Consider the following 108,703-nt stretch of genomic DNA (forward strand, 5'->3'; position numbering starts at 1 on the left):
TGGATGCGCGAGAACACCTGCCCCGGTTTGACGATCCGCCGGGCGGTGCCGCGCCGGACCTTGGCAAAGGGGCCGCGACCGGGGCCATAGATGCCCGCAAGGCGGAAGATATGCAGCGGCAGGCCGGTGGCCTGCCATTGGGTCTCGGCTTTGACGCGCTGTTGGCCGCGTTTGGTGGAGGGGGTGAGCGGCGTGGTTTCATCGACCCAACCGCCCGCATGATCACCATAGACGCCGGTGGTGGAGAGATAGCCGACCCATTCGAGGTTTGGCGCGATTTGGGCAAGGTTAGAGCCGAATTCAGCGATCACAGGGTCGCCGGAGTCTCCCGGAGCCGCAGAGATCAGCAGGTGGGTGGTTTCGGCCAGCGCCGGGTGCAGATCATCGCCGGGCCAGAGCAGCGGGGTCACGCCTTGTGCGGCGATGGCAGGCTGTTTCACCGGATCGCGGGTGGTGCCGAAGAGCCGCCATCCGAGCGGCGCAAGCAAGCCCGCGAGGGCGCCTGCCGAGTAGCCGTGACCGAAGGTGAAGAGCGTGCGTGACATAGCGCTTTACCTGTGACGCGAGGCGCGAAAGATCAAGGGTTGAGGTGCCTTCGGCGGGCGTATTTCCGAGAAAGATGAAAGGCTAATGCGCCTCGCCTCTTCCCTGTCTCAGGTATAAGGCGGGACGATTTAGGCACGGGCGGCGCGAAGTTGGCGAAAAAGCACCGTGGTGTAGAGGATGAGAGCGGCCCAGATCATCGGGAAGGCAATCATGCGGGCGCGCCCGAAGGGTTCATCGAACACGAAGACGCCGATCAGCATGATCATTGTCGGCGCAGAGTATTGCAGGATGCCGATGGTGGAGAGTTTGAGGCGCTTGGCCCCGTTGGCATAGAGCAGAAGCGGCACGGCAGTGACCACGCCGGTTCCGAGCAAGAGCCACATGTCGACCGCGCCGAGCGGGGTGAAATGGCTTTGACCGGTGGAGGCGAGCCACGCGATATAGGCCAAGGCGGGCGGCGTGAGGATGAGGACTTCGAGCAGGAAACCTTGGTTCGGGCCGATGGGCAGCGATTTCTTGAAGAAGGCGTAGAAACCCCATGTGAACGTGAGGCCAAGCGCGGCCCAAGGCACGGTGCCATTGTCGATGGTGAGCACGAGGACGGCAGCGGCGGCGAGGGCGATGGCAACGAGTTGCATGGGCGAGAGGCGTTCGCCGAGCAGCGCCGCGCCGAGCAGCACAGAGAACAGCGGGTTGATGTAATATCCGAGTGCTGCGTCAAGCGTGTGACCCGTAGAGATCGCCCAGACGTAGATGCCCCAGTTGACCGTGATCAGAGCCGCAGTCACGCACCCCATGGCCAGCGATTTGGGGCTGCGCAGCGCGGCGCGGATATCGGCGGTGCGGCCCAAGAGGATGAGCAGTGCGCTTGCAATCGGCACGGACCAGACAATGCGATGGGCGACGACCTCGGCCGGGGGCATATGGCCGAGCAGTTTCAGGTAGAGCGGCAGGAAGCCCCAGATGCCATAGGCACCAAGGGCGAAGGCGAGGCCCTGGGGCGTGTCGCGGTTATCGGCGGGTGTCATTGTAGGTCTCCTCGGCCATTGGCTTAGCGCCAGAGGCCGGGGGATGCCAGAGGCGTTAGGCTTTGACGCGCTCGGACGTGGGATCATAGAGCGGTTTGAGAGAGGCGGTGGCGGAAACGCGGGTTCCCATGACGTCGATCTCGAAGCGGGAGGCGAGAAGTTCGGCGGTGGTTTCGCCAGCGCAAGGGACATAGCCCATGCCGACCGCAGCACCGAGCGTGTGGCCGTAAGCGCCGGACCTGAGATAGCCAACGATGGTGCCGTCCCTGAGGATCGGTTCGTTGTGATAGAGCAGCGGTTCGGGATCGTTCAGCAGGAATTGCAGCATACGGGATTGCGGCCCGGTTTCGCGGCGTTTGAGCACGGCGTCGCGCCCGATAAAGGCGGGTTTCGAGGTTTTTACCGCGAAGCCGAGACCGGCGTCGATGACGTGATCTTCGGGTGTTATGTCATGACCAAAGTGGCGGAAGGCTTTTTCGATTCGGCAACTGTCCATCATATGCATGCCGCAGAGTTTGAGGTTCATGGCATGTCCGGCATCCACGAGCGTTTCAAAGGCGTGGGCGGCCATATCGGCGCTGATGTAAAGCTCCCAACCGAGTTCACCGACATAGGACACGCGGTGGGCGCGGGCGAGGCCCATGCCGAGTTCGATCTCTTGCGCCGTGCCGAAGGGGTTGGCGGCATTGGAGAAATCATTGGGCGAGACTTTTTGCAGGAGCGCACGGGCGTTTGGCCCCATGACGGCGAGTGTGGCTTCGCCTGCCGTGATGTCGGTGATCACAACGCGATGCGCGCCCACATGCCGTGCGAGCCAAGTTTGGTCGGCAAGGCGCGTGGCGGCGGGGGTAACGACGAGGTAGGCGCGTTCGGACAGGCGGGTGACGGTGACGTCGGCCTCGATCCCGCCGGAGGTGTTGAGAAACTGGGTGTAGGTGATTTTGCCGACAGGGGTAGAGAGGTCAGCACCGCAGACGTGGTTGAGGAAGCTTTCGGCATCGGGGCCTTCGACGCGGATTTTGCCGAAGGAGGACATGTCATACATGCCGACATTGGTGCGGATGGCATGATGTTCGCGGGCGGAATTTTCGAACCAGTTCTGGCGTTTCCACGTGTAGCGATAGGCGCGTTCCTGCCCCGGATCGGCGAACCAGTTGGCGCGTTCCCAGCCGGCGATTTCGCCCATGACGGCGCCGTTATCGAGCAGGTGCAGATGAAGCGGGGTGCGGCGGATGCCGCGGGCCGTGGCCTTTTGGCGATAGGGGAAGTGATCGGCGTAGAGCAGGCCGAGGGTCTCTTTGGAGCGCTCAAACAGGTAGGTTTTATTGCCTTGGAAGGGCTGCATGCGGGCGATATCGACATCGCCAAGGTCAAAGGGTTTTTCGCCCGCCTCCATCCATTGAGCCAGCGCCATGCCCGCGCCGCCTGCGGATTGGATGCCGACGGAGTTGAACCCGGCAGCGACCCAGACGTTGTCCATCTCGGGTGCGAGGCCGAGGTGGTAGGCATCGTCGGGGGTGAAGCTTTCCGGGCCGTTGAAGAAGGTGTGGATGCCTGCCTCGGCCAGCATCGGCATGCGGTTGACCGCCTGTTCGAGGATCGGCTCGAAGTGGTCGAAATCTTCGGGGAGCTGGTCGAATTCGAAATCGGCGGAGATGCCGGACATGCCCCAAGGTTTGGCGACGGGTTCGAAAGCGCCGAGCATGATCTTGCCAGCGTCTTCCTTGTAATAGGCGCATTCATCGGGCACGCGCAGGACGGGCAGCGAGGTGAGACCTTCGATCGGTTCGGAGACGATATAAAAATGCTCGCAGGCATGGAGCGGGACGTTGATGCCGGCCATGCGGCCGACCTCGTGACCCCACATTCCGGCGCAGTTGACGAGGTGATCGCAGGTGATGTGGCCGGTGCTGCCGTCTTCGCCGGTCCAATCGACGCCGGTGATGCGGCGGCCGGTTTTGGCAATGTTAGAGACTAATACACGCTCCTGCACCACAGCGCCGCGTTGGCGCGCGCCTTTGGCGAGGGCGAGGGCGATGTTGGCGGGATCACCTTGGCCGTCTTTATCAAGAAACACGCCGCCCAAAACGCCATCAAGGTTGAGATGGGGATAGCGGGCGGCGACTTCGGCGGGGGTGATTTCGTCGATGTCGACGCCAAAGGCGCGGGCCATGGCGGCGGAGCGGGTGATCTCTTCGAGGCGGTCCTCGGTCAGGGCGACAGTGATCGAGCCGACGCGTTTGAAGCCGGTGGCGACGCCGGTTTCCGCTTCGAGATTGCCGTAGAGCTCTTGCGAGTATTTCGCGAGCTTGGTCATATTGGCGGTGGCGCGGAGTTGGGCGATGAGCCCGGCGGCATGCCATGTGGTGCCGGAGGTGAGTTGCTTGCGTTCCAGCAGGACCACATCACGCCAGCCTTGTTGGGTGAGGTGATAGGCCACGGAGCAGCCGACGACTCCGCCGCCGATGATGACGACGCGGGCGTGTTTGGGCAAGTTGGGCATGATCGGTTCCTGTCGGTCTGTTTGGCGGGGGCGGAGCGAGGGGCCAGCCCCTCGCGCTCCCCGGAGTATTTTTAGCAAGATGAAGTCAGGTGATGGTGTGGCCAGCCGCGTGCAGGCGTTTGGCGAGTTCGGTGATGTGGGCGGGGCCGACCTCGCAACAGCCGCCAATGATTGTGGCGCCTTGGGCGACCCATGACATGGCGAAATCTGCATAGGCGGCGGGGGAGAGATCGGTGCGCTGTTCGAGGGCGTCAACGGTGGGGAATTCGGCGAGGAAGCCATCGGAGATGCGGGTGAAGCCGTTGGCGTAGGCGCCGAAGGGCAGGCCGAAAGCCGCGAGTTGTGCGAGGCCGTCGGCCATGACTTCGGGTGGGGCGCAATTGAGGAGGAGGGCGGCGGGCGCGTATTCAGAGACCAATGCGGCCAGATCGGCGAGTTTTTCGCCGGAGCGCAGGCGGGTTCCGTCATCGTCGCAGACCGTGAGCGAGAGCCAGACGGGTTTGGTTGCGGCGGCGCAGCCGAGCAGAGCGCCGTGGGCGTGTTCGATCGAAGCGACGGTTTCGATCAGGAAGATATCAACGCGGTCATGCAGCAGGGCGACGCGTTCGGCAAATATGGCTGCGGCCTGTTCGAGCGGGGTGTGGAGGTCCGGGCGGTAGCTTGCGCCAATCGGGCCGAGCGAGGCGGCGATGTGGCCCGACCCATGAAGCGCGCGGGCGGCTTCGGCTTCGACGAGGGCCTGCGCGTTGAGGTGGTCGAACGCATTTTCGAGGCCGATGCGGGCGAGGCGGTCACGCAGGACGGCATAGGTGTTGGCCGTGGCGATGGTGGCGCCCGCTTTGAAGTAGTCAAGGTGCACGTCGCGCACGACGCCGGGCATGTCCATCATGACGGCGGTGGACCAGAGCGGCGTGGCGCGGTCACCGGAGCGTTTGACGATCTCTTGTCCGATGGAGCCGTCGAGGAGGGTGATTGCAGTCATGGCAAAGGCCCTTGAGGCGCCGTGCTGTGACGGCCGAGAGGAGGAGGGTGACGGCGGACCAGATGCTGATCCAGCCGAAATACCAGATGCGGCCTGCTGTGGCATTGAAGTCTTCGGCGTTGACGAAGGCGGATTTGCCGAAATAGGCGGCGATCATGGCAAAGAGCAGCGTGAAGGCGGCGACCAGAGCGAGCATTGTGTTCGAGGTGCCAAAGAGGCGCGCGACAAGAAAGACGCCGAAGCCCAGTGCTGCGCCGATGAGGCCGGATTGCGCCGCCCACCACGGGTGTGCACCGAGGGCTTTGGAGACGCCAAGCCATGAGAGGGCGGCAACCAAGAGCGCAAACAGCAGCGCGAGGGCGAGGTCGGGCCAGCGTAGGGTCATGCACGGAGCCTTTGGTTTTGCGGATCCCAGAGGGGGGCATCGGGTTGCACCGTTGCGCGGTAACGCTGGCCGTAGATTTCGACCTCTAACTCTGTGCCGGGGGTTGAAAGATCGACCCTAACCATGCCCAAAGCGATGGATTTACCGATGCGGTGCCCCCAGTCGCCGGAGGTGGTTTCGCCGACGATTTCGCCGTTGTGCCAGAGGGTGGACATATAGGGCGCATCCGCTTCGCCGGCATCGACAATCAGGGTGACGAAGCGTTTTTTGGTGCCTTGCGCCTTGGCGGTGGTGAGCGCGGATTTGCCGGGGAAGTCGGCGGGCTTGTCAAGGTTGAGAAAGCGGTCGAGGCCGAGTTCGAGCAGGGAATAATCGGTCGAGAGGTCGCCTTTCCACGCTTTGTAGCCCTTTTCGATGCGCAGGGAATTGAGGGCATACATGCCGAAGGGCTGCACCCCCGCATCACGCAGCGCGTCCCAGATGGCGGGCATCGCATCCGGGGCAGCGTGGATTTCCCAGCCGAGTTCACCGGCAAAAGACACCCGCAGGAGCGTGGTCTCTTGTCCGGCAACCGCGCCATTGGGGCTGATTGAGAGCCACGGCGCGGTGAGATCGTGGCCGGTGGTGAGCGGCGCGAGGATGTCGCGGGCGCGCGGGCCGGTGACGAGGAGGCATTCGGCATCACGCGTGTGATCCGTGAGGGTGATGCCCTTGGGGAGTTGGCGCGCGAAGATTTCGGCGTCGTGCCATTGGGCGGCGGCGGCGGTGATCAGGTCGATTTCGTCATCGCTGTGAACCATGACCGTCATCTCTGTCAGGCAACGGCCACGCGTATCGGGAAAATAGGCGAGGCCAACGCGACCGGGTGCGGGCAGGCGGGAGGCGGTCAGCCCATCGACAAAGTCGCGCGCGCCGGGGCCTGTAAGCTTGAGCCGGGTGAAGCCGGTGATCGGGAGCATGCCGCAGTCATCGCGCACGGCGAGGCATTCTTCGCGGATACGGTCAGCCCAAGGGCCGGAGCGGGTCCACGTATGGGTGGCCTCGAGCGAGGTGTCGTCGCCGGGTTTGGCGAACCAATTGGCACGCTCCCAACCGTTGTAGGCGCCAAAGACCGCACCGGCGTCTTGCAGGCGGGAATGCAGGGGCGAGCGTTTTTGGTCGCGCCCGGCGGGCCATTCGTGATGCGGGAAGTGCATGGCGTATTCGTTGCCGTAGACCTCTAGCCCTTTGGCGACGCAATAGTCGTGATCGGTGTAGTCGGTAAAGCGGCGCGGATCGCAGGACCACATGTCCCATTCGGTGACGCCATCGACGATCCATTCGGCCAGCACCTTGCCCGCGCCGCCGCCTTGGGCGATGCCGAAGGTGAATACGCAGGCCTCGAAGGCGTTTTTTACGCCGGGCATGGGGCCAAGGAGCGGCAACCCATCGGGCGCATAGGGAATCGGGCCGTTGATCACCCGCGAAATGCCGGACGAGCCGAGCAGGGGCACACGCTCCATCGCGTCGGTCATGATGTCTTCGATCCGGTCGAGGTCATCCTGCCAGAGTTGGAAGCTGAAATCATCGGGCATCGGGTCTTCGGGGGTGTCCCAATGGGCGCGGCAGTTGGGTTCGTAAGGGCCGAGGTTGAAGCCGTTCTTCTCTTGCCGGAGGTAGTAGGAGACATCAACATCGCGCAAAAGTGGCAATTTAGAGCCTGTTTTCGCCGCATGCGCCGCGATTTCGGGAATCTCTTCCGAGAGCAGGTATTGGTGGCTCATCACCATCATCGGGACGGTGCGCCCGCCAAAGGGTTTGAACCATTCGCCAACGCGCTGGGCATAGTATCCGGCGGCGTTGACGACGTAGTCACAGGTGACATCGCCCTTGTCGGTGTGGACCGTCCATGTGCCGTCATCGTGCTGTGTAACGCCGGTGGCGGGGGTGAAGCGGGCGATTTTCTGGCCCATATCGCGGGCGCCCTTGGCCAGCGCCTGGGTCAGCTGGGCAGGGTCGATGTCGCCGTCGTGGGGGTCGTAAAGCGCGCCGGCGAGATCGTGGGTTTCAAGGAAGGGGTAGCGCTCTTTGGTTTCTTCGGGGGTGAGGATTTCGATCGCCATGCCCTGATAGAGGCCCATCCCCTTGGCGCGTTCGAATTCCTGCATGCGTTCGGTGGAATGGGCCAGCCGGAGCGAGCCGGTCTGGTGGTAGTTCATCGGGTAGTCGACCTCGTCCCCTAGACGGGCATAAAGTTCGGTCGAGTAACGCTGCATGTTCATGATTGACCACGAGGTCGAGAAGGTCGGCACATTGCCGGCGGCATGCCATGTGGAGCCTGCGGTCAGTTCATTTTTCTCCAGTAGGAGGCAATCGCTCCAGCCCTTGAGGCCAAGGTGGTAGAGCACCGAAGTGCCGACAACGCCGCCGCCGATGATGACGACGCGGGCATGGGTGGGCAGGTCAGACATGGTTGGTTACTCCCAGATGAGGCGGAGGGCGAGGGTGCCGAAAATGAGGCTTGTGAGTTTGTTCAGGGGGCCGGAAATGCGGCCAAGGGCAGTGCGAAACAGCCCGGCGGCGGCACCATAGGCAGAGGTGATGAACAGGCCGGTGATGCAAAAGAGCGTGCCGAGGATCACGATTTGGTGCCAGAGCGGACCGATCAAAGGGTCGGCGAATTGCGGCAGGAAGGCGAGGATGAACAGCGCCACCTTGGGGTTAAGCAGATTGGTGAGAAAACCGCGTTTCAGGGCGGAATAGAGGCTTTTGGCGCCTTTGGTGGTGGTGGCGTCAGAGGGGGCATTCCAGGTTTTGATAGCGAGCCAGAGCAGATAGGCGGCACCGGCCCATTGCACCGCTTTGAAGGCCAGCGGGCTGGCAAGGATCAAGGCGGATAGGCCGAGCGCGGCAAAGAGGATATGCGCCACGGAGCCGAGCGCGATGCCCGCCGCCGCCGCAACACCCGCGCGGGGACCGCCGGAGAGGCCGGAGGCTGTGGCAAAGATAACATCCGCACCGGGGGTGAGATTGAGCAGGATGCCCGCCCCGAGAAAGGCAAGGATGGTGACGGGATCCATTGCTAAAAGCGTCTCTAACATGGCTGTTTTGCCCTTCTACCAGCGTTCAAAGATTGGGATGTCGTCGTTGATTTCGTAGTAGTCACCCTTGTCCTTGGTGAAGATGTGACGGCGTAGGGCGGTGCCGGTGGGCAGATCGAGGACCCCATCGCGACCGAGGTGTGGTCATCGTTGAACGGGCGGTAGAACAGCGACGCCCCGCAAGCATTGCAAAAGCCGCGTTCGGCGTGGTCCGAGGAGCGATACCACGTCAGCGTAGCATCTGCGGTAAAGCGCAGGTCCGGGTGTTTGACCGAGGTGCCGGACCAGTAATGCCCCGACAGGCGGCGGCATTGCGAGCAATGGCAGGCCGAGGGCGCGACCAGGTCGGCGGTGATGGTGAAGGCGACCGATCCGCATTCGCAGCGACCTGTGATCATGGGGTAGGCTCCTTGTTTACGGCCCGGTCAATAGACGGGCGGGGCGATGACCCAGATGGCGATTGCCGGGGTGTCGTAGGGGTTGATCCATTCAAACGGTTCGTTGCGGATGCGAAAGCTGTCGCCGGGATGGACGGTGAAGAGATTGCCCGAGATCACGAGATCGAGCTTGCCCGAGATCAGGTAGCCGACCTCTTGGGTGGGGCGGGTGACGACCTCACCGATGCGGGAGCGGGGTTGGAAGGTGGAGTGGACCACTTCGAAATCATCGGTGAGATCGGGGGAGAGCAGCTCTTCGACCAGCCCGGCGGTGTTCGACCCAATAGGGCGGCGGGCGGTTTTGCGCACGATATGCCCGGCCTCTCCCGCGGGGGCGGGGGTTTGGCCAAAGAGGAGCGAGACCGGAACATCAAGCGCGGCGGCAAGGTGGCGCAGATCGGTGATGGTGGGTTCGGAGAGGTCACGCTCGACCTGACTGAGCCAGCCGACGGAGCGGCCCAGCGTATCGGCCAGCCCCGAGAGCGTCAGCCCGCGCGATTTGCGGATTGCGCGGATGTCAGCGCCGAGAGTGGCGGGTGTGGGCGTGTCGTGATGCATGGCGGCACCGTGAAAATTTCGTGTCAATTTTCACGGTGCCTGATCTGCGTGAAAATTCAAAGCGAAATTTCATGCGCCGGGGTCGGCTCGGCACCTTAACTAGCAAAGACGAGATCGAGGATGTCGCTGAGGCGGGTGGCGTCGGTTTGTGTGAACGCGGCGGGTTGATTGCTGTCGATATCGAGCACGCCGAGCAGCGTTCCGGAGCCATCGCGCACCGGGATCACCAGCTCGGACCGTGTCGAGCTGGCACAGGCGATATGGCCGGGGAAGGCATCGACATCATCGACAAGCTGCACCTGTCCTGTGCGGGCAGCAGCGCCACAGACCCCACGGGAGAACGGGATCTGCAAACAGCCATGTCCGCCTTGGTAGGGACCGATTTTGAGCATCTCGGGCGCGGTGACGCGGTAGAAGCCGGTCCAGTCGAAGCGATCATCGGCGTGATGAATCTCGCACGCGAGGGTGGCCATGAGGGCGACGTTGTCGGTTTCGCCGTCAGCCAGCGCGAGGATGGATTGTTTGAGGGTGTCGTAATCTACGGTCATGGCGGCTCTTTAGGGCAGGGTGGCTTTCAGCCAGGTGGCGGATTTTGCGATAGCGTCGCGGCCTTGGGGGATCACCTTGGTCAGGGAGAGGAAGGCGTGGATTTGACCGGGGTAGGTGAGGAGGTCGACCGGGACGTTGGCCGCTTTTAGTGATTTGGCGAGGGATAGGGCATCGTCCCAAAGCGGGTCATGACCGCCGGCGATGATGAGAGCGGGTGGCATATCAGCGTGATGCGGCGACAACAGGGGAGAAACGCGGGGCGCGGTTCTGTCTTGATCGGGGGGCAGGTAGAGCGAGAGATACCAATCAATGCGGTCGGCGGCGAGCAAGGGTTGCTCGGCAAGGTCGCGCATGGATTGGGAGGAAAGCCGCCCGTCGGTTCCGGGATAGATCAGCAGTTGTGCGACGGGCATGGGAAGCGCGTTTTCGGCGATGTCGTGCAGCAGGACGGCGGCGAGATTGCCCCCGGCGCTATCGCCGCCGATGGCGAGTTGGTTGGGCGTGACGTTGAGGCCATCTGCATTGTCGAGCAGCGCGCGATAGCAGGCGAACACATCGTCTGGTGCGGCGGGAAACGGGTGTTCCGGCGCGAGGCGGTAGTCAAAGGAAATGACGCGGACGCCGGAGAGGTCAGCCAGCGCGCCACAAAGCCCGTCGTGGGTGTCAATGTTGCCTTGAACCCAGCCGCCGCCGTGCAGGTAGAGCAGCGTCGGTTGCGCCGCGCGCGGGTCGCGGCCAGCGGTTGTGTAGATGCGAGCGGAACGCGGGCCGGACGCGCCGGGCAGGGTCAGATCGGTTTTGGTCACAGAGGCGGGGCAGGGGCGCTCAAACTTGGCCGCGAGTGTGGCGATCTGGGCGCGGCTTTCTTCTAGGCTGGGCGGTTTATTGGGGTCGCGCAGAAGGGTGACAAGATCGGAGGCGGCCATCGCCTTGGGGTCGATTGTGCGACCCGCCACGGTGGTGAGGCGACCGGTGTAGATCAGCCGCACGAGAGGCTCTGGCAGAAAGACTTTGAGCAGACCCCAGATCAGTTTGAGTTTGTGCATGATACCCCCGGTTTTGACGCCCAATGATAGGCGGCAAAACGGGAAAGGCAATGCGCCGGATAAGGTGCCCGGCGCATTGCGGATTGCGCAGGGTTAGACCCGCTCTATCGCGATGGCGGTGCCTTCGCCGCCGCCAATGCAAATGGCGGCGATCCCGCGCTTGAGGTCGCGTTTTTCAAGCGCATTCAACAGCGTGACCATGATCCGCGTGCCAGAGGCACCGATGGGGTGGCCAAGGGCGCAGGCGCCGCCGTTGACGTTGACGATGTCGCGCGGCAGGCCCAGTTCCTTCATGAAGGCCATGGGCACCACGGCGAAGGCTTCGTTCACCTCCCAGAGGTCAACATCGGAGATGTCCCAGCCTAGACGCTCCATCAGTTTTTTCGCAGCCGGAACCGGCGCGGTGGGGAACATTGCCGGGGCCTGCGCGTGGCTGGCGTGGCCAAGGATGCGGGCGCGGATGTTGAGGCCGTTGGCCTCGGCATGATCGCGCGAGGACAGCACCAGCGCCGCGGCGCCATCGGAGATCGACGAGCTGTTGGCGGCGGTCACCGTGCCGTCCTTGCGGAAGGCGGGTTTGAGCATCGGGATCTTCTCGGGACGCGCCTTGCCGGGTTGCTCATCGGTGGTGATGACCTCTTCACCGGTGCGGGCATGGACCGTGACGGGCGAGATTTCGCCCGCAAAAGCGCCGGAGCGTTCCGCTTCGAGCGCGTTGGAGAGCGAGGCGAGCGCGTATTGGTCTTGGTCTTCGCGGGTGAATTGGAACGCTTCGGCGCAGTCTTCGGCGAAGGTGCCCATGAGGCGGCCCTTGTCGTAGGCGTCTTCGAGACCATCAAGGAACATGTGATCCTTGACCTCTTGGTGGCCGATCCGCGCACCGCCGCGCATTTTGGGCAGGATGTAGGGCGCGTTCGACATGGATTCCATGCCGCCAGCGACCATCGTGTCGTTATGCCCGAGGGCGATCTGGTCATAGGCCATCATGGCGGTGCGCATGCCCGAGCCGCACATTTTGTTGAGCGTGGTTGCGGGGCCTCTTCGCCCAAACCGGCGGCGAAACCTGCCTGTCTGGCCGGTGCCTGGCCTTGGCCGGCGGGCAGGACGCAGCCCATGAGCACCTCGTCAACCGTGCTGACGCGCGCGTCAGCCAAAGCGGCGCGGATGGCGGACCCGCCGAGCGCGGCGGCGTCGACCCCGTCAAACACCCCTTGGAACCCGCCCATTGGGGTACGCGATGCCCCTGCGATTACGACATCTTTCATGACTTGTCCTCCTCTTCTCTGGCTCTTGCATACCGAATGGTAAGGTTTGAGGTCTACCCTGCTTGCTTATCAATCGTATTTCTACGGCAACAAGGGCTCAGAAATGAAACTTGAGATTAGGGACGCTAGCGAGTTTTTGGTTGTGACAGTGCGTGAGCAGCGGATTGATGCTGCGGTCGCCATCAGATTCAAGGATCAGATCAGAGAGGTGATCGGAAGGGGCGCGCCGCATGTGGTGTTTGACCTGAGCGAGGTTGAGTTTGTCGATTCGAGCGGGTTGGGCGCGATTGTCGCGGCGATGAAGCAGATGGGCAGCACCCGGCGGCTTGACCTTGCCGGGCTGACGCCGGCGGTGGAGCGTGTCTTTCGCCTAACCCGGATGGACACTGTGTTCACCATTCACACCGACGTGGCGCAAGCCGAGGCGGTTTATGCGGGATAAAAGCGGGTGCGCCCCGACGCGTGGCCCAAGGACAAGGCGCACATGACGCAGGACAGCGAAAACGCGGGATGCCAGCCTTCTCAGCGGGTCTCGATTTCTTTTGCGAGCGGCGCGTGGGAAGTGCGTGAGGCGCTGGCCCAGTTGAAAGACCGGCTGGCTGTGATGCAGCTTGGCGCTGAGCATGAAACCACGGTTGAGCTTGTCGTTGGAGAGGTTCTCAACAACGTGGTTGAACATGCCTATGGTCCGGGACAGAGTGGCCCGATTGAGGTGATGTGCGAACGGGAAGAGGCCGCGCTGCATTTTTGCGTTCGTGATTCCGGGCGCGCCTTTCTGGGGCTACAACTTCCGCGGGGCGATCCGCCTGATGTTGATCGCGTCAGGGAAGAGTTGCCGGAAGGTGGTTTTGGTTGGTATATGGTTCGCAACCTTGCTTGCGGGCTTGGCTATACCCGTGACTCGGATCGCAACACTCTCAAATTTTATATATCTTTGAAGGTGTTAGAGGGCGAAAGCCCGTCATGAGCGCCGGGGTTTTCAGAAACTTGGCAACCTTTGGCAACTTTGGTCAGACCCGGTGAAAAACGATCATTGAATCGCCTTAATGCGTTCGTAATCGCGCCAGATTCATTACGCATAACGGAGGGGTAGCTGCATATGGCTTCCCTCGGCGCCGCGCGTTAACAGCCCCCACCCAGTGCGTGGCGTCGAGGTTTACTTTTTCCCAAAATTTTAACCGGCCAACCACGCAAACCATGCGTTGGCATTTGGTGCGATGCGCCCTAGTCTTTTGCCAACGCAGGGCAAGGGGACGAATTCATGCGCGATTTTCACTTTCCAGGACGATCAGCGGTGTTGGCCGCAAATGGGGTTTGCGCTACGTCGCATCCGTTGGCGGCAAAAGTTGCGATTGAAACGCTGGAGGCGGGTGGCAACGCGATGGACGCTGCCATCGCGGGGGCTGTGCTTTTGGGGATTTGCGAACCGCAGATGACCGGGATTGGCGGCGATTGCTTTGTTTTGTTCAAACCGGCCGGGTCGGATGAGATCAAGGCGCTCAACGGATCGGGGCGGGCCCCGGCGGCGGCGAGCGCGGCGGCCTTGCGAGAGGCGGGCCATAAGACTGTGCCGCTTTTTGCGCCCGAAGCGGTGACGATCCCGACGGCGATTGATGGGTTTTGTCGATTGAACGCGGACTGGGGGGCGCTGGGGCTGGATCGTATTTTGGCGCCTGCTATTCGCTATGCCGAAGAGGGGGTTCCGGTTGCGCCGCGCGTGGCGTTCGATTGGCCAACAGCGGCCAAGGCATTGTCGGGCCACGGCAAAAAGTATTTCCTTGTGGATGGCAAACCCGCGCAGGTTGGCCAGAAGTTTCGCGCGCCGGGGCAAGCCGAGGTGCTGCGGCGGATCGCGGCACAAGGGCGCGACGGGTTTTATACCGGGGAAGTGGCCGACGACATGGTGAGCGAGCTGCGTGCGCGTGGCGGTGTTCATACGCTTGATGATTTCGCAGCGGCGGAGAGTTTTTACACCGATCCGGTGGGCGGGGATTACAAGGGCGCGACTCTGCTGGAGCATCCGCCGAACGGGCAGGGCGCGACGGCGAATCTGTTGCTGAATATTCTGAACCAGTTCGATATTGCCGGAATGGACCCATTTGGCGCAGAGCGCGCCCATATCGAGGCGGAGGCGACGAAGCTGGCCTATGATGCGCGTAACAGGTTTATTGCCGACCCGGACCACACGGCGCGGCTTGACCATATGATGGCGACAGAGACGGCCAAGAAGCTGGCTGCTTTGATTGATCCGAAGCGGGCAATGGCGGCGGCGGCGCCGGTGAGCGAGGCGGTGCATAAGGATACGATTTACATCACGGTTGTGGACAAGGACCGGATGGCTGTGTCGTTCATCTATTCGATTTTTCACGGGTTCGGGAGCGGGATTGCGAGCGAGAAATTCGGTATCCTGCTGCAAAACCGGGGAGCTGGTTTCACGCTGGATGAAGGGCATCCGAACGAGATGGCGGGTGGCAAGCGTCCGATGCATACGATCATTCCCGGCATGGTTAAGAATGGCGGCGCGGTCATGCCATTTGGCGTGATGGGGGGGCGTATCAACCCTGTGGACATGCCAGATCGTCTCTAACATGGTGGATTTCGGGATGAACCCGCAGGCGGCGATAGATGCGCCGCGTAGTTTTGCCGACGGGGATGTTCTTAATGTTGAGCGGAGCTATTCCGAAGCCGTTCGAGCGGAGCTTGTCGATATGGGGCATAACGTGGCGGTGCCGGATGGTCCGCTGGGCGGGGCGCAGGCGATTCAGCTGCGCGAGGATGGTCTGCTTGAAGGGGCGTCTGATCCGAGGAAAGACGGGATCGCGCTGGGATACTAAAGCGACAATGACGGGCCCGGGATTGGTCCGGGCGCATTTATCAGGAGGTGAGCCATGGCGATTACGCCGGTGAAAGAAATGGTTGCGGCGGCGAAGCGCGAGATCACGTCGATTTCCGCCGAAGAGGCGCAGGCCAAGGCGGCAGCGGGTGAGATCCTGTTGGTGGATATTCGTGACCCTAGGGAGTTGGCGCGAGAAGGGCGGATTGAAGGCGCGTTTCATGCGCCGCGCGGGATGCTGGAATTCTGGGTCGATCCGCAGAGCCCCTATTTCAAAGAGGCGTTGGCGACGGACAAAACGCTTGTTCTGTTTTGTGCAAGCGCGTGGCGTTCGGCGTTGTCGACAAAGGTGTTGAAGGACATGGGGGTCGAAAACATCGCCGAGATGGAAGGCGGGTTTTCAGCGTGGAAAAAAGAAGGACGACCGGTCGAACTGTAACACCCGGCTTGGACTTGCCCGGCTTGGACTTGCAAAGGCGCGTGGTGATACGCGCCTTTAGTTCAGTTGGAAGTGCAGCGGGTAGAGGCCGTCCTCGAAGGGGCCGAAGAGATCGGGGATGTCGGGGTGATCGACGGGTTCGCCCGAATAGTCGGCGATCAGGTTCTGTTCGCTGACATAGGCGACATAGTAGCTCTGATCATTTTCGGCCAGCAGGTGATAGAACGGCTGTTCTTTCTCGGGGCGCGAGTCTTCGGGGATGGCATCATACCATTCCTCGGTGTTGTTGAACTCGGCATCGACGTCAAAAACCACGCCGCGGAACGGGTGTTTTCGATGGCGCACGACTTGGCCAAGGTGATATTTCGCAAGTGTTCTACGCATAGTTCGCCAGCCCCTATCGTTCTAGCATAGGGCTTTCAAGGGGCATTTGTCCATTTAGGCAGCGCAATTTTCGGGGAAACAAACTGTGTGCGCAAATGTGACAGTTGTGATCCGGCGTGACGCGGCCGTTGTGGAATTCTGCTTTAGCCGGAGGCGAAAATGGGCTAACTTGCGGCAAAACAAAAAAGCGAGAGGCAGGAATGAGCAGACCCCTTCGCGCCCTTATTCTGTTGATGTTGCTGGCAAGTTGTGGCGGTGGCCGCGACTATCAGGCGCCACGTGAGTTCGACAATGCGTGCAGCATCCTGAAAAGCAGGCCGCATTATGTGCGCGCGTTTCGCGCGACCGAGCGCAAGTGGAACGTGCCGGTGCATGTGCAGATGGCGACCATTTACCAAGAAAGCAAGTTCAAGGCGGATGCGCGCACGCCGTTTCGCTGGGCCATTGGGGTGATCCCGATGGGCCGTCAATCAAGTGCCTATGGCTATTCGCAGGCGCTGGATGCGACGTGGAAAGAATACAAGCAGGCCACGGGCAACAGCCGCGCCAAGCGCAACAATATCCGCGATGCGAGCGACTTTATGGGCTGGTATATGAACATCACCAAAGAGCGGAACGGTATCGCGCTGAGCGACGCGCGCAACCAGTATCTTGCTTATCACGAGGGGCACACCGGCTATCGGCGTGGCACCTACCGTGCCAAAGCGTGGTTGATGCGCGTGTCGGGCGAAGTTGGTGCACGCTCGAAGACCTATGAGGCGCAGTTGAAGCGGTGCGGGCGGCTGAGATAGGCGGCTGTGCCTCCATGCGCGGAGGGAATGGTTAACCGCCGGTGGCGTTAACCATTTGGGGGGTGACTCCCGGCTGACATCCGGCTGACTCCCGGCTGCCGAAATTTCCGAACATGTTAAGCATCGCCATGGTTAACGCGGCGGGCGCTGGAAACGGGTGCAGACAACGCCAAGGTGCTCTGCCGGTTGCAGAGGCGGTCAGCAAAGAGTGCAGATTGCCCCACGCCACATAGGGCAGCGCCCGCCCATGGGGCGGTCGGGCGCTGCCCGGCGGCGCTATGCGCCTTGACTCCGGGCTTTGCTAGGTGGCGATGTCAGCGGTCGAAGGTGCTGGTGTTGAGGTCGATGTCGAACAGCCGGTTCGGCATGTTGCCGCCCTTTTTCAACGCACCGAGAATGACAGTGGTGCGCGAGCCGGCGTCATCGTTGATGATCCACTGGCGGAGTTCGACCGGATTGCCGGTGAACTTGAGCTGGATATTGCCGTATTCGGGATGTTCGGGGTCTTGGGCCGTAACGATGGTGGCGGTGCCATCATAGGTGTGACCGACAACCATATTGGCGCGGCCAAGATCGACGTTTTTGGCGAGGATGATCTTCAGCGGCGTGCGGTTGAGCGGATAGGTTTCCGGCCCCTGATTGGTTTTCGGATCAAAGATTGCCACGGCCCCGGCAGAGGCCAGCACGAGGGTTTTTTCGGGCGGGTTATATTCGAAGCGAATCTTGCCCGGTCGGCGGATATAGATCGTGCCAGTCGAAATGGAGCTGTCGTCGTTGACCTGTGTGAAGGGGCTGGTCGCCGTTTTCAGGCCGTTGAGATATTTCGAGATCTCGTTGAGCGACAGCTTGTCCGCCCAAGCCGGTGCGGCGAGGGAGGTGGCAAGCAGGGTTGCCAGTGCAAAGCGGGCCAGTTTCATGCGAGCGGTCCTTCGTGGTTATGCGCCAATCTATCAGCGAGATAGGGTCAAACTAGCGAGAACCCAAGTGATAGGCGATAACAAGCCGGTGTTTGAGCGGAAAGTGGGGCGTCGCCCCCCGCCGCAGTAGGGGAGGGGGGGCAGAGAGGGGTCGGGACCCGGATTACGCCTGTTCGGGGACCAGAATTTCGCGTTTGCCGACGTGGTTTGCCGGAGAAACGAGGCCTTCTTCCTCCATCTGCTCCACAAGGCGGGCGGCCTTGTTATAGCCGATGCCGAGCTTGCGCTGGATATAAGAGGTCGAGCATTTGCGGTCCTTGATGACGATCGCGACGGCCTCGTCATATTGGGCGTCTTCGCCAGTGGTGTTGCCACCGGTTGCGAGGCCAAGCACCGCGTCGATGTTGTCGGCCTTTTCGTCATCCGGCCCTTGCACCACGCCCGAGAGGTATTCGGGCGGGCCGAAGGCCTTGAGGTGGGTGACGATTTCTTCGACCTCTTCATCGGAGACAAACGGCCCGTGGCAACGGGTGATTTTCGCACCGCCCGCCATATAGAGCATGTCGCCCATGCCGAGCAGCTGTTCGGCACCCATTTCACCAAGGATGGTGCGGCTGTCGATTTTCGAGGTCACCTGGAAGGAAATCCGGGTGGGGAAGTTGGCTTTGATCGTGCCGGTGATGACATCGACCGAGGGACGCTGGGTTGCCATGATGAGGTGGATACCGGAGGCCCGTGCCATTTGCGCGAGGCGCTGGATGCAGGCTTCGATTTCCTTGCCCGCGACCATCATCAGGTCGGCCATCTCGTCGACGATAACGACGATATAGGGCATTTTCTCGGGTGTGATTTCTTCGGATTCGAAGATCGGTTCGCCGGTGTCATCGTCAAAGCCGGTTTGCACGGTGCGCTCGAATGTTTCGCCTTTGGCCAGCGCATCGGCGACGCGGGAATTGTAGCCATCAATGTTACGCACGCCCATTTTGGACATCTTGCGATAGCGTTCTTCCATCTCGCCCACGGTCCATTTCAGGGCCACAACCGCCTTTTTAGGGTCTGTTACGACCGGTGAGAGCAGGTGCGGGATACCGTCATAGACCGAGAGTTCGAGCATCTTGGGGTCGATCATGATCAGGCGGCAATCCTCGGGCGTGAGCTTGTAAAGGAGCGACAGGATCATGGTGTTGATGGCCACGGATTTACCCGAGCCGGTGGTGCCCGCGATCAAAAGGTGCGGCATCTTGGCGAGGTTGGCCACGACAGGGTCGCCGCCGATGTCCTTGCCCAAGGCGAGGGGCAGCTTGTGATTGCCATCGCCGTAGTCGCGGGACGAGAGGATTTCGCGGAAGGACACCATCTCGCGGTTGTCGTTGGGCAGTTCGATGCCGATCACCGAGCGGCCCGGCACGGTGGAGACCCGCGCAGAGAGCGCCGCCATGGAGCGGGCGATGTCATCGGCAAGGCCAATCACGCGCGAGGCTTTGAGGCCCGGAGCGGGTTCGAGTTCGTACATGGTGACGACGGGGCCGGGACGGACGCTGACGATTTCGCCTTTGACGCCGTAGTCATCGAGCACGGTTTCAAGCATGCGCGCGTTTTCTTCGAGCGCCTCGTCCGAGAGGTGGTGGCGTTCGATGGTCACCGGGTTGGCGAGGAGCGACAGCGGCGGAAGCTCATAGGCCGGGCGGGTGTCATCGAATTTCAGCGTCGGCTGGGCTTCGGCCTTGGCGCGGGTCGAGGGCTGGATCGGTTTGCGAATGGGTTGCTGAACGACCTTTTTCGGCTCGGCCACGGGGATGTGGGGCTGGGCCTGCTGCGGGGCGGGTTCCGGTGCGGTTTCGACCAGCGGCAGGGGGATTCGATCAGCGCGGGATCGGGTTCGGGCGCATAGGTTTGCGGCTCGGCGTAGTAGGATTGGGCCTGCGGATTGAGGCTGAGCGCTGGGCTGGGCGCCGCGGCCTGCGCTGCGGTGAGAGGCGGCTCTGGTGGGAGCTGCGTCGTTGTCGGGGCGGCGTTGAGCACGAGCGGATCGGGGCCACGACCGCGCCCTTTGGTCAGGGGGGCGACGGATTCGATCTGAACGGCAGGGTTTTGGCGGACGCGGGATTTGATGACGTCAGCGATGCGCGCCTTGATGTGGTCGTTGCTGGGCGCTTGGGGTTCGGTGCCATAGTGCATGGCGGGTTCGACAAGCTCGGGCTCAGGCTCGACCATAGGGGCGGGATCAGGACGGCGGATCAGGTTGGTTGCGCGCGACAGGAGCCCTTGCTTTTCGGGTTCCTGGTGCAGCTGATCGAGCGGTGCTGTGTCATGGGGCATCGAGTCATACGGCATGGAATCGGGCGCGTGGAAGGGCCGTTCCTCGTCATAGAGCCGATCGGCGGGCGGGTTTGCGGTCTGTGCGGCGGCAGTTTGGGCGTCCTGCATGGCGGCCCATTCGGCGGCCTCGGCGCGGGCTTCGGCGCGACGCTCGCGCCGTTCGGCGGTTTTGGTTTGCAAGGTCTGCGCGGTCGAGACCGCGCCACGCGCGGTGCGGCCCAGAAGCGTCATCAGCGAGGCATAGAGCAGGATCAGACCGATCAACAGGAAGCGACCGATCTGGGTGATCTCAACCTTGGTAAAGCCAAGCACAAAGCGCCGAGGGCGATCATTGCCACGCCAAGCAGCAGCGACAGGATTTTGAGCCCGGTTGTTGCGCTAATCGGGAGGATATTGAGCAGGCTGCCGAGCGCGGTTTTGCCAAACAGGCCACCGAGGCCGAAGGAGTGGGTCCATTCCGGGCCGGGAACCAGCGTGGCGGCATAGATCGACAAAAGCGCGACCCAGATCGGCGCAAAGATCAGCCGCGACACGGCGCGTTCATTGCCGCGATGCAAAGCAAAGCGCAGGCCCCATGCCAGAAGCACAATGGCGACGCCCCAGCTTCCCCAGCCGACGATCATGAACATGGGTGCCGCCAGCGACGCGCCGAAGCGGCCAAGCCAGTTTTGCACGGGTGCATCGGTGGCAGACATCCACCACGGATCGGACGGAGCATAGGACCAGATCATCGCCACCGCGGCGAGGCCGGTCAGCATAAGCGCAATGCCGATCAGCTCTTTGCCACGTTTTTCGATGGCCTCTGCCATGTTGCTGTCGAGAAGCGGATCGCGGCCGCGTGCCTGATATGCCATGGTTTCCCTCGTCCTCAGCTGTAGATGCAGTCACGGAGCCGCGTGAGCCCCTGCTGCATTTCTTGTTTAGGGGCGACCATGGCCGCCCTGATATATCCCTGCCCGGGGTTATGTCCGTTCACCTCGCGGGCGAGGTATGCGCCGGGGAGCACCCGCACGCCGGTTTCCTGCCACGCCTTGAGCGCGGCTGTTTCGCCATCGTCGACCGGAAGCCAGAGGAAAAACCCGGCTTCGGGGCCTTGATAGCCCTGCACGCCAGCGAAAATCGCATCGGCGGCGGTGTATTTTTCCTGATAGAGGCGGCGGTTTTCATCGACATGCACCTCGTCCTGCCAAACCGCCGTGGCGGCGGCCTGAAGCGGGAGGGGCACCGGTGCGCCGGAGTAGGTGCGCAGTTGTTTCATCTGCGCGATGCTTTTGGCACCACCGGCGACAAAACCGGAGCGCAGGCCCGGCAGGTTGGACCGTTTGGAGAGCGAATGGAACACCACGACGCGGTCGGGGTCGGCCCCCATTTCGGCGGCAACCTCGAGCGCGCCGGGAGGGGCATCATTGCGCCAAATCTCGGAGTAGCATTCATCTGCGAAAATCTGGAAATCGAATTGTTCGGCCAAGTCGATCAGCTCGCGCAGGTAATCGCGGCTGGCCACGGCCCCTTGGGGGTTGGAAGGCGAACAGATATAGGCGGCGGCGACCCGGTTGAGCATATCGGTCGGCAGGCCGGAGTAGTCGGGCAGATAGCCGGTCGAGCGGGTTGCCGGGACCAGCACGGGCCGTGCGTTCACCGAAATCGCGGCAACCATGTAGACCTGATAAAACGGGTTCGGGAGCAGAACGAGCGGTTGCTCGCCGCGCTTTTTTTCGGGCACCAGCGCCGTGCAGGCATTGTAGAGCCCTTCGCGCGTGCCATTGAGCGACATGATTTGCGACGCCGCATCCAGCGTGACGCCAAAGCGGGTTTTGACCCAGCCCGCCACCGCCGAGAGCAGCTCTGGCGTGCCGTCGCTTGGCGGGTATCTTCCGAAGTCGGCGGCATTTTCCGTAATGATGTCAGTGACCCAATCGGGAAACCCGTGTCTGGGTTCGCCAATAGTCATATGCACCACATCCCCACCGGGTTGGTGGTGATCCAACAGCGCGCGCAGGCGCGGGAATGCGTATGCCGGTAGGTTCGAGAACCGCTCGGGGAACATGCTGATACTGCCTCTAGGTCGGGGTCATTCGCGCCCCGTTTGATGTAAAATTACTCAAACTTATCCGGCGCGTCCACAAAAAGAGGCGGGATTCCGTAGGGTTGTGGCAATTATGACAACGCCGCCTCGGCCCCGGCTGCGACCCGCAAAAGCGCCTCTTCGCCAAAGGGTTTTCCCATCAGGATAACGCCCGCAGACGGGTGGCCCGTGGGCAGGGTGATGGCCGAGAGGCCCAGCACATTGCCGATCCGCGTATTATGCAGCGCGAGCAGGTTTTCGGTGACGTAATAGTCGTGATCCGAGCCGAGCCGTTCGATATTGGGCGGCATGATCGGCGAGGCGGGGATGATGACGGCATCATAGCCCGCAACGCGGGCATTCCACGTGGCGCGGCATTGATCAAGCACCTGCCAGGCGTGGACATAATCGGGCGCGGCAAAGGTTTTCCCGGCGCGGAAGCGCTCGAGGATCTGCGCGAACATCTTCTCCGGAGCCGCTTCGATGGTTTCGCCCCATGTGCCATAGGCTTCGGCGGTGAAGGTGATGGCGGATTGTGCCAGCGCGGTTGTCACTTCTGGCGCGTCGAAGTTTTCAAGCGTGGCCCCGGCGGCGGCGAGTTTTTCCAGCGCGGAGGTGTAGCCGGCCATCGGTTCGGCGCGGGTGAGGTCAAGGGCGGCGGTTTGCAACACGCCGATTCGCAGGCCATGCGCGGAGGCGCCTCTAAGGTCGGCAGGCGCGCCGCCTTCGAGCGCGGCCAGCATCAACGCGGCGTCTTCGACAGTCCGGCAAAGCGGGCCGATGGTGTCAAAGCGCGCGCAGAGCGGCACAACCCCGGTCAGAGGCAAACGCGTCGAGGTGGTTTTAAGCCCGACAAGGTCGTTCCACGCCGATGGAATGCGCACCGATCCGCCGGTGTCCGAACCGATGCCGCAAGGCGCAAGCCCAAAGGCCACCGAGGCCGCCGCCCCAGAGGACGAGCCCCCCGACACCGCCGATTCGTCGTTCACGCAGGGCGGTGTCGCGGTGCTGGGATTATAGCCCAGCCCAGAGAATGCCAGCTCTGACATGTGGGTTTTGCCAAGGCAGACGGTGCCCGCCGCCGTTGCGTTTTTGAGCACAAGCGCGTCGCTGTCCGGTGTGCGCCCTTCGAGCAGGGCCGAGCCTGCTTCGGTGGCCACGCCGGCGCTGTCGAACAGGTCTTTCCAGCTTACCGGCACCCCGTCGAGCGGCCCGCGCCGGTGACCGGTTTTCGCGCGCTCTGCTGCGGCATGGGCTTCGGCCAAAGCGCGCTCTTCCGTCAGGCGGGCATAGATGCGGTCTTGCAGCGGATGCGCCTTGATCGCCTCAAGATAGGTTTGAGTCAGCGCCACGGGGTCGATTGCACCTGATGCGATTCCACGGCCCAGGTCACCCATGCTCATCCACAACCAGTCTTTCATTTATGCGCACTCCCGCAGCTTCATCTTGCTATAAATACTCATGCACCACGCTAGCGGCGAAGTGCAGCATGGACAATCCCGCGCGCGTGTCCATATGTGATGTCATGACCTATGACAGCGATATTCTGATCGTCGGCGGGGGCTTGAACGGCCCGGCGTTGGCGTTGGCCCTCGCGGGCAAGGGGTTCACCGTGAGCGTGGTGGACGCGGTTCCGGTGAAATTGCGCAAGAACGCCGGTTTTGACGGGCGGTCTTATGCTTTGGCGTTGGCGTCAAAGCGGTTGTTGGAGCGGATCGGCATTTGGGCGCGGGTGGCCGAAAAGAGCCAGCCGATGCATGAAATCAAGGCGTCCGACGGGCGCGCGGGGGCCGGAGCGGGGCCGTTTTTCCTGCATTTCGACAGTGCCGAGGTCGAAGACGGGCCGATGGGCTACATGCTGGAAGATCGCTTTTTGCGCCGCGCCTTCCTTGAGGCGATGGCCGAGGAAAAAGCGATTACGCAGATCGAGGGCCGGGTTGTGGCGCAGGACGCCGATGCCAGCGGCGTGACGCTTACGCTTGAAGGTGGCAAGACGTTGCGCGGGCGGTTGCTTGTCGGGTGTGACGGGCGTGCATCGGGCACCGCCGAGCGGGCCGGGATCAAGCGGTCGGGTTGGGATTACGGGCAAACGGCGTTGGTTTGCGCGATTGCGCATGACGCGCCGCACCACGGCATTGCGCATCAGTTTTTCATGGCGAACGGACCATTGGCGATTTTGCCGTTGCCGGGCAATGTCTCGTCCATCGTTTGGTCAGAGAGTCATGAGAACGCGGCGGCCATCGCGGCGCTATCGGATGCGGATTACATGGAGGTATTGCGTCCGCGGTTTGGCGACTTTCTTGGGCCGATCACGCTTAAGGGCAAGCGCTTCAGCTATCCTTTGAGCCTGACGATAGCGAATGATTTTGTGACTGAGCGGCTGGCGTTGATCGGAGATGCGGCGCATGGGATGCATCCGATCGCCGGGCAGGGATTGAACGCGGGTCTACGCGATGTCGGCGCGTTGGTGGATGTGTTGAGCCATGCCGCCCGGCGCGGTGAGGATTTTGCCAGCCTGTTGGTTTTGCAGCGCTATGAGGAATGGCGGCGGTTTGATACGCAGACGCTTGCGATGGCGACCGACCTGACCAACAAGTTGTTTTCAAACGATAACCCGCTTTTGCGCGCGGCGCGTGGGTTGGGGATGGGCGCGGTGAATGCCATGCCCGGATTGCGCCGGACATTCCTGCGCGAGGCGGCTGGGCTTACCGGAGAGTTGCCGGAGTTGATGCAAGCGTAAAGCCGCGCCCGGCGGGGCGCGCCGCCTTAGGTGTCGAGTTTGCGGGCTTCGTCGACCAGCATGACCGGAATACCGTCGCGGATCGGATAGGCAAGGCCGGCGGGTTTGCTGATCAGTTCTTGCGCTGCGGCGTCATATTCGAGGACCGCTTGGGTTTGCGGACAGATCAGGGCTTCGAGCATATGTGGGTCGAAGGCGGGTGTTGTGTCGCTCATTGCATTAAATCCTCTCCGTCGCCGCCGTGCAGGGCGTATTCGATCAGGGTTATAAGAGTTTCGCGCCGGGTGGACAGTGAGGGCGCTTCGAGCAGGGCTTGTTTATCTTCCGGTTCGAATTCGAGCAGGATCGACAGGGAATTGACGAGCAATTCGTCCTCGGCGTCTTTGAGGGTTTCCCAATCGGTGTTGAGCCCTTTGGCGGCAAAAAACCGTTCGAGCAGCGCCATGAAGGCAGAGCGGTCGAAGGCCGGATCATGATCGGTTCCGCCGCGATCACGTTCGAACCCTTCCCAGCTTACGCGGGCGCGGCGATAGGGCGGGAAGCCTTCGATCTCTTCGAGGATGCGAAACCGCGAGATGCCCGACAGGGTAATCATATAGCGGCCATCTTCGGTTTCGGAGAATTGGGTGACGCGCCCGGCGCAGCCGATGGTCATGAGGCCGGTTCTGCCCTCGCGGCCGGGCACTTCGTTGGGTTGGATCATGCCAATCAACCGCTCGGGCGTTTTGAGCGTATCTTCCATCATGGCGAGATAGCGCGGTTCAAACAGGTGCAGCGGCAGACGCGAACGCGGCAAGAGGAGCGCGCCGGTCAGGGGGAACACCGGGATGACCTCGGGCAGGTCCATTTGAATGGTCATGGCGTGATGATAGCGCGAAAAGCCGGTTTAGACCAAGATCATTGACGCAAGTTTGCGACGACCCGCCAGAGCGATGGGGTCTTGGGGTTGCAGCGCCTCGAAGATGGTCAGCAATTGCGCCTTGGCCGCGCCATCGTTCCAGTCGCGGTCACGGCGGAACAGGTCGAGCAATTGATTGACTGCGCCCTCTACATCGCCAGAGGCATGCAGCGCCTGAGCGAGGTCAAAGCGGGCCTGATGATTGTTTTCATCGGCGTCAACCGCGGCCTGAAGTTCGCCGACCGGGCCAGCATCTGCGGCCTGACGGGCGAGATCGAGCTGTGCGTGGGCGGCTTCGAGTTCGGGTTTGTCGGTGATTTCGGCAGGCGCGCCGTTGAGGATGGCTTCGGCCTGATCGAGGTCGTCCATGGCGATATGGGCGCGGGCGAGGCCGCCATAGGCGGCGGCGTTGTCGGGCTCTTCCTCGAGAATGGCGGCGAAGGTTTGCGCGGCATCGGAGGCCGCGCCTTCGGCAAGCATTTCCTCGGCGGCGGCGACGGCTTCGGCGAGGCCTTCGTCCTCACCGGCGAGGGCGGCGGTTTTCTCGACAAAGGCGGCGACTTCGGAGGGCGGCAGGGCGCCTTGAAGCCATCAACCGGCTGGCCTTCGAAAAAGGCATAGACGGTGGGGATGGATTGCACGCGCATCTGGCCTGCGATCATCTGGTTTTCATCGACGTTGACCTTGGCCATGCGGACCTTGCCGCCAGCCTTTTGCACCGCTTCTTCCAGCGCGGGGCCGAGGGTTTTGCAGGGGCCGCACCACGGCGCCCAGAAATCGACGATGACCGGCACGGTTTGGCTGGCCTCGATGACATCGGTCATAAAGGTCGCTTCGGTCGCGTCAAAGACCAGATCGGCGGCGGCAGGAGCGGGTTGGGACAGGTTCAGATCGACCATGGTGGGTTCCTCGGACGGGGTGCGAATGTTCAATGCTTGCCCGTTAGATGAGGCATCAGGGCCGCTGTTGCAAGGGGAGCGGGGCGCCTTGGGGGGTGCAGCGGCGGTTTGGGCGGCGTTCAGAGATCGAAGCTGGCAAAGACCGGGGCGTGGTCAGAGGGTTTTTCCCAGCCGCGCGCGTCACGCAGGACGCGAGAGGAGTGACCGGCGTTGGAAATGTCGGACGTGGCCCAGATGTGATCAAGGCGGCGGCCCTTGTCCGCAACATCCCAGTCGCGGGCGCGATAGGACCACCACGAATAAAGCTGACCTTCGGGGATGTCCTGTCTCGTGATGTCGACCCAATCACCGGCGTCTTGGGTCTGGGCGAGGTGTTCGACCTCGATCGGGGTATGAGAGACCACCTTGAGCAGTTTTTTGTGCGACCAGACGTCATCCTCGCGCGGGGCGATGTTGAGATCGCCGACGAGGATGGATTTCTTTGGCTTCTCGGCGTGGAACCAGTCGCGCATCTCGGTCAGGTAGTCGAGCTTTTGGCCGAACTTCTCGTTTTTGTCGCGGTCGGGGATGTCGCCGCCAGCGGGGACGTAGAAATTGTGGAGCACCACGCCGTTTTCGAGCCGTCCAGCGATGTGGCGGGCATGGCCGAGGGCGGCGAAATCCTGATCTCCTGCCTCGACAATCGGGGTGCGCGACAGGATCGCGACGCCGTTGTAGCCCTTTTGGCCGCGGGCAACCATGTAGGGGTAGCCAAGGGCCGCGAAAGCGTCGAGCGGGATCTTGTCGACCGGGCTTTTGCATTCCTGAAGGCAAAGCACATCCGGGGCCTCTTCGGTGAGAAGGCGCGAGACGATGGGTTCGCGCAGGCGGACCGAGTTGATGTTCCAAGTGGCGAGGGTGAAGGGCATGGTCTCTCCTGTCGGCGCGATTTGGCGCACGCTAAGGCCAGACGGAGAAATGTGCCAGAGCGGATCAGAGATTAAGTGGCCTGAGCGAGCCGGGGGCTCTCTCAGGCCTTACCGAGGGGAAGCTTTTAATCTGGAACGTACTGAAGCGACTGCAAAACATTGTTTCGTGTCGCGGCACCATTTACACTGTAAACTGTAAAACTACTCGGTGATCCTAAAAAAATATGAATGAGGTTCAAATCAAAACGGATTGTCATGAAGCGCGGGTGATTGCCACGAATGGGCATGTTTTTCTCCTTAAGGTTGAGGAGGTCAAGGCTGTCCTCCTCTCACGACGGTTTGCGGTCGCCATCTTTTTGTTCTGTACGACGATTGCGATTGTCGACCCTGTGCTGTTTTCGGGCGAGGTGTTTTTCCCATGGCGAGCGTTGTTCTGGAACGTCAGCGGCTGGGTTGTGGTTGGCATCTGGTACGGGTTGTTCAGAGCGTTTGCGAGGTTCGGCGGGCCAATTGGAAAGTCGATACCGCTTCCGTCGGCGTTGATGATCGTGGGCACGATTTTCGTGCAGCTGCATTTCAATTATTGGGTTGCCGGTTTGGTCATGGGTGATCCGGATCTATGGGTTGGATCGCTGTACTGGGATGTCATCCGGTATTCGGTGGTTGCGATTTTGTTCGAAACGGCGGTGGCGTCTTTGCTGTTGCCCTCGCTTCTCTATCGGGTGCGACGCTCGGCGAGGGGCGCGGGGGCGAAGAAAAACCGCAGGAAACAGGCACGTCACAGCCGGCAGAAGAGCCGTCGCCAGAGCCGCTTAGCGTCAATGTGAATGGGCGCAAACGGCCATTGGAGGATGTTCTCTATCTCAAATCCGCGGAGCATTATGTGGAGGTGGTGTTGCACGATGCGCGCGAGTTGGTGCGCACCAGCCTGAAGGATTTGATCGAGGAGTTTTCGCACGAACACGGGGTGCAGCCGCACCGGTCATATTGGGTGTCGCGGGATGCGATTGTGGGATTGAACCGGATCAAAGGGGCGCAGTTTTTGGTGCTGCGCAACGGTGAGGAAATTCCGGTGGCGCGGAGCAAGCGCGGTCATGTGTCGAACTGGGTTAAGAGCACTTTGCTGGATACGGCGTCTTGAAGCGGGCCCGACAAAAAAAGAGCCCGGGCAAGCCCGGGCCAAGTCCAACAGGGAGGTGCATGTGATAACCCGCACATGCAACGGGAACTTTTAACCGTATATGCACACACATGTTACATCTTTAATGTGGCGCAAATAAGTAGGGAATTCCATACATCCCATACGTGTGTGATTTTTACGCCATAAGCCTGTAGCCACCGGATTCTGTTACCAAAAGCCGGGCGTTCGAAGGGTCGGGTTCGATCTTTTGGCGCAGGCGATAGATGTGGGTTTCCAGCGTGTGGGTGGTGACACCGGCGTTATAGCCCCAGACCTCGTGCAGGAGGACATCGCGCGGGACGACGCCTTCGGAGGAGCGGTAGAGGAATTTCAGGATGTTGGTTTCTTTTTCCGTGAGGCGAATTTTCTTTTCGTCTTCGGTCAGCAGCATTTTGACAGCCGGTTTGAAGGTATACGGCCCAAGCGTGAAGACCGCGTCTTCGGATTGCTCATGCTGGCGCAATTGGGCGCGGATACGGGCGAGCAGGACGGGGAATTTGAACGGCTTGGTGACATAGTCGTTGGCGCCGGCATCAAGGCCGAGGATCGTGTCTGCGTCGCTGTCATGGCCGGTGAGCATAAGGATGGGGGATTTCACACCCTGTTTGCGCATCAGGCGGCACAGTTCGCGACCGTCAGTATCAGGCAGGCCAACGTCGAGGATAACGAGATCATAGATCGCTTCCTTGGCACGCAGCATGGCGTCGGCACCGTTGCCGGCTTCGAAGACGTCGAAGTCTTCGGTCATGACGAGCTGTTCGCTGAGCGCTTCGCGCAGGTCTTCGTCGTCATCGACAAGCAGTATCTTCTTGAGCTGTGCCATAGTGGTCGTTCCTCGCTTTGGTTGAGGAACAGATGAGGCGGCGGGGGTGTTTTCACAAGATATGCTGCAATTCTCTCACGGCCTCGTGTAAAGGGGGGTGGATATGTTTCAATATATGACACGAATGCGTATGTAGGCCCCATGAGTTTTGCACCGGATATTACAGAGACCCTTGCCCGTGCGCGGGCGGATTTGCGTATGGGCGTGCCCGTTGTGTTGCAGAATGCCGATGGCAAGGCGGTGTTGATGCTGGCGGCAGAGACGCTGGATGCGCAGCGGTTGGCCGATGTGCGCGCCTTGGGGGGCGCGCCGGTTCTGGCGATCACGGCGCGGCGGGCAGAGACGCTCAAGGCGCGGGCTTATGACGGGGATCTGGCGCGGATCGAGGTGCCGGGGGATGCGGGTCTGTCGTGGGTGTTGTCGGTTGCGGACCCGGCGGATGACCTGAAGGCGCCGATGAAGGGGCCGCTGCGGGCCGCGCGGGGCGGGGATGTGGCGATGCACCGCTTGGCGATCCGGCTGGCCAAGACGGCGCGGCTTTTGCCGGCGGCGATGATGCTTGAGATCAGCGAGCCGCTGCGATTTGCCGGGGAGCACAACCTGACCGTGGTCAGCGAGGCGCTGGCGGGGCCGATTTTGGCGGCCTCGGCAGAGTTGCATCCGGTGGTGGCGGCGCGGCTTCCTATTGCGGCGGCTGAGGCCGGGCGGCTGCATATCTATCGCCCGGAGGATGGTGGCGAAGAGCATTACGTGATCGAGATTGGTCGCCCGTCGCGCGATGCACCGGTTTTGGCGCGGCTGCATTCGGCGTGTTTCACCGGCGACGTTCTCGGCTCGCTTAAATGCGATTGCGGGCCGCAGTTGCGCGGCGCTTTGGCGCAGATGGGCCAAGAGGGCGCGGGGGTTCTGCTTTATCTCAACCAAGAGGGGCGCGGGATTGGTTTGGCCAACAAGATGCGGGCCTATTCGTTGCAGGATCAGGGGTTTGATACGGTCGAGGCCAACCACCGGCTGGGTTTCGAGGATGACGAGCGGGATTTCCGTATCGGCGCGCAGATCCTGAAGTCGATGGGCTTTGATTCGGTGCGATTGCTGACCAACAACCCGCGCAAGATTGCGATGATGGAGGCGCATGGCGTTGATGTTGTCGAGCGGGTGCCGCTTAAGGTGGGTGAGACGGAGTTTAACCGCGCCTACCTAGCCACTAAGGCAGAGAAATCGGGACATTTGTTTTGACGGGTAAGGTGGGGTTGCCCCCACATTACGGGGTGTCAAATTTGGTTTTGACACGGCGCGGCGTGCGCTTTGCCGGGCGCGTTATCTCCTGTGCGATCGGCAAGGGCGGCGTGCGGCGTGACAAGCGCGAGGGTGACGGGGCGACGCCGGTTGGGGTGCATCGGATCGTTGCGGTGCTTTACCGGCCCGACCGGGTGGCGCGGCCTTGTGCCTGGGCCAAGCCGATATTGCCGGGCGACTTGTGGTCGGATGCGAGCGGCGAGGCGCGCTATAACCAATTGGTGCGCGCGCCCTATGGGCATAGTCATGAGGCGATGCGGCGGGCCGATCCGCTCTATGACATTGTGTTGGTCACGGATTGGAACTGGCCCGTGGCAGAGGCCGGGAAAGGCTCGGCGATATTCCTGCATCAGTGGCGCAGGAAGGGGTATCCGACGGAAGGCTGCGTGGCAATCTCGCGGAGTGATCTGTGCTGGATCACCGCACGATTGACGCCAGAAGCGCGGTTGATTGTGCCGGATGGGATGGTTTGAGGTGAGGCGGCGCTGAGCCTGCCCACTGCCGTTAGCCTTGAGGCGGCACGCGCTCCCCAAAGATGGCGGAGCCGACGCGGATATGGGTGGCCCCAAGCGCGATGGCGCGTTCGAAATCGCCGCTCATCCCCATCGACAGGCCGGAGAGGCCGTTGCGCGCCGCGATCTTGGCGAGCAGGGCGAAATGCAGGCTTGGTTCTTCATCGGCTGGGGGATGCACATCAGGCCCTCAACCGGCAGGTCCATGGCAATGCATTCGGCGATGAACGCATCGGCCTCGGCGGGCAGGATGCCAGCTTTTTGCGGTTCCTCACCAGTGTTCACCTGAATGAAGAGAGCGGGGCAGTTGCCTTCTTCCTGAGCGACGCGGGCAATGGTTTTGGCGAGTTTCGGGCGGTCGAGCGAGTGAATCGCGCTGAATAGCTCAAAAGCCTGCCGGGTTTTGTTGGTTTGCAGCGGGCCGATCAGGTGGACCTGTGTATCGGGGAAGGTTTCGCGGAACGCAGGCCATTTTCCGGCGGCTTCTTGCACGCGGTTTTCACCAAAGAGGCGGTGGCCTTGGTCCAGCACGGCGCGGGTGCGTTCATTGGGTTGAACCTTGGACACGGCGATGAGGTTTACCGAGCCGGCTGTGCGGTTGGCGTCGGCTTCTGCCTTGGCGATGCGGGTGCGAATTTCGGTCAGTGACATGCTTGGCCCATTGGTGGTGGTTGGAGTGATGGTCGGGCAGAGAGAACATCATCACGCGGCAAAAGAAAAGGGCAGGTCCGAAGACCTGCCCTTCCCTATTAGGTCGTTCAGCTTCGATTAGAAGTTGAAGCGGATACCCAGGTCGTAGGAGGTAACGCCACCGGTACCGGTGGTGTCGTCACGCTCTACACCAGCTTCGAGCGATGCGCCGCCACCGAGGCTGTGCGAAACGCCCAGACCGTAGGTTTCGCCGCCAGCTGCGCCATCTTCCGAAGTGATGAATACGTCAACGCGGGTTGCTGCGCCAACTTCAACGTTTGCGGAGATGCCGAATTTGCCGATGCCGTCGTTGTCAGCATATGCAAGGCCGATGTTTGCCGGGCCGATTTTGCCGCCAACGGTCAGAACAACTTTGTCCTGAGCTGCAACGTTTGCATCTTGGTAACCCAGAGCAACGGTCCAGTCGTTGAATTTGTACGACAGAACAAGAGCTGTACGCTCAGTTGCGCCAGTACCGGAGTGCGACAGGTGACCACCGAAGTCGCCAACCGAGTATTTCACTTCAACGCCGTTACGTGCAGCTGCGCCGGCACCGCCGGACGAGTATGCATCCCAGCCCCAGTAACCTTTACCTTGGGTGTTGGTTACGAGGTTCGAGAACGTGTGACCCGAGAGGCCAACGCCAGCCGACTGAGTCGACATGTACAGGCCGGGCATCCATTCGATGGCGCCCTGGATGTTACCTACACCCAGCTCAAAACCGCCAGCTTTTGCGTAGAAGCGAGCTGCGTTGAAGGTGTTGATGGTGCCTGCACCGTTGAACGATGTCGCTTGGTAACGCAGACGCGCACCGAACTCGAGACCGTTGTCGGCTTCGGTCGACATATCGATTTGGAGGCGAATACGCGAGTAAATGCCCGATGTTGTGCCATTGTCCATGGCACCGAAACGGCCGTAGCCGCTGAACGACACGTCAGCTGCGGCGACACTTGCAGTGGCGACGAGAGCGGTCGTTGCGAAGAGAATCTTTTTCATTTGTTTTCCCTCGGTTTTCCAGTCATGCGCCCAAACGGGGAATCCGATTTGGGTATAGGCAACTCTCTCGCTCCAAACGGGGGGTCAATGCAAGTGTCGGGCAAAGGCGTTTTCCATTGGGGGCGAAATTGGTGCAGCAAAGTCACAGTTTCGGTGGGCCCCTGAGGAAACACGCGGAAACTGGCCGAAAACGGGGCGATGTCAACGCCTGTGAGCGCGACTCTATAAGGAGAGGGCGCAGAGGCGGTGGTGGCGCGATAAATCCTTGCCCCTGCGGCGGGGCTTGGGTAGGAGGGTATTCAGACGGGCAGGATCGGGGCAATAAAACCATGCAAACCTTGAACGCTTTCAAACTTCTGGCAGCTGCGCTGGTTGCATTTTCGCTGGCATCTTGCGGTGGCGGCGGTGCTGGATCGCTTGGCAATGTCGGGTTTGGCGGCGCGCGTGATGCGGTGAATACGCAGGACGACGTCGGTGAGCCAATCATCGAGGGGCGTCAGGGGATGAGCCAAGTTGGCCAGACCTCGATCTTTGATCTGTTCAAGCGCAAGGATACCGGCACCACGGTTAAGGTGAACCGTTACCTTTGGAATGCCTCTCTTGATGTGCTGAACTTCTTGCCAGTGCAGAGCATTGATCCGTTCACGGGTGTGATTGTCATGGGCTATGGTCGCCCGCCGGGTGGCGGACGTGCGTATCGCGCGACAGTTTACATCAAGGATCCGGCTTTGGATGCGCGATCGCTCAACGTGGCGATTGCGACGCGGGGTGGTCCGGTGGCTGCGGGGACGCAGCGGGCCGTTGAGGATGCGATTCTGAACCGGGCGCGTCAGTTGCGGATCAACGACAAGAAATTCTGATGTCGGGTGGTGGGCAGTATGCCCACCCTACGCGTTGCGCCCTAAATGCAGGGTGAGTCCATTGTGCTGGGCTCCATTGCCGCGAGATCATGCACCCATTTGAGTTGCGCCGGAAGGCAGATGCGTTTGAGGTCGTAGTTGGCGACCACATGTTCGCGGGCGGCCTTGCCCAGACGGGCGCGTTCGTCGGGGTCATCGAGCAGGGCGCAGGTTTCGTCGACCAGCGCATCGCCATCAAAGAAATCAACCAGACGCCCGGTTTCGCCGTGGGTGACCAGCTCGCGCACCGGATCGGTGCTGGAGGCGACGATAGCGCCTTGAACGCTCATGGTTTCAAACAGCGACCAAGAGAGCACGAACGGGTAGGTCAGATAGAGGTGCACGCGGCTGACCTGTAGAAGCGACACGAATTGGTCATAGGGGATGCGGCCGAGGTAGTGCACGCGCGCCCAGTCGGCATCGGGGATCGAACCGCGGACCTCGTCGATGAAGATTTGCTTCCACGTTTTGCCTTGGGGCGGGCGGGCGCCATAGCTGACCTCATCCCCGCCGACGATCAGCACGCGGGCGTTGGGCCGTTCGCGCAGGAGCCGGGGCAGGGCGCGCATAAAGATGTGATAGCCGCGATAGGGTTCGAGGTTGCGATTGACGAAGGTGATGATCTCGTCGTCGCGCGTCAGGGTCGGGCCGTCTTTGAGAGAGAGCGAGGCCGCAGGGTTGGGCACCAGCATGTCGGTGTCGATCCCGTCGAAGGCGACGGTGATGCGGTCACGGAAGCTGTTGGGGAAGGTGTCGGCCTGAAACTTGGTTGGGCTGAGACCGGCGTCGCCCATGGCGAAGCTGAGGTGGTTGTTGAGGTTCTTCATCCGCAGGCGCAGCGGTTCTGTCGCGCTGATCTCGGGTTGGAATTCGGGGTCGAAGCCGGTGTGGGGATAAGCCGCCTGATGATAAAGCTCGCAATAGAGGCCGATGCGGGCATCGGGCCAAACATCTTTGAGAAACAGCGATTCGCCCCAGCCGGGGTGGGCAACGATGACATCGGGGGTGAAGCCTGCCTTGGCCAGTTTGGTGGCGGCGTTGAAGCAGGCCTCGGCGCGGGTGACTTTGGTGTCGAGGTCAACCACCCAAGGGTGCAGCGCCTGTCCGCTCTGGCGGGTGATCTTGTAGGGCAGCATTTGCACGCCCTTCCATTTGGCCGGTTTGTCGACGCGCAGGGTGAGGGTGATGACCTGATGCCCCTGAGCGACGAGGGCGGGCGCGAGATGTTTGAACTGGCCCGGGAAATTCTGGTGGATAAAGAGGATTTTCATGAAATGTGTGTGCCCGATAATGATGCTGTTATGGGTGGTGGTCATGGTGCAGGCGACTGCTTTGCCGTCCGTTATAGCGTGAATAAACGGCTTGCACAGTGGGGGCGGGGTGCAAACGCTCTGGACCATCAGCCTTATGCGCCCTATCACCCGATGCGACAGATCATTGAAGACCGATACAGGACAAGGGCCCGCACCGATGAGCCGCTATACCCCCGCAGAAATCGAACGCAAATGGCAGGAGGCCTGGGATAAGGCCGGGATTTTCCGCGCCACGAGGTCAGACGACAAGCCGAAGTATTATGTGCTGGAGATGTTTCCCTATCCATCCGGGCGCATCCACATCGGGCATGTGCGCAACTACACGATGGGCGACGTGATCGCGCGGTACAAGATTTCGACTGGGCATAACGTGCTGCACCCGATGGGGTTTGACGCATTCGGGATGCCAGCCGAGAACGCGGCGATGGCGATTGGGGGCCACCCGAAAGAGTGGACCTATTCCAACATCGACACGATGGTCGAACAGATGAAGCCTTTGGGCTTTGGTCTTGATTGGGAGCGGATGTTTGCGACCTGTGATCCGGAGTATTACGGGCAGCAGCAGGCGCTGTTCCTTGATTTCATGGAAAAGGGTCTGGTCTATCGCAAGAACGCGGTTGTGAACTGGGACCCGGTGGACATGACCGTTCTGGCCAACGAGCAGGTGATCGACGGCAAGGGCTGGCGGTCGGGGGCCGAGGTTGAGCGGCGCGAGTTGACCCAGTGGTTTGGCAAGATCAGCGATTTCAGCGAGGAGTTGCTTGAGGCGCTGGACGGACTTGAGAACTGGCCCGCCAAGGTGCGGCTGATGCAGGAGAACTGGATCGGGAAATCGCGCGGTTTGCAGTTTGCGTTCGAGCGGACCGATGGCGGCGAGATCGAGGTTTACACCACGCGGCCCGATACGTTGATGGGCGCGTCATTCGTCGGGATTTCGCCGGATCATCCGCTGGCCAAGGAAGTCGAGGCGCGCGACCCGGAAGCGGCGAAGGCAATTGCCGCGATGCGCAAGGGCGGCACCACGGAAGAGGCGATCGAGAAGGCCGAGAAGCTGGGCTTCGACACCGGGTTGAAGGTGAAGCATCCGCTGGACCCGAATTGGGAATTGCCGGTGTGGATCGCGAATTTCATTCTGATGGATTATGGCACCGGCGCGATTTTCGCCTGTCCGGCGCATGACCAGCGCGACTTGGATTTCTGCCGCAAGTATGACCTGCCGGTGATCGACACGTTCTTTGCGCTGAACGATCCGAAGCCGGTTGAACGCGAGGCCTTTGTGCCGCCGAAAACCGACAAGGTGAAATGGGTGAACCATTTTGCCGGTTTGGACGAGGCAACGGGCGACGAGGCCGTCAATGCGACGATTGATTTCGTCGAGAAGGCGGGCTGGGGCACCGGCGTAACCAAGTATCGCCTGCGCGATTGGGGTTTGAGCCGTCAGCGCTATTGGGGCTGTCCGATTCCGGTGGTGCATTGCGACGCCTGTGGCGTGGTGCCCGAGAAGAAAGAGAACCTGCCGATTGTGCTGCCGGATGATGTCAGCTTTGACGTGCCGGGCAATCCGCTGGACCGGCACCCGACGTGGCGCAACTGCAAGTGTCCGTCCTGTGGCGCGGATGCGCTGCGTGAGACCGACACGATGGACACGTTTGTCGATTCAAGCTGGTATTTCGCGCGGTTCACGGCACCGCGGGCCAAGACGCCAACCGATCCGGACGAGGCCGGATACTGGATGAATGTGGACCAGTATATCGGCGGGATCGAGCACGCGATTTTGCACCTGCTGTATTCGCGGTTCTTTGCGCGGGCGATGCACATTTGCGGACATCTGCCGGAAAGCGCGATTGAGCCGTTTGATGCGCTGTTCACCCAAGGGATGGTGACGCATGCGATCTTCCAGACCAAGGGCGCGGATGGGCGGCCTGTTTACCACTATCCCGAAGAGGTCGAGCTGCGCGATGGTGGTGGCTTCCTCAAAGACGGAACAGCGGTGGAGATTATTCCATCGGCCAAGATGTCGAAATCGAAGAACAACGTGGTTGATCCGGTCAATATCATCAGCGAATTCGGGGCCGATACGGCGCGGTGGTTTGTGCTGTCTGATTCCCCGCCCGAGCGGGATGTGGAGTGGACAGCAGCGGGCGCGGAAGCGTCGGCAAAGCACCTTGCGCGGGTTTACCGCTTGGCGGCAGAGCTGGACAAGGCCGAGGCGGGCGAGGCAGGGGCCGATGAGGCGCTGGCCAAGGAGATGCACAAGACCATTCATGATGTGACCATGGGGGTTGAGAGCTTTGGCTTTAACGCGGCGATTGCCAAGCTTTATGCCTTTACCAACACGATTGCCAAATCCAAGGCCGGCGCAGATGCCAAGCGCGAGGCGATCAAGGTTCTGGCGCAGTTGATGAGCCCGATGACGCCGCATCTGGCGGAAGAGGTCTGGTCGATGCTGGGCGGTGAGGGGCTGATTGCTGCCGCGCCTTGGCCCAAGGCGGATGAGGCGATGTTGGTGGATGACACCGTGACGCTGCCCATTCAGGTCAACGGCAAGCGCCGTGCGGAAATCAGCGTGCCCAAAGATATGGACAAGGCCGAGGTTGAAAAGATCGCGCTGGCGACGGATGCTGTGCAAAAGGCGCTGGATGGCAACGCGCCGAAGAAGGTGATCGTTGTGCCGGGGCGGATTGTGAATGTTGTTGTCTGATAGACGGGCTTTTCTGCGAGGGATGCTGGCGCTGCCTATGGCGGTTGCTTTGGTCGGTTGCGGGTTTAGCCCGGCCTATGCGCCGGGGGCGGCGGCGACCAAGCTGTTGGGGTCGATTTCCGTTGATGAGCCGGTGGACCGGGACAGTTACCTTTTAGTGCAACAGTTGGAGCATCGGCTTGGGCGGTCCGCTGTGCCGCGCTATGGTCTTTCGCTTGCTCTTGAGGTCAAGGACGAGCGGATGGCGGTGGATGCGACCAGCATCACCACGCGGTTCAACGTGATCGGCAAGGCGACGTTTGCGTTGCGCGATCTGGCGGATGGCAAGGTTTTGCAGACCGGCACCGTTGATAGTTTTACCGGATATTCCGCCACCGGCACGACCGTGGCAACACGGGCGACGGAGCGTGATGCGCGCGAGCGGCTGATGACCATTCTGGCGGATCAGATCACCACGCGGTTGATCGCGCGGGCCGGGGATTTGCCGGAATGAAGCTTTCTGGGCGCGAGGCGGTTGGATATTTTGCCAAGCCGGATCCCAAGCGCACCGGATTGTTGATCTATGGTGGCGACGCGATGCGCGTGGCGATTCGCCGACAGGATGTGATTGCCGCGTTGATCGGCCCTAAGGGCGACGAGGAGATGCGGCTAGCCCGGATTGCGGGCGGTGATCTGCGCAAGGACCCGGCGGCGTTGTTGGATGCGATCAAGGCGCAGAGCTTTTTCCCCGGACCGAGGGTGGCGTTTGTCGAGGGCGCGAATGACAGTGCCGCGCCGGCGATTATTGCCGCGCTTGCGGAGTGGGCCGAGGGCGATGCGCAGGTGATCGTCACGGCAGGTGCGCTGAAGGCGTCATCGAAGCTGCGCAAGGCGTTTGAGGGGCATAGCAACGCCTATGCCGTGGGGATTTACGATGACCCACCCAGCCGGGCCGAGATCGAAGCGGAGCTTGGCAAGGCCGGGGTTGGCGCGGTGTCCAACGAGGCGATGACCGCGCTGAGCAATTTGAGCCGTGAGTTGGGGCCGGGGGATCTACGGCAGGTTATCGAGAAGCTGGGGCTTTATAAGCTGGGCGATGATACGCCGGTTATCCCCGCGGATGTGAGTGCTGTTGCGCCTAGTTCAACCGAGGCGGATCTGGATGATGTGTTGAACATCGTTGCCGAGGGGCGGCAGGGCGAGATCGGCCCGGTGATGCGCAAGCTGGAAGCGCAGGGGGTGAACGCCGTGACCCTGTGCATCGGGGCGATGCGGCATTTCAAGACGCTTTATGCGGTGGCGAGTGACCCCGGTGGGGCAGCGCAGGGTATCGGGCGTCTACGTCCGCCAATTTTCGGGCAGCGCCGGGACCGGGTGTTGAAACAGGCGCAGGGCTGGGGGGCTTACAAGCTTGAGACCGCGTTGTCGTTGCTTTTGGATGTGGATTTGCAACTGCGCAGCGCCGGACAGAAGGCGCCAGCGATGGCCGTGGTTGAGCGGAGCCTGATCCGGCTGGCGATGCTGGGGCAGAGGCGGTGAGATAACGGGCGACAGGCGCGGGAAAGCGGGCTGTTGCCGGGGCAGATATAACAAGCGGGGTCGATCGCATGACATGGCGATCGGCACGCGATCCGAACAGGGAGAGAGCGGATGTATGAAGTGATTGGCAAGACGCCGAGCCGAGCGACGCGGGTGATTTGGATGCTGGAAGAGATCGGCGCGCCATATACCCACACCAAGGAGAAGGCGCATTCCGATTTGGTAACGTCGCTTAACCCAAGCGGGAAGATTCCGTTGTTGCGGGATGGTGATGACGTGATCAGCGATTCGACCGCGATCATGAGCTATCTTGGCGACAAGCACGGCAAGCTGACCTATGCCGCCGGAACCGTGAAGCGCGGGCAGCAGGACGCCATGACGCAACGCATTCTGGACGAGGTGGATTCGATCCTGTGGATGGCGATGCGCCATGCCGCGACCCTTCCTGAAGAGCATCGCGCGCCGGATGTGCAGCCGTCTTTGCGGTGGGAATTTGCCAAGAACATCAAAGTTTTGGCCGGGCAGTTCGAGGGGCCGTTTTTGATGGGCGACGAGGTGACGATCCCCGATCTTATCCTGACCAATTGTTTGAATTGGGGGCATGGCACCGGGTTCCCTGTCGAGCATGAGAACCTGTTGGCCTATGGCAAGGCGATGCGCGAGCGGGACGCGTATAAGCGGGTTATGGCAGCAGTCTGAGAGGCGAGAAATGGCCGTGCAATATTACGTTGTCGGGTCCGGCTCGATCGGGCGAAGGCATCATGGCAACCTGCAGGCGCTGGGGGCTGAGGCGCATTTGCTGGGCTGGCGCGGGCTGGATTTAGCCACGTTAGAGGCGTTGATCGGCGGGGCAGAAAGCGCGGCGGTGGTGATTGCCACAGCAACGCAGGTCCGGCTTGAGTTGATCGAGATATGCGGCCGCTTGGGTGTGCCATTCTTCGTGGAAAAGCCGCTGGCGTTTCGGATGGGCGAGTTGGAGCAGATTTACCGTGCTGCCGCGCCGGTGGCAGAGCGGTCGATGGTGGGCTTCATGATGCGCTATCACCCGGCGTTGCGGGCCTTGGTGCAAGAGCCGGTGGGCGGGGCCTATGGCTTTGCCCTTGAGATCGGGCATGATGTGCGCCAGTGGCGGCAGAATTGGTCGTTTGGCGAGAGTTACGCCGCCAAGAGCGAAGGCGGTGGCGTGCTTTTGGACCTGTGTCACGAGGTGGACATGGCGCATTGTCTGTTCCCCGAGGCCCGCGTGCAGGCAGTGGAGAGCATTGGCCATGCCGATTTTCCCGGCGTAGATTTTGCCACGCGCGTGACATTGGCACAGGGTGGCGGGCCGGTGGGCAGCGTGGCGATGGATTACCTTTCGCCAAAGAGCCTGCGCCGGATGTCGATCAGGGGCGCGATGCGGTGCTGGACCTTGATTGGCTGGAGCCGTCGTGGGTGCGGTCAGACGGAAGTGACGACAGCACGCGGCGCTGGGAGTTCGAGCGCAACGACATGTTTCTTGGGATCATGGGTGATTTCATGGCGCTGGTTGAAGGGCGCGCGGGGTCGGGCAACCCGTTGATGCCAAGATTTGACCGGGTTTACGACAGTTGCGCATTGATCGCGCAGGCGTGGGAGGCACGCCGGTTCAACGGAACGATAGAGGGAGGGTTCGCATGATTATCGGGCATATCGGGGTGCGCAAGGGCTCAAAAGGCGTACCGGGCAAGAATTTTCGCGACCTGTTGGGCAAGCCGCTGATTGATTGGTCGCTTGAGCAGTTGTTGGCGCATAAACGCGTGGATGCTGTGGTGGTGAGCACCGATGACGAGCGGATTTACGAGCACGCGGTCGCCAAGGGCTGTCTTGAGATGGGGCTGAGGCCCGATCATCTGGCCACGGACGGCGCGGGCAAGTGGGGTGTGTGGCAACATGCGCTTGAAGAGGCCGAAAAGTTGGCCGGGAAGGCGGAGGCGTTTCTGGACCTTGATTGCACATCGCCGCTGCGCGATCCGAGCGATATTGACGGGGCGTTAGACGCGTTTTTCACCGAACGCCCCGATATGATCATGTCCTGCACCGAGGCGCGCAAGAACCCCTATTTCAATTTGGTTGAACCGGATGAAAGCGGCGCATTGCATGTGTCAAAACCGCTGCCCGGTGGCGTGGTTGCACGCCAGCAAGCGCCGACCGTGTGGGAGCATGCGGCGTCAACCTATGTGGTTGATCCCGATTACCTTCGCCGTGCCGGAAGCCTGTTTGAGGGGCGGGTGTTGCCGTATCTTATGCCGCCGGAGCGGTGTCTGGATATCGACAGCGAGCTGGATTTCAAAATTGTCGAATGCCTTATGAAGGAGCGAGAGCATGGCTGATCAACTCAACGGAAGAACGGTGTTTATCACCGGATCGGGCGGTGTTTTAGGCTCGACCTATGTGCGACGGATGCTGGAGCAAGGGGCGAAGGTGGTGTCGACCGATTTGCCGGGGCAGCGGGCCGATGCCTTGGTCGAAGCGCATGGGGAAAACCCGGATTTCGCATTCTACGAGATGGATGTGGGTGACGAGGCAGCCGTTGAGGGGATCTTCAAGCGGGTGATGGCGGACGGGTGGATGCCCAACGTCGTTTTGAACAACGCGGCGATCACGGGCGAGATGCTGATGGGGAAGGGCAAGGGGTTTCCCGATTTTGCCGACACCACGGTCGAGGATTTTGAAAAGACTCTGCACACCAACCTGACCGGCGCCTTCATGGTGGCGCGGCAGATGGACCGCGATATTGTGGGCAAATACCCTGCAACGCTGGTTAATGTGGCGTCGATGTATGCGTTGAATGGCGCGCATCATCCCATTTACGACGGCATGCCGTTCAAGAATTTCAGTGCTTATGGTGTAACGAAGGCAGGCATTCACGGGTTGACCGTGTGGCTGGCCGGGTATTGGGCCGGACGGCAGGCGACGGTGAACACGATCGCACCGGGGGCGGTGTTTAACGGCCATTCGGAAGAGTTTCAGCGCCGGGTCAGCGAGTTGATCATGGCCGGGCGCATGGCCAAGCCGGACGAGATTGCCGATGTGATGCTGTTTTTGGCCAGCGAGCAGTCGGGCTATATGACCGGGCAGCTGGTCAATGTGGATGGCGGGTTTTCGGCGTGGTGATGTAGGGGGTGCGTGCAAACACCCAGCCTATGACCAGCTATCGAGGGCTTTGAGGGTTTTATCGACGGCGCCTGTGTGGGCGGCGAGGAATGCGTCGATTTTGGCGCGGTCGGGTGTGTTGGGGGCCATCAGCGCCTGAGGCAGATTTTGGGCGCTGACCTGTTGCGCTAAGCCTGCGGCGATAGCCTCAACCGCGGGGTATTCGATTGTCCAGATTTCGGGGCCGACGAGGGTAGGTTTGCCGAGGGCCAGCGGTTCGATGATGTTGTGCGACCCCGCAGGGTTGAAACCGCCGCCCGTGACTGCGGTATCGCATAGGGCAAGGTAGAAATACATCTCGCCCAGGCTGTCACCGAAGAGAATGTCGATATCGGGCGCGCTGGTGAGGGTCAGATTTTTGTCGAGTATATCGCTTCGGCGCGCAGCGGAGAGGCCGGCGTCGGCGATCATTTGAGCGACGGTATCAAAGCGGGCCGGAGAGCGCGGGACATAGACGAAAAACGGTTTGTCGCGGCTTTGGGCGAGGGTGGTTTTGATTGCATCAATGAAAAGCGTGTCTTCGGCTTCGACCACCGAGGCGAGGGTGATAACGCGGCGGGTTTTGGCCAAGGCGGGGCGCACGGTGGTTGCGGCAGAGATATGCGCAGGCGGGATGGGTTGTTCAAAGCGCATTTCGCCGGTGATGGCGATGTTGGGTTGACCGAGCGTGCGAAAGCGTTCGGCCTGAAGCGTGGATTTGACCATAACGCCCGCAAAGCCTGGTGCGAGATTGGCCGGGGAGAGAAAGCGGTTGCGGTCACGCTCATAGCTTTTGACCGGATATTGCCCGTTGCAGAGATAGAGCGGCACACCTGCGCGACGCGAGGCTGTGATCATACCGGGCCAGAATTCAACCTCCATCACCAGACCCAGACGTGGCCGGAAGGCGCGAAAAAACCGGCGGAAGGCGAGGCCGTAGTCGAAGGGGACATAGGCGGTTGAAAGCATGCCAGCGGTGATGTCGGCGGCAAAGATACGCTCGGCCTCGGCGAGGCCGGCGGGGGTGAAATGTGTGGTGACGACGTGGTCGCCACGCGCGAGCAAGGCGCGGATGAGCGGCACGGCGGAGCGGAGTTCGCCGATCGAGACGGCGTGGACCCAGACATGCGGTGTTGAGCGTTTGGCGTGAAAGCCAAACCGCTGAGCGATGCGTTGGCGATAGAGCGGTTCGCGGCGGCCACGCAGCAGCAGGTAGCCAAGGATCACCGGCATCAGCACCAGCCACGCCAACCGCCAGACCACGAGGAACGCGCGGAGCTTTAGCGGGGGAGACCAAGGTGGGATCGCGGGATTGGCCAAAGGCGGTGCCTGTTCAGATGAGATCTGTGAGCTTGTGGCACAGTTGGTCGATGCGGTCCATATGAGCATCAAGCAGAGCGGTGGCATTGGCGGTTTGGCCTACCAGCGCGGGATCGGTGAGAGCGGCGGCGAGCGTGTCCGGCTGGTCGGCCAGTTGCGCGGCATTGGCAGCGTCAAGCGCGGCGTAATCGGCGGCGAAATTGGCGGTGCGGGGCCCGTGCAGGATGGCGCAGCCGAGGCGGGCGGCCTCCCACGGGTTGTGGCCTTCGGTGTCGTTCATGGTGCCGCCAATAAACGCGGCGTGGGCAAGGCGATAGAACAGGCCAAGTTCGCCAAAGGTATCGGCGAGGTAGATTTGGGTTTCGCTGGTGATCGGCTCGTTTGTGCTGTGCCGGGCCGTGGTGAGGTCCGCGGATTGCAGGGTGGTGAGGATGTCAGCCGCGCGCTCCGGCAGGCGGGGGACGAGGACAAGGAGCGCGTCGGGCCGGGTTTGGAGCAGCGTGGCGTGGGCGGCGATGCAGAGGGCTTCGTCCTCGGGGTGGGTCGAGGCGGCGAGCCAGACCGGGCGGGCGTTTAGCGTGTCCATCAGGGCGGCACGGTCGGCGGGCGCGTCGGTGAGGGCGGGCGAGGCAGGTTTGAGCGAGCCATGGGTTTGCACCATGGGCGCACCGAGAGTGGCGAGGTGATCGGCGGTTTTGGCATCCTGAGCGGAGATCAGGGCAAAGCGGGGCAGGATATCGCGATAGAGCGCGGCGCCACGGGCGCGCCGCTCAAACGCCGCGTCATTCATGCGGGCGTTGACGAGGGCGAGGGGAATAGCAGCCCGGTCAGTGCGATAGACGAGGCCCGGCCAAAGCTCTTGCTCGGCCCAGATGGAGAGGTCGGGTTGCCAATGGGCAAGGAACCGGCGGGCCGGGCCGGGGGCGTCGAGCGGGGCGAACTGGTGAATGGTATTGGGCGGCAGGTTGCGGGTGAACACCTCGGCGGAGGCGCGGGTGGAGGAGGTGACGAGGAAATTGAGGCCCTTCGTTTGAGCCTGCATCCGCGCGATCAGGCCACGCAGGGCGAGGGCCTCTCCCAAGCCGACGGCATGCATCCAGATCAGCTGCCCATCGGGGCGTGCAGCAGAGGGGTGACCGAGCTTTTCACGCCAGCGGGTTGGGTGTTCTTTGCCACGTTTGAGGCGCTTTTTCAGGTGCCTGGGCAAGAGCGGTTGCAAGAGCCAACTCAGAGCCAGCCAGCCGCGCAGGGCAAGGCCAGCTGGCCTAGCCATAATCGTGAAATTCCTTTTGCAGGCTGCGCGACCAGAAGGCGGGGTCGGCCAGCACTTCGACAAACCGCGCGGCGGCGTTGCCTTCGCCAAAGGCGGCGTCGGGAGCGTGGCGCTGGCCCCACTCGCGGGTCAGGAAATCGGTGATGGTGGCTGTGTCAGATGCCTTGCAGAAGGTGATCGACGCGCCGGTGGAGCGGTTGTTTTGCCGCGTGCCGATGTCGAGCGAGGGGATGCCGAGGAAGGGCGCTTCGCGCACGCCCGCGCTGGAATTCCCGACGATACAGGCGGCGTGTTTCATGGCTTCGGAGAAATGGGCGAAGCGCATTGAGGGAATGGCGCGGAAGCGGTCTTTGGGCAGGGCGTTGATGGCCGCGAGGATGTCTTCGGAGCCGGGGTCATTGTTGGGCAGGATCACCACGAAATTGCGCCCTGATGCCTCGAGTGCGGAGAACAGTGATTTCGCCTGTGCGCCCATGGTGTCGGCCTCGGATGTCACAGGGTGGAAGGTGCAAATGCCGAAATCGTCAAACGGGATGGCGTAATGGGCGCGCACCGCGTCGATGCTGACCCCGGAGGCTTGTGAGTGGAAATCAAGTTCGGGCGAGCCGATGGGATAGATCGAGTGTTCCGGTTCGCCCAACGCCATGACACGCCGTGCGGCGGCTTGGGATGAGACGAAGTGGCAATAGGCCAGCTTGGAATTGCAGTGGCGGAAGACTTCGTCGATTGTGCCGGAGACTTCGCCGCCTTCGATATGGGCGCAGCGGATGTAGTTGGTGGCGCAGACGAGCGCGCAGGCCAAGGCTTCGACCCGGTCACCATGCACGACGACAAGGTCGGGGCGGTGTTCGGCGATGAAATCGGAGAAGCCCAGCACGGTTTTCGCCAGCACCATGTCTTGCGGATCGCCAAGGCGTTGGTTGAGGAATTCATGCACGGTGACGCCGGGGGTGCGGTGGACTTCGATCTTGGTCAGCCCGTAGCGGTCGAGCATGTGCATGCCGGTGACAAAGATGCTGACGTCGTGGCCCGCGTCACGTGCAGCCAGCGCGAGGGGTTCGATCTTGCCGAAATCGGCGCGGGTGCCGGTGACGAAAAGGAGGCGTTTTTGCATCAATCCCTCGGGGTTGTGAACTGGGGATGGTATGGACAGAACCGGCGCAGATGTCTAGGTCGGCACTGATCAACCGGTGAAGGGCCTGTGAAAGATGCGAAAATTCCGCGACATGATTGCGCATCGCGTGGATACGCCTAAATCGCGGCTGGCGTCGGTGCTGTATACCGAGTTTGTCGACCACGCGGTCCTGCGCCATCTGTGGACCAACGAGGCCAGGATCGGCGAGGGGGTGACGCGCGCCAATCACCCCACATGGGCGCGGTTGAAGCGGTTCAAGAAGCGCGGCGGCAAGACGGTTTTGAGCCTGCGCGGGGCGTTGCATATGGCGCAGAACGTGCTGGAGGTGGATCAGTGCCGGCGGCTTGGGCTGAACCTCGTTACGATGTCGATGACATCGGGGCAACTGCCGGAAAAGGAAACCGTTCTTGAGCTGATCGACGTGCTGGCGCGGGCCGAGCGCCCGGTGTTGATGCATTGCAAGTCCGGGGCCGACCGCACCGGGATCGCCGCCGGGATTTACCTGTTGCATTTCGAGGGGGCCGCGCCCGAGGCGGCGGCCAAGCAGCTCACCTGGCGGCATGTGCACAACAAATTCTCGCACAAGGGCCAGTTGAAGCGGTTTTTCGAGCTTTATCAGCCGGCCTATGCCCAAGGGGTGCCGTTCATCGACTGGGTCAGGGACAGCTATGATCCGCGCGCCTGAGCGGGCGAAAAGACTGGCGAGGCGGGGGTGTTCTGCGTAAGACTGCCCGAGATTGGCAACAACAGCAGAATTGGCCCGGCATGAGCAGCGACAGAACCGTTATTTGCATGAAATGGGGCACGCTTTATTCGGCGGCCTATGTCAATGTGCTCTACCGAGCGTGCCGGGCGCATTTGACGGGGGTTTCCGGTTCGTATGCCTAACCGATGATCCGAGCGGGTTGCTGCCCGAGGTTGAGCATTTCCCGATCCCCGACATGGGGTTGTCCGAGTTCGATTGGAACAAGGGCGGCTGGGCCAAGCTGTCGGTGTTCAAGGAAGAGCTTTATGACATCAAAGGGCGCTGTTTGTTTGTTGATCTTGATAGCGTTGTGACTGGGCAGCTCGATGATCTGTTTGAGGCGCCGGGCGATGTGATCGTGATTGACTGTTCCGAGAACTGGCAGAACCCTGAGGCCAATGTGACGCCGTCCTCGATGACGTCGATCTTTGCCTTTACCGTGGGCCAGCATCCGGAGGTTTATGAGCGGTTCATGGCCGATCATCAGGGGATGGTGGGGAAATACCGGATTGAGCAGGTTTTCCTTCAGGGCGAGATCAACGAGGGCGGTTTGGCGTTCTGGCCGCGCGAGTGGTTTTGCAGTTTCAAATGGCATTTGCGGCGGCCTGCGCTGGTTGGGTTGTTGCGCGCGCCGATGGAAGCGCCAGACAATTGCCGCGTTATTGCGTTTCACGGCGATCCGCGCCCGATTGACCTTGTCCGGCCCGGTATCTGGGGGATTGGGCCGCATTGGGGACGGGGCCGGGTGCCGTGGGCTGTTGATTACTGGCGCAGGCATGGTGGCGACCCCGATAGGGACTAGGCCATGAATTGGGACCGTATCCGCAGCTTTCCTCGCAAGTACTTCTGGCAGGCGCCGAGGGCGCTTGTTCTGAAGCTGTCGCGCAATTCGGATGCGCGGATGAAGGCGCTTATCGGGGAGCGGTCGGTTGCGATTGTCGGCAATGCGCGCAGTCTGCTTTCCACCGATTATGGAGCGCGGATTGACGGCGAAGGCGTTGTGGTCAGGCTTAACAAAGGCTTCGTGCGGGATACGGTGGCGCAAGGAACGCGCACAGATATTGTATCGCTGTCGCCGGAAGTGAGCGCGGATGAGATTGCACAGCACTTTGACCCGTCTTTGATTTGCATGCTGACGCCGAAGTTGCGTCATTTGCATCTGACGCGGGCGGATCAGCTTCGCAAGGTGGTGTTTTACCCCTTCCGGTTTTGGCAGGCGGATCGCGGGCTTATCGGGCGGCGGCCGTCATCCGGCTTCATGATGATCAGCTGGCTGTTGCGCCTAGGGCTTGAGGGGCGGATCACGCTCTATGGTTTCGATTTCGGCGCGACAGAGACCTATTACAATCCGGCGGGCTATCAAACGCCGCATGATTTTGCCGCCGAGGGGCGGATCATCGAGGGCTGGGAGGCCGAGGGGCGTTTGACGATTGTGCGGGCGTGAGGCGTTGCGGAACTTGGCGCGTTGGTGCCGGTGCAGAGCCGCGCGCGGCAGCCATGCGCGCCAACCCGGTGTCGGTATTGAGGTTGTATCCTAGGATACATCAGTGTTTTGGGCGGACCGCTTTAGCGTTTGCGCTCTTTGCGGCGGGCCTTGCGGGCGCGGTTCCATTCGCGCAGGCGTTGGTAGCGTTCGTCCCCGACCAGACCGTGCAGCCAATCGCCCAGCTTCTTGCCCAAGGCGCGTTTGCGCGCGACCTTGGCTGCGGCGGCCTTGCCACGGGTGACAAGTTCGGCAGGCGGTTCGCCGGTGACGGCGGCGGTTTTGATCATGCCCCATGTGGGGTGTGCGGCGTAGTCGATATCGGGTTCGACCACGGTTGTGACGCAAAGCTCGAAACCGGTGGTTTGGGCAAAAAGATCGACCGCCTCTTTCACCAGTGGCCAGTCGGTATGGTAGTCATCACCGGCGATTAGCCCGCCGGGTTTGACCTTGCGTGCCCAGTGCCAAATGGTTTCGCCGCCTTCCTGACCCGAGTGGGCGTAGCCGTCGATATAGATGAAATCGAGGCTCTCGTCGTCGAACAGGTCGTAGGCTTCGGCAAAGCTCATCCGCAGGAGTTTGTAGGGGGCGAGTAGGCCGACGTGGCGCAGGGCGCTTTTGTATTGGGTGACGTCATGGGTGTCGGCATACATGTCGACGCCGAAGAAGGTGGAGAACCGCCCGCTTTCGACCATGCGTTTGGAATAGCCGCCGCCCGCCACGCCGAGTTCGACGCCGACGAGGCCGGTGCGGTCGCCCAGAAGCTGGAGGATATCGTGACGCCGCGCGTCATTGAGTTCACGCATCGGACAGATCGCTCCATTTCAGTTGCTGGTTGCGGGTGACGGCGGTTGTCAGGGTTTTGCCGACGACCTTATCAAACTCATACCCCGGAATCTCGCCCGAGCCGGGGCGGCGGGCCCAGATGTCTTGCTCGCGGATGGTGTGGCCAGCGGGCAGGTCGGCGTCGGCCACCACGGAGGCGCGGGCGAAGGCGTAGACGTCTTCTTCGGGGCCGGTGCGTTTCTTGTCGTTGTTCGCGGCGACCCAGATTTCGCGGGAACGGTCGATCAGCAGGCGCAGTTCGGCCGGGTCCATCGAACAGGAAATATCCGGCCCCTTGCGATAGCGGGTGTCGGTGTAGTGACGTTCGAGGATCGACGCACCAAGCGCGACGGAGGCCAGCGCCATTTCCGGGCCGATGGAATGGTCAGAGAAGCCGACGACCGCATTCGGGAACGCTTGTTTTAGCTCGGTTACGCCTTTTAGAGACACAATTTCAGCCGGAGACGGGTAAAGGTTGGTGCATTCCAGAAGCGCGTAATCGCAGCCCGCCTCGTCCAGAATAGCGACCGAGGCGCGCATCGTGTCGATGGTTTGCATACCGGTGGACATGATGACCGGCTTGCCCTTGCGCGCGATGTGGCGGATCAGCGGCAGGTTGTCGGCCTCGCCCGAGCCGATTTTATAGGCGGGCACGTCGAGGGTTTCGAGAAAATCGGCAGCGGCGCGCGAGAAGGGGGTAGAGATCCAGATCATCCCGAGCTCTTCGCTGTAACGCTTCAGCTCGGCCTCGTCCTCGAGCGAGAGGGCGCATTGTTTCATCACGTCCCAGATTGACACATCCGCATTGGGCGGGAAGATCTGTTTCGCCTCGTCGGTCATTTCGTCTTCGACGATGTGGGTCTGGTGTTTGACCATCTCGCAGCCCGAAAGCGCGGCGAGGCGGACCATCTCCTTGGCTACGGAAAGGTCGCCGCCGTGGTTGATGCCGATTTCGGCGATGACGAGGGGGGATGGGCAGGGCCAATCTCGCGGTGGGCGATTTTCATGTATCAAGCTCCTTGGGTTGCGGGGCGGCTTGGGGGATTTCTTTCCAGCGGTTATGGATCCAGAACCATTGGCCCATGTGCTGACGCACTTGCTGTTCCAGAGAATCGTTCAGCGCCTGGGTCATCTGTTCGGCGGTGGTGTGGTCAATCGGTGCTTCGAGCACCGCGCGGAAGCTGAGGCCGTCGGGTTGGCGGATGGCATAGCAGGGCACCACGGTGGCGTTATATTTCAACGCAAGCTCGGCAAAGGACAGCGCGGTATAGGCGGTTTCGCCAAAGAACTGCAGCGGCACGCCGTTGTTGAGGCGTTGGTCAATGAGAACCGCGAGAGTGCCGCCGCCTTTTAAAAAGCGCATCATTTCGGCCATGCCGCGACGGCCCCGCGAGAACAGCGGTTTGCCGACCTTGGAGATGTTGTCGACATAGATGTCATTGAACTGGCGGATGTTCATCGGGCGATAGATGCCGCCGACGGAAAAGCCGCGATTGATCACGCCAGCGCGGACCACATCGTAGTTGCCGAAATGACCCGAGACGAGGATCGAGGGGCGACCCTCGGCGCGGGCTTGCTCTAAGGCGGCGAGGCCGGGCCCTTCGAGCGGGGTGTTATGCGCCACGGTGAGGAAATCATCGGGCGAGAACAACTCGGCCATGGTGCGGCCGAAATTGTCCGGCACGGCGCGTTGGATGCGGTGGATGTCGGCATCGGCGGTTTCGGGGGCGACAAGGCGGATATTGTCGGCGATGCGTTTGCGCCAGCCGATCAGCGGTGCGACAACACGCGAGAGCATCCAACCGGCGAAAGGCACGCGCCGTTTATAGGGCAGGCGATACATCAGCCAGAGCACGCTCTTGATAAGGGCGAATTGCAAGCGGTCCTTGGTGCCGCGTGATGTGGTGCTGGTCTTGCTCATGCGCTGTTATATCGCGCAAATCGGCAGGGTGGGGAAGGGGCGAAAACCCAAGGCGCGAGATGCGCGGTCAGTTGCGCAGCTTGACCTTCACCGGCTCAGACGCCCAGCCATCTACGCTGCATCGCGCGCGGATCTGGATTTCTTGGATGCCATCGGGGAGCATGACGTTGATCAGCGACCGGGTGAACGGCTGTTCATCAACATGCGGATGCAGCAGTTTGCGAAAGGCGAGTTTCTTGCCTTTGCTGTCGAGCACTTCCCAGCCGTCGGCGTAATGGTCCCACCCCGTGTCAGGGTGGCTGAGGGTGACGTCGATGCGCCAGCCCATCCCGACGCGATGGGCTTTGACCTCTTCGATCACCGGCGGATCGGCGCGCAGGGGCGCGGCAAGGGATGCGGTCAGCAGGCCAATGAGGGCGAGTGTTTTGAGCAGGCGTTTGATCATGCGGGTTCTATAGCAACAGAAGGGGGTGGGCGATAACTCAACTCTTCGTGCGGGCGCGTGAGGTGAGGCAAAAGAGCATCATCGAGAGTTGAGGCTTGCCCTTTTGCGAAATTGGTTATATTTTTTTACCAATCCTGAGAGGAGCCATTGTCATGGAGATGCCCCAACCCGATCCCGGTATTCTGGCCAAGAAGCCGACGCTCGTGGAGCGATTACTGCGGGTTTTGCCGAAAGACGCGGTGATACATGAATTGGCAGAGACGCGGGCCTATGAGTGTGACGCGCTGACGGCGTATCGCTGTCCGCCGATGGCGGCTGTGTTGCCGTCGTCCACGCAGGAAGTGTCGGACGTTTTGCGGATTTGCAACGAGTTGGGCGTTCCGGTGGTGCCGCGCGGGGCGGGCACATCGCTTGCCGGGGGGGCTTTGCCGACGGCGGATTGTTTGATTCTGGGCGTGGCGCGGATGAACGAGGTTCTGGAGACCGATTACGACAATCGCATCATCCGGGTGCAGACCGGGCGGACGAACCTGAGCGTATCGGGGGCCGTCGAGGAAGAAGATTTCTTTTACGCGCCGGACCCGTCGAGCCAGCTTGCCTGTGCCATTGCCGGCAATATCGCGATGAATTCAGGCGGGGCGCATTGTTTGAAATACGGCGTCACCACCAACAATTTGTTGGGCGTCACCATGGTGATGATGGATGGCGAAGTGGTTGAGATCGGCGGCGCGCATCTGGATGCTGGCGGGTATGACTTGCTGGGTCTGATTTGCGGGTCCGAGGGGCAATTGGGCGTTGTCACGGAAGCAACGCTGCGCATTTTGCGCAAGCCCGAGGGGGCGCGGCCCGTGTTGATGGGGTTTGACAGCAACGAGGTCGCCGGGGCGTGCGTGTCGGATATTATCAAGGCCGGGGTTTTGCCGGTGGCGATTGAGTTCATGGACCGGCCTTGCATTCGCGCGACCGAAGCGTTTGCCCATGCCGGATACCCCGATTGCGAGGCCTTGCTGATTGTTGAAGTCGAAGGCAGCGAGGCCGAGATCGACGAGCAGCTTGCGCTGATCCTTGAAATTGCGCGGCGGCATAATCCGGTGGAGTTACGTGAGAGCGGCAGTGCCGAGGAAAGCGCCAAGATATGGCTGGGACGCAAGAGCGCCTTTGGTGCGATGGGGCAGATCAACGATTACATGTGTCTTGATGGCACGATCCCGGTGAGCCAGTTGCCGTTTGTGTTGCGCCGTATTGCCGAGATGAGCCGCGACTACGGGCTGGATGTGGGCAATGTGTTTCATGCGGGGGATGGCAATATGCATCCGCTGATCCTGTTTGATGCCAATAAGCCCGGTGATCTTGAGCGGTGTGAGGCGCTGGGTGCGGATATCCTTCGGCTTTGTGTTGAGGTGGGGGGATGTTTGACTGGTGAGCATGGTGTGGGGATTGAAAAGCGTGATCTGATGGTCAGTCAATTTGCGCCCGATGATTTGGATATTCAGATGGCGGTGAAGGATGTCTTCGATCCGGCGTGGTTGTTGAACCCGGCGAAGGTGTTTCCGTTGGAGGCGTCGGCGAAGCGGCGCGCGGCATGAGGTGCGGGCGTCGGTGCGCAGTGACAATTGCGGGTTAGACCTCGCAGGCAGGTTTGAGTGGGGGCCAGCCCCCACGCCCCCGGAGTATTTACAGCAAGATGAAAATGATGACGCCAGAAAATGAAACAGAGTTAAGTGAAGCCGTGCAGGGCGCAGCGGGGCCATTGCGGGTGGTTGGCGGCGGGACGCGACCGGTGGGGCATGACGTGGTTGGGGAGGTTCTGTCGACCTCGGGGATGAGCGGAATCGTGGATTATGAGCCGGGTGCGCTTACCCTTGTGGCGGGCGCGGGCACGCCGGTGCAGGAGATCGAGGCAGCTTTGGCCGCGGAAAAGCAGCGGTTGGCGTTTGAGCCGATGGACTATCGCGCGCTTATGGGCACCACGGGCACGCCGACGATTGGCGGCGTGGTGGCGGCGAATGTCAGCGGGCCGAGGCGGATTTCTGTCGGGGCGTGCCGCGATTTCCTGCTTGGGGTCAGGTTTGTTGACGGGACCGGCCGTGTTTTGAAAAACGGCGGGCGGGTGATGAAGAATGTCACCGGATATGACCTTGTGAAGTTGATGGCCGGGAGCCGCGGGACGTTAGGCGTGTTGAGTGAAGTGAGCCTCAAGGTGTTGCCGGTGCCGGAGACGGAGGCGACGTTGATCCTGCATGGACAGGAGGCGGGCGAGGCCGTAGCCGCGATGTCGGCGGCTTTGGGGTCGCCCTATGAGGTGACGGGTGCCGCGTATTTGCCGCAGGTGGCGGGCGAAAGCCCGGATGTGATGTTGCGTCTTGAAGGGTTCGAAGCGTCAGTGGCCTACCGGCTGGGGGCGCTTGAGGCGGTGTTGAGCAGCTATGGTGATATGAGCGTGGTTCGCGGCGACGCGAGCCGTGAGGCGTGGAGCCGGGTGCGCGACGTGGAGATGTTTGCGGCTGGTGACGGGGATGTTTGGCGCATTTCGCTAAAGCCGTCGGATGCGCCAGACATTTTGGAGCGTATGGGAGAAGATGTGCGCGTGCAGCTTGACTGGGGTGGTGGGCTGATCTGGGCGATGGGCACGGCGGGGCAAGATCTTAGGGCGCGGTTAGAGCCGTTTCGCGGCCATGCGACATTGATGCGGGCGAGCGCGCAGACGCGGGGCGCGATTGCAGTGTTTCAACCGGAACCTGCGCCGCTTGGTAAGATTTCTCAAGGTTTGCGCGATAAGTTCGACCCGCGGGGGATTCTGAACCCCGGTTTGATGGGGCGTCTGCTATGACACTTGGGATTGCGTATGTTGTTTTCGTGCTGATTGGGCCGGTGATTTTTCTGGCGCTGATCCGGCCTATGCCGACGCGGCGGCGGTTTGCGCTGGGCGTGGGGTCGGCGTTGATGTTGGTGATCGCGGCGTGGGTCTTGCAGGGGAGTGAGGCGGGCATGGCGGTGCAGTTTGCGCGGCTTGGCTGTATCTGGCTGGGTTGGATCGTGACGATTGCGATGGTGGTTCAGGCGCTCGCGTTGCGGCGCGGCGGGGGCCGGCAGAGAAAATGGAACGCAGCACTGGGCGCGGCGGCAACGGTGATGCCGTGGTTCGGATTGACGCTTGCGATATCGGCGGCAGGATAGATGCAGACACATTTTACCGAAGAGCAGTTGAAGGACGCCGGGACGCAGCGTGCGAACGAGATTTTGCGCGCCTGTGTGCATTGCGGGTTTTGCACGGCGACCTGTCCGACCTATCAGGTGTTGGGCGACGAGCTGGACAGCCCGAGGGGGCGGATTTACCAGATCAAGGATATGCTGGAAAACGAGCGGGTGCCGGACGAAAAAACGGTGCTGCATATTGACCGCTGTCTGAGCTGTTTGGCCTGTATGACGACCTGCCCATCCGGCGTGCATTACATGCATCTGGTGGATCACGCGCGGGCCTATATCGAGGATAATTACAAGCGCCCCTTCATGGATCGCGCTTTGCGCTGGGTGTTGGCGCGGATCTTGCCTTATCCGGGGCGATTTAGGCTGGCTCTGCTTGGGGCGAAGATTGGCAAACCGTTTGCTTTTGCCATGCCGGACAAGCGGCTCAAGGCGATGTTGCAGATGGCACCCAAGAGCATTCCGCCGGTGAGCCGCAATGATGATCCGCAGAGCTTTGCCCCCAAAGGCGAGAAGCGAATGCGTGTGGCGTTGATGACGGGTTGTGCGCAAAAGGCGTTGGATACCGATATCAACGACGCCACGATCCGCCTGTTGCGGCGGTTGGGCTGTGAGGTGGTTGTGGCCAAGGGTGCGGGCTGTTGCGGGGCGTTGACGCACCACATGGGCAAAGAAGTCGAGAGCCATGCCACCGCCGCGAAAAACATCGACGCGTGGAGCGCGGAAATGGCGGGTGAGGGGTTGGATGCGATTGTCATCAACACCAGCGGTTGTGGCACCACGGTCAAGGATTACGGCCATATGTTTCGCACCACTGACCGCGCCGAACAGGCCGCAAAAGTGGCCGGTATTGCGATGGATGTGAGCGAGATTTTGATGAAGCTCGACCTACCCGAGGGGGCGGCGAAAGGTGTGAAGGTGGCCTATCACGCGGCGTGTTCATTGCAACATGGGCAGCAGATCAAGACGCACCCCAAGACGCTTCTTAAGCGGGCGGGATTTGAGGTGGTGGAGCCTGCGGATAGCCATTTGTGCTGTGGCTCGGCCGGGACATACAACCTGATGCAGCCAGAGATTTCGGGGCAATTGAAAGAGCGCAAGGTTAAAACGCTGATGGCCAAGGCGCCGGACATAATCGCGGCGGGCAATATCGGCTGTATGGTGCAGATCGGCTCGGGCACGGATGTGCCGGTGGTGCATACGGTTGAATTGCTTGATTGGGCCACGGGCGGGCCGAAGCCGAGGAAGTTGGCTGAGCAATACTGAAATTTTGCCGCATTATTGACAAACCTGCTATCTAGGCCGGAGCGAATACCTGCTTTTCGGGAGTCATAATGCTGCGCTTGTTTGTTACTGCTATTGTTGTCGCGCTGGTTGGAACCGCGCAGGCGCAGGATACCGGGTTGAAACGGCTTGATACCGGCGAAGATGGTCGCGGTTGGGAAGCCGTTGGGCGTCTGGATATCGGTGGCAAGCGGTTCTGCACCGGGGCGATGATTGCGCCCAATCTGGTGCTGACGGCGGCGCATTGTCTTTATGACAAGGACAGCGGCAAGCGGATCAGCAATGAGCAGATCGAGTTTCTGGCTGGTTGGCGCAACGGGCGGGCCTCGGCCTATCGCTGGGTCAAGCGGGCGGTGGTTCACCCCGAGTATGAATATTCGAGCAACGTCGCCGCCGACCGGGTGCGCAACGATGTGGCGCTTTTGGAGCTGCACCACCCCATTCGCAACACGCAGGTCATTCCGTTTGCCACCGATCAGCGGCCCGCCAAGGGCGACAAGATCGGGGTGGTGTCCTATGCCAAGGACCGCTCAGAGGCGCCATCGCTTCAGGAGTTGTGCCGGGTGAAGGCGCGGCAATCAGGTGTGTTGATCATGAGTTGCGATGTTGATCTTGGCTCTAGCGGCGCGCCGGTGTTCAGCTTTGAGGGCGGCGAGCCAAAAATCGTTTCGGTGGTGTCCGCCATGGCAGAGGTTGGCGGCGAACGGGTGTCGCTTGGCACGCAATTGCAGGAGCCTTTGCGGTTGCTTAGAGCCGAATTGGCGGCGGGCAATGGTGTGTTTGGCAACGACACACGGGCCAAAGGAAAGCGGATCGTTGTCGGGACGCGGAGCAATTCGGGCGCGAAGTTTATCAAGCCATGAAGCGAGCGGTTCATAGGGATGTCGCCGCCGGTTTGGTATTGGCCGGGATGGTCAACATGATTGGCGCGGCGGCCTGGGCCAACAGTGGGTTGAAACGGCTGGATGATCGCAGCGAATTGCTAGGCTGGGAGGCCGTTGGCAAGGTTCAGATCGGCGGTTCGGGGTTTTGCACCGGCGTTTTGATTGCGACCGATCTTGTGCTGACGGCAGCGCATTGCGTGTATGACCGACAGAGCGGAAAAGCGCGGGACGCCGGGGTTTTCACCTTTCGGGCGGGGTGGCGCGATGGCAAGGCGATTGCAGAACGCGAGGTGATCGCGATTGCGGCGCACCCCGGCTATGATCCGGCACAGCCGCCGTCGCCCGAGCAAATCCGCGCCGATGCGGCGTTGTTGAAGTTGAAGCAGCCTATACCGGCGGCTGTGGCCAGCCCGTTTGCATTGCATTCAGGCGCGCGGACCGGCGCGCGGGTGAGCGTTGTGTCTTATGGGCGGGGCCGAGAATCGGCTCTGTCATGGCAGCGCGACTGCGGGCTTTTAGGGCGGCGTCAGGGATTGATGGCGTTTGATTGCGATGTGACCTTTGGATCGTCTGGTGCGCCTGTTTTCGTGCGCGAAGGATCGCGGGCGCGTATTTTGTCGCTGATCTCGACCGGGGGCGCGGTGAGCCGGGGCAAGGTGTTGGCCTATGGCATGGAGCTGCCGATGGTGGTGCGCGAGTTGAAGCGCGGGCTGAGGGCAGCAGGGCCAGCTATTGGGAACACCGGTGCAAAAATACGGCGGCTGCAAGTGGGCCAGAAAAGCGGCGAACGCCGCCAGATCGGGGCGCGTTTCATCAAGCCCTAAGGTCTTGAAAACGGTTTCGACCCTTCCCAAATTATCGGTGTTGGGGTGCCAAATTGGGCCCCGATGTACTGATGGTCTGTCCCTTTGGGGAAGGCCGAAACCTTGGTATCGCTCAATGGAGGATGACCCATGCGTAACTATGATTTTACCCCGCTTTATCGTGCCACCGTCGGTTTTGACCAGATCGCCGACATGTTTGACCGCGTGCTGTCCGGTGATGTGGCGCAAAACAGCTACCCCCCGTATAACATCGAAAAAACCGCTGATGATGCGTATCGAATCTCGATCGCTGTGGCGGGGTTTTCGGACGCTGACCTGTCGGTTGACGTGAAAGAAGGCGCGCTGCTTGTTTCCGCTCGCAAGGCGGATGAGGGCGAGGAGCGCACGTTCCTGCATCGCGGCATTGCGACCCGCGCGTTTGAGCGCCGGTTCCAGCTTGCCGATCATGTGCGGGTGACAGGCGCGACCCATACAGATGGGATGCTGCATATCGACCTTGTGCGCGAAGTTCCCGAGGCGTTGAAGCCGCGCCGGATCGAGATTGCGAAGGCCGCCAGCATCGAGAAAGACGTGGTTGAGGCAAAGACCGTCAACTAAGCGCAACGCTGAATTTTGATGCAAACGGCCCGCGAGGAGACTCGCGGGCCGTTTCTGTTTGTGCTGTCGGGGGTGGGTGGTGGGGTGAAACCCCACCCTACATCAGCGCGACAGGCTGGCGGCGAGGCGCATCAGGCGGACCGCTTCGGCGCGGTAGCCGAACGGGTCGTCCCCAGTAGAGGCGGCGGCCAGAGCGATGGCGTCGTTATAGGTCCAGCCATTCGAGTAGCTGCTGTTTTTCAACAACTCACCAAAGCCCGCGATAGCCGTGGCAAAGCGGATGTCGCCATTGAGCTCGCCCATGCCCGGCAGGATCGGGGTTTCGATCAGTTGGCTTTCAGACGCGCCCGGTTCCTTGTAGCGCAGTTTGAGGAAGCCAAGTTCGGCCGAGGGTTTGGCGACACCTTCGACGGTGGTGGTGCCATAGCGCAAGGGATCCGTCAGCTGTGCAGGCGAGCCGGTCGGGGTGATCTCGTAAATTGCCGTGACCGAGTGGCCCGCGCCGATGTCGCCGGCGTCAACCTTGTCGTTGTTGAAATCCTCGCGTTTGAGGGCGCGGGTTTCATAGCCGATCAACCGGTATTCCGAGATTTGCGCCGGGTTGAATTCGACCTGAATTTTCACATCATTGGCGATTGGGAAAAGCGCGCCCGAGAATTGATCGACAAGCACTTTCTGTGCTTCGGAGAGGGTGTCGATATAGCTGGCTTGGCCGTTGCCGTTTTGGGCGAGCGCCTGCATCGTGGCATCGTTGAGATTGCCGCGACCAAAGCCCATGACCGAGAGATAAGTGCCGCTGTCGCGTTTCTTGGCAATGTAGTCTTTGAGCGCGTCGGGATTGGACAGGCCAACATTGAAGTCGCCATCGGTGGCGAGGATCACGCGGGTGACTTCGCCTTCGGCGGCCATGCCTTCGGCAACGGCATAGGCCTGTTGCAGGCCGGCCTGTCCGGCAGTGGAGCCACCGGCACGCAAGTTATCGAGAGCGGCGAGGATTTTGGCGCGTTCGCTGGCCGGGGTCGGGGCGAGCACCTGTCCGGCGGAGCCAGCGTAGGTGACGATTGACACCTGATCGTTTTCAGTCAGGCGCGGCAACATCAGAGCGAGGCTTTGCTTGAGCAGCGGCAGCTTGTTGGCGTTGTTCATCGAGCCGGACGTGTCGATCAAAAAGACGAGGTTCAGCGGTGGGCGGTTTTCGACCTCGGCCTGCTGCCCCTGAATGGCGATATGGACGAGGTTTGTGCCGCTGTTCCACGGTGTCGGGGTGACCGTGACGGTGGGTTTGAAGGGGGCTTCATCCGCGGCGGGTGCAGGGTAGTTATAGGGGAAATAGTTGAGCATTTCCTCGATCCGCACGGCGTTTGCAGGGGGCAGTTGCCCCGCGCTGATCGACGAGCGGATCACGGCGTAAGATGCGGTGTCGACATCAATCGAGAAGGTCGAGACGGGCTCTTGGGCTGTGATCTTCAAAGGGTTTTGATCGGCTTCTGGGAAGGCTTCTGTATTTGCGACCGGAGGGGGGCGATACGGTCAGCCGGGGCCGGAGCGGGTGCCGCGATGCCCGACGCGGGCGCGGGCTTTTGAGCGAGCGAGCCTATGGCGTAGCCATCTGTTAGTGCGCGGAGTTCACGACTCTTGGGCGCGGCGGGTTTGATGCCGCTCTGGTTGCTTGGGGCCGTGGTGGTGGAGGCGGGCGCGGCGGCGCCACCGGTAGGTTGGCCTCCAAGCTGGGGCGCGGGTTCGGCTGCGATGACAGGCGCGGGGGCTTTGTCGGCAGAGTTGGCGCCGAGTGCCTCTTTCTTGCGCGTGGTCTCGGCGGGGGCTTCGGACGTGATCGCCGGTGTTTGTTTGCGGGTATCGTCGCCATCCTTGTGTGCCGTGACGGGCGTGCCCTCGCCCCGGTTCAAGAGGTCAGGCAGGGGGCGGTCGGTGAGTTGCGGCAGGGCGATAACAAGGCCGAAAGCGACCAATGCGGTTGTGGCGGTCAAGGCGCCTTTGGTTGTGAGATTGGAAAACATCTTGGCTACTCCTCTGAAAAGTCCCGTTTTGGGACGGTCAGAGGTTTGACGCGCGGCATTGGCGGTTTCTTGGTGGCGGGCGAAATTTTTCTGAGCGAGCGCGATATGCTCGGCCCGTTTTTGCGGGTCGGGCGTGGGGGTGGCCGCGTTCAGTTGGGTCTTTAGGTCGTCAAGGTCATCGTCTGTCATGACTGATCCTCGCTCTCGCGCAGGGTGCGCAGGTGTTTCTTGGCTTGTGAGATGCGCCAGCTGATTGTGCCTTCGGACACGCCCAGAATTTCGGCGGTTTCGGCGTGGGTGCGTTCGTCGAGAACCAGCGCAAGGGTATCGCGCAGGTCGGCAGGCAAGGCGCGCATTGCCGTGGTGAGCCAGTCGGTGGCTTCGGCTTCTTCTTCTACAGCGGCGCGGCGGTTCAGCTCCCAATCGCCCCAGCCGTCGGCGTGGCGGGCATGGGTGGCGGCGCGGCGGCGGCGGTCGTGTGCCGCGTTCACCGTCACCCGCCAGAGCCAGGTTGTGAACCTTGCTGATCCGCGAAACCCGGCAAGTTTGGCCGGGAGGGCGGCGCAGATGTCTTGGGTCAGGTCTTCGGCCTCGGCGCGGGCGCCGGTGAGACGGAAGGCAAGGCGGAACAGCCCATCGTAGTGACGTTCAATCAACGCGGAAAACGCCGCAGCGTCGCCATTGGCGGCTGCAAAGGCAAGGTTTTCATCGCTTGTTCCCATACGCATCACGTATCTATGACGCAGGCGCCCGGTCAATCCTTGGTCTCTAAAATTATCTTTTTTGATTTACTCGGTTTTAAGGCCGAGGCGTTATCGCTTTTGGGTGAAGCGCGCGTATTCAAAATGGTTGGGTCATTGTGGACCGGTTGGGTCACTGTGGGCCAAAACAGAGAGGGACGGCTGATGGATGGATCGCCGAAATTGGATGATCGGGTCGAGATCGTCTTTGCGCATCGTGACGAGATCGCCGAGGTGTTTTATTCGAAACTTTTTGTGGTGCTGCCGGAGGTGCAGACCTATTTGTTTCCAGATTTTGAGAAGCAGAAAAAGATGTTTGCGATGATGGTCACGATGTTGGCCAGATCCATCGAAGATACAAATGGGCTTGAGGAATACGCCGCTCAATTGGCGGCGGTGCACAGTCGGTTTGACATAACGCCGGAGCAGTTTCTTGTTGGCGGGGCCGTGCTTAAAACCTCGATCTCCGAAGTTTTGGGCAGCGCCATCACCTTGCGTGACCGGATAGATCTGAACCGGGCGGCGGACCGGATTATCACTGCGATGAAGTCAAAATAGCCTTTGGTGCGAGTATGAAAAACGCCCGGCAGAATGTCTGCCGGGCGTTGGAAGCTGGCCTTTTGGTGGGCCATTGCTGTGCTGGTGGTTAGACCGCCATGCAAATGTATTTCATTTCGAGGAAGTCATCGAGGCCGTGGTGGCTGCCTTCGCGGCCAAGGCCGGATTGCTTGACGCCACCGAAGGGCGCAACCTCGGTCGAGATGATGCCGGTGTTGATGCCGACGATGCCGTATTCCAGTGCTTCGGCCACTTTGTAAACGCGGCTGAGATCCTTGGCGTAGAAATAGCTGGCGAGACCGAAGATTGTATCATTCGCCATGGCGATGACTTCGTCTTCGTCCTCGAATTTGAACAGCGGGGCCATAGGGCCGAATGTTTCGTCCTGTGCGACCTGCATGTCTTGGGTGACGCCGGTGACAATCGTTGGCTGAAAGAAGGTGCCACCGAGATTGTGCTGGCTTCCGCCGAAGGCCACTTTGGCACCTTTGGAGACGGCGTCGTCAATATGTTCGCGCACTTTGTCGACCGCGTCGCCATTGATCAGCGGACCGAAGGCGGTGTCTTCTTCGAGGCCGTCACCGACCTTCATATCGGCGAGTTTGGCGCTGAGGCGTTTGGCGAATTCATCGTAGACGCCGGACTGAACATAGATGCGGTTGGCGCAGACGCAGGTTTGGCCGTTGTTGCGGAATTTGCACATGATTGCACCGTCAACGGCGTCATCAAGATCGGCGTCATCGAACACGATGAAGGGGGCGTTGCCGCCGAGTTCCATCGAACATTTCATCACCTGATCAGCGGCCTGACGCAGCAGGATGCGCCCGACTTCGGTGGAGCCGGTGAAGGTGAGCTTGCGCACGATCGGGTTTTCGCAGAACTCCTTGCCCACTTCGGAGGAGCGGGAAGACGGCAGGATCGAGAGCACGCCGGCGGGGATGCCCGCGCGGGTTGCCAGCTCACCCAGAACCAGCGCCGAAAGCGGCGTTTCGGCGGCGGGGCGGGCAACCATGGCACAGCCAGCGGCGAGCGCCGGGCCGACCTTGCGGGTGATCATCGCGTTGGGGAAGTTCCAAGGCGTGATCGAGGCGCAAACGCCGATTGGTTGCTTGATAACGGTGATGCGTTTGTCAGGCTGGTGGCCGGGGATCGTCTCGCCGTAGACGCGCTTGGCTTCCTCGGCGAAAAATTCGATGAAGGACGCGCCATAGGCGATTTCGCCACGCGATTCCGCCAGCGGTTTGCCCATTTCAGCGGTGAGGATCTTGGCCAGATCCTCTTGGTGTTGCATCATCAGGTCGAACCAGCGGCGCAGGATCGCGGCGCGTTCCTTGCCGGTCAGCTTTGCCCATTCTTTCTGCGCCACTTCGGCTTTGGCGACGGCGTCGGCCACCTGTGCGCGGCTGAGGTCGGCGACTGAGGTGATCACGTCGCCGCGCGCCGGGTTGATGACATCAAAGGTGGCTCCGCTTTCTCCGTCGACCCACTCACCGGCGATGTAGGCTTTGGTGCAAAGCAGGGAAGGATCATCGAGCAAGTCTTTGAGATTGGTGGTGGTATCTAGCATGGCGAACCTCGGCTTTTTGATGCGGTGTTATTGAATTCTTCTCGCCAAGGGAAAGCACCCGAGGGTAGGATTGTCTAGGGCCAGATTGGGAGAAAGCGACATGGAACTGGATGATGCATATGCCAATGGGGCGTATATTTCGGGGGCGGAGGCGTTCCCGGCGATGTGGCTTGAGGCGGCTCAGGGGTTTGCGAATGTGCAAAGCGCGGCGGACCGGTTTCGGGCGGGATTGCCCTATGGGCGCGGTGCGCGGGAGCGGTTTGATCTGGTGCTGCCAGAGGGGCGCGCGCGGGGCCTCGTGATGTTTGTGCATGGGGGGTATTGGCTTAAATTCGACAGAAGCTATTGGACGCATCTGGCGGCCGGGGCGCAGGCGCGGGGGTGGGCAGTGGCGATGCCGAGTTATGATTTATGCCCCTCCGTGCGGATCAGCGAGATCACGCGGCAGATCGCGGCGGCGGTGCAGGTGAGCGCGGCGATGGTCGAAGGGCCGATCGTGCTGACCGGGCATTCGGCTGGTGGGCATCTGGTGGCGCGGATGTTGGAGCCGGGGATGTTGGAGCCGTCGGTGGCGGAGCGGTTGCAGAAGGTGGTGCCGATCTCTCCGGTGGCGGATTTGCGCCCGTTGCTGCGCACGTCGATGGCGGCAGAGTTGCGGCTGGATCAGGCGGAGGCGAAGGCGGAGAGCCCGGTGCTGATGCAGGAGCGGTTGGACGTGCCGGTGACGGCGTGGGTTGGGGGCGACGAGCGGCCTGCTTTTATTGAACAGGCGCAGTGGCTTGCCGAGGCGTGGGGCTGTGGATGTGTGGTGGCAGAGGGGCGGCACCATTTCGATGTGATTGAGCCGTTGGAGATTGGCGATAGCGATCTGGTTGAGGCGTTGGTGGGGTAGGCACCGGCGTTGCGGTTATGAGGTGGGGGTTGGCCAGATTTGATGCGCACCTTTGGTGCGACACGCACAGGCTTAAGTGGGGGCCAGCCAGATTTGATGCGCACCTCCGGTGCGACACACACAGTTTAGAGTGGGGGCCAGCCCCCACACGCTGGAATAAGTGGGGGCCAGCCCCCACGCCCCCGGGATATTTCCAGTCAGATGAAGGGGTCAGAGAGCGGACCAACAGGGCACGATGTCTGTCTTGGCCGGGGTGGCGTGGTAGACCGCGCGGGCGATGGCGCGGGCCATGACGATGGAGGCGGCGTGGCCGAGGGTGAGCGTGTCTGCGAGGGGCGCGTCCAGTGGTTTTGCGCCGGTGGACGCCGCGAAGATCGCATCGCCATCCATAGGGGTATGGGCTGGGAAAAGGGCGCGGGCGTAGCCGTCATGGGCGGCGGTGGCGAGGCGGGTGCATTGGGCCTGCGTGAGAGCGGCGTCGGTGGCGATGATGCCAATGGTGGTGTTGCTATGCTGGCCGAGCTTGCTGGGTGAGGCGTGCGGTTCTGGGTAGGTGGTGGCAGGGCCGAGGCCGCCGAATTCGTCACCTTGCTCGAAGGGGGCGGCCCAGAAGTGCCGCGTGTTGCCAACGGTGGCCGAGCCGAGCGCGTTGACCGCGACGAGCGCGCCGATGGTGTGGCCGGAGGGCAGGACCACGGAGGCAGAGCCGAGGCCGCCTTTGAGGTTGACCGTTCCGGCGCCGGTGCCGGCGCCGAAGCTGCCGAGGTCGAAGTCGGTGGCGGCGGCGGCAAGCGCCTGTTTTCCCAAAGTTTTGTAGGGGTTTTCGGGCCAGTCCTTGTTGCCGCCATTGGCGAGATCGAACAGAATTGCGCCGGGCACGATGGGCACGATGGCCCCGCCGCCTGCTGGGAAGCCGCGCCCCACAGCGCGCAGGGCGTCGGCGACGCCGGAGCAGGCATCAAGCCCAAAGGAAGAGCCGCCCGACAGCACCAGCGCATCGACCTTTTCGACCAGTTTGTCAGGCGCGAGCAGGTCGGTTTCGCGGGTGCCGGGAGCGCCACCCATGACGTTGACTCCGCAGGTTAACGATTCGTTACCCAAGAGAACGGTGCATCCCGTCTTGATGGTCGCGTCAGACGCATTGCCAACCGTTAATCCGGGGACGTCTGTTATGAGATTTCGGAAACCTAGTTTGGCCTGCATGATGATCTTTCCATGATTTGTTTAAATCTATCTTGCCAGAACGAGCGGGATGGGCAAGGAAGGAACGAAGGCCCGGAGCGATGGCGTCGCTCTGTATATGTGATGGGTCTTTGTCCCAACAGTCCTGAACGCCGGGATCTTCTTTGAGCCAAGGAGGTCAAAATGACTGCACGCCCTGAATTCTATCGGTTTCACAATGGCGAGAAAGCCCGGCTTCAATTTGCCGAGACGGAGTATGCCAAGCGCATCAAACTGCTGCGGCGGAGTATGGACGACATGGGGGTGGGCGCGGCTGTGTTCACCTCGATGCATTGCATCTCGTATTATTCGGGCTTCACCTATTGTTCGTTCGGGCGGCCCTATGGGTTGGTTGTGACCGAGGATGAATGTGTCACCATCAGCGCAGGCATTGATGCGGGGCAGCCGTGGCGGCGCTGTTATGGCGACAATATCACCTATACCGACTGGCAACGTGACAACTTCTGGCGTGCGATTTTGAGCGTGACGGGGGAGGGGCAGGTGATCGGCTATGAGGCGGATCATCTGACGCTGGCGTTGCGTGACAAGCTTGAGGATTTTCTGAAACCCGTGGCGATGATGGATATGGCCCCGGCGGCGATGCGCCAGCGGTTGATGAAATCCAAGGCCGAGATTGCGTTGATCCGCGAGGGGGCAAGGGTGGCCGATGTGGGCGGCTATGCCATTCGAGAGGCTGTAAAAGAAGGGGTTCGCGAGATTGACGTGGCCATGGCCGGGCGCGATGCGATGGAGGTGGAGATTGCGCGGGCGTTTCCCGATGCGGAGTATCGCGACACATGGGTTTGGTTTCAGAGCGGGCTTAACACTGACGGGGCACATAACCCGGTGACGGGGCGGGTTTTGCAGCGGGGGGATATTCTTTCGCTCAATACGTTTCCGATGATTTCGGGCTATTACACCGCGTTGGAGCGCACGATGTTTGTGGGCGAGGTGGATGACGCCTCGCTGGCGATCTGGGAGGCCAATGTGGCGGCGCATGAATATGGTATGAGCCTGCTGAAACCCGGCGTGAGCTGTGCCGAGGTGACCCATGCGATCAACGGTTTTTTCGAGGAGCGGGATCTGCTGCAATATCGCACGTTCGGGTATGGGCATTCCTTTGGCGTGCTGAGCCATTATTACGGGCGCGAGGCGGGGTTGGAGCTGCGCGAGGATGTCGACACGGTGTTGCATCCCGGCATGGTGATTTCGATGGAGCCGATGTTGACCGTTCCGCAGGGGCAGGCGGGCGCCGGGGGGTACCGCGAGCATGATATTCTGATCATCAAGGATGATGGGAATGAGAACATCACCGGCTATCCCTATGGCCCGGCGTTCAACGTGGTTGCATGAGTGGAACGCATAGGTCGGTGGGGTAAGGATTAACCTTTGTGCTATGAAAAAGGGGGTGACTCCCGGCTGACATTCGGCTGACTCCCGGCTGCCGGGTTTTGGGCGGGGGGCGTTAATCTTGAGTTAAATGGTGGTTAAGAGGGGGGTGTGGTGGGGCGCCCGGAACAAGGCCGAAGGCCGCCGGGCCATCGTCAGCCCCTCCCTCGGGCTGACGATTGGGTTGAGTTCGTGAGCGATGGTTACTGTGGGAAGACGGAGCTGGCATAAAGCGCCTTGAAACCGATGTTGGATCGTCATCCCGGGGCTGACGATGGCCCGGCTATCCGCTAGGTGTCGGGCCGGTCACCGGTGTTTGGATGATGTTTGGGAACAGTTAACTGGCTTTCTGCGGAAAACTCTTGCTGGTAAAAATTGCCTTGGAGCCTGCGTTTGAACGACTTGCCGGGGCTGACGATGGCCCGGCTTGGGGCTGCCTTGGCATTGTGCCATCGCTCGCTTTGGCGGGTGAATGGCACCCCCGCCGCGCCCTTTCCCCCTTCCCTTTGGCCTGTGCATTTGCAACACTTTGCGCAAATTGAGGGAATGGTGGATGTAAATCGGATTAACACTCCCCATATCCATCCCAACGTATTGACGAGAAAGGTGTAATGAATGGCAAATTTTGAAGCGCAGGTAATGGAATCGCAAAAGCAGGTGGCAGAGGCGCAAAGCAAGATTGCCGAACTGACCAGCCGGATCGAAACCGCGCGGCAAAAGATGAAAAGCGGCGATGACATTGCGATTGATATCGAGAATGCCTCGTTGGACGATGTTCATGCCCATACCGATTTGATGAATGCCAACATTGCCGAGCTTATCATGGGGCTGGATGATGTGACGTCGGCGTTTTCCAAAGACTTTGACGAAATGCGCAGCAAAACCGGTTGGGAAAGCTTTGTCGGCATCTTTTCCTCGGCCAAGGCGGACAGCATGCGCGAGGAGCGGATGCGCGGGGCGTCGATTGACGACAAGTTGCAGGATCTGATTTCCAAGTCGGACGTGATCACCAAGCTGTTGCAGAACCAGCTGGATGTTTTGAACACCCAGAAGACGCAGGTGGAAACCAACCTGTCAGAAACGCTGGACGAGCGGGAAGTGACCGTGGGCGAGTTGGAAAGCGTGCGGGCCGAGATTTTTGCGATGGACCCCAAGATCATCGAGCTGGAAAACAAGATTTCGGTGGAGCAGGACGCGGCGGCGCGCACCAAGCTGGAGACCGAGCTGGCCGAGTTGAACGCGAAATACAACGAGATGGTTCAGGACGAGCAAGTGAAGCTGTCCAAGAGCCAAACGCTGGAGCGGTATATCGAGAAGGGCAAGACTTGGATCGACTCGTTGCAGAACCAAGCGGCGACGCAGATGGTTTTGATCAACAAGCTGCAGACGGACACCAAGCAGCGGGTTGTTCTGTATGACGCTTTGACCAAATCGCTCAAGACTGCGCAGCAGCAGGATGTGGCGCATAGGATCAACGAGATCGGGGTCGAGACGGACAAGGAAGCGCAGGCGTCGATGGCGGCGATTGGCACGGCGACCAACCAGCGGATGGCCGACATGATGGAAGCGCATGAGGGCCATATGGTGTTCGCGCGCGAGGTTCTGGAACAGAAGGCCAAGGCGGACGAACGCTTTGCCCGCCGGTTCGCCCAGATTGTCGAGAAGCACGACAAGAACCTTTACGGGGAATGATTGAGCGCATGCGTATGACCGCGGCCACCGCCCGGTGTGAAAGGCCGGGCCGCGCCTGCCTGCCCCCGGCAGGCGCTTTCAGCGCCCGCCCAGGCAGGCGCTGCCCTCTGCGCGAAACGCGACCATGCCGGGGAGTGCCTGATGCCGGAGAATGATCTTACCGAAGATCGCCGCGATGACATCACGCTGGACCGCGATCATGTGGGCCTGAAGGACACGTTTGCCAGTCGCCGGTATTTCAAGAAGTTCGAGCGGATTACCCAGCATCTGACCCGCGTGGCGGCGCAGATGCAGGCCGAGGGGCAATTGAGCGAGCGCGAGGTCAAGGTATTGACGCGCTATGTCGTTGCGATTGGCTATACGTTTAAAGCTTTAAGCATGAAATACCTGATGGCCGGGCGCGACACGGGGCGGCATTTCGGGGCGTTGGAGATGGACCGCGTCGAGAGCGGCTTTCCGGTGTTTCAGGAATTGCTGGTGATGGCCAATGATGCGGCGCAGGCGGCGCGGCATCTGGAGAATATGCCGAGCGAGAGTGCCTTGAAGGATCAGATGGTTCGGATGATCCTTGGCGAGCAAGCCCTGCCGACCAAGCTGCAATATGCGCTGAGTCAGCGGCTGTATTATCAGGAGTTGCTGAAAGGCGATCTGTTCTGGGCGCGCAATGATCCCGAGATTACATGGCTGAGCGGGGAAAGCCCGCGGACGACGTTCTTGGTGCATTGGGCGGTGTATGACAGTCAGGTCAACCTGCCGACCGTGTATCTGATGGAGGTGGAGGACACCGGGCGCACGGCTTTGCCGCTGGATGAGCGGCGCTGGCCGGAGGTGCAGGCGCATCTGATGGCGCAGTCGGTGGACGGGTTGAAGCTTGTCACGATTGCGCGCGGGTTTGACGAGGATTTCGACGATCTGCATCCCAAGCGGTTGCGGCGGTTCCATGTGGGGCCGATGTATTCGCATGCTTATACCCAGCAGAGCGGCCCGTTGCGCGAGGTGTTGCGCGATGCGCGCGCACCGGACGGGCAGGACTGGGCCTTGGCCTGGACGCTTGAGGAGTTGGAGAGCGAACGGGTGACCGAAGTACGCTCGGGCTGGTTTTCGACGGTGGAGCGGCAGGTGTTTGCGCTTGACCCGTTCAGCGGGCGGGGTGTGGACACCGGGGCGACGCGCACGGAGCGGGCGATTATCCTGCCGCAGCGTCCCTATCAGGTGTTGGAAGAGAAGCGCCCGCCGGGATTTTCAACTGTGCGCAAGTTTGTGGTGAGCGCCGGTGGCCGGGTGTTGAGTTACCGGTGAGGACGAATTTTCACGAAAATTCGGTGCCTCCGGCGGGAGTATTTCGAGCAAGATGAAAGGCGGATTTGACGTATGAGTTTGACCAGTGACCAGATGGAGTTGCGGGAAGAGGATATCCGCAAGCATTACGATGCCGCCGCCGCGATGTTGGAGGGGTTTGACCACACGCCGCGCATTGGCAAGGGGCGCGAGGCGCCCAAGGCGGAGCGTTCAAGCGGAATAGGCACGCGGCGGCGGTTTCGCACCACGACGCCGGGTTTGGTGACGCGCAGCACGGCGCGGCCCGAAGGTGTTCAATTGCTGGCGCGGATCGAGGCGGCGGACGGGGATGATCCGTTGGTCAGCCCGGCGCAGGCCACGGTGATGGCGCATCTCCGTCGCGCGGTGGCGATTTCGCTGGCTGTGGCCGAGAATTACGGCGAGGCGACGGGCTTGGCCGATTTAAAGCGCGCGAACCTTGAGGGGGCCTTGCCCGCCGATCAGAAGACGGCGTTTGCCGAGTTGTTGACCGCGGAGGCGCTGATTTCGCTGCATGTGTTTGGCAATGCCTGTGCGTTCCTGTTGACCCCGCATTTGACCGAAGTCAGCGTTGAGGTGGGCGAGGTTGAGGAAGTGTTGACCGACAACGGCCAGCTTGCCCTGCATGGTGCGCTTTGGGAGTTGGATCAGGATATTGCCGCATTGGCCGGGGATGATGCGCGGCTGGTGGGCTGTGTCTGTGCCTTTGCCGAGCAGTTGATGGAGAAGGCCGCATTGCGCGCACAAAGCGCCGGGCGGTTGGAGCCGTTCACCGGTGCCGCGTGGAAGGTGGAGGCGGATGATTTTGCGATCCGTGGTTTCCAGCCGGCGCGGGCGGCCAAAAGCTCGACCCTGACGATGACGTTCAAGAAGCCGCATGAGGTGGTGGGCAACCATATCGCCAAGTATCAGGCGCTGCGCCTGTCCAAGATGCTGATGGCCTATGATTTCGAGCGGCGGTTGAACCCGTTTGCCGAGCTGGGCGGGTTTATCTTTACCTTCATGGGCGACGGGATGCCGGGGACGGGTAAGACCACGTTGATCCAGATGATGGCGGGGTTGATCAAGGGCTATTGTGACACGGCGGGGTATCCGTTTCGCTATCAAAACCTGTCGACCGAGAGCATCGACAGCTATCAGGGGAAATCGGCGCAGAACGCCAAGGCGTTTATCAACAATGTGATTGATCCCGGTGCGATCGGCTTTGGCACGATTGACGATATTGACCAATTGGCCGGGAAGCGGGGGGACCGGCAGTCTTCGGCCGGGCAATTGGAGATCACCGCCGTTCTGATGGAGAGCTTTGCCGGGGCGAACACGGTCGTGCGGGGGAATTGCACGTTTGGCATGTTCTCGAATTACCCTGAGAATGTGGATGATGCGCTCAGGCAGCGGGCCGGGGCGCGGTTTTTGGTCGATGGGCCGAAAACGCGCGAGGATTACGTTGATATTCTGGCGCTGTTGATGGGCAAGAACCACGACATTCCGCTGGGCGAGCATGAGCTTTATGCCGCGCAGGAGATCAAAAAGGCCGTCGCCAAGAGTTTCGAGAGCCATTCCAAGCCGCATGAAGAGGGGTTGGTGCGGGTGTATGAGCGGGTCGAAAAGGACATTGGCGCGCTGGATACGATTGCCAAGCTGGGCACCTATTTGAAGGGCATTCAGGAGGCGGATGCGCGGTTCACCGGCCGGGCGATCAAGAACATCACCGATGCGGTGAAGGTTCGGGCGATGGATTTCGAATTGCCGGATGAGTGGATGGAGGAGCCGGAGCTGTTTTTGTTCCGCGATTACGAGACCAAGAAGGGGATGATCGAAGAGCTTCGGATGCCGATCACCGTTGAAATGGTGGTGCAGGAGATCAACCGCTATGCGGATTCGGAGTTCCGCTATGCGGACAAATCGGACGAGGTGGCCATCGAGAACATGGTGCGCGAGTTCGGGCGTCAGGAAGAGGCGAAGCGGCGGTATTTGGAGGGGAAGGGGTGATGATCCTCGGAGGCTCTGACGGGACGTGCCCGACCTGGAGGGCGCATGAGGTGCCTTTGATGGGTGTTAAACGGGCGTTTCCAGTGCTGGCGTTGCGCGGGTTGGAAGGTTGCAAACGCGCCCTCCGGGGGAGGTCGGGCGCGGCCCGGCAGAGCCGGGCGGTGTGGTTGAGATGGTGGGAAATGGAGAAGTTTAGGTGAAACGCCTCATCGAAAAAGGTCTGATGTTTGGCAACCTCATTGAGGTGGCCAGCCCTGCGTTGATCGAGCGGTATAACCGGGCGCTCATGCATTTGACCGGCAAGCGCACCGAATTGGAGGATTTTCATGTCGATATTTCGGGCTATTCCCCGGAAATCGGGCATGAGTTGGGGGATCATCAGTATCTGAACCACGCGGGCGTGAACCGGCAGTTTATTTTGCTCACGACCGAGCAGCAGACCGCGCCGTTGCTGAATACCAAGTTTTCAACCTCGCGCGGGATATTGCGCCAGTTTATCGAGGAGAACGAGGCGCAGTTGTTTGCTCTGACCGCACGGGACGCGGTGGCGGGGGAGTTGGTGAATTCGGTGTATTCCGTCGAGGAGCCGATCAAGCTGTTTGATATTCGCAAGGTTGTGATCGAGGCGGATACGACCGAGGGCACCGTGCGCGAGGCCGAAAAGCTGGGCCATTTGGTGGACCGCTTTCGCGAGGAAGAAGACGGCTGGTTTGACGACATTCTGATCGCCGAGATGATCGGGATGGCAAAGAAAACCGGCGATGTGACGCGCAATCCGGTGGACCTTAAACACATGGAATTCGCGCAGGACAACTTCTGGACCGCGCATTTTGGCGGGCTTTATGTGTTTCGCGGGATGGATCATCCGGCGGTGATTGCCAGCGGCGACAAGGACAGTTTGGGCAAGCTGCCGATCAAATATACCTTCGACAAGAATGACCGGAACCAGATTGCCAAGTTCTTTGAGTTCAACGATCTGGTCGAGCCGATTGTAAAGGTGCGCGGCATTGATGCGGCGGCAATCCTGCGTCAGAAAATGGATTTCATCGTTGTCGATGCGGCGCAGGACGCCGGTGTTGATCTGTCCGGGGCGACGCGGGCGGACATTCGTGCCTTGGCACGGCGACATGCGAGCGATTTGCCGGAGGAGTTTCACGGGCTGGCGGAGTTGCTGCATTGGGCCGAGGATGGCGGCAAGTGGCCGCGCATTACCTCGGATCATCCGGCGTATTTCTATACGCTGCGCGCGGCGGATCATGACGATGCGGATTTGGTTAATATGCTGCTTAGCGAGCTGGCCCCGAAGGATGTGAGGCAGCTTTTCATTTGTCACAAGGAGCTGTTTTACAAGCTCTATGCCGGGTGGAGCGAGACCAAGAAATCCTATGTCGCGGATTTTCTGCATCGCGAATACCAGGTGGACAAGGTGGGCACGCGGCGGGCACTGTTTGGGCATGACGCGCCGATGGTGGACGACCGTCCGGTGCCGAAAGACGATCTTATCGAGCGCGTGGGCCCGTGGGGCGCGGTGCGGAGGGGGTAGAAATGGGACTGGTGCGGCTGGTATTTTTCGGGGCGATCGGGCTGACCATTGTGTATTTCCTGATCGCGATTTATTCGCGGTCGGTGCGGCGTGAAAAGCTAGAGGATCGCTGGGCTGCGGAGCATGGTGACAAGGGCGACACGGCCGCGCGGGCGGCGTTTATCGAGAAGGGCATGGCGGAGTATGACAGCTCGATCCGGCCCAAGCTTTTGCTGCTGGTTTATGTGGTGCCGACCGTTCTGGTTATCGCCATACACTATCTGACGACCTATTACTGAAAGGGCCGATATGCGCCGGGTTTGGACTTGGATCAAGATCATCATTTTCGTGCTGGTGTTTGCGCTGTTGCATTATGTGCTGCCGCAGCATGACGTGGCGCGTATCACGTCGACCGAGGTGATCCGGGCGGATTTCTCGGGCTATCAGCGGCTGTTTTATGCGCAGGCCGATAGCGGCGCGGATGAGGCGGTGAACCGGGATTTGCGGCTGATCAATTCCGAGATCAAACGGACGTGGCTGCTGGGCTTTGGGCAGCGCGACAGCGAGAAGGTGATGGTCTATCGCAACGAGGATACCGGCTGGATCTGGCCGCCGTATTTCAAGTTTGACAGTTCGGATTTGCAAGCACAGGCCGCCGCCGCAGTGAGCGCGGCGGGGGCGAACGAGCAATGGGTGGTGATCACGCATTATGGCTGGCGCAATAAATACCTGTCGATCTATCCCAATGCGATCGGGGTTCGGAAGGTCGACGGGCCGGATGTGACGGTGATCCCGTGGTTCAACATCTTCTTCTTTGGCTTCCTGTTGTTCGCCTTTGGCATGGTGCGGGCGATGTGGCGGCAGTTTCGCGAGCGCACGATTGATCCGACGTTCGAGGATGTCAGCGACAGTGTGAACGAGCGGCGCGGGAAAGTGACCGGGTGGCTGAACACGTGGCGGCGCAAGAAGTAGGGGTTTTGGGGCCGCTAGGCCCGGAATCAAGGCCGCAGGCCGCCGGGCCATCGTCAGGCCCACCCATGGGCTGACGATTGGGCGAGGGAAGTTTGCCGTTCATATGGCGGGAAGATTTGGCGGGCATAAAGCGCCTTGCCAAAGGCGTTGGGTCGTCAACCCTGGGCCTGACGATGGGTCTGATGATGGCCCGGCTTGCTCACATGCCGATATCGCCCAGTTTCGAGAGCAGGTCCGCCGCATTGCGGGCCTGAAACTTGCGCAGGAGGCGGGCGCGCACGTCTTCGATGGTGCGCGGCGAGAGGCCGAGGGTGCGGCCGATCTCCTTGGAGGTCAGGCCGCGGGAGAGCCATGAGACCACCTCGCGTTCGCGCGGGGTGAGGGAGGGGCCGGGCGTGTCCGGGGCGAGACGCGCGAAGCTCATCACCACCTGCGCGAGTGGGTCACGTGGCGTCAGGGTATGCGCCCGGAAGCGGCACCAGAAGGGTGTGCCATCGGCGCGGTGCATCATGCGTTCGTCGGAATATTCCGCGCCACGCGACAGTTGCCCGAGGCCGATATCGCGGATGTGGCGGAACTCATGCTCGGTTCCATATAGGATGCGAAAGCTCTGCCCCAGAAGGGCTGCGCGCTCATGCCCGAAGAGCCATGCAAATGTTTCATTGCAGGCGCGGATCATGCGGTGTTCGGTCAGCACAAGACCGACCGGAGCGGCGTCAAATGCGATTTGAGAGAAGGCGTCCATGGTGGGTGACCCCGTGAAACTACGGTATTGATACCGTATGCCGCTGACGCGCATGATTTCAAGATCATTCGCGAGGGGACAGAGCCGATGGACATTGCCGAAAAGCTGATGCTGGAAATTGAGGCGCGGCGGGCCGATCTGGTTGAACTGACGCAAGAGTTGATCCGTATTCCGACGCTGAACCCGCCGGGAGCGTATTACCGCGACATCTGTGATTTTCTTGACCGGCGCATGGTGCGGCACGGGTTCACGACCGAATTGGTCCGTGCCGAGGGTGCGATTGGCGACACGGAGAAATACCCGCGTTGGAACATTGTCGCCCGCAAGGAGGGCAAGCGCGCCGGGGAATGTGTGCATTTCAACAGCCATATCGACGTGGTCGAGGTCGGCAAGGGCTGGACCACTGATCCGTTCGGTGGAGAGGTGATCGACGGCAAGATTTACGGGCGCGGCACCTGTGACATGAAGGGCGGCTTGGCGACGAGCATCATTGCCGCCGAGGCGTTCATTGACGTGTGCCCCGATTTCAGCGGTGCGATCGAGATCAGCGGCACGGCGGACGAGGAATCCGGCGGGTTCGGCGGGGTCGCCTATTTGGCCGAAAAGGGGTTTTTCAACCCCGAGCGCGTGCAGCATGTGATCATCCCCGAACCGTTGAACAAAGACCGCATTTGTCTTGGGCATCGCGGCGTATGGTGGGCCGAGATCGAAACCCATGGCGAGATTGCCCATGGCTCCATGCCGTTCCTTGGGGATTGCGCGGTACGCCATATGGGGGCGGTCATGACCGAGATGGAGGCGAGCCTGTTCCCCGCTCTGGCGCAGAAGCGCACGGATATGCCGGTGGTGCCGGAGGGGGCCAAGCAATCGACGCTAAACATCAATTCGGTGCATGGCGGAGAGAACGAGCAGGGCGATGATTACACCGGCCTGCCGAGCCCCTGTGTGCCCGATAGCTGCCGCATGGTGATCGACCGGCGGTTCCTTATTGAAGAGGATATCGACGAGGTTCAGGAAGAGATTCACGGGCTGTTGCGCAAGGTTCAGGAAAACCGGGATAACTTCCGCTATGACGTGCGTGAATTGCAGCGCGTTCTGCCGACGATGACAGCACGGAGCGCGCCGGTGGTGCAATCGGTCGCCAAGGCGATGGTCGAAGTGATGGGCAAGGAGCCACAATTTGTCGTATCGCCCGGCACCTATGATCAGAAGCATATCGACCGGATCGGGCGGTTGAAGAATTGTATTGCCTATGGGCCGGGGATTTTGGACCTTGCGCATAAGCCTGACGAATATGTCGGGATTGATGACATGGTCGAGTCGGCGCAGGTGATGGCGCGGTCGTTGCTTGATCTGCTGGGGAGCTCTGAGTGACGATCATCAAGGCGGATGGCGCGGCGGTGGTCGCAGACGTGGCGGTGGCCGTGGGCGACGAAGTGCGCAAGGGTGCCGTATTGCTTGCCACCGAGTTGATGAAGATGCGTCACGATATTCGCGCCGGCGAAGACGGGATTGTCACCGCGGTGCATGTCAGCGCCGGGCAGGAATTGCGCGGCGGTGAGGCGTTGATCACGCTGGAGCCGGCGGAGGTGTCGGGCACGAGCGCGGTGGAAGAGACCGGCCCCCGCGCCGATATGGCCGATTTCGAGGCGCGCATGGCTTTGTTGCAGGACGCGGCGCGCCCCGAAGCGGTGGCCAAGCGCCACGCCAAAGGGTTCCGCACGGCGCGCGAGAACATCGACGCGTTGTTCGACGCGGGCAGCTTTAGCGAATATGGCGCGTTGGCCGTGGCAGCGCAGCGGGTAAAGCGGCCGCTTGAGGATTTGCACAAGGCCACGCCGGGGGATGGGATCATCTGTGGCACCGGCTTGGTGAACGGGCGGCCCGTGGCGGCGATGGCCGTGGATTACACGGTTCTGGCGGGCACGCAGGGCTATCACCACCACCGCAAGATGGATCGGTTGATCGACGTGGCAGGGCGCGAGCGATTGCCGATTGTCCTGTTTGCCGAGGGCGGTGGCGGGCGGCCCAATGATTACGATGCGGCGCATGTTCTGGTGGCCGGGTTGAATGTGCCTTCGTTCCGCCAGTTTGCCGCGCATAAGGGGCCAAAGATCGGGGTTGTCGCGGGCTATTGCTTTGCCGGGAATGCGGCGTTGTTCGGGGTGTGCGACGTACGGATCGCAACCGAGCAAAGCTGGATCGGGATGGGCGGTCCTGCGATGATCGAGGGTGGCGGTTTGGGCGTGGTGCGCGCCGATGAGATCGGGCCATCGGACGTGCAGGTCAAGAACGGCGTGATTGACCTGTTAACGCCGGATGAAAGCGGTGCGGTGGCCGCCGTGAAGGCGATGCTGTCGCTGAACACGGTCGCCGAGGCCGGTGCGGGCGACGCCGAGGCATTGCGAAACGTGGTTCCCGCCGACCGCACCCGCGCCTATGACATGGGCGAAGCGATTGCGGGTTTGGTCGATCAGGACAGTTTCGTCGAACTGCGGCGCGGCTTTGGTGCGGGGCTGATCACCGGGTTTGGCCGGATCAAGGGCCGCGCGGTGGGGATTGTGGCGAACAATCCGCTGCATCTGGGCGGGGCGATTGATGCCGAGGCTGGCGACAAGGGTGCGCGGTTTTTGCAGCTTTGCGATGCCTGGGGGGTGCCGGTTGTGACGCTATGCGATACGCCGGGCTTTATGGTGGGACCGGAGGTCGAAGAGACGGGGCAGGTCGCGCATATCTCGCGGTTGTTCCTTGCCGGGGCGCATTTCGGTCAGCCGCTTGTCACCGTGATCCTGCGCAAGGCTTATGGGTTGGGCGCGATGGCGATGGCGGGAGGCGGGTTTGACCGCCCGCATCTGTGCGCCGCGTGGCCGAGCGGAGAGGTCGGGGCGATGGGCCTCGAAGGGGCGGTGAAGCTGGGCTACCGCGAGCATCTGGCAAAGATCGCAGACGAAGGCGCGCGCGCGGTGGAATATCAGCGGTTGGTGGATGAGCTATATGAGCGGGGCCGGGCGATGAACGCCGCGAGCCTGTTGGAATTTGACGCGGTGATTGATCCGGCAGAGACGCGGGATGAGATCGACCGGGCGTTTGCCACAGCCGGGCCATGCGCCCCGAGCGGGCGATATGCGGATGCGTGGTGAGGCGCGGGGGCGGCAGCGCCCCGAGGGCCAGGTGCTTGATTTGCCTATGGTTTGGGTGAAGACTGAAACGGAAATAAACGAGCCGCAAAGAGTCGGCCATGACACAAGGGAGTTATGATATGTCATTCATGAAACTGGGCGCGGTGAGCGCGCTTGCAATGCTGATGGCGGGGGCCGCTGTGGCCAAGACCGACATCACGGTGGCGATGCAGCTTGAACCGCCGCATCTGGACCCGACGAGCGCGGCTGCGGGCGCGATTGACTCGGTGCTTTATTCCAACGTGTTTGAGGGGCTGACGCGGTTCGGCGCGGATGGCAGCGTGAACCCCGGTCTGGCCAAAAGCTGGGACATTTCGGAAGACGGGCTGACCTATACCTTCCATCTGAACGAGGGGGTGAAATTTCACGACGGATCGGCGATGGACGCCGAGGACGTGAAGTTCAGCCTTGACCGTGCCCGCGCCGAAGACAGCGCGAACGCGCAAAAGGCGCTGTTTGCGACGATTGCCAGCGTTGATGTGGTTGACCCGATGACCGTCAAGGTCACCTTGAGCGAGCCGAATGGTGCGTTTCTGTTCAACATGGCGTGGGGCGATGCGGTGATCGTGGCGCCAGAGAGCATCGAGACCATCAAGCAGACACCGATTGGCACCGGCGCGTTCAAGTTCACCAACTGGGTTCAGGGCGACAATATCACCTTGGAAAAGAACGGTGAGTATTGGGGCACCCCGGCCAAGCTGGATAAGGTGACGTTCAAGTTCATCAGCGACCCGACCGCGGCGTTTGCAGCCGTGATGGCGGAAGATGTCGACGCGTTCGCGGGCTTTCCCGCGCCGGAGAACATTCCGCAGTTTGAGGCCGATCCGCGGTTTCAGGTGATCCTTGGCAACACCGAAGGTGAGACGATCCTGTCGACCAACAACAAGATGCCGCCGCTGGACAACGTCAAAGTGCGCAAGGCGATTGCCCATGCGATTGACCGTCAGGCGATCATTGACGGGGCGATGTTTGGCCTTGGCACGCCGATTGGCACGCATTTTGCGCCGCACCATCCCGATTATGTCGATCTGACCGGCAATTCGCAGTATGACCCGGAGCTGGCCAAGAAGCTGTTGGCCGAGGCCGGCTTTGCCGACGGGTTCAAAACCACGCTGAAGCTGCCGCCGCCGTCTTATGCGCGTCGCGGAGGCGAGATCATTGCCGCACAGTTGCGCGCCGTGGGGATCGAGGCCGAGATTAGCAATCTGGAATGGGCGCAATGGCTTGAGCAGGTGTTCAAGGGCAAGGATTTCGGTTTGACCATTGTCAGCCATACCGAGCCGATGGACATCGGGATTTATGCCCGCCCGGATTACTATTTCCAATATGACAACCCGGCGTTTCAGGCGCTGAACACCAAGCTGGGTGTGGAAACCGATCCGTCGATGCGCTCGAAGCTGTTGAGCGAGATGCAGACGGTCATCTCGACAGATTATGTGAACGGTTATCTGTTCCAACTGGCCTATCCGACGATTGCCAAGAAGGGCATCACCGGGCTTTGGAAAGATGCGCCGACGCAGGCTGTGGATATGACGGCGGTTGAGTGGGCCGAGTGATCCATTCGGTCGAGTAAGGTGTGGCGGGCCGCCCCCGGGAGCGCGCCCGCCCACCCACCCCGCGCACCCGGGGGGCCTGGTGCGAAGTGAACGCGGATTTGCCAATGGATGTTCCGGGTGATGTGTCTGGGCCTCCGGCGGGAGTATTTTTCGAAGATGAAGGTAGGTGAGCCGATGATTTCGCAGGGCGCGGGATGCTGAGGTATGTCTTGAAGCGGTTGTTTTCGCTGGCGCTATCGCTGGTGGTGGCGAGCTTTGTGATTTTCCTCATGGTGGAGGTCGTTCCGGGAGATCCGGCGGCTTACATGTTGGGAATCAATGCAACCGATGAGACATTGAACGCGCTGCGTGATCAGCTTGGGCTGAGCGGGAGCTTGGTCGAGCGGTATCTGGCGTGGGTCGGGGGCATGGTGCAGGGCGATTTCGGCACCTCGTATACCTATCGCACGCCGGTGGCGGAGATGATTGGCGAGCGGTTGTGGATTTCCCTTCCGCTGGCGATTTATGCGCTGACGCTGTCGACGGTGATTGCCTTTCCGGCCGGGATTTGGGCGGCGAGCAAGCGCGGATCGGTGGTGGACACGGTGGTGATGGGGGTGACGCAATTGGGCGTGGCGATCCCGAACTTCTGGTTTGCGATGCTGATGGTATTGGTGTTTGCGATCAACCTGCAATGGTTTAGCGCCGGGGGATTTGTCGGCTGGGATGCGGGCTTTTTCGCCGCTTTGAAGAGCCTGACCTTGCCGGCGATTGCGCTGGCTTTGCCGCAGGCGAGCATTCTGGCGCGGGTGATGCGGTCTTCCTTGCTGGACACATTGAGCGAGGATTTCGTGCGCACCGCGCGGGCGAAGGGGTTGAACAAGCGCCAAGCGTTGTGGCGGCATGCGTTGCGCAATGCGTTGATCCCGGTGTTGACGATCATCGGCTTGCAGTTTTCGTTTTTGATGGCGGGGGCGATCATCATTGAGAACGTGTTTTATTTGCCGGGTCTGGGTCGGTTGGTGTTTCAGAGCATTTCGGCGCGGGATTTGATCGTGGTGGAATCGGTTGTCATGCTGCTCGTGTTTGCCGTGATTGTGGTGAATTTTGCCGTCGACATTGCCTATGCGATTGTCGATCCGAGATTGAGGACGCGGGTATGAGCGGGGTGGAAATAACGCTGGGCCGTGCCGCGCTTGGGAACCGGTCGTTGATGCTGGGTGTGGTGTTGACGGGCGTGTTCGTGCTGGGCGCGCTGATCAGCTTCCTGTGGGTGCCCTATGACATCACGCAGCTGGACATTCCCAACAAGATCAAGGGCCCGAGCGGGGCGCACCCGTTGGGGACAGACCATTTCGGGCGCGATATCCTGAGCATGATTATGGTCGGGGCGCGGACCTCGATCGCGGTGGCGTTGGTGGCTGTGGGGATCGGCATGGGCCTTGGTGTGCCGCTGGGTCTGGCGGCGGCGGCGCGCAAGGGGTCGTTGCTGGACGAGGTGATCATGCGGGGCAATGATCTGGTGTTTGCGTTCCCGAGCCTGTTGATTGCGATCATGATCACGGCAGTCTTTGGCGCGAGCGCGTTGAACGCGATCATCGCCATCGGGATATTCAACATTCCGGTGTTTGCGCGTCTGGTGCGCGGGGCAGCGTTGAGCCTTTGGACGCGGGATTATGTGTTGGCGGCGCGGGTGTCTGGCAAGGGGGCTGCGCGGATTTCGATGGAGCATATCCTTCCCAATGTGACGAACCTGTTGATCGTGCAGGGCACGATCCAGTTTTCGCTGGGCATCCTCGCAGAGGCGGGCTTGTCCTATGTGGGGCTTGGGGCGCAGCCGCCGATCCCGAGTTGGGGGCGCATGCTGGCCGATAGCCAGACGATGATTTCATTTGCACCACATATGGCGTTGTTTCCGGGGCTGGCGATTTTGCTGACCGTGTTGGGGTTGAACCTGATGGGGGATGGGTTGCGCGATCTGCTGGACCCGAAGTTACGGCGGGCGAAGCGATGATGGGGTCGTTGGCACGTGAGCGCGGAGCGGTCTTCTACACTGCCGCATTAGGACGTGAGGGGGCAGCCCACCGACCTCAAAGGCACTTCAGCCCGCGCCGCTTCTTCTGTTTGGAAATACCTCGGGGGGTGTGGGGGGCTGGCCCCCCACTTGGACCTGCGGCGTGGGGGACTGTGGCATGAGCTTGTTGGAGATCGAGGGGCTGGATCTGAGCATTCACGGGACGGAAATCCTTCATTCCGTGTCGTTTTCCGTGGCGCCGGGGCAGATTGTCGGGGTGATCGGAGAGAGTGGCTCGGGCAAGTCGATGACGGCGTTTGCGGTGATGCAGCTGTTGCCGGATGGGGCGGAGTGTCGCGGGCAGGTCCGGCTGGGCGGGCACGATGTTCTGGCGATGGATGAGCGGGCGCTTTGCGGGATGCGCGGCAATGAGGTGGGGATGGTGTTTCAGGAGCCGATGACGGCTTTGAACCCGATCAAGCCGATTGGTGTGCAGGTGGCCGAGACGATCCTGATCCATGAAAAGGTGAGCCGAGCCGAGGCGATGGCCCGGGCGCGCGAGGCGTTGAACCGTTGCGAATTGCCGGAAGAGAAATTTCCGATGAGCCGCTATCCGCATGAGTTGAGCGGCGGGCAGCGCCAGCGTGTGGTGATGGCGATGGCGATTGCCTTGCGCCCGAAGCTGTTGATTGCGGACGAGCCGACCACCGCGTTGGATGTCACGACGCAGGCCGAGGTTTTGCGCCTTCTCAAGCGGCTGGTACGAGAAGACGGCATGGGCTGTATGTTGATCACCCATGACCTTGCCGTGGTGGCGGATATGGCGGATGAGATCGTCATTATGCGCCGGGGCGAGGTGGTGGAGGCCGGGGCCACGGCGGATGTGTTCACCGAGATGAAGCACCCCTATACCCGCGCGTTGTTCGAGGCATCGGGGCATCAGCCGGATCGGGTGGCGCAGGTTGAGGGCACGCCCTTGCTGGAGGTGCGGGATGTGGTGCGGGACTATGCCTTGCCGCGCACAAAGCTGTTCCAGCCGCAGGGGTATTTCCGCGCTGTGAAGGGCGTGAGCCTGACCATTGAGCGGGGTGAGAGCCTTGGGCTGGTCGGGGAATCGGGCTGCGGGAAATCGACCCTGACACGGGCCATTCTGGGGTTGGAAGAGGTTCAGAGCGGCGAGATCCGGCTGGATGGCGAGCCGGTGTTTAGCGGGCATGTGCCCAACCGCGACGTCAGGCGCAAAATGCAGGTGGTGTTTCAGGACCCCTATGGCAGTTTCAATCCGCGCTGGAAGGTGGCGCCCTTGGTTGCGGAGCCGTTTCATTTGCTGGACGCGCGGCCCGCAGATTGGCGCGAACAGGTGGCGCAGGTGTTGGAGGCCGTGGGGATCGGCGCGGACGCGATGGAGCGTTACATCCACGAGTTCAGCGGTGGGCAGCGGCAGCGGATCGCGATTGCGCGGGCGTTGATCCTGCGCCCTGAGTTGGTGGTTCTGGACGAGGCGGTGTCGGCGCTGGATGTGAGCATCCGGGCGCAGATATTGGATCTGTTGGCGTCCTTGCAGGAAGAGTTCGGCCTGTCATATCTGTTCATCAGTCATGATCTGAGCGTGGTGCGCAATGTGACCGACCGGGTGTTGGTGATGCAGTCCGGCGAGATCGTGGAAGAGGGCGAGACGGGGGCGGTGTTTGACAACCCGCAGCATGCCTATACCAAGCAGTTGATTGCGGCGGCGCCGGTGCTGCCCGATCTGGGAGCGGCGTAAGGACGGCCGGGGCCGGAATGAGAAATTTGCAAAGATGAAAGTTAAGGGGGGCGATATGGGCCTTGAAGATCTGTGGTTTGATCCGTCGAAGTGTTTGATTGACGGCGAGTGGGTGCCTGCCGAGGGAGGCGGGGTTTTGCCATTGATGAACCCGTCGACCGGCGAGCAGATTGGCGAGATTGCGCGGGCGCAGGCGGGGGATGTAGACGCCGCCGTGGGCGCGGCGCAAGCGGCTTACGATTCAGTTTGGTCGCGCACGCCAGCGGTGGAGCGGGGCCGGATTCTGGCGCGGCTGGGCCGGTTGGTTGAGGAGAAGGTCGACGCACTGGCGCGGATCGAGGCGCTGGACGTGGGCAAGCCGCTGAAGCAGGCGCGCGCCGATGCCGTGGCTCTGGCGCGATACATGGAGTTTTACGCAGGTGCCGCCGACAAGCTGATGGGGGATACGATCCCTTATCTGGACGGCTATACGGTTTATACGCTGCGCGAGCCGCACGGGGTGACGGCGCATATCGTGCCGTGGAATTACCCGATGCAGATTATCGGGCGGTCTGTCGGGGCGGCTTTGGCGGCGGGGAATGCCTGTGTTTTGAAGCCAGCCGAGGATGCCTGTTTGACGGCGCTGGCCTTTGCCGATCTGGCCAAGGCGGCGGGCCTACCGGATGGGGTGTTGAACGTGGTTCCGGGCCTTGGCGCAGAGAGCGGCGCGGCCTTGTCCGGGCACAGCGGCGTGCATCATGTGAGTTTTACCGGGTCGGTGGCCACGGGCGCGATGATTCAGGCGGCAGCAGCGAAGAATGTGGTGCCGGTGACGCTTGAGCTGGGTGGGAAGAGCCCGCAACTGGTGTTTGAAGATGCCGATCTAGACGCGGCGCTGCCGTTTTTGGTGAATGCGGGGGTGCAGAATGCCGGGCAGACCTGTTCGGCGTCGTCGCGCATTTTGGTGCAGCGTAAGATTTATGATGAGGTCGTGAGCCGGATGGGCGAACGCTATGGCGCGCTGCGCGTCGGGGCGGCGATGGATGATCTGGATGTGGGGCCGTTGATTTCGGCCAAGCAGAAGGGGATCGTTGACGGGTTCATCGGGCAGGGCAGTGATTTGGAGGTCGCCGGTCAGGGCCAGTTGGTGAATGCGCCGGAGGGGGGAATTTCGTCTCTCCGACGTTGTTTGCCGGGGTGAGTGCCGCGCATTCCCTTGCCAGGGACGAGATTTTCGGACCTGTTCAGGTGGCGATCCCGTTTGATGATGAAGAAGAGGCCGTGGCGATTGCCAACGGCACGGATTACGGGCTTGTCGCCAGCGTTTGGAGCCAGAATGGCGCGCGGCAGATGCGGTTGGCCAAGGCGATCCGGGCGGGGCAGGTTTTCCTGAATAACTATGGTGCGGGGGGCGGTGTTGAGCTGCCGTTTGGCGGCATCGGCAAGTCGGGGCACGGACGCGAGAAAGGGTTCGAGGCGCTTTACGGGTTTACCACGCTCAAAACCGTGGCGGCGTTTCACGGGTGAGGGACGACGCGGCAGACTTGCGGCTTGAGGGGGTCACGGCCTTGGCCCGTGAGGTGCGCGTTTTTCTTGAGCCGCATTGGCAGGCGTGGCACCGCAAGCGCGGATCGCCGCCCGGTAAGCGGACCCTGTCAGAGGGGACGTGCGGGCGGTCGTCGCGGTTTTTATACGAGGTGATGCGCGCGCAAGGGTTTCAAGCGGAGATGGCCTTTGGCTCTCCGATCGAGTGCGATTGCGGGTATCGGAGCGATGCGGGCTGGAAGGGGCATGCTTGGGTCGAGCTTGGCTGTCACGCCTGTATAATCGACGTGACGGCGGACCAGTTTGGCGATGCGCCGGTGGTGGTGGCGCCGTTGGATGACCCGCGATACCGGCGCGGGGCGGATGTGGCCGAGCCGCATTGGATTGCCGAGCGTCAGCGTGTGGCGGAAGAGTTGATGGACCTGTGGCGCGCGGCGCGCAGGGTGTAGAATTTGCCCCATATTTCCGGGGCGTATGGAGAGAGGGAAGAGACATGAGACTGAACGGAAAACGGGCGATCATTACCGGCGCGGCGAGCGGCTTTGGCGCAGGGATTGCGCGGAAATTCGTGGCCGAGGGCGCGCAGGTGATGATTGTCGATCTGAACCATGACGGGGCGATGGGCGTGGCAGAGGAGCTGGGTCAGGGATCGTTCGGGTCGGCGGCGAATGTGGCCGACAAGGCGGATGTTGCACGGGTCGTCAAAGAAGCGCGTGAGGTGATGGGCGGTGTCGATCTGTTGGTCAACAACGCCGGTGTGACGCATTTGCCAGCGCCGATGGAGGACATCAGCGAAGAGGATTTCGACCGGGTGTTCGCGGTGAACTGCAAGTCGATCTATCTGTTTGCGCGCGAGCTTGCGCCGATCATGAAAGAACAGGGCAGCGGCTCAATTTTGAACGTGTCGTCCACAGCGGGATTGAGCCCGCGGCCAAATTTGAGCTGGTACAACGCCTCGAAGGGGTGGGTGAATGTCGCGACCAAGACGATGGCCGTGGAGCTTGCCCCGAGCGGTGTGCGGGTGAATGCGATCAACCCGGTGGCGGGGGAAACGCCGCTTTTGTCGAGCTTTATGGGGCAAGACACGCCGGAAATGCGGGCGAAGTTTTTGGCGACCATCCCGTTGGGCCGGTTTTCCACGCCAGAGGACATGGCCAATGCGGCGTGTTTCCTGTGCAGCGATGAGGCGAGCATGATTACCGGCGTTTGCATGGAAGTTGACGGCGGGCGCTGTATCTGAGGCGCCCCCTCTCCGAGGGGCGGCGTGGGAGCGCTACGCCCGCCCTTGGGAGTGCAGTTAAGACGCGTGTGGCGGATGGTCCGAAGGTGGAGCAACGCCACGCGCGTGACCGGTGATCAAAGCATGCCCTCCCTGCGGGGAGGGCGGCGTGCCGGGTCATCAATCTGTGCGACGTTTGGCACGGGATGGCGTGTCGCGTCAGTTGGCATCTTGCCTCTCCCGTATGCTTAATATTTAGTCGGCCCCAGCCGGGGAGGGCCTAAAATATGCGCGCAGATTTGATCCTTTTGACCTTTGCCTATGTGCTGAGCCAGTTTTACCGCGCGTTTTTGGCGGTGCTGACCGAGGTGCTGGAAACCGATCTGGGGGCGAGTGCAGAGAGCCTCGCCACGGCGTCGGGGTTTTGGTTCCTGTCGTTTGCAGCGATGCAAATTCCGGTGGGGTGGTCATTGGACCGTTTGGGGCCGCGCGTGACGGCGTCGGTGTTGTTGCTGATCGGTGGCGGTGGCGGCGCGTTGGTGTTTGCCATGGCGACGAGCCCGGCGCATGTTTCGGCGGCGATGTTGTTGATCGGCGTGGGGTGCTCGCCGGTATTGATGGCATCCTACTATATCTTTGCGAGGGTCTATTCGCCGGCGGTGTTTGCCACGTTGGCGGCGGTGATCCTTGGGGTTGGGTCCGTCGGGAACCTTGTCAGTGCCTTGCCCACCACATTGGCGGTAGAGGCGTTTGGCTGGCGCGCGGTGCTGTGGGGAATGGCGGTGATCAGCGCGGCCACGGCGTTTGGGTTGTTCGTGATGGTGCGCGACCCGGAGCGGGTGGTGAGCGATGAGAAGGGGTCGGTTTTTGATCTGTTGAAGATGCCGGCCTTGTGGCTGATCTTTCCTTTGATGTTTTTCCAATACGCCCCGGCGGCGGGGTTGCGGGGTCTTTGGATTGGTCCGTATTTCACCGATGTGTTTGGCGCGGGGGCCGGGCCGGTGGGCAGTATCACGTTGATCATGGGCGCAGCGATGATTGCGGGGACGTTCATTTATGGCCCGCTCGACCGGATGTTGGGCACCCGCAAATGGGTGATTTTCGGTGGCAATCTGGTGGCGTTTCTGGCGATTGCCGCATTGGCCGTGTTGCCGCATGACATGATGTGGCGGGCGGTTGCCCTGTGTGCGGCGGTTGGCTTTTTCGGCGCGTCCTTTCCGGTGTTGATGGCACATGGGCGGAGTTTTTATCCGCCGCATCTGGTTGGTCGGGGTGTGACGCTGATGAACCTGTTCGCGATTGGCGGGGTTGGGGTGATGCAGGTTCTGACGGGCAAGATTTATGCGGCCGCCGAAGGGGCGGGGCGCGGGCCTGAGTATTCCTATCAGGTGTTGTTCGGGTTCTTTGCCGTCACGGTTCTGGTGGGGCTGGTGGTTTACCTGTTCTGCGAAGATCGCACTGGCTAGCTGCTTGGCCGAAGTCGCTCCGGAGGGCGTGCGCCCCCCGGAGCGGTTGGTTCACCCCTTTAGCAAAGGGCGTGCGACGATCAGGGTGAGGCCAAGCACCAGCAGTTCCGCCAGCGGTCCGGCAAGCCAGATGCCCCATTCACCGATCATCAGCGGCAACAGCGCAATCAGCGGCAGGCCGAAGGCATAGGTGCGTGACAGGCCCAGAAGCCCGGCGCGTTGCGCGTCGCCGATCGCCTGATAATAGGTGGCGATCATCATCAGCGGCCCAAACAGCACCATGGTCAGCGTGTTGAGCGGCAGAATGCGGGCCAGCTCGGTCTGGATCGTGCCATCGGCAACGAAGAGTCCACCGAGGTGTGGCGCCAGAAGTAGGAACCCCGCCTGAACCGCGGCGCAATAGATCAGAGCGATCACGGCTGCGGTTTTCAGAGCAGAGCGGCTGCGCGCCACATCGCCGGAGCCAAAGCTGTTGCCGGTGATGGTTTGCAGCGCCATGGACAGGCCGAGCAGCGGCAGGAACGTGAAGGTCATCAGCCGTGTCAGGATGCCGAAAGCGCCGCTTGTTGCCGCGTAGGTGTCAGCGGCCCAGACCTGTAGCATGGTCAGGGTGAGACCGGCGGAAAGCGAGAGGCCGACATAGCCAAGGCTATTGGGTGCGCCGAGCGACAGGATCGCAGGCCAGCCCGTGAGAGAGACCCGCAGGCGCAGCGGCTGATCGGCGCGTTGCCGCAGGGCGAACACCACGAGCAGCGCCACGCCTTGCGCCATCGCCGTGCCATAGGCCGAGCCGACCACGCCGTAGCCAAGGCGCACCACCATCAGCCAGTCAAACACGATGTTGAGCAGGGCCGAGAGCAGCATGACGCCGGTCATCGCCGACAGCCGCCCACGCGCGCGCAGCACATCGACGTTGAGCGCGAGCAGGAATGTCAGCGGCGAGAACAGCACGACCACGCGAATATAGCTGTGCCCGAGATCGGCCAGCGTGCCCGGCCCACCCGCCAGAAGGCGCGAGAGGGCTGGACCAATGAGCCAGTCACCCGCCATGAGCACAAGGCAAGTCACAGCCGCAAGGCCAAGCGCAGAGGTGAAGGCCGCCGCCGCATCATGCGGGTTTTCGGCCCCGATATGACGGGCATAGACCGAGGAAAAACCGCTGCTGACCAGTGTCGAAAGCGCGACGATCAGCATGTAGAACGGAAACATCAGCGTGACCGCGACAAGCGCATCAGCGCCGACGAATGTGCCAAGGAAGTAGGCATCGACCACGGTGAACAGCCCGTTGACCAGCATGATCAGCACGATCGGCAGGGCGGTTTTGGCAAACAGCGGGAGCAGCGCTCCGCGCAGGTAGATATTGTCGCCCGCAGGGGACGGAGAGAGATCGGACATCTGGAACCTTCTTTTCATGTTCAGATGCGGAGATGGGTTGGGGCTCGCGTTGCCAACGGACCGCAATGAAAAGGAACGGTTCGTCAAGATATCGAACTTCACCATGGCACGTGCCTGCGAGCGGCGGGGGTTCGACGCCCCATGGCGCCTGATAGGCAGAGCGGACCCGCTTGGCAAGAGGCTGTAGGCCGGGTGATACATTCGCGCCGCAATGGGGCGATCACACGAATGGTGATGGTTTGGCCCCTTTCGCTGGGCCCGTGCCTGCGTTAGAAGGCACCGTTCGCCAGAGAAGGAGTCCCTTGCGATGGGCTATAATGTCGTTGTTGTCGGTGCCACGGGTAACGTGGGCCGTGAAATGCTTAACATCCTAGCGGAGCGTCAGTTCCCGGTGGATAAGGTTGCTGTTGTGGCTTCGCGCCGGAGCCTCGGGACCGAGGTGAGCTTTGGCGACAAGACATTGACGACCGAGGATCTGGATACGTTCGATTTCACCGGCTGGGACATGGCGTTGTTTGCCGTGGGGTCGGAGGCGACGAAGATTTACGCGCCGAAAGCGGCGAAGGTTGGCTGTGTGGTGATCGATAACTCGTCGCTGTACCGTTATGACCCGGATGTGCCGTTGATCGTGCCGGAAGTGAACCCGCAGGCGGTGCATGGCTATGCCAAGAAGAACATCATCGCCAACCCGAATTGTTCGACCGCGCAGATGGTTGTCGCGCTTAAGCCGTTGCATGATCGTGCCAAGATCAAGCGCGTGGTGGTGAGCACCTATCAGTCGGTGTCGGGCGCCGGGAAAGAGGGCATTGACGAGCTTTGGGATCAAACCAAGTCGATGTACAACCCGACCGATGACAAGCCCGCCAAGAAGTTCACCAAGCAGATCGCGTTCAACGTGATCCCGCATATCGACGTGTTCATGGACAGCGGCGAGACCAAAGAAGAGTGGAAAATGGTGGCCGAGACCAAGAAGATCGTCGATCCGGCGATCAAGGTTACGGCGACCTGCGTGCGGGTGCCGGTTTTTGTCGGCCATTCCGAGGCGATCAACCTTGAGTTTGAAGACTCGCTTGATGAGGACGAAGCGCGCGATATTCTGCGCGAGGCGCCCGGCGTGATGGTGATCGATAAGCGCGAGGACGGTGGATACGTCACGCCGGTGGAATGTGTTGGCGATTTCGCCACCTTCATCAGCCGCATCCGTCAGGACAGCACGATCGACAACGGGCTGAACCTGTGGTGCGTCAGCGACAACCTGCGCAAAGGGGCGGCGCTGAACGCCGTTCAAATCGCCGAATTGCTGGGCCGTGAGGTTCTGAAAAAAGGCTGAGGCCGGTAAGAACGATGACGGGAGGCAGGGGTCGGTGACGGCCTCTGCCTTTTGCGTTTTGGACGGATCAGTTGAGTTTTTGAGTGATCGCGGCCTACACTCTCCTTATCTATTTAAGTTTTGGAGAGTATTATGAAACGCATTCTGACACTTTTAGCCGTTGTTGTTGGCCTTGGCGGGCCAGCGAAAGCCGACCACTATTACGCCACCGCGGACCCGCAGGTGCTTCAGGCGATCAACCAGATCATGACCACGCTTGGGCAGGGCTGCAATATGGGCAATGCGCAGTCGTGCAATGCGATCCCGTTGTTGCAGCAGCAGGCGCATATGATGCTGAGCGCCGGGTATGATTGCCGGATGCAGGGCAACCCGAATGCCTGTGCTTTTTATCAACAGAACATTTGGCAACTGCGCGAAGCACAGCAGCAGGTTCAAATGGCGGCGCAGCAGGGTCGGTTGATGCAGCAGACCGGCAATGCGGCCCCTGGAATGGGGCTGACCCATGCGCAGCGGATGCAGCAAATCCACAATTTTGGTGCACAGAACACCGCCAATTTTAACCAACGCATGCAGACGATGGACCAGAACCACAAGAAGTTCATCGAGATGATCCGCCAGTAAGGCGCGGGCCGGACAATGTGCCGCCCGTGACGGGAGTGATCCGGCGCTGACCAATGCGCCCCGCCCCGCCCCGCCATTATGCGGAGCGGCGATTTCGGCGGGTTTATCGGCTGCTGTGATTAGGGCTGTTGCGGGCGCATGTCGGCCGGGTCGATGCCAGCGACCACATTGGGTTTGGTCATCGCATCGCGGCGGAACGGCTCGCCGAGTTCCTGATTGATCAGGGCTTCGATAAGCGTGGTTTTCCCGGCTTTTTGATCCTTGATCGCCTGATCGAGCGCGCTGGTCAGTTCCTCCATCGTGCGCACGACGACGCCTTGCAGACCGCAGGCCGTGGCGATGCCAGCGTAGGAGACTTGGTTGTCCAGCTCGGTTCCGACGAAGTTGTCGTCATACCAGAGGGTCGAGTTGCGCTTTTCCGCGCCCCATTGGTAGTTGCGGAACACGATCTGGGTGATGGCGGGCCATTCGGGGCGGCCAATGGCGGTAAGCTCGGTCACGGCGATGCCGAACGCGCCGTCACCCGAAAAGCCGACAACGGGCGTATCGGGGCAAGCTATTTTCGCACCGATCACCGAAGGCAGGCCATAGCCACAAGGCCCGAACAGGCCGGGCGCGAGGTATTTGCGCCCTTCTTCAAAGGACGGGTAGGCATTGCCGATGGCGCAGTTGTTGCCGATGTCAGACGAGATGATCGCCTCTTTCGGGAGGGCGGATTGAATGGCGCGCCACGCCATGCGCGGGCTCATCCAGTCGGGTTTGTCGCTGCGGGCGCGTTGGTTCCACGTGGTGCCGGGATCGTCGTCTTCGTGGTCCATGCTGGCGAGTTGCTGTGCCCATGTGGATTTGGTTTTGGCAATCAGCGCCTTGCGGTCGTCGCGCCCCGTGTCACCGGCGCTATCGCTGAGGTTCTCAAGGATCGAGGTGGCGACCTTTTTGGCGTCGCCGACAATGCCGACGCTGACTTTTTTGGTCAGCCCGATGCGGTCGGGGTTGATGTCGACCTGAATGATTTTGGCGTCCTTGGGCCAGTAATCCATGCCATAGCCCGGCAGGGTGGAAAACGGATTGAGCCGTGTGCCGAGCGCCAGCACAACGTCGGCTTGGGCGATAAGCTCCATCCCCGCCTTGGAGCCGTTATAGCCCAGTGGCCCGGCAAAAAGCGGGTGCGAGCCGGGGAAGGCATCATTGTGCTGATAGCCAACGCAGACCGGCGCATCGAGCCGTTCGGCCAGCGCCATAGAGGCCGGGATCGCGCCGCCGAGCACCACGCCCGCGCCGTTGAGGATAACCGGGAACTTGGCGGTGCTGAGCAGGTCGGCGGCCTGAGCAAGGGCGTCTTCGCCGCCGCCGGGGCGTTCGAATGCGACCATATCAGGCAGGTCGATATCAATCACCTTGGTCCAGAAATCGCGCGGCATGTTGATCTGCGCCGGGGCGCTGGCGCGTTTGGCGTTGAGGATCACGCGGTTGAGCACTTCGGCAACGCGCGAGGGGTCGCGGACCTCTTCCTGATAGGCGACGCAATCGGCGAAGAGGCGCATTTGCTCCATCTCCTGAAAGCCGCCTTGGCCGATGGTTTTATTGGCGGCCTGCGGGGTCACCAAGAGGAGCGGCGTGTGGTTCCAATAGGCGGTTTTCACGGCGGTGACGAAGTTGGTGATGCCGGGGCCGTTTTGCGCGATCATCATCGACATTTTGCCGGAGGCGCGGGTGAAGCCATCGGCCATCATACCGCCCGAGCCTTCGTGTGCGCAGTCCCAAAAGGTGATGCCAGCGCGCGGGAAATTATCGGAGATCGGCATGAAGGCCGAGCCGATGATCCCGAACGCGTGTTCGATGCCATGCATTTGCAGGGTTTTCACAAAGGCTTCTTCGGTGGTCATTTTCATGGATGATGTCCCTTTTGGGCGGTCAACAGGCGCGAGTCGCAAGACGCGCGTGGGTTGCTTGAACTTACGGGTGCGGTGAAACGCGGGTTAGGGCCAGTTGGTGCGCCGGATTAGGGCCAGATTGCGCATGGGTCATGCACGGGCGTTTTCGATGGCGGAAGCGATGAGCGCGATGCCCGCGGGAATGAGTTTCGCCGCGATAGAGGAATAGCCAAGGCGGTAGTGGCTGTTGCCTTGGGTTGGGGAGGTGAAGAAGGGTTGCCCCGGTTCGATGAGCACGCCTTGGTCACGCAATTCGAGGCTGAGCGCGGTGATGTCGATGTGGTCGGGCGCGCGCATCCAGAAGGACGAGCCGCCAAAGGCACCGCGCCCGGCAACGGTAAGGTTGTGCTCCTGAATGGCCGCGCTCATCACTTCGCGGCGGTGGCGCAGGCGGTCGCCCATGCGGCGGATCAGGCTGTCGTAGTGGCCAAGCGACAGGAAATAGGCCGCGGTGCGCTGGGTATGGCCGGGCACATGGCGCAGGACCGAGGCACGCAGGGCGCGGACCTCGCGAATAAAGGGGGCGGAGCCGACAAGGTAGCCAAGGCGCAGCCCCGGAAACAGCGATTTCGAGAACGAGCCGACATAGATCACCCGCCCGTCCCGGTCGAGCGATTTGAGCGCGGGGGAGGGCGGCGACAGGAAGGACATTTCGAATTCGTAGTCGTCCTCGACGATCAGGGCATCAAGGTCGCGGGCGCGTTCCAAAAGGGCGTGCCGCCGGGCGAGGGGCATGGTTGCCGTGGTCGGGCATTGGTGGCTGGGCGTGGTGAAGATGACATCGGTTCCATCGGGCAGGGCATCGGGCGGCAGGCCGTCGGCATCAACCGCGAGGGGCGTCACATGGCAACGCGATTGCTCCAGAATATCGCGCAGGGCCGGGTAGCAGGGGTCTTCGATGGCGGCTGTGCGGCGCTGGGTCAGGAGCGACCTGCGCGGCGAGCCAAAGGGCATTTTGGGCCCCCATGGTGACGAGGATTTCTTCGGCTCCGGCCATGATCCCGCGCCGGGGCAGGATGTTGCGGGCGATGAAGGAGACAAGCTCGGGGTCGTCCTGATCGTAGTAGTCCGAGGTGAGGGAGGCGAAGTCTTTTTGCCCCAATGCCTGCAAGGCGCATTGCCGCCAGTTGGCGTGGTCAAACAGGCGCGGATCGGTTTGGCCATAGACAAACGGATAGCGATAGGAGCGCCAGTTGAGCGGCTTGGTGGGGGTCGAGCCACCGGAAAACCGCTGGCCGATGAGGCGGGGCCAATCGACGGCGTCCTGTCGCGGGGATTGCGGCGGAAAGGCGGGCGGTTCGGGTGCTGTTTCCGAGACGAAATAGCCAGAGCGGCCCCGCGCGGTGAGATAGTCAGACGCAACCAGTTCGGTATAGGCGAGCGTCACGGTGATGCGTGACACGCCAAGGTGCTGGGCCAGTTTGCGCGAAGAGGGCAGTTTTTCGCCCCGCATGAAGCGGCCCGAGAGGATACCTTCGGCCACCATGGATTGAATGCGCGCCTGCAAGGTGCCTTGCGCGTCCGGGTCGAGGAAGAAAGTGTCTACTGAAATCGCCATGGGGGGCAGCCTAAACTGGACTTAAGCCGTGCGCAAATTGGATGTATGCTATCCCGCCATGCAATGCCGGTTTCAGGGCGTGTTTGCGAAGCCAAGAAGGGGATCGTCGCAGACCTCTTGGATCGTTGGCTTGGGGGCTGATTTCCGCATGTAGCGGTAGTATTCAACCAGATCATTCAGGCCGTTGCCGTAGCCCCCTAGCGCGGCATCATAGGCGGCGCGATTTTGGTTGAACATCGCCTTGCCGGGCTTTTCCCATAGGGGTTCGACAAAGGGTTCACCGGGGTCGGGGAACAGCCCTGCGGCAAACACGGGGAGGCGCATGGTGAGCGATATGCGCTTTGCGCGCGCTTTGTCGGCATCGCTCGGCTTGCCAAGGATGGGGTTGAGCGCGTGCGTTTTTTGTTCGAGCTTTAATTGCTGGACGAAGCCCGTGAGCACATTGAGCCTGCGCTGTTCATCGGCGTTGGGTGACGGGTTGAGGAAAAGCGGGGCGATGGCGCGGACCTCGCAAGCGGCCAGTCGGGCGATTGACAGGCTGTGGGTTATTGGAAGCGATTGGGCGGCGGCGATTGCGGTGTCATCGGCGCGGTAGAAATCAAGCTTGAGCGCTCCGGTGTTGAGCTGAAAACCGGTTGGCGTGCTGTGCAGGGTGGCGTTGTTCAGCAGGGCGAGCATCGGGGTGGTATAGAGCGCATGGGCGGGTTTGCCGGTGTATTTTTCGGCGCTAGGCTCGATCGGGGCGTCGGTGTCGATTTCGACATTGCTAAGCGTGAGCGTGTCACCGGTGAGCGCCAGTTGAGCCGTGGCCGCGCGCGCGTCGTAGATACAGTTTTCCCCACGCTCGCAGGCTTGGAAATTGAGCGGCAAGGGGTAAGAAAAGCGAAGCACAAGGGTGTCCCCTTGGATGCTGAGAACCGTGTAGCGCGCCAGAATGCTATCGGGCCAAACATAGGTGCCAAGCAGGAATTGACCCTGTGGCAGCGGGTCGGCGCGCAAGGCAGCGGCAAAAAGGCCGAAGGTCGCGAGGATTGCAAATGCGAGGTGGCGAAACATTGGTGCGGCGCTTTCTTTGCTGAGGTGTATCGGTGCCAGAAGGCAGAAATCCTGCCGAAAAGGCAAGCCGGACGCCGGGTGCGAGCGCCGCAGAACCGGTGAAACAGCAACGGGCCACGCGCATGGCGTGGCCCGTCGAGGGTGTGTCAAAACATGCGCCCCGGATGCGGGGCGACGTCGATTGTGCGTCAGCCGAACACTTTGGTCAGCGCCTTGTCGACCGTTTCGGTGATCTGGTCGATGTCATCGGCGGTTGAGATCAGCGCGGGCGAGAAACAGAGCGTGTTGTTAAAGCCCGGCACGGAGCGGTTGGTCGCGCCGATGATGACGCCTTGGGCACCGCATTCACCGACGACTTGCGCGACCTCTTTTTCGCTGACCGGGTCTTTGGTGGTGCGGTCGGAAACGAGCTCGGCGCCGAGGAACAGACCCTTGCCACGCACATCGCCGATGACTTTGTGTTTTTCCATCAGGGCGCGGAGGTTGCTCTTCATCCGGTCGCCCATGAGGGTGGTGTTTTCGAGCAGGTTCTCATCTTCGATGATGCGCATGTTTTCGAGCGCCGCCGCCGGGCCAGCGGTGCACCCGCCGAAGGTGGAGATGTCACGGAAGAAGTTGAGCGGATCGGTGTCGTCATCCTTGAACAGGTCAAACACCCGTTCGGTGGTCACGCAGCAGGCGATGGCGGCATAGCCGGAGGCGACGCCCTTGGCCATGGTGACGAAATCGGGTTCGACGCCGTAATGCTGATAGCCGAACCATTCGGTGCCGGTGCGCCCGACGCCGCAGACGACTTCGTCGATATGCAGGAGCACGTCGTATTTGCGGCAGATTTCCTGAACACGGGGCCAGTAGCCTTCGGGGGCTTCGATCACGCCGCCGCCCGCCGTGACGGGTTCGAGGCAGAGCGCGCCGACCGTGTCTGCACCTTCGCGCAGGATCACTTCTTCGATCTGGTTGGCGGCCCATTCACCGTAGCTTTCCGAGGTGGCGTCCCAGCCTTGTTGGGCGCGGTATTCCATGCAGTGCGGCACGCGGACGAAATCCGGCGCGAAGGGGCCGTATTGGGCGTTGCGCTCGTCCTGACCGCCGGCTGACATGGTGCCGATGGTTCCGCCGTGGTAGTCACGCTCGCGGTAGAGGATTTTGCGCTTTTTGCCGCCGTAGCGTTTGTGCGCGATCTGGCGGACCATTTTGAAGGCTTTCTCGTTGGCCTCGGACCCGGAGTTGGTGTGGTAGACACGGGTCATGCCTGGCATTTTCGAGATCAGCTTTTCCGAGAACAAAGCGCCGGGGACGGAGCCGGCGGAGCCAGCGAAATAGTTCAGTTTGATGAGTTGGTCGCGCACCGCGTTGGCAATGCTTTCGCGGCCATAGCCGACATTGACGGTCCAGACGCCGCCCGACACCGCATCAAGAAATTCTTTGCCGTTCTGATCCCAGACGCGCATCCCTTTGCCTTCGATGATGATGCGCGGTTCGCCGGTTTCAAACGGCTTGTGTTGGGTCAGGTGGTGCCAGACGTGAGCGCGGTCTGCGTCAACGACGTGGCTGATGTCATTTTCTGTGAGGTGTCCGTCCATTGTGACTCTCCCGAGGGCGCCGAGGCAGAATCGGCCAATGCGACGCGCGGTTTCAAAATTTCAGCACCATTTGAAGCCTGAAAACGTGTCATGTCGATAGTGCCAGAGCGAATTGCGTATATGTCCAGAGTGCGATTGGTGACGCAACAGGCAGCGGGTCGCGTGCGGGTCATATTTTGCGCAGCTTGGTGCACGGGGGGCTGGTGTTTTGGCGGCGGCTGTTGAAGGAATGGGGGAAAGGAGCAAGCCATGCGAGATCAAGACCGCGCCGTATTGGAAGAGATGTTCAACGCAGCCGTTGCTGCGGCGGAACCGGGCGCGGCGATGGCAAAGCTTTTGCCCGAGCGGCCCAAGGGGCGGGTGATCGTTATCGGCGCGGGCAAGGGATCGGCGCAGATGGCGGCGGCGTTGGAGGCGCTGTGGCAGGGGCCATTGGAGGGTGTGGTTGTCACGCGCTATGGCTTTGGCGCCGAGTGCCGCAAGATCAGGATTTTGGAAGCCTCCCATCCGGTGCCGGATGCCGCCGGAGAAGCGGCGAGTGCGGCGTTGTTGCAAGCGGTTGACGGGCTGAGTGCGGATGATTTGGTGATCGCGCTGGTCTCGGGCGGGGGGTCGGCGTTGTTGGCGGCTCCGGTGGCGGGGCTGACGCTGGCGGATGAAATCGCGATGAACGAGGCGTTGTTGGCGAGCGGCGCGCCGATTGGGGCGATGAACGCCATTCGCAAAATGGTGAGCCGGGTGAAGGGCGGACGATTGGCGGCGGCGGCGGCCCCGGCGCGGGTGGTGAGTTTTGTCGTGTCGGACGTGCCGGGGGATGATCCGGCGCAGGTGGCCAGCGGACCGACGGTTCCGGGCGCATCGGGGCGCGACGAGGCGTTGGCCGCGATCCGAGATTACGGCATTCAATTGCCGGACGCGGTGGAAAAAGCGGTGCAGAACGCCGAGGCATCACCAAGCCCGGATGACGCGGTTTTTGACGTCAATGAGGTGCATGTGATTGCGAGTGCGTCAAAATCTTTGGAAGCGGCGGCAGAGGTGGCGCTTGCGGCGGGCTACACGCCCCGGATCCTGTCGGATGCGATAGAGGGCGAGGCGCGGGACGTGGCCCGGATGCATGCGGCCATCGCACGGGAAATCCGGCAAAAGGGGCGGCCATTCAGCGCGCCGGTCGCGTTGCTGTCGGGGGGCGAGACCACCGTGACCTTGCGCGGGAAAGGCGGACGGGGCGGGCGCAATAGCGAGTTCCTTTTGTCATTGGCGCTTGGGCTGGAGGGGTTGGACGGGATTGCCGCGATGGCCGCTGACACCGACGGGATTGACGGGAGCGAAGACAATGCCGGGGCGTTTGCGGACGGGAAAACAGCGCAACGGATGCGCGCGGCCGGGGTGGACCCTGCGGAGGCATTGGCGCGCAACGACGCTTGGGGCGCGTTTGACGCGGTCGCAGATTTATTCGCGCCGGGGCCGACGGGCACCAATGTAAATGACCTTCGGGTGATCCTGATCCGGTAGCCCAGTGATCCGAGGTGCCCGCGCGACGCCACAATTGCAGGTGTGGGGCCGCCGATAGTCATGGATCGTTAAGAAATTTCACGAAGAAATGTCCAAATTCCGCCGTTTTGGCGACATGCTTTTCTGGTCTCACGCGGGGTGACGAATGTTGTCATGACCCGAGCAGGGGCGCGCATTTGTCTGTTAATGAGAAACCAAAATTGACCGTGTAACACGGGCGAGTAAGGAAGCAGGCATGGCGTACACGCTGGATTGGTCCGGGGCGAGTGCAAACGGGTCGTATACCCTTGCGGATGGGGCGAATACGGTTGGTGTGACGCTGAGCACAACGACCAACGGAGCCGGGCAGACCGCGACCGTGGCGACAACCGGCAGCCCTTCGGAAACGGCGCTTTGGGTGTCTGGGTTGACCGATCCGGTGACCACGCAGATGGATTTTGCGGAGCCGGTTGAGAACCTGTCGTTTGAGATTTTCGACATCGACCAAGCTGCCGGAAGCTGGGATGACCGGCTGATCATTATTGCAACGGATGCTGCGGGCAACGAAGTCGCGGTCAATTTCAGCGATCTGGACGGGTTGCACACCGCCAGCGGCAATCAGCTTGATGCTGATGGCAATGCCAGCACCGGGGTAGAGACAAGCGGCGCGGCGGATAGCGTAACGGTGTCGATTCCGGGGCCGATTTCATCGTTGAGGTTCATTTTCGACAATGGCGAGAGCGCCACGAACAGCGGTTTGTTCGGCGTTTCGGACATCACGTTTGACGCGGCGGAGCTGGATTACATCGTTGAGGGCACCTCTGGGGCGGATACGATTGATGACAGCTTTTTGGGCGATCCTGAAGGCGACAAGATCGACAATAGCGACGCTGCCGATCTGAGCAATAATGACGTTGTGCAGGCCGGTGGTGGCAATGATTCTGTGCTCAGCGGGTTGGGTGACGACAGTGTGGAGGCCGGGACAGGCAACGATACGGTGCGCGGCGGGGTTGGTGATGACACGATCCTTGGCGGCGCGGGTGACGACAGCCTTTATGGCAACGAAGACAACGACAGCATCGAAGGCGGCGACGGGTCGGATTCGATTTACGGCGAGACGGGCGATGATTATGTCAGCGGCGGTGCCGGTGATGACACGGTTGAGGGCAACGAGGGGAGCGACACGCTTTATGGCGGCGCGGGTGACGATTGGTTGCGCGGCAGCTATGGCGATGATGCGCTATACGGCGGCACCGGGGCCGATTACCTTTGGGGCGGGTTCGGGGATGACACCTTCCACATCGAAAACGATTTCGGCAATGACACGATCGAAGGCGAGAATATTGCGCAGGTTGAGGGGGATACGCTTGACCTGAGTGCGGTGACCGATGATCTGACCGTTGATCTCACCCATGGGAGCCCCGAGATCGGGACGTTCAGCGATGGGGTCTCGACTGCGCAGTTCGGTGAGATTGAGACCATCATTTTGGGCTCTGGCACGGATACTCTGGTTCTTGGGAACGGGTCGGGTGCGGATGTGGTGAGCGGGTTTGCCGCGCCAACACTCAACGGCGATGGCACCTATTCCGGGCAAGATCAGCTTGACGTGAGCACGGTCATGGATTGGGACAGAAACCCCGTGGACACCGATGATGTCACGGTGAGCGACACCAATGGCGACGGCACAGGCGATGCGGTTCTGACCTTCCCCAATGGCGAGAGCCTGACCCTTGTCGGGGTTTCGACGAGCGAGGTGAGCAGTCCTGAGCAGCTTGCCGCGATGGGTGTTCCGCTTGCGACGAGTGACGGGATTGTCAGCGGGACCGTCGGGAGCGACACGATTGATGTCGATTATGCGGGCGACCCGGATGGTGACAGCATTGATGCGGGCGACGCGCATTTGCCCGGTGAAGCGGCAAACGACGATATAATCTATGCCGGATTTGGCGATGACAGCGTGTTTGCCGGGCTGGGCGATGACGAGTTGTTCGGCGAGAGCGGCAATGATCATCTGTTCGGCGAGAGCGGTCAGGATGCATTGTTTGGTGGCGCGGGAGACGATGTGCTGGATGGTGGCACCGGCTCGGACACCGTCGAGGGCGGTGACGGCGCGGATGTGATCACGCTTGCCGAAGGGGATTCGGTGAGCGGTGGCGACGGCGACGATCTTTTCCTTGTCAGTGACCTTGGCGAAGCGGGGGCCGCGAATGCGACGGTTGTCGGTGGCGAGGGTGACGAAGCGCTGGGGGATACGCTCGATTTTCAGGGGCAGACGCATTGGGATGATGTGACCCTGACCAATAGCGACCCCGGTGTTGGCGGCGGTATGAGCGGCAATGCGGTGTTGGCTGACGGCTCGGTTGTTAGCTTTTCCGAGATTGAGACGCTGATTATTTGTTTCACCGAAGGCACGCGGATTGCGACGGCGCAGGGGTTGCGCGCCGTGCAGGATTTGCAGATTGGCGATCTTGTCGTGACGCGGGATCACGGGCTTCAGCCGGTGCGATGGGTCGGGCAAAGGAGCGTGGCAGCGGTTGGCAGCCTTGCGCCGGTGCGGTTTGATGCCGGGGCCTTGGGGAACCAGCGGCCGTTGCTGGTTTCGCCGCAGCACCGGATGTTGATACGCGGTGGCGAGGTGAACATGTTGTTCGGGGCTGGCGAAGTTTTGGCCAGCGCCAAGCATCTGATCAATGGCGGGTCAATCCGCGAGGTGCCGGGCGGCACGGTGACCTATGTTCACCTGTTGTTTGACGGGCATGAGATCATCTATGCCGAGGGCACCCCATCGGAGAGCTTTTATCCCGGTGACACCGGGTTGGGCGCGGTGGATGAAGCGGCGCGAGAAGAGTTGTTCACCTTGTTCCCCGAGTTGCGCGATGCGGCGGGGCCCTATGGTGATACGGCGCGGATGTGTCTGCGCAGACATGAAGCGCAGTTGATGCGCCTGTAAGCGTTGGCGCAGCGCCGCCGGGAAAGGCGGCGCCGTGCCGGAGTGCTTTAGGCGTTACCGTCGGCTTGCGCCGGTGTTTTGGAAACCGCCCCGATGGTGAGCAGAACGGCACCGATGACATAGCCATAGACGCCAAAGCTCAGCACTTCGGAGAGAACGTCGACCACGTCGCCGAAATCATTCATGCTGGGCAGGGGCAGGCCAGCTCTGCTGGCGTCATTTGTCACGCGGATGATTGAAAACGCGATGAGGCCGAGGGGCAGCAGGCCGGCGATGATGGCCAGCCCCTTGCCGCAGCCTTTGGTAAAGGCCAGCGCTGCGACCACGGCGGCAAGGATGAAAGAGGCGAGGAACAACCAGACGCCAATTGGCGCGTCGCCCATGCTTTTAGGGTTTTTCGCGGCTTCGCTGAAAATCTTGAAGGGAGAAATCTCTCCTCCGAAGGGGATGCTGAGCCAGGGAATGAAAAAGGTAATTGCAACAATGGTGGCGAAAATGCCGATGGTTTTCTGAGAGCCCATAAATACTGTCCTTGCTGAAAGTTTCAGCCTGCTTAACGCAAGTGGAATCAGGGATACAAACGGTTTTTGGGACGCGCCGATGCCGCAGGCGCGTGGGTCAGACCTGTTTGCGGGCGCGCAGCGCGGCGGAAATTGTGCCGTCGTCGAGATAGTCGAGCTCTCCGCCGATGGGCACGCCTTGGGCCAGCGAGGTGACCCGAACCGAGCCTTCGAGTTGGTCGGCAATGTAATGCGCCGTGGTCTGACCATCGACCGTGGCGTTCAGCGCGAGGATCACTTCGCTGATGTTTTCGGCGGTGATCCGGTCGATCAGCTTGGGGATGCGCAGCTCTTGCGGGCCGACGGCGTCGAGGGCGGAGAGGGTGCCACCGAGCACATGGTAGCGGCCTTTGAAGACGCCCGACCGCTCCATCGCCCAGAGGTCGGCCACGTCTTCGACAATGCAGAGTTCGCCGGTGGCGCGTTTTTCCGAAGCGCAGATGTCGCAGATGTCAGAGGTGCCGACATTGCCGCAGTTGAGGCATTCACGCGCGGTGACGGCGACCGATTGCATGAGATCGGCCAAAGGATGCAGCAAAAGCGCGCGTTTGCGGATCAGATGCAGCACGGCACGCCGGGCCGAACGGGGGCCGAGACCGGGCAATTTGGCCATCAGTTCGATCAGGTTGTCGATGTCGCGGGTGCTGCTCATTGCCGGGCCTTGCGCGGTGTGGAGGGGGGTGAGGGGCCAGCCCCTCCGATGCAAAATCAAGAATTTTGCATCTCCTCCCCGGGATATTTGGGGCCAAATGAAGGGGCTTAGAAAGGGAGTTTCATATCGGCGGGCAGGCCGAGTTCCTCGGTGATCTTGCTCATTTCGGATTGGGCGCGGTCGGAGGCTTTGCTCTGGGCGTCCTTGATCGCGGCGAGGATCAGGTCTTCGACGACTTCTTTTTCGTCGGGGTTGAAGATCGAGGGGTCGATGTCGAGCGATTTCAGCTCGCCTTTGGCGGAGCAGGTGGCCTTGACGAGGCCGGCGCCGGATTCTCCGGTGACCATCATGGAGTGCATCTCTTCTTGCAGGTTCTCCATCTTGGTTTTCATTTCGCCGGCGGTTTTCATCATTTTGGCCATGTCGCCCATGGCACCCAGTCCTTTGAACATGGGGTCTCCTTTCGGGATTTATGTTGTCTTCTAGATACGTGTGGCGGGGCGGTCGCGCAACCAGAGCAGGGCGAGAACAATGATGGAAACTGCGGCAATGATGACACAGGCGGCGATGGGCAGGGTTTGCGGGCCAACGCAGCCTTCGGTGATGGCGGTGCGGGTGAGGTCGTCGGGGTGGGCGGCGGAAATATAGAGGGCGACACCGATCAGGGTGGAAAACAGCGCGGTGATGGCGAAGTAGCGTTTTTGTGCCGTCAGGACGGCGAGGGTGAAAGCGCCGAGGATGCCGAGGCCGGGCAGAGAGGTGAAAAGGAACACCAATTCGTCAAGGCCGGTAGCGGGACCATAGTCGGCCAGCCAATCGGGGCGTTGTTTGGCGCAGACATCGGCGAGGGCGGTGGTGGGGAAAAGCGCGATGAGGGTGGCGGCGACGTGTTTCATACGACGCGGACCGAGGCGAGGCCGTCAACATCGGTGGCGGAGCAGCAGATGGATTTGAGGGTGCGCGGTTCGTCGTAGTTCCATGGGCGGCCCCGGTGCAGGCAGGCGCGTTCGTCCCAGAGCAGGACATCGCCGACCTGCCAGTGATGGGTATAGACCGCGGCGGGCGCGGTGCAATGGGCGATGGCGGCGTCGATGATGCGCTGCCCCTCGGCGAGGCCCATGCCTTCGATGGCGAAGGCGTGGGAGGCGATGAAGAGCGACTCGTCTCCGGTGACGGGATTGGGCCAGATCGCGCGCCAAGGGCGGTCGGGCCATTTGTTCATCTCGGGCAGGGCGGCGAGGTCGGGCGAGATGCGGGCGCGGGAATGCGACAGGCGGTGCCAGATGATCGAGTCTTTGAGGGCGGCTTTGAGGTCGTCGGGCATGGTAGCCCAGCCGCTGCGGGTGCTGGCGAGTTCGGTTTCGCCGCCGCCGGAGGGTGGTAACACCCGCGCGGTCAGGATGTTGATCAGTGCGGGCGTGGGCAGGAAGGTGCTGTCGGTATGCCAGAGCATATTGGCCTGCAGGTTGAGGGTATGCAGGTCCGTCGCCGCAGAGACGCCGGTGGCGGTTTCATTCGAAACCTCGGGGATTTCAAAGGCGACGTCGCGCCCGGCGGCCATGGCATCGCGGTTTTCGAGCGGGCCGAACAGCTGGGCGAGGCGGAGGTGGGTCGCGTCGTCCATCTGCTGTGCGGGAAAGAGCAGGGCCGAGTGGGTTTCAAAGGCGCGGCGGATGTCGGGGAACAGGTGATTTGTGGTCACGTCGCGCAGGTCGACATCGTGGACGGTCAGGCCGAAATCGGGGTGGAGTGGGGTGGTGTGCATTGCTGGTGGTATCCCCGGAGTGAAATGGCATGCGCTTGGTCGGCTGCGGCTTGGGTCGTTTTTATTCTTCCTCGAACGGGCCCCATTCGTCTTCGACTTCTTGCAGGGCATCGGTTTGCGCCTCGGCTGCGAGATCGGCGGCGGAGCGGATGGTTTTGATTTCGGCCTTGGGGAAGGCGGCAAAGACGGCCTTGACCAAAGGGTGGTCGTGGGCTTCGGATTTGAGGGCGTTTTCCTCGGCTTTGCGGGTTTCCTCGATCGAGGGTGCGCCGCCTTCGGAGACCACGGAGACGGCCCAACGGTTGCCGGACCAGCGTTGCAGGGCAGAGCCGAGGCGCTGGGCAAGATCGGCGGGCGCGGTCGGGGACGGCTCGAAAGTGATGCGACCGGGTTGGTAGCTGACGAGGCGGAGGTCGGCTTCGACATCCATCAGCAGCTTGCCATCGCGGTTGGCGCGGATCAGGTCGACGACATGGTGAAAGGTCGGGAAGCGGGCGAGCGCCTGATCCGGGTCTTGGGCCAGCGCAGCCGAGGGGCCGCCGCCAGACGGTGCGGGGCGCGATGCCGCAGAGGACACAGCATGCGCCCCGGCGGACATGGTGTGGCCACCGCTTGGCGCAGGCGCGCCGCCGCCCGGAGGCGGGGGTGGCGGGGTTTCGTCTTTGAGCCGGCGAACCAGTTCTTCGGGCGTGGGAAGGTCGGCAACATGGGTCAGGCGGATCACGGCCATTTCGGCGGCCATCATGGTGTTGGGCGCTTGGGCGACCTCGTCCAGCGCCTTGAGCAGCATTTGCCACATGCGCGACAGGATGCGCATCGGCAAAGCTTCGGCCATTTGCTGACCGCGGGCGCGTTCGTCGGGCGACACGGTGGGGTCATCGGCGGCATCGGGGCTGATTTTCACCACCGAGACCCAATGGGTGATTTCGGCCAGATCGCGCAGCACCGCCATAGGATCGGCGCCATCGGCATATTGGGCCGAAAGTTCGGACAGGGCCGCCGCCGCATCGCCGCGCAGGATCATGTCAAAGAGATCAAGCACGCGGCCACGATCGGCAAGGCCAAGCATGGCGCGGACCTGTTCGGCGGTGGTTTCACCGGCCCCATGCGAGATCGCCTGATCGAGCAGGGACGTCGCGTCACGCGCGGAGCCTTCGGCGGCGCGGGTGATGAGGGCGAGCGCGTCTTCGGCGATTTGGGTGTTTTCGGCAGCGGCGATGCGGGTGAGCATGCCGATCATGTCTTCGGGTTCGATGCGGCGCAGATCAAAGCGTTGGCAGCGCGACAGGACCGTCACCGGCACCTTGCGGATTTCGGTGGTGGCAAAGATGAATTTCACATGGGCTGGCGGTTCTTCCAACGTCTTCAACAGGGCGTTGAAGGCGTGGTTGGAGAGCATGTGAACTTCGTCGATGATGAAGACTTTGTAGCGCGCGGCAGAGGGCGCATAGGCCACCGTGTCGATGATCGCGTCGCGGATGTTATCGACGCCGGTATTGGAGGCGGCGTCCATTTCGATCACGTCGACATGGCGGCCTTCCATGATCGAGACGCAATGCTCGCAGACCCCGCAGGGATCGGTTGTGGGGCCGCCGTTGCCATCGGGGCCGATACAGTTCATCCCCTTGGCGATAATACGGGCGGTGGTGGTTTTACCTGTGCCGCGAATGCCGGTCATGATGAAGGCTTGGGCGATGCGATCCGCCTGAAACGCGTTTTTCAGGGTGCGGACCATTGCCTCCTGCCCGACGAGATCGGCGAAGGTCTCGGGCCGGTATTTCCGGGCCAGCACCTGATAGGTTTTTTCGGGCGTGTCGGTCATGTGCGCCTTTGTCGGATTTGGTTTCAGGGTCGGATTCGGGGTTTGGCCGTGTTCGCCCGCCAACCTATTCCGAGGAAGGCGGCGCGTCTACTGGATTGGGGTGCGTCGTCAGATTAGCCACAGGATGACGCCGACACCGATCGCACCAAGGATGAGCATGATTGTGATGGTATTGAAATCGCGGGTCGAGCGGGCCTCGGCGTCATGTTCGGTCAGGCGCGTGTAGGTCGCGCAGGCCTTGGTTCGGGCCGACCAGAAAACGGCGATTGCGACGAGAAGAAACAGGGTCGCGACCGTTTTGGCGAGCCAAGTGGGGTCGGTTTCGCCAAACACGGCCTGCAGACCGATGGCGACGCCGATGGCGCCCATGCCCGCGCCAGCCCAGCTTGCAAATGTGCGTTCATTCGCCATGATTGTGCGGTCTTCGGACCATTCGGTTCTGACTTCTGATTTTTCGTCAGAGTCCATTTGCGAGGTATCAGCCATATGGCTGAGCGTAGACGCGGACACCTGTGCGGTCTAGCGGAAGGTTGGCTTTGGCTTCATGTTGCTTGGCAAGTCGAGGCAGAATCGGTCACTGTGGGTTGAGTGACCGGGTTAAAAAGGGAAAGCCAATGCGATTGCGAGGAGTGCGCCGGAGCCGGAATGTGGAAGACCGGCGGCGGGTTAAAGGCAAGACTGGTGCGCAGCTTGGCGGTGTCGGGTTGTTGATCGTTTTGGCCATCGGGTATTTCGCGGGCATTGATGTGACGCCGCTTTTGGACGGTCAGGCGGCGGGCGGGCAGAAAACCGAGCCGCGGGCTCTGTCGGCTGAAGAGGAGCGGGCGGCGGAATTTTCGTCAAAGGTATTGGCGACGACCGAGGAGGTGTGGGGCGAGATTTTCCCGCGCGTTTTTGATCGCGACTACACGCCGCCCATTTTGGTTCTTTATAGTGGGGTGACCCAGAGCCGATGTGGCGGCGCGAGCGGCGCGACGGGTCCGTTTTATTGTCCGGCGGACAAGAAGGCGTATCTGGACACTGAATTCTTTGCGACGATGTCAGAGAAGCTGGGCGCGAAGGGTGATTTTGCCGCCGCCTATGTGATTGCCCATGAGGTGGCGCATCACGTGCAAAACGAGCTGGGTATTCTGCCCAAGGTGAATGCGGCGCGTCAGCAAGCCAGCCAGATCGAGGCGAATGCGTTGACTGTAAAGCTGGAATTGCAGGCCGATTGTCTGAGCGGTGTGTGGGCACGGGCCGTTGGTGGGATGCTGGAACCGGGCGACATTGATGAAGCGCTACATGCGGCGCGCCAGATTGGCGATGACACATTGCAACGCCGCGCCGGACGCGTGCCGCAGCCGCATACATTTACCCATGGCACCAGCGCGCAGCGTCAAAAATGGTTTGCGACCGGGTATGAAACCGGCGATCCGAACGCCTGTGACACTTTTAATGCGCGAAATTTATAAGAGGTAAACTTGGGGCGTTTGAGTATTTCCATTCAATTTCTTAAGCAGTCACGACGCGGGGCCAAGGTATGTCGGGCCTTGTGATCTATGCCCTGCCGGTGGGGGGTGGCACGCTTGCGATTGCATCGCTTCCGGGGCGGAGCGGGGATTATCGCGGCGATCTGGATGTGTTCAGCGAGTGGAAGCCCGGCATCGTTGTGACAATGACAACAGAGGCGGAGATGGTCGAGGTCGGTGGCATCAACCTTGGGTCGGACATTCAGGCAATGGCGAGCCGTTGGTGGCATCTTCCGGTGGCGGATTTCGGAACGCCGAGTGCGGAGATAGATGCGATCTGGCCAGAGGTGAGTGACAACGTGCGGCGTGCGCTCAACGGTGGAGGGCGGGTGATCGTGCATTGCCGTGGCGGTTGTGGGCGGTCGGGCATGGTTGCGTTGCGGCTGATGGTGGAGAGCGGCGAGGACCGCTTTGAGGCGCTGAACCGGTTGCGAGCGTTGAGAGATTGCGCAGTTGAGACCAAAGCGCAGTTGCAATGGGCATTCGCGGCTGTGCCTCAGAACGAGGCGGAGAGCGACGAGACGCCCAAATAGCGGGCGAAACCGGCCGATTACGCCG

Annotated in this window: 93 protein-coding genes and 10 pseudogenes (1 of these 103 running past the window's edge); 53 read left to right on the plus strand and 50 right to left on the minus strand. The window is 61.4% G+C overall.

The window, feature by feature from the left end; translation table 11 throughout:
* From N4R57_21455 to N4R57_21510, 12 genes and pseudogenes are all read right to left on the minus strand, one after another.
* Positions 1 to 545, minus strand: partial view of an SDR family oxidoreductase gene (locus tag N4R57_21455; GenBank protein ID UYV37467.1) — the 5' portion only. Its footprint begins 307 nt before the window's first position; the window shows 545 of its 852 coding nt (coding positions 1-545); its start codon is at positions 543 to 545; its stop codon lies off the left edge, out of view.
* 129 nt (positions 546 to 674) lie between these two features.
* A complete protein-coding gene (gene rarD / locus N4R57_21460; protein ID UYV37468.1) occupies positions 675 to 1,574 on the minus strand; it encodes an EamA family transporter RarD in 900 nt (299 codons plus the stop codon).
* A 55-nt stretch (positions 1,575 to 1,629) separates the two neighbouring features.
* Positions 1,630 to 4,077, minus strand: a complete 2,448-nt coding sequence (locus N4R57_21465; protein UYV37469.1) for an FAD-dependent oxidoreductase — start codon at positions 4,075 to 4,077, stop codon at positions 1,630 to 1,632.
* A gap of 85 nt (positions 4,078 to 4,162) precedes the next feature.
* A complete protein-coding gene (locus N4R57_21470) occupies positions 4,163 to 5,059 on the minus strand; it encodes a homocysteine S-methyltransferase family protein (GenBank protein ID UYV37470.1) in 897 nt (298 codons plus the stop codon).
* On the minus strand, positions 4,998 to 5,444 hold the full coding sequence (locus tag N4R57_21475) for a hypothetical protein (protein ID UYV37471.1): 447 nt from the start codon (positions 5,442 to 5,444) through the stop codon (positions 4,998 to 5,000). The genes N4R57_21470 and N4R57_21475 overlap by 62 nt, the downstream gene beginning before the upstream one ends.
* Entirely contained in the window at positions 5,441 to 7,894 is a 2,454-nt protein-coding gene (locus N4R57_21480) for an FAD-dependent oxidoreductase (protein ID UYV37472.1), read from the minus strand. Before N4R57_21480 ends, N4R57_21475 begins: the two co-directional genes overlap by 4 nt.
* A 6-nt stretch (positions 7,895 to 7,900) precedes the next feature.
* Positions 7,901 to 8,524, minus strand: a complete 624-nt coding sequence (locus tag N4R57_21485) for a LysE family translocator (protein ID UYV37473.1) — start codon at positions 8,522 to 8,524, stop codon at positions 7,901 to 7,903.
* A 15-nt stretch (positions 8,525 to 8,539) separates the two neighbouring features.
* Positions 8,540 to 8,922: pseudogene (locus N4R57_21490) on the minus strand (GFA family protein).
* 27 nt (positions 8,923 to 8,949) lie between these two features.
* On the minus strand, positions 8,950 to 9,519 hold the full coding sequence (locus N4R57_21495) for an XRE family transcriptional regulator (protein UYV39642.1): 570 nt from the start codon (positions 9,517 to 9,519) through the stop codon (positions 8,950 to 8,952).
* A gap of 95 nt (positions 9,520 to 9,614) precedes the next feature.
* Positions 9,615 to 10,067, minus strand: coding sequence for a GAF domain-containing protein (locus tag N4R57_21500; protein ID UYV37474.1), 453 nt, complete (start codon positions 10,065 to 10,067; stop codon positions 9,615 to 9,617).
* A 9-nt stretch (positions 10,068 to 10,076) separates the two neighbouring features.
* Positions 10,077 to 11,114: an alpha/beta hydrolase gene (locus N4R57_21505; GenBank protein UYV37475.1), complete on the minus strand. Its 1,038-nt coding sequence runs from the start codon at positions 11,112 to 11,114 to the stop codon at positions 10,077 to 10,079.
* A gap of 93 nt (positions 11,115 to 11,207) precedes the next feature.
* Positions 11,208 to 12,379 (minus strand): annotated as a pseudogene (locus tag N4R57_21510) (acetyl-CoA C-acyltransferase).
* 103 nt (positions 12,380 to 12,482) lie between these two features.
* Here N4R57_21510 and N4R57_21515 point away from each other — a divergent pair.
* The 4 genes and pseudogenes from N4R57_21515 (at position 12,483) to N4R57_21530 (ending at position 15,651) form a co-directional block, all read left to right on the plus strand.
* Positions 12,483 to 12,821 (plus strand): STAS domain-containing protein, encoded by a 339-nt coding sequence (locus N4R57_21515; protein ID UYV37476.1) that lies wholly within the window; start codon positions 12,483 to 12,485, stop codon positions 12,819 to 12,821.
* 42 nt (positions 12,822 to 12,863) lie between these two features.
* Positions 12,864 to 13,346 carry an ATP-binding protein gene (locus N4R57_21520; protein UYV37477.1) on the plus strand — a complete coding sequence of 161 codons (483 nt, stop codon included), beginning with the start codon at positions 12,864 to 12,866 and terminating at the stop codon, positions 13,344 to 13,346.
* 294 nt (positions 13,347 to 13,640) lie between these two features.
* Positions 13,641 to 15,213: pseudogene (locus N4R57_21525) on the plus strand (gamma-glutamyltransferase family protein).
* A 54-nt stretch (positions 15,214 to 15,267) separates the two neighbouring features.
* Positions 15,268 to 15,651, plus strand: a complete 384-nt coding sequence (locus tag N4R57_21530) for a rhodanese-like domain-containing protein (GenBank protein ID UYV37478.1) — start codon at positions 15,268 to 15,270, stop codon at positions 15,649 to 15,651.
* A gap of 57 nt (positions 15,652 to 15,708) precedes the next feature.
* On the opposite strand, the gene hspQ is transcribed toward N4R57_21530, so the two are convergent.
* The gene (gene hspQ / locus N4R57_21535) at positions 15,709 to 16,035 is read right to left on the minus strand and encodes a heat shock protein HspQ (GenBank protein UYV37479.1); all 327 of its coding nucleotides are present in this window, start codon (positions 16,033 to 16,035) and stop codon (positions 15,709 to 15,711) included.
* Between the two features lie 200 nt (positions 16,036 to 16,235).
* On the opposite strand from hspQ, the gene N4R57_21540 reads away from it, so the two are divergent.
* On the plus strand, positions 16,236 to 16,826 hold the full coding sequence (locus N4R57_21540; GenBank protein UYV37480.1) for a transglycosylase SLT domain-containing protein: 591 nt from the start codon (positions 16,236 to 16,238) through the stop codon (positions 16,824 to 16,826).
* Positions 16,827 to 17,140: 314 nt separating this feature from the next.
* Here the strand turns inward: N4R57_21540 and N4R57_21545 are convergent, their stop codons facing one another.
* From N4R57_21545 to N4R57_21560, 4 genes and pseudogenes are all read right to left on the minus strand, one after another.
* The gene (locus tag N4R57_21545) at positions 17,141 to 17,743 is read right to left on the minus strand and encodes an outer membrane lipoprotein carrier protein LolA (GenBank protein ID UYV37481.1); all 603 of its coding nucleotides are present in this window, start codon (positions 17,741 to 17,743) and stop codon (positions 17,141 to 17,143) included.
* A 163-nt stretch (positions 17,744 to 17,906) separates the two neighbouring features.
* Positions 17,907 to 20,916, minus strand: a pseudogene (locus N4R57_21550) (DNA translocase FtsK 4TM domain-containing protein).
* A 14-nt stretch (positions 20,917 to 20,930) separates the two neighbouring features.
* Positions 20,931 to 22,109 carry an aminotransferase class I/II-fold pyridoxal phosphate-dependent enzyme gene (locus N4R57_21555; GenBank protein ID UYV37482.1) on the minus strand — a complete coding sequence of 393 codons (1,179 nt, stop codon included), beginning with the start codon at positions 22,107 to 22,109 and terminating at the stop codon, positions 20,931 to 20,933.
* 110 nt (positions 22,110 to 22,219) lie between these two features.
* Positions 22,220 to 23,548 (minus strand): amidase family protein, encoded by a 1,329-nt coding sequence (locus N4R57_21560; protein ID UYV37483.1) that lies wholly within the window; start codon positions 23,546 to 23,548, stop codon positions 22,220 to 22,222.
* A 68-nt stretch (positions 23,549 to 23,616) separates the two neighbouring features.
* Between N4R57_21560 and N4R57_21565 the strand changes: the two genes are divergently transcribed.
* Complete coding sequence (locus N4R57_21565) at positions 23,617 to 24,867, plus strand: UbiH/UbiF/VisC/COQ6 family ubiquinone biosynthesis hydroxylase (protein UYV37484.1); 1,251 nt, start codon at positions 23,617 to 23,619, stop codon at positions 24,865 to 24,867.
* A 26-nt stretch (positions 24,868 to 24,893) separates the two neighbouring features.
* On the opposite strand, the gene N4R57_21570 is transcribed toward N4R57_21565, so the two are convergent.
* The 4 genes and pseudogenes from N4R57_21570 to N4R57_21585 form a co-directional block, all read right to left on the minus strand.
* A complete protein-coding gene (locus tag N4R57_21570) occupies positions 24,894 to 25,082 on the minus strand; it encodes a Trm112 family protein (GenBank protein ID UYV37485.1) in 189 nt (62 codons plus the stop codon).
* Positions 25,079 to 25,726, minus strand: coding sequence for an LON peptidase substrate-binding domain-containing protein (locus tag N4R57_21575; protein ID UYV37486.1), 648 nt, complete (start codon positions 25,724 to 25,726; stop codon positions 25,079 to 25,081). Before N4R57_21575 ends, N4R57_21570 begins: the two co-directional genes overlap by 4 nt.
* A gap of 27 nt (positions 25,727 to 25,753) precedes the next feature.
* Positions 25,754 to 26,664, minus strand: a pseudogene (trxA, locus tag N4R57_21580) (thioredoxin).
* A 119-nt stretch (positions 26,665 to 26,783) separates the two neighbouring features.
* The gene (locus tag N4R57_21585; GenBank protein UYV37487.1) at positions 26,784 to 27,572 is read right to left on the minus strand and encodes an exodeoxyribonuclease III; all 789 of its coding nucleotides are present in this window, start codon (positions 27,570 to 27,572) and stop codon (positions 26,784 to 26,786) included.
* Between the two features lie 266 nt (positions 27,573 to 27,838).
* Here N4R57_21585 and N4R57_21590 point away from each other — a divergent pair, with 266 nt between their 5' ends.
* Positions 27,839 to 28,399, plus strand: a complete 561-nt coding sequence (locus N4R57_21590) for a hypothetical protein (GenBank protein ID UYV37488.1) — start codon at positions 27,839 to 27,841, stop codon at positions 28,397 to 28,399.
* Positions 28,396 to 28,713: a LytTR family transcriptional regulator gene (locus tag N4R57_21595; GenBank protein UYV37489.1), complete on the plus strand. Its 318-nt coding sequence runs from the start codon at positions 28,396 to 28,398 to the stop codon at positions 28,711 to 28,713. Before N4R57_21590 ends, N4R57_21595 begins: the two co-directional genes overlap by 4 nt.
* A gap of 175 nt (positions 28,714 to 28,888) precedes the next feature.
* Here N4R57_21595 and N4R57_21600 read toward each other — a convergent pair whose 3' ends face one another.
* Positions 28,889 to 29,575, minus strand: coding sequence for a response regulator transcription factor (locus tag N4R57_21600; protein ID UYV37490.1), 687 nt, complete (start codon positions 29,573 to 29,575; stop codon positions 28,889 to 28,891).
* A gap of 141 nt (positions 29,576 to 29,716) precedes the next feature.
* Between N4R57_21600 and ribA the strand changes: the two genes are divergently transcribed.
* Positions 29,717 to 30,811 (plus strand): GTP cyclohydrolase II, encoded by a 1,095-nt coding sequence (gene ribA / locus N4R57_21605; GenBank protein ID UYV37491.1) that lies wholly within the window; start codon positions 29,717 to 29,719, stop codon positions 30,809 to 30,811.
* A gap of 47 nt (positions 30,812 to 30,858) precedes the next feature.
* Positions 30,859 to 31,344, plus strand: a complete 486-nt coding sequence (locus N4R57_21610) for a L,D-transpeptidase family protein (GenBank protein ID UYV39643.1) — start codon at positions 30,859 to 30,861, stop codon at positions 31,342 to 31,344.
* Between the two features lie 31 nt (positions 31,345 to 31,375).
* Here N4R57_21610 and N4R57_21615 read toward each other — a convergent pair.
* Positions 31,376 to 32,034, minus strand: a pseudogene (locus N4R57_21615) (YggS family pyridoxal phosphate-dependent enzyme).
* Positions 32,035 to 32,151: 117 nt separating this feature from the next.
* Positions 32,152 to 33,069 (minus strand): porin, encoded by a 918-nt coding sequence (locus tag N4R57_21620; protein UYV37492.1) that lies wholly within the window; start codon positions 33,067 to 33,069, stop codon positions 32,152 to 32,154.
* A 329-nt stretch (positions 33,070 to 33,398) separates the two neighbouring features.
* Here N4R57_21620 and N4R57_21625 point away from each other — a divergent pair, with 329 nt between their 5' ends.
* Entirely contained in the window at positions 33,399 to 33,929 is a 531-nt protein-coding gene (locus N4R57_21625; GenBank protein UYV37493.1) for a DUF3576 domain-containing protein, read from the plus strand.
* A 41-nt stretch (positions 33,930 to 33,970) separates the two neighbouring features.
* On the opposite strand, the gene N4R57_21630 is transcribed toward N4R57_21625, so the two are convergent.
* Positions 33,971 to 35,239, minus strand: coding sequence for a glycosyltransferase family 4 protein (locus tag N4R57_21630; protein ID UYV39644.1), 1,269 nt, complete (start codon positions 35,237 to 35,239; stop codon positions 33,971 to 33,973).
* Positions 35,240 to 35,438: 199 nt separating this feature from the next.
* Between N4R57_21630 and leuS the strand changes: the two genes are divergently transcribed.
* The 7 genes from leuS (at position 35,439) to N4R57_21665 (ending at position 42,635) form a co-directional block, all read left to right on the plus strand.
* The gene (leuS, locus tag N4R57_21635; GenBank protein ID UYV37494.1) at positions 35,439 to 37,982 is read left to right on the plus strand and encodes a leucine--tRNA ligase; all 2,544 of its coding nucleotides are present in this window, start codon (positions 35,439 to 35,441) and stop codon (positions 37,980 to 37,982) included.
* A 37-nt stretch (positions 37,983 to 38,019) separates the two neighbouring features.
* On the plus strand, positions 38,020 to 38,475 hold the full coding sequence (gene lptE, locus N4R57_21640) for an LPS assembly lipoprotein LptE (protein UYV37495.1): 456 nt from the start codon (positions 38,020 to 38,022) through the stop codon (positions 38,473 to 38,475).
* Complete coding sequence (locus tag N4R57_21645) at positions 38,472 to 39,500, plus strand: DNA polymerase III subunit delta (GenBank protein ID UYV37496.1); 1,029 nt, start codon at positions 38,472 to 38,474, stop codon at positions 39,498 to 39,500. Before lptE ends, N4R57_21645 begins: the two co-directional genes overlap by 4 nt.
* Positions 39,501 to 39,611: 111 nt before the next feature.
* The gene (locus N4R57_21650) at positions 39,612 to 40,199 is read left to right on the plus strand and encodes a glutathione S-transferase family protein (protein ID UYV37497.1); all 588 of its coding nucleotides are present in this window, start codon (positions 39,612 to 39,614) and stop codon (positions 40,197 to 40,199) included.
* A 10-nt stretch (positions 40,200 to 40,209) separates the two neighbouring features.
* Positions 40,210 to 41,061, plus strand: a complete 852-nt coding sequence (locus N4R57_21655; GenBank protein ID UYV37498.1) for a hypothetical protein — start codon at positions 40,210 to 40,212, stop codon at positions 41,059 to 41,061.
* Positions 41,062 to 41,155: 94 nt separating this feature from the next.
* The gene (locus N4R57_21660; protein ID UYV37499.1) at positions 41,156 to 41,851 is read left to right on the plus strand and encodes an acylneuraminate cytidylyltransferase family protein; all 696 of its coding nucleotides are present in this window, start codon (positions 41,156 to 41,158) and stop codon (positions 41,849 to 41,851) included.
* Positions 41,844 to 42,635 carry an SDR family oxidoreductase gene (locus N4R57_21665; GenBank protein ID UYV37500.1) on the plus strand — a complete coding sequence of 264 codons (792 nt, stop codon included), beginning with the start codon at positions 41,844 to 41,846 and terminating at the stop codon, positions 42,633 to 42,635. The genes N4R57_21660 and N4R57_21665 overlap by 8 nt, the downstream gene beginning before the upstream one ends.
* A gap of 27 nt (positions 42,636 to 42,662) precedes the next feature.
* Here the strand turns inward: N4R57_21665 and N4R57_21670 are convergent, their stop codons facing one another.
* The 3 genes from N4R57_21670 to neuC are packed head-to-tail and all read right to left on the minus strand — an operon-like array spanning position 42,663 to position 46,360.
* Positions 42,663 to 43,973, minus strand: a complete 1,311-nt coding sequence (locus tag N4R57_21670) for a 3-deoxy-D-manno-octulosonic acid transferase (GenBank protein ID UYV37501.1) — start codon at positions 43,971 to 43,973, stop codon at positions 42,663 to 42,665.
* A 13-nt stretch (positions 43,974 to 43,986) separates the two neighbouring features.
* Entirely contained in the window at positions 43,987 to 45,246 is a 1,260-nt protein-coding gene (locus tag N4R57_21675; GenBank protein ID UYV37502.1) for a 3-deoxy-D-manno-octulosonic acid transferase, read from the minus strand.
* Positions 45,239 to 46,360, minus strand: coding sequence for a UDP-N-acetylglucosamine 2-epimerase (gene neuC, locus N4R57_21680; protein UYV37503.1), 1,122 nt, complete (start codon positions 46,358 to 46,360; stop codon positions 45,239 to 45,241). The genes N4R57_21675 and neuC overlap by 8 nt, the downstream gene beginning before the upstream one ends.
* A gap of 94 nt (positions 46,361 to 46,454) precedes the next feature.
* On the opposite strand from neuC, the gene N4R57_21685 reads away from it, so the two are divergent.
* The 3 genes from N4R57_21685 to N4R57_21695 all read left to right on the plus strand — a co-directional run bounded on the left by N4R57_21685 (position 46,455) and on the right by N4R57_21695 (position 48,570).
* Positions 46,455 to 47,066, plus strand: a complete 612-nt coding sequence (locus N4R57_21685) for a tyrosine-protein phosphatase (protein UYV37504.1) — start codon at positions 46,455 to 46,457, stop codon at positions 47,064 to 47,066.
* Between the two features lie 160 nt (positions 47,067 to 47,226).
* The gene (locus N4R57_21690; GenBank protein ID UYV37505.1) at positions 47,227 to 47,928 is read left to right on the plus strand and encodes a hypothetical protein; all 702 of its coding nucleotides are present in this window, start codon (positions 47,227 to 47,229) and stop codon (positions 47,926 to 47,928) included.
* Between the two features lie 3 nt (positions 47,929 to 47,931).
* The gene (locus N4R57_21695; GenBank protein ID UYV37506.1) at positions 47,932 to 48,570 is read left to right on the plus strand and encodes a glycosyltransferase family 29 protein; all 639 of its coding nucleotides are present in this window, start codon (positions 47,932 to 47,934) and stop codon (positions 48,568 to 48,570) included.
* Positions 48,571 to 48,692: 122 nt separating this feature from the next.
* Here N4R57_21695 and N4R57_21700 read toward each other — a convergent pair whose 3' ends face one another.
* The 4 genes and pseudogenes from N4R57_21700 to N4R57_21715 all read right to left on the minus strand — a co-directional run bounded on the left by N4R57_21700 (position 48,693) and on the right by N4R57_21715 (position 51,800).
* Positions 48,693 to 49,415: a class I SAM-dependent methyltransferase gene (locus N4R57_21700; protein ID UYV37507.1), complete on the minus strand. Its 723-nt coding sequence runs from the start codon at positions 49,413 to 49,415 to the stop codon at positions 48,693 to 48,695.
* A pseudogene (locus tag N4R57_21705) lies at positions 49,408 to 50,441 on the minus strand (N-acetylneuraminate synthase family protein). The gene N4R57_21700 and the pseudogene N4R57_21705 overlap by 8 nt, the downstream one beginning before the upstream one ends.
* Positions 50,438 to 51,355, minus strand: a complete 918-nt coding sequence (locus N4R57_21710) for a lysophospholipid acyltransferase family protein (protein UYV37508.1) — start codon at positions 51,353 to 51,355, stop codon at positions 50,438 to 50,440. The pseudogene N4R57_21705 and the gene N4R57_21710 overlap by 4 nt, the downstream one beginning before the upstream one ends.
* Positions 51,356 to 51,422: 67 nt before the next feature.
* Positions 51,423 to 51,800: a hypothetical protein gene (locus N4R57_21715; protein UYV37509.1), complete on the minus strand. Its 378-nt coding sequence runs from the start codon at positions 51,798 to 51,800 to the stop codon at positions 51,423 to 51,425.
* Between the two features lie 152 nt (positions 51,801 to 51,952).
* On the opposite strand from N4R57_21715, the gene N4R57_21720 reads away from it, so the two are divergent.
* The 7 genes from N4R57_21720 to N4R57_21750 all read left to right on the plus strand — a co-directional run bounded on the left by N4R57_21720 (position 51,953) and on the right by N4R57_21750 (position 58,593).
* Entirely contained in the window at positions 51,953 to 53,386 is a 1,434-nt protein-coding gene (locus tag N4R57_21720) for an FAD-binding protein (protein ID UYV37510.1), read from the plus strand.
* Positions 53,387 to 53,493: 107 nt separating this feature from the next.
* Positions 53,494 to 54,630, plus strand: coding sequence for a glycolate oxidase subunit GlcE (gene glcE / locus N4R57_21725; protein UYV39645.1), 1,137 nt, complete (start codon positions 53,494 to 53,496; stop codon positions 54,628 to 54,630).
* Complete coding sequence (locus tag N4R57_21730) at positions 54,627 to 54,977, plus strand: hypothetical protein (protein ID UYV37511.1); 351 nt, start codon at positions 54,627 to 54,629, stop codon at positions 54,975 to 54,977. Before glcE ends, N4R57_21730 begins: the two co-directional genes overlap by 4 nt.
* Complete coding sequence (gene glcF / locus N4R57_21735; protein ID UYV37512.1) at positions 54,978 to 56,270, plus strand: glycolate oxidase subunit GlcF; 1,293 nt, start codon at positions 54,978 to 54,980, stop codon at positions 56,268 to 56,270.
* Between the two features lie 68 nt (positions 56,271 to 56,338).
* The gene (locus N4R57_21740; GenBank protein ID UYV37513.1) at positions 56,339 to 57,151 is read left to right on the plus strand and encodes a trypsin-like serine protease; all 813 of its coding nucleotides are present in this window, start codon (positions 56,339 to 56,341) and stop codon (positions 57,149 to 57,151) included.
* Positions 57,148 to 57,996 carry a trypsin-like serine protease gene (locus N4R57_21745; GenBank protein ID UYV37514.1) on the plus strand — a complete coding sequence of 283 codons (849 nt, stop codon included), beginning with the start codon at positions 57,148 to 57,150 and terminating at the stop codon, positions 57,994 to 57,996. Before N4R57_21740 ends, N4R57_21745 begins: the two co-directional genes overlap by 4 nt.
* A gap of 129 nt (positions 57,997 to 58,125) precedes the next feature.
* A complete protein-coding gene (locus N4R57_21750; protein UYV37515.1) occupies positions 58,126 to 58,593 on the plus strand; it encodes an Hsp20 family protein in 468 nt (155 codons plus the stop codon).
* Between the two features lie 102 nt (positions 58,594 to 58,695).
* On the opposite strand, the pseudogene N4R57_21755 reads toward N4R57_21750, so the two are convergent.
* The 3 genes and pseudogenes from N4R57_21755 to N4R57_21765 all read right to left on the minus strand — a co-directional run bounded on the left by N4R57_21755 (position 58,696) and on the right by N4R57_21765 (position 61,333).
* Positions 58,696 to 60,099, minus strand: a pseudogene (locus N4R57_21755) (VWA domain-containing protein).
* On the minus strand, positions 60,060 to 60,800 hold the full coding sequence (locus tag N4R57_21760; protein ID UYV37516.1) for a hypothetical protein: 741 nt from the start codon (positions 60,798 to 60,800) through the stop codon (positions 60,060 to 60,062). The pseudogene N4R57_21755 and the gene N4R57_21760 overlap by 40 nt, the downstream one beginning before the upstream one ends.
* Entirely contained in the window at positions 60,797 to 61,333 is a 537-nt protein-coding gene (locus N4R57_21765; protein ID UYV39646.1) for a sigma-70 family RNA polymerase sigma factor, read from the minus strand. Before N4R57_21765 ends, N4R57_21760 begins: the two co-directional genes overlap by 4 nt.
* A gap of 183 nt (positions 61,334 to 61,516) precedes the next feature.
* Between N4R57_21765 and N4R57_21770 the strand changes: the two genes are divergently transcribed.
* Positions 61,517 to 61,909 (plus strand): globin domain-containing protein, encoded by a 393-nt coding sequence (locus tag N4R57_21770; protein UYV37517.1) that lies wholly within the window; start codon positions 61,517 to 61,519, stop codon positions 61,907 to 61,909.
* Positions 61,910 to 61,997: 88 nt separating this feature from the next.
* On the opposite strand, the gene N4R57_21775 is transcribed toward N4R57_21770, so the two are convergent.
* Positions 61,998 to 63,476: an NAD-dependent succinate-semialdehyde dehydrogenase gene (locus N4R57_21775; GenBank protein UYV37518.1), complete on the minus strand. Its 1,479-nt coding sequence runs from the start codon at positions 63,474 to 63,476 to the stop codon at positions 61,998 to 62,000.
* Between the two features lie 100 nt (positions 63,477 to 63,576).
* Here N4R57_21775 and N4R57_21780 point away from each other — a divergent pair, with 100 nt between their 5' ends.
* The gene (locus tag N4R57_21780) at positions 63,577 to 64,368 is read left to right on the plus strand and encodes an alpha/beta hydrolase (GenBank protein UYV37519.1); all 792 of its coding nucleotides are present in this window, start codon (positions 63,577 to 63,579) and stop codon (positions 64,366 to 64,368) included.
* A 210-nt stretch (positions 64,369 to 64,578) separates the two neighbouring features.
* Here the strand turns inward: N4R57_21780 and N4R57_21785 are convergent, their stop codons facing one another.
* Positions 64,579 to 65,571 (minus strand): P1 family peptidase, encoded by a 993-nt coding sequence (locus N4R57_21785; protein ID UYV37520.1) that lies wholly within the window; start codon positions 65,569 to 65,571, stop codon positions 64,579 to 64,581.
* A gap of 162 nt (positions 65,572 to 65,733) precedes the next feature.
* On the opposite strand from N4R57_21785, the gene N4R57_21790 reads away from it, so the two are divergent.
* The 7 genes from N4R57_21790 to N4R57_21820 all read left to right on the plus strand — a co-directional run bounded on the left by N4R57_21790 (position 65,734) and on the right by N4R57_21820 (position 74,470).
* Positions 65,734 to 66,942, plus strand: a complete 1,209-nt coding sequence (locus tag N4R57_21790) for an aminopeptidase P family protein (GenBank protein UYV37521.1) — start codon at positions 65,734 to 65,736, stop codon at positions 66,940 to 66,942.
* Positions 66,943 to 67,593: 651 nt separating this feature from the next.
* Positions 67,594 to 68,670 (plus strand): hypothetical protein, encoded by a 1,077-nt coding sequence (locus N4R57_21795; protein ID UYV37522.1) that lies wholly within the window; start codon positions 67,594 to 67,596, stop codon positions 68,668 to 68,670.
* A 141-nt stretch (positions 68,671 to 68,811) separates the two neighbouring features.
* Entirely contained in the window at positions 68,812 to 69,969 is a 1,158-nt protein-coding gene (locus N4R57_21800) for a hypothetical protein (protein UYV37523.1), read from the plus strand.
* A 72-nt stretch (positions 69,970 to 70,041) separates the two neighbouring features.
* Entirely contained in the window at positions 70,042 to 71,976 is a 1,935-nt protein-coding gene (locus N4R57_21805; GenBank protein UYV37524.1) for an ATP-binding protein, read from the plus strand.
* 196 nt (positions 71,977 to 72,172) lie between these two features.
* Positions 72,173 to 73,519 carry a hypothetical protein gene (locus tag N4R57_21810; protein UYV37525.1) on the plus strand — a complete coding sequence of 449 codons (1,347 nt, stop codon included), beginning with the start codon at positions 72,173 to 72,175 and terminating at the stop codon, positions 73,517 to 73,519.
* 2 nt (positions 73,520 to 73,521) lie between these two features.
* On the plus strand, positions 73,522 to 73,797 hold the full coding sequence (locus N4R57_21815; protein ID UYV37526.1) for a hypothetical protein: 276 nt from the start codon (positions 73,522 to 73,524) through the stop codon (positions 73,795 to 73,797).
* 10 nt (positions 73,798 to 73,807) lie between these two features.
* A complete protein-coding gene (locus N4R57_21820; GenBank protein UYV37527.1) occupies positions 73,808 to 74,470 on the plus strand; it encodes a DUF1523 family protein in 663 nt (220 codons plus the stop codon).
* Positions 74,471 to 74,669: 199 nt separating this feature from the next.
* Here N4R57_21820 and N4R57_21825 read toward each other — a convergent pair whose 3' ends face one another.
* Positions 74,670 to 75,215, minus strand: a complete 546-nt coding sequence (locus N4R57_21825; GenBank protein UYV37528.1) for a PAS and helix-turn-helix domain-containing protein — start codon at positions 75,213 to 75,215, stop codon at positions 74,670 to 74,672.
* 87 nt (positions 75,216 to 75,302) lie between these two features.
* Here N4R57_21825 and N4R57_21830 point away from each other — a divergent pair, with 87 nt between their 5' ends.
* The 10 genes and pseudogenes from N4R57_21830 (at position 75,303) to N4R57_21875 (ending at position 87,917) form a co-directional block, all read left to right on the plus strand.
* Entirely contained in the window at positions 75,303 to 76,589 is a 1,287-nt protein-coding gene (locus N4R57_21830; GenBank protein ID UYV39647.1) for an acetylornithine deacetylase/succinyl-diaminopimelate desuccinylase family protein, read from the plus strand.
* Positions 76,586 to 78,355 (plus strand): biotin carboxylase, encoded by a 1,770-nt coding sequence (locus N4R57_21835; protein ID UYV37529.1) that lies wholly within the window; start codon positions 76,586 to 76,588, stop codon positions 78,353 to 78,355. The genes N4R57_21830 and N4R57_21835 overlap by 4 nt, the downstream gene beginning before the upstream one ends.
* A 119-nt stretch (positions 78,356 to 78,474) precedes the next feature.
* Complete coding sequence (locus N4R57_21840; protein UYV37530.1) at positions 78,475 to 79,950, plus strand: ABC transporter substrate-binding protein; 1,476 nt, start codon at positions 78,475 to 78,477, stop codon at positions 79,948 to 79,950.
* A 194-nt stretch (positions 79,951 to 80,144) separates the two neighbouring features.
* A complete protein-coding gene (locus N4R57_21845; protein UYV37531.1) occupies positions 80,145 to 81,092 on the plus strand; it encodes an ABC transporter permease in 948 nt (315 codons plus the stop codon).
* Positions 81,089 to 81,943, plus strand: coding sequence for an ABC transporter permease (locus tag N4R57_21850; protein ID UYV37532.1), 855 nt, complete (start codon positions 81,089 to 81,091; stop codon positions 81,941 to 81,943). The genes N4R57_21845 and N4R57_21850 overlap by 4 nt, the downstream gene beginning before the upstream one ends.
* 178 nt (positions 81,944 to 82,121) lie before the next feature.
* On the plus strand, positions 82,122 to 83,708 hold the full coding sequence (locus N4R57_21855; GenBank protein UYV37533.1) for a dipeptide ABC transporter ATP-binding protein: 1,587 nt from the start codon (positions 82,122 to 82,124) through the stop codon (positions 83,706 to 83,708).
* A 55-nt stretch (positions 83,709 to 83,763) separates the two neighbouring features.
* Positions 83,764 to 85,214, plus strand: a pseudogene (locus tag N4R57_21860) (aldehyde dehydrogenase family protein).
* 305 nt (positions 85,215 to 85,519) lie between these two features.
* The gene (locus N4R57_21865) at positions 85,520 to 85,681 is read left to right on the plus strand and encodes a hypothetical protein (protein ID UYV37534.1); all 162 of its coding nucleotides are present in this window, start codon (positions 85,520 to 85,522) and stop codon (positions 85,679 to 85,681) included.
* A gap of 44 nt (positions 85,682 to 85,725) precedes the next feature.
* Positions 85,726 to 86,472, plus strand: a complete 747-nt coding sequence (locus N4R57_21870; GenBank protein UYV37535.1) for an SDR family oxidoreductase — start codon at positions 85,726 to 85,728, stop codon at positions 86,470 to 86,472.
* A gap of 266 nt (positions 86,473 to 86,738) precedes the next feature.
* Positions 86,739 to 87,917 (plus strand): MFS transporter, encoded by a 1,179-nt coding sequence (locus tag N4R57_21875; GenBank protein ID UYV37536.1) that lies wholly within the window; start codon positions 86,739 to 86,741, stop codon positions 87,915 to 87,917.
* Positions 87,918 to 87,968: 51 nt separating this feature from the next.
* On the opposite strand, the gene N4R57_21880 is transcribed toward N4R57_21875, so the two are convergent.
* A complete protein-coding gene (locus tag N4R57_21880) occupies positions 87,969 to 89,312 on the minus strand; it encodes an MATE family efflux transporter (protein ID UYV37537.1) in 1,344 nt (447 codons plus the stop codon).
* A 307-nt stretch (positions 89,313 to 89,619) separates the two neighbouring features.
* Here N4R57_21880 and N4R57_21885 point away from each other — a divergent pair, with 307 nt between their 5' ends.
* Together N4R57_21885 and N4R57_21890 are read left to right on the plus strand one after the other, a co-directional pair.
* Complete coding sequence (locus tag N4R57_21885; protein ID UYV37538.1) at positions 89,620 to 90,642, plus strand: aspartate-semialdehyde dehydrogenase; 1,023 nt, start codon at positions 89,620 to 89,622, stop codon at positions 90,640 to 90,642.
* A gap of 132 nt (positions 90,643 to 90,774) precedes the next feature.
* A complete protein-coding gene (locus tag N4R57_21890; GenBank protein ID UYV37539.1) occupies positions 90,775 to 91,263 on the plus strand; it encodes a hypothetical protein in 489 nt (162 codons plus the stop codon).
* A 119-nt stretch (positions 91,264 to 91,382) separates the two neighbouring features.
* Here N4R57_21890 and xsc read toward each other — a convergent pair whose 3' ends face one another.
* From xsc to N4R57_21910, 4 genes and pseudogenes are all read right to left on the minus strand, one after another.
* On the minus strand, positions 91,383 to 93,155 hold the full coding sequence (xsc, locus tag N4R57_21895; GenBank protein UYV37540.1) for a sulfoacetaldehyde acetyltransferase: 1,773 nt from the start codon (positions 93,153 to 93,155) through the stop codon (positions 91,383 to 91,385).
* A gap of 132 nt (positions 93,156 to 93,287) precedes the next feature.
* Positions 93,288 to 94,755 (minus strand): annotated as a pseudogene (locus N4R57_21900) (PLP-dependent aminotransferase family protein).
* A gap of 72 nt (positions 94,756 to 94,827) precedes the next feature.
* Positions 94,828 to 95,811, minus strand: a complete 984-nt coding sequence (locus tag N4R57_21905) for a hypothetical protein (protein ID UYV37541.1) — start codon at positions 95,809 to 95,811, stop codon at positions 94,828 to 94,830.
* A gap of 188 nt (positions 95,812 to 95,999) precedes the next feature.
* Positions 96,000 to 97,394, minus strand: a complete 1,395-nt coding sequence (locus tag N4R57_21910) for an aminotransferase class III-fold pyridoxal phosphate-dependent enzyme (GenBank protein UYV37542.1) — start codon at positions 97,392 to 97,394, stop codon at positions 96,000 to 96,002.
* Positions 97,395 to 97,643: 249 nt separating this feature from the next.
* On the opposite strand from N4R57_21910, the gene N4R57_21915 reads away from it, so the two are divergent.
* Both N4R57_21915 and N4R57_21920 read left to right on the plus strand, forming a co-directional pair.
* Positions 97,644 to 98,906: a glycerate kinase gene (locus N4R57_21915; GenBank protein ID UYV37543.1), complete on the plus strand. Its 1,263-nt coding sequence runs from the start codon at positions 97,644 to 97,646 to the stop codon at positions 98,904 to 98,906.
* 235 nt (positions 98,907 to 99,141) lie between these two features.
* The gene (locus N4R57_21920; protein UYV37544.1) at positions 99,142 to 101,835 is read left to right on the plus strand and encodes a Hint domain-containing protein; all 2,694 of its coding nucleotides are present in this window, start codon (positions 99,142 to 99,144) and stop codon (positions 101,833 to 101,835) included.
* Positions 101,836 to 101,882: 47 nt separating this feature from the next.
* On the opposite strand, the gene N4R57_21925 is transcribed toward N4R57_21920, so the two are convergent.
* From N4R57_21925 to N4R57_21955, 7 genes are all read right to left on the minus strand, one after another.
* Positions 101,883 to 102,356, minus strand: a complete 474-nt coding sequence (locus N4R57_21925; protein ID UYV37545.1) for a hypothetical protein — start codon at positions 102,354 to 102,356, stop codon at positions 101,883 to 101,885.
* Positions 102,357 to 102,453: 97 nt separating this feature from the next.
* The gene (recR, locus tag N4R57_21930) at positions 102,454 to 103,047 is read right to left on the minus strand and encodes a recombination mediator RecR (GenBank protein ID UYV37546.1); all 594 of its coding nucleotides are present in this window, start codon (positions 103,045 to 103,047) and stop codon (positions 102,454 to 102,456) included.
* A gap of 107 nt (positions 103,048 to 103,154) precedes the next feature.
* Positions 103,155 to 103,499, minus strand: coding sequence for a YbaB/EbfC family nucleoid-associated protein (locus N4R57_21935; protein UYV37547.1), 345 nt, complete (start codon positions 103,497 to 103,499; stop codon positions 103,155 to 103,157).
* A 30-nt stretch (positions 103,500 to 103,529) separates the two neighbouring features.
* Positions 103,530 to 103,943, minus strand: a complete 414-nt coding sequence (locus N4R57_21940; protein ID UYV37548.1) for a hypothetical protein — start codon at positions 103,941 to 103,943, stop codon at positions 103,530 to 103,532.
* A complete protein-coding gene (locus N4R57_21945) occupies positions 103,940 to 104,812 on the minus strand; it encodes a TauD/TfdA family dioxygenase (protein UYV37549.1) in 873 nt (290 codons plus the stop codon). The genes N4R57_21940 and N4R57_21945 overlap by 4 nt, the downstream gene beginning before the upstream one ends.
* Before the next feature lie 61 nt (positions 104,813 to 104,873).
* A complete protein-coding gene (locus N4R57_21950; protein UYV39648.1) occupies positions 104,874 to 106,661 on the minus strand; it encodes a DNA polymerase III subunit gamma/tau in 1,788 nt (595 codons plus the stop codon).
* 81 nt (positions 106,662 to 106,742) lie between these two features.
* The gene (locus tag N4R57_21955; protein ID UYV37550.1) at positions 106,743 to 107,144 is read right to left on the minus strand and encodes a DUF202 domain-containing protein; all 402 of its coding nucleotides are present in this window, start codon (positions 107,142 to 107,144) and stop codon (positions 106,743 to 106,745) included.
* A 104-nt stretch (positions 107,145 to 107,248) separates the two neighbouring features.
* Between N4R57_21955 and N4R57_21960 the strand changes: the two genes are divergently transcribed.
* Positions 107,249 to 108,088 (plus strand): neutral zinc metallopeptidase, encoded by an 840-nt coding sequence (locus N4R57_21960; GenBank protein UYV37551.1) that lies wholly within the window; start codon positions 107,249 to 107,251, stop codon positions 108,086 to 108,088.
* A 68-nt stretch (positions 108,089 to 108,156) separates the two neighbouring features.
* Positions 108,157 to 108,678 carry a protein phosphatase gene (locus N4R57_21965; protein UYV37552.1) on the plus strand — a complete coding sequence of 174 codons (522 nt, stop codon included), beginning with the start codon at positions 108,157 to 108,159 and terminating at the stop codon, positions 108,676 to 108,678.
* Positions 108,679 to 108,703: the final 25 nt, after the last annotated feature.

This window comes from Rhodobacteraceae bacterium D3-12, assembly GCA_025916135.1.
GTDB lineage: Bacteria > Pseudomonadota > Alphaproteobacteria > Rhodobacterales > Rhodobacteraceae > JAKGBX01.

Coding starts and splice junctions, on each gene's coding strand:
- rarD (UYV37468.1), bottom strand. CDS start 1,574: ATGACACCCGCCGATAACCGCGACACGCCCCAGGGCCTCGCCTTCGCC.
- N4R57_21465 (UYV37469.1), bottom strand. CDS start 4,077: ATGCCCAACTTGCCCAAACACGCCCGCGTCGTCATCATCGGCGGCGGA.
- N4R57_21470 (UYV37470.1), bottom strand. CDS start 5,059: ATGACTGCAATCACCCTCCTCGACGGCTCCATCGGACAAGAGATCGTC.
- N4R57_21475 (UYV37471.1), bottom strand. CDS start 5,444: ATGACCCTACGCTGGCCCGACCTCGCCCTCGCGCTGCTGTTTGCGCTC.
- N4R57_21480 (UYV37472.1), bottom strand. CDS start 7,894: ATGTCTGACCTGCCCACCCATGCCCGCGTCGTCATCATCGGCGGCGGC.
- N4R57_21485 (UYV37473.1), bottom strand. CDS start 8,524: ATGTTAGAGACGCTTTTAGCAATGGATCCCGTCACCATCCTTGCCTTT.
- N4R57_21495 (UYV39642.1), bottom strand. CDS start 9,519: ATGCATCACGACACGCCCACACCCGCCACTCTCGGCGCTGACATCCGC.
- N4R57_21500 (UYV37474.1), bottom strand. CDS start 10,067: ATGACCGTAGATTACGACACCCTCAAACAATCCATCCTCGCGCTGGCT.
- N4R57_21505 (UYV37475.1), bottom strand. CDS start 11,114: ATGCACAAACTCAAACTGATCTGGGGTCTGCTCAAAGTCTTTCTGCCA.
- N4R57_21515 (UYV37476.1), top strand. CDS start 12,483: ATGAAACTTGAGATTAGGGACGCTAGCGAGTTTTTGGTTGTGACAGTG.
- N4R57_21520 (UYV37477.1), top strand. CDS start 12,864: ATGACGCAGGACAGCGAAAACGCGGGATGCCAGCCTTCTCAGCGGGTC.
- N4R57_21530 (UYV37478.1), top strand. CDS start 15,268: ATGGCGATTACGCCGGTGAAAGAAATGGTTGCGGCGGCGAAGCGCGAG.
- hspQ (UYV37479.1), bottom strand. CDS start 16,035: ATGCGTAGAACACTTGCGAAATATCACCTTGGCCAAGTCGTGCGCCAT.
- N4R57_21540 (UYV37480.1), top strand. CDS start 16,236: ATGAGCAGACCCCTTCGCGCCCTTATTCTGTTGATGTTGCTGGCAAGT.
- N4R57_21545 (UYV37481.1), bottom strand. CDS start 17,743: ATGAAACTGGCCCGCTTTGCACTGGCAACCCTGCTTGCCACCTCCCTC.
- N4R57_21555 (UYV37482.1), bottom strand. CDS start 22,109: ATGTTCCCCGAGCGGTTCTCGAACCTACCGGCATACGCATTCCCGCGC.
- N4R57_21560 (UYV37483.1), bottom strand. CDS start 23,548: ATGAAAGACTGGTTGTGGATGAGCATGGGTGACCTGGGCCGTGGAATC.
- N4R57_21565 (UYV37484.1), top strand. CDS start 23,617: ATGGACAATCCCGCGCGCGTGTCCATATGTGATGTCATGACCTATGAC.
- N4R57_21570 (UYV37485.1), bottom strand. CDS start 25,082: ATGAGCGACACAACACCCGCCTTCGACCCACATATGCTCGAAGCCCTG.
- N4R57_21575 (UYV37486.1), bottom strand. CDS start 25,726: ATGACCATTCAAATGGACCTGCCCGAGGTCATCCCGGTGTTCCCCCTG.
- N4R57_21585 (UYV37487.1), bottom strand. CDS start 27,572: ATGCCCTTCACCCTCGCCACTTGGAACATCAACTCGGTCCGCCTGCGC.
- N4R57_21600 (UYV37490.1), bottom strand. CDS start 29,575: ATGGCACAGCTCAAGAAGATACTGCTTGTCGATGACGACGAAGACCTG.
- ribA (UYV37491.1), top strand. CDS start 29,717: ATGAGTTTTGCACCGGATATTACAGAGACCCTTGCCCGTGCGCGGGCG.
- N4R57_21620 (UYV37492.1), bottom strand. CDS start 33,069: ATGAAAAAGATTCTCTTCGCAACGACCGCTCTCGTCGCCACTGCAAGT.
- N4R57_21625 (UYV37493.1), top strand. CDS start 33,399: ATGCAAACCTTGAACGCTTTCAAACTTCTGGCAGCTGCGCTGGTTGCA.
- N4R57_21630 (UYV39644.1), bottom strand. CDS start 35,239: ATGAAAATCCTCTTTATCCACCAGAATTTCCCGGGCCAGTTCAAACAT.
- leuS (UYV37494.1), top strand. CDS start 35,439: ATGAGCCGCTATACCCCCGCAGAAATCGAACGCAAATGGCAGGAGGCC.
- lptE (UYV37495.1), top strand. CDS start 38,020: ATGGCGGTTGCTTTGGTCGGTTGCGGGTTTAGCCCGGCCTATGCGCCG.
- N4R57_21645 (UYV37496.1), top strand. CDS start 38,472: ATGAAGCTTTCTGGGCGCGAGGCGGTTGGATATTTTGCCAAGCCGGAT.
- N4R57_21650 (UYV37497.1), top strand. CDS start 39,612: ATGTATGAAGTGATTGGCAAGACGCCGAGCCGAGCGACGCGGGTGATT.
- N4R57_21655 (UYV37498.1), top strand. CDS start 40,210: ATGGCCGTGCAATATTACGTTGTCGGGTCCGGCTCGATCGGGCGAAGG.
- N4R57_21660 (UYV37499.1), top strand. CDS start 41,156: ATGATTATCGGGCATATCGGGGTGCGCAAGGGCTCAAAAGGCGTACCG.
- N4R57_21665 (UYV37500.1), top strand. CDS start 41,844: ATGGCTGATCAACTCAACGGAAGAACGGTGTTTATCACCGGATCGGGC.
- N4R57_21675 (UYV37502.1), bottom strand. CDS start 45,246: ATGGCTAGGCCAGCTGGCCTTGCCCTGCGCGGCTGGCTGGCTCTGAGT.
- neuC (UYV37503.1), bottom strand. CDS start 46,360: ATGCAAAAACGCCTCCTTTTCGTCACCGGCACCCGCGCCGATTTCGGC.
- N4R57_21685 (UYV37504.1), top strand. CDS start 46,455: ATGCGAAAATTCCGCGACATGATTGCGCATCGCGTGGATACGCCTAAA.
- N4R57_21695 (UYV37506.1), top strand. CDS start 47,932: ATGAATTGGGACCGTATCCGCAGCTTTCCTCGCAAGTACTTCTGGCAG.
- N4R57_21700 (UYV37507.1), bottom strand. CDS start 49,415: ATGCGTGAACTCAATGACGCGCGGCGTCACGATATCCTCCAGCTTCTG.
- N4R57_21710 (UYV37508.1), bottom strand. CDS start 51,355: ATGAGCAAGACCAGCACCACATCACGCGGCACCAAGGACCGCTTGCAA.
- N4R57_21715 (UYV37509.1), bottom strand. CDS start 51,800: ATGATCAAACGCCTGCTCAAAACACTCGCCCTCATTGGCCTGCTGACC.
- N4R57_21720 (UYV37510.1), top strand. CDS start 51,953: ATGGAGATGCCCCAACCCGATCCCGGTATTCTGGCCAAGAAGCCGACG.
- glcE (UYV39645.1), top strand. CDS start 53,494: ATGACGCCAGAAAATGAAACAGAGTTAAGTGAAGCCGTGCAGGGCGCA.
- N4R57_21730 (UYV37511.1), top strand. CDS start 54,627: ATGACACTTGGGATTGCGTATGTTGTTTTCGTGCTGATTGGGCCGGTG.
- glcF (UYV37512.1), top strand. CDS start 54,978: ATGCAGACACATTTTACCGAAGAGCAGTTGAAGGACGCCGGGACGCAG.
- N4R57_21740 (UYV37513.1), top strand. CDS start 56,339: ATGCTGCGCTTGTTTGTTACTGCTATTGTTGTCGCGCTGGTTGGAACC.
- N4R57_21745 (UYV37514.1), top strand. CDS start 57,148: ATGAAGCGAGCGGTTCATAGGGATGTCGCCGCCGGTTTGGTATTGGCC.
- N4R57_21750 (UYV37515.1), top strand. CDS start 58,126: ATGCGTAACTATGATTTTACCCCGCTTTATCGTGCCACCGTCGGTTTT.
- N4R57_21760 (UYV37516.1), bottom strand. CDS start 60,800: ATGACAGACGATGACCTTGACGACCTAAAGACCCAACTGAACGCGGCC.
- N4R57_21765 (UYV39646.1), bottom strand. CDS start 61,333: ATGGGAACAAGCGATGAAAACCTTGCCTTTGCAGCCGCCAATGGCGAC.
- N4R57_21770 (UYV37517.1), top strand. CDS start 61,517: ATGGATGGATCGCCGAAATTGGATGATCGGGTCGAGATCGTCTTTGCG.
- N4R57_21775 (UYV37518.1), bottom strand. CDS start 63,476: ATGCTAGATACCACCACCAATCTCAAAGACTTGCTCGATGATCCTTCC.
- N4R57_21780 (UYV37519.1), top strand. CDS start 63,577: ATGGAACTGGATGATGCATATGCCAATGGGGCGTATATTTCGGGGGCG.
- N4R57_21785 (UYV37520.1), bottom strand. CDS start 65,571: ATGCAGGCCAAACTAGGTTTCCGAAATCTCATAACAGACGTCCCCGGA.
- N4R57_21790 (UYV37521.1), top strand. CDS start 65,734: ATGACTGCACGCCCTGAATTCTATCGGTTTCACAATGGCGAGAAAGCC.
- N4R57_21795 (UYV37522.1), top strand. CDS start 67,594: ATGGCAAATTTTGAAGCGCAGGTAATGGAATCGCAAAAGCAGGTGGCA.
- N4R57_21800 (UYV37523.1), top strand. CDS start 68,812: ATGCCGGAGAATGATCTTACCGAAGATCGCCGCGATGACATCACGCTG.
- N4R57_21805 (UYV37524.1), top strand. CDS start 70,042: ATGAGTTTGACCAGTGACCAGATGGAGTTGCGGGAAGAGGATATCCGC.
- N4R57_21815 (UYV37526.1), top strand. CDS start 73,522: ATGGGACTGGTGCGGCTGGTATTTTTCGGGGCGATCGGGCTGACCATT.
- N4R57_21820 (UYV37527.1), top strand. CDS start 73,808: ATGCGCCGGGTTTGGACTTGGATCAAGATCATCATTTTCGTGCTGGTG.
- N4R57_21825 (UYV37528.1), bottom strand. CDS start 75,215: ATGGACGCCTTCTCTCAAATCGCATTTGACGCCGCTCCGGTCGGTCTT.
- N4R57_21830 (UYV39647.1), top strand. CDS start 75,303: ATGGACATTGCCGAAAAGCTGATGCTGGAAATTGAGGCGCGGCGGGCC.
- N4R57_21840 (UYV37530.1), top strand. CDS start 78,475: ATGTCATTCATGAAACTGGGCGCGGTGAGCGCGCTTGCAATGCTGATG.
- N4R57_21845 (UYV37531.1), top strand. CDS start 80,145: ATGCTGAGGTATGTCTTGAAGCGGTTGTTTTCGCTGGCGCTATCGCTG.
- N4R57_21850 (UYV37532.1), top strand. CDS start 81,089: ATGAGCGGGGTGGAAATAACGCTGGGCCGTGCCGCGCTTGGGAACCGG.
- N4R57_21855 (UYV37533.1), top strand. CDS start 82,122: ATGAGCTTGTTGGAGATCGAGGGGCTGGATCTGAGCATTCACGGGACG.
- N4R57_21870 (UYV37535.1), top strand. CDS start 85,726: ATGAGACTGAACGGAAAACGGGCGATCATTACCGGCGCGGCGAGCGGC.
- N4R57_21875 (UYV37536.1), top strand. CDS start 86,739: ATGCGCGCAGATTTGATCCTTTTGACCTTTGCCTATGTGCTGAGCCAG.
- N4R57_21880 (UYV37537.1), bottom strand. CDS start 89,312: ATGTCCGATCTCTCTCCGTCCCCTGCGGGCGACAATATCTACCTGCGC.
- N4R57_21885 (UYV37538.1), top strand. CDS start 89,620: ATGGGCTATAATGTCGTTGTTGTCGGTGCCACGGGTAACGTGGGCCGT.
- N4R57_21890 (UYV37539.1), top strand. CDS start 90,775: ATGAAACGCATTCTGACACTTTTAGCCGTTGTTGTTGGCCTTGGCGGG.
- xsc (UYV37540.1), bottom strand. CDS start 93,155: ATGAAAATGACCACCGAAGAAGCCTTTGTGAAAACCCTGCAAATGCAT.
- N4R57_21905 (UYV37541.1), bottom strand. CDS start 95,811: ATGTTTCGCCACCTCGCATTTGCAATCCTCGCGACCTTCGGCCTTTTT.
- N4R57_21910 (UYV37542.1), bottom strand. CDS start 97,394: ATGGACGGACACCTCACAGAAAATGACATCAGCCACGTCGTTGACGCA.
- N4R57_21915 (UYV37543.1), top strand. CDS start 97,644: ATGCGAGATCAAGACCGCGCCGTATTGGAAGAGATGTTCAACGCAGCC.
- N4R57_21920 (UYV37544.1), top strand. CDS start 99,142: ATGGCGTACACGCTGGATTGGTCCGGGGCGAGTGCAAACGGGTCGTAT.
- N4R57_21925 (UYV37545.1), bottom strand. CDS start 102,356: ATGGGCTCTCAGAAAACCATCGGCATTTTCGCCACCATTGTTGCAATT.
- recR (UYV37546.1), bottom strand. CDS start 103,047: ATGAGCAGCACCCGCGACATCGACAACCTGATCGAACTGATGGCCAAA.
- N4R57_21935 (UYV37547.1), bottom strand. CDS start 103,499: ATGTTCAAAGGACTGGGTGCCATGGGCGACATGGCCAAAATGATGAAA.
- N4R57_21940 (UYV37548.1), bottom strand. CDS start 103,943: ATGAAACACGTCGCCGCCACCCTCATCGCGCTTTTCCCCACCACCGCC.
- N4R57_21945 (UYV37549.1), bottom strand. CDS start 104,812: ATGCACACCACCCCACTCCACCCCGATTTCGGCCTGACCGTCCACGAT.
- N4R57_21960 (UYV37551.1), top strand. CDS start 107,249: ATGCGATTGCGAGGAGTGCGCCGGAGCCGGAATGTGGAAGACCGGCGG.
- N4R57_21965 (UYV37552.1), top strand. CDS start 108,157: ATGTCGGGCCTTGTGATCTATGCCCTGCCGGTGGGGGGTGGCACGCTT.